Source organism: Cognatazoarcus halotolerans (assembly GCF_009800965.1).
GTDB classification, from domain to species: Bacteria; Pseudomonadota; Gammaproteobacteria; order Burkholderiales; family Rhodocyclaceae; genus Cognatazoarcus; species Cognatazoarcus halotolerans.
The window spans coordinates 1-111,670 of sequence record NZ_WUAF01000005.1; the positions used below are offsets into that span (position 1 = coordinate 1).

A 111,670-nucleotide genomic window follows, 5' to 3' on the forward strand; every position below is an offset into this window, starting at 1 on the left:
CGAACACCGGCATCGCGGTGCAGGCGCCGGTGATGCGCATGGGCCGGGAGAAGGCCCTGCAGCTGCTGCCCGCGGTACAGCGCGCCGCCCAGGCCCTCGCAAAAATCGAAACCGAGGCAATGCCTGAGACGGCCGTTCAATTATCGGAACAGGAGCGCTCGCAAGCCTGACGCGGATCATCGCGCAGCGCCAGTGAGCCAAAAGCATCGTGGAGAAGGATCAATGAAAGTTGCGGTGCTGGGTGCGGGCGTGGTGGGCGTGGCCTCGGCGTGGTATCTCGCACGTGCGGGCTGCGAGGTCACGGTGATCGACCGTCAGCCCGGCGAGGGACTCGAGACGAGCTTTGCCAACGGCGGGCAGATCGCGGTGTCGCACGCCGAGCCCTGGGCGAATCCCGCAACGCCTTTCAAGGCGCTCTCCTGGCTGGGGCGCGAGGACGCGCCCTTGCTGTTCCGTCTGCGGGCGGACCCGGCGCTGCTGTGCTGGAGTCTGCGCTTCCTGCGCGAATGTCTGCCGGGCCGCAGCCGGCGCAATATTCGCGATATCGTGCGGCTCGCCGACTACAGTCGTGAATGCCTGCGCAGCCTGCGCGCGTCGTTCGCGGGTGACGTACCGCTCGAATACGATCATCTCGAAAAGGGCATCCTGCATTTCTATACCGACGAGGGTGAGTTTCGGCGTGCCCGGCATGCCGGATCCATCATGCGTGAGTTCGGGTGCGATCGCCGCCTGCTCAGTGCCGAGGAGTGCGTCGCCATCGAGCCTGCGCTGCGTGGCTGCGAACATGCCCTGGTAGGTGGTGACTACACGCGCACCGATGAATCGGGCGACGCGCACATATTCACCCGACGGCTGGCGGAAAGGTGTCGTGGCGCGGGGGTGCGCTTCAGGCTGGGGCTGCCGGTCGCGAGCCTGTGCAATGAGGGTGACCGGATCAGCGAAGTGGTGCTGGGCGATGGTCAGCGAATCATGGCGGACGAATTCGTCGTGGCGCTGGGCAGCTACAGTCCGCTGCTGCTGCGCTCGCTGGGCGTGCGTGTGCCGGTATATCCGGCCAAGGGCTATTCGGCCACGCTGAGCCTTGCCGAGGGTTCGATCGCGCCGACCGTAAGCCTTACCGACGATGGCCACAAACTCGTCTTTTCGCGGCTCGGTTCGCGTTTGCGCATCGCTGGCACGGCCGAATTCTCGGGCTACGACCTGTCCGCGAACCCGGTTCGTGCCGCTGCGTTGCTGGCGCGCACCCGCACGCTCTTCCCCGGCCTGCGCGAAACAGGGGAGCCGCAGATGTGGTGCGGCCTGCGGCCGGTGACGCCGTCCAGCGTGCCGCTCATCGGGCGCAGCCGCTACCGCAACCTGTGGCTCAACACCGGCCACGGCACGCTGGGCTGGACGATGTCGTGCGGCTCGGGGGCCGCGCTGGCCGATCTCGTCTGCCGGCGCCGGCCCGCGATCGATTTCCCTTTTCTTCAGTAAGCGCTCTTGCCGCCGCTTGCGAAGCAGTACAGCAGGCCGTCGCCGCCGGTGGCCTTGAAGGCCTCCTGGCTGCAGCCGCGGGTTTCGTGCGAGCTGTTCCAGGATTTCGACGGTGCGTCGTCGCGCAGGCCCATGCGGTCGTGGTGGCCGACGATGGCGGTGCCCGCGTCGCTGCTGGTCCAGCCCGCGCAGTTCTTGCCGGCGACACGCGTCCCGTCCGGGTTGGAGCCGGTGAGGATGTCATGGCGATTGGGTGTGTCGCCACGGCCGTTGATGACCGCACCGGATTCGCTTAGCGCGCTCTGCTTGTCGAGCTTGTTGCCGGCGCCGTGCAGGTCGGCGACGCTCGATGCGATCATCACGCCCTTGGCGTCGTACCATGGCCCGTTGCCGATGCGGCTACGGGCATCGACCGTATCGGTGCTGAGGTAGGCATGCCAGGTCTTGTCCCCAGCGCCGGCGGCTGCCGCGAGCCTCGCGCAGTGCGCGTCGGCACCCGCGAGGCCACCGAGGTCGCCGCCGCGCCCCGGCCCCTGGCTGGTGACAAAGAAGCTCATTCCGGGCTTCGAGCCCGGATACATCTGTGCGCAGGCGGCGAGGCCGAGTGAGGCGAGCAGGACAGCTGATCGGACTTTCATGGGGCGGTCTCCTTTGTTTTGATGACGCGGACACGTCGGGCGGGCGCTTGGGCTCCCCGTTCTGAACAGCCGGCATGGCGCCTCTATTCCATCGGCCGGCACGCGCCACTGCGTTGGCTGCCGCGCCGCGTCTTCGCCGCTCAGAGCAGGTAGCGTTCCATCTGCTTGACCGGCGCGTTGCGCAACAGAAAGAGGTTGGGGTTGTCGCGCTCGGCCGTCTTGCCCGAGTCGCTTACCTTTACGGGTTCGCGCTCGAGAATGCACAGCCGGCGACTGATGCAGTCGGCGCGCCACGGGGCGCTGGCCGCGCGTCCTCGCTCTTCGACCGCGATGCGGGTGAGCGCGAATTCATCCTGCGGGTTTTCGCGCTCGACGCGACGCCGGATGGCGTCGTGTGCCTTGTTGAGGCTGCCCTGCTGAACGCAAAGATCGTAAAGCGCAGCGAGACAGCGGAAATTTCCGATGCGGATCGGTTTCACGCCATGCAGCCAGGAAAGTGCCACGATCAGCTTGCGGCCATACACATCGTAGGCGTAGCGCAGCGTCTCGTTGCGAAACGCCGGGGTATTGCCCACCGCCTGCAGGGCGGCCTTCCATTCGGGGGCGAAATCGGCCTTGCCGCGGCCGCGACTGAGGGCATCCGCCCACGCCACCTGCTTGCTGCGCGAGGGCAGCTTCATCACGGATTGCCACTCGTCCCACAGGGGACCGAAGCAGCGGCGCAGCGCGGCCTCGTCGCGCGCCTGATAGCGCCTGAACATTTCCTGCAGGGTGCCGGTGGCGAAGTTGACCTGGATCGGCCCGAAGGAGAGCCCGGCGCCGTCGAAATTGCCAGTCACCTGCAGATAGGGATCGCCGGCGGTCTCGAAGGCCGCGGTGATCTCGATCGCGCGCTCGAGCGCCTGCTCGGCAACCAGTTGGGGGAGGTTCTGCGGATCGGGCATTTCGAGGTAGACCTTGTCGCCACGCGTTTCGATGCGGTCGAACCAGCCGTCCTTGGCAAGCCGCGTTGCGACGGCCACCACCTCTTGCGGATCACCCGATTTCACCCATACGAAACGTCCTTCACGTCCCGTGCCCAGATCGCCTTCGGGCTTGATCGAGGCGATGTCGACGCCGCGGGCGAGTGCGGTGCGCAGGGCCTGCACGGCGGCGACAAGCTCGCGATGAATCCGGACCTTGCCATCGGGCCCCGCGTACTCCGAGAGCATGAAGTTAGGCGTTACCCAGGCCTTTGCGGGCCCGCCAACGAGATAATCGTCTTCGTACTTGAGACCCTTCGCCATGTTGCTCCCCCTGATGGAATGCGGCTCGTGTCGGCCGGACAGCACATGCATACCCGACCGCAGCAGGTTCAAGTGTAGTCATTGGCAATACGGAGGCAAGGCGCGGTGCACTTGCGAAAAAGTGCGCCGCGCCGACCGGTTCAACTCGCGATGCGCTTGGGGCCGCAGGGCCTACTTGCTTGCTCAGCGGTCGGTGAACACCGGCGCACGTTTTTCCACGAACGCAGCCATGCCTTCCTTCTGGTCGGCCAGCGCGAACGATGCATGAAGCGTGCGCCGCTCGAACAGGAGTCCTTCGTTGAGCGGCGATTCAAAGGCCCTGTTGATCGACTCCTTCAACATCATCAGGACGGGTTGTGAGCGTCCGGAGATTTCGCGCGCCGTATCGAGCGCCGCCTCGAGTAGCTTGTCGGCAGGAAATATCCGCGACACGAGTCCGCTGCGCTCGGCTTCATGCGCGTCCATGAAGCGGCCCGTCATGCACAGATCCATGGCCTTCGCCTTGCCGACGGCGCGCGGCATCCGCTGGGTGCCGCCCGCACCCGGGATGGTGGCGAGCTTGATTTCGGGCAGACCGAAACGGGCAGTATCGGCTGCGAACACGATGTCGCACATCATTGCCAATTCGCAACCACCGCCGAGGGCCACCCCGGACACGGCGGCAATTACCGGTTTTCGGAAGGTTTTCAGGCGCTCCCAGTTGCGGGTGATGAAGTCGGCCTTGTAGACGTCCATGTAGTCCCATGAACGCATCGCGGCGATGTCGGCGCCGGCGGCGAAGGCCTTGTCAGAGCCGGTGATGACGACGCAGCCGATCTGCGGATCCGATTCGAATGCGCTCAGCGTGTCGCCGAGCGCATTCATCAGTTCGTCGTTGAGTGCATTGAAGACCTCGGGGCGGTTGAGGCGGATCAGGCCAACCCGATCCTGGGTCTCGACAATGATGACGGAAGTCATGAGATGCTCTCCGTTAGCCGATCATGCCGGTTTGCCGAACTGCTTCGCGATTTCGCGCAGCTTGAATTTCTGCAGTTTGCCGCTCGGCGTCGCTGGCAGGTTGTCGACGATCTCGAGCCGTTCGGGGCAGTACTGTTTGGCAACCTTCTGTTCGGCGAAGTAGTTGACCATCTCGTCGAAGCTCAGCGCAGTGCCCGGCTTGAGCGAAACGAAAGCGCATGCCCGTTCGCCAAGGCGACTGTCCGGGTAGCCGACCACTGCGCAGGACATCACCGAGGGATGCTTGTACAGCAGGTTCTCGATTTCCATCACCGGGATGTTCTCGCCGCCGCGAATGACCAGGTCCTTGCTGCGACCGTTGATCCGCAGGTAACCCTCGTCGTCGATGAAGGCCAGATCGCCGGTATTGAACCAGCCGTCCTCCGAGGTCGCATTGAGATGGGGGCGTTTCAGGTAGCCCGCGAACAGCGATGCGCCACGAATGAAGAGCGAGCCGGTCTCGCCGGGTGGCAGTTCGTGGTCGTCGGCGTCGACGACCTTCAGTTCCATGCCACGCAGCGGACGGCCATCGGATACCCCCGATTTTTCGAGTGCCCGTGCGGGTTCGGTTACGGTGACCGCACCACACTCGGTCATCCCCCAGGCGGAGCTGATGCGCAGGCCCATGAGACGGTGGGCACGTTCGATCAACACTGGCGGAATTGGTGCGCCCGCACAGTTGAACCTGGTAAAGCTGGCGGCGGGCTGGCTGCCGTTCTCGACGGCAAGGCACAGATCGGCAACGAAGGCCGCGGACGCCATGCTGAAGGTCACACCTTCGGCGCGGGCGATCTGGTGGGCGCGCGGCGCATCCCAGATATCCTGCAGTACGGTCGTGGAATTGAGGATCAGCGGAATCATGGCGAGATAGCCATAGCCGGTGAGGTGAGCCATCGGCGAGGCGCCCAGCACGATGTCGGATTCGCTGAGCTCCATCACCTCGATGTATGCGTGGAGGTTGGAGAACAGCGTGTTCGAAGTGTGCATCACCGCCTTGGGTTCGCCAGTCGTGCCCGACGTATACATGAGAAGCAGCACGTCGTCGGGCCCCAGGCCATCCGTCTCCAGGGGGGGCGTGTCTTCACGCAGCAAGGCCCGCTCGAAGCTGTCCTCGCCGTCGCCGCCGACCACGATCACACGCTGCAGGTGGGGCAGCCCCGGTTTGAGTCCGCGGGCCATGGACGCGTAATCAAAACCACGGAACACCTTTGGCACGATGAACACCTTGGACTCACCGAAACTCAGCATGAAGTTGAGTTCGTGCTCGCGGAAGATCGGCATCACCGGGTTGGCTGCCGCACCGAGGCGTGCGCAGGCCAGTGCGATGGCGATGAATTCCCATGAGTTGGGCAGCTGGAAGGTGACGACGTCGCCCTTTCCGACACCCATTGAAGCCAGTCCGCGGGCAATGCGATCCACCCGTTGGTCGAGTTCGCGATAGCTCAGGCGAACCGGCTGGTCCTCGCCCTGCCGATAGGCGACCACGGCGGTCTTGTCCGCAAACCGTTCGAGGGCACGCTTCACGAACACGCTGATGGTTTCGTCGCGCCACAGTCCGGCCGCCTTCATCGGCGCCATGCGCGGCGCGAGCAGTACTGGATCAAAGTTCATGCTGTTCTCCTTGCGATCGAAAGCGGGCTTACTGCCTGACCAGGCTGCACTTGGATTTTTCGAGGGGGAGGGCTGCGTCGCTGGCGGGAATCACCGCGCGGACGTGGTAGTAGTCCCACGGCTCGGTGGATTCGCTCGGTTTCTTGACTTCGAGCAGCAGCATGTCATGCGCGAACTTGCCGTCAGCGCGGATATTGCCCTTGAACAGACCGTCGTCGATGGGCGTCGATTTGAGGTATTTCATGACGACACCGGCGTCGTCGCTACCGGTCTTCTCGACTGCCTTCAGGTAATTCATGACCGACGAGTACACACCGGCATGGGCCATGCTGGGCATCTTCTTGGCTTGTTCGAAAAAGCGGCGTGACCAGGCCCGGGTCTTGTCGTCACGGTTCCAGTAGAAACCTTCAGTCAGGGTCAGCCCCTTGGCGGTCTGCAGGCCAAGTGCGTGCACGTCGTTGATGAACAGCACGATCGGCACGAGCGTCTGTTTTGACCCGGTGATGCCGAATTCGGCCGCCTGCTTGATCGCGGTGATGGTGTCCTGCCCGCCGTTTGCTAGGGCGATCACATCGGCGCCGGAAGCTTGCGCACTCAGCAGGAACGAGGAGAAGTCGGAGCTCGGGAAGGGGTGCTTGGTCGAGCCGACGACCTTGCCGCCGCTTGCCGTAACCACCTGAGCGGCGCCGTTCATCATCGCTTCGCCGGCGGCGTAATCGGCGGCAATGAAGTACCAGTTCTTCTTCCCGCTTTTCACGACGGCCTTGGCGGTGCCGGCAGCCAGGCCGTACGAGTCATATACCCAGTGCACCGTGTTGGCGTTGCAGCGCTCGTTGGTGATCGGCAGGGATGCGGCACCCGATACGAGTGCGATCCGGTTCTTCTGCGCGACGACGTCCATCACGGCCAGCGCCACACTTGTCGTGACGAGCTCGGTGATCACGTCGACCTTGTCGCGATCGATCCAGCTGCGTGCGATCTCCGAACCGATGTCGGCCTTGTTCTGGTGGTCCGCGCTGACGACCTCGACCTTCTTCCCGAGAACGGTGCCGTCTTTCGAAAAGTCCTTCACGGCCATTCTTGCGGCAATCACGGCGCCCTGGCCGGTGAAGTCGGAGTAGGTGCCTGACATATCGGTCAGCACCCCGATCTTGACCACGTCGTCGCTGACCGCGGCATTGGCGGGGGCGCCGAAACCGCACGCGAGTGCGATGGCGGCAGTGATCAGGCCGGGCCGCAACGCGTTCGCATGCTTCGTTCGCGTCGTCTTCTTCGTGCTTTCAAGCTTCATGTCTCGCTCCTTTGTCGTGATGTACGGCCGCCTTTCCCAACGGCGAGGCAAGGTTATCGACGGTGCCGTTATAAGTCAACAGATTGACATAAAAACGTTCTTTATGAGGATTTGTGTTGTGCAGTGCAGCAAAAATATTGAAAAAAATATAAATAAAACAGCTATATAGATCTCGATTTCCGCAAGGGGAATTTCCGTTGCTGAGAAATATATAACAATATCTTGACATAAGTGAGAGCCTTCTTCTAGGATGCGACCACTCGAATCGAGGGAGACATAACGATGGATTTCAGTCTTGATGCGGAACAGCAGGCACTGGTCGAAACCGCTGCCAGATTTGCGCGAAATCGTCTGGCGCCCGGCTACCGGGCGCGTGAGAAGGCGGAGTGTGTGGAGCGGGAAGTGATTCTCGAGATGGGCGGGATGGGTTTTCTCGGCCCCGAGCTGAGCGAGGAGAGTGGCGGGCTCGGGCTCGATTGCGTCACCAGCGGGCTGTTGCTGGAGCAGATCGCCTACGGTGATTTCAACGTCTCCTACGTCAACCTGCTCGTCTCCCTTTGCGGGCAGATCGTTGCTACCCATGGACGTTCCGAGGCCGCACGCAAGTGGCTCGGCGAAGTCATTGCCGGGCGCAAGGCGATTGCGATCGCGCTTACCGAGCCGAGTGCCGGTTCCGATGCGGCGCGGCTCAAGCTCAAGGCAGTGTGCGACGGCGACGACTTCATCCTGTCGGGGGAGAAAACCTCGATTTCGATGGCAACCCAGGCGGATGTGGCGGTCGTGTTTGCCCGTACCGGATCAGATGCCGACGGCGCCCGCGGCATCAGCGCATTTCTCGTGCCGATGGACCTGCCGGGTGTCTCGCGGACGACCTTCGACGATATCGGTACCCGGCCGGTGGGTCGTGGTTCGATCTTCTTCGATGGCGTGCGCATCGGGCGCGAAATGATGCTCGGCGACGAAGGGCAGGGCTTCATCCAGGTGATGCAGGGCTTCGACTACAGCCGCGCGTTGATTGGTCTGCAGTGCATGGGCGTGGCGCGTGCCTCGCTGGACGAGACCTGGCGCTACGTCCAGGAGCGCGAAGCGTTCGGCAAGCCGATCGGCGAGTTCCAGGGCGTGACCTTCCCGCTGGCCGAGGCGGAGACCATGTACGAAGCCTGCCGCCTGCTGTGCCTGCGCACGCTCTGGCTCAAGGACAACGATCTTCCGCACACGGCCGAGGCGGCCATGTGCAAATGGTGGGGGCCGAAACTGGCCTGCGACATCATCCACCAGTGCCTGCTCACCCATGGCCATGGCGGCTACGGCGGCGACTACGACTTCGGTCAGCGCTATCGGGATGTCATGGGCCTGCAGATCGGCGACGGCACCGCGAACATCATGAAGATGATCATCGGCCGCCAGAAGATCACCCAGTACCGGCTCTAGAGCTTGGACATGTTCTTCTGCAGGAGGCTGATGTAATGGATGAATGCCAGGCGATCGTCGAACGACAGGCCCTTGAGCGCCTGATCGTAGAAATCGTGGATCGGATCGGCGAGGGCGGTCCACAGCGCTTCGCCCTTGGCGGTCAGGCGCACCTTGCGCGAACGACGGTCGTCCTCGCCGGGGCTGCGCTCGACATGACCGTCGCGCTCGAGGCGCGTCAGCAGGCCGGACAGGTTCTGGCGGCTGACCAGCAGGTAGCGGGACAGCTCGCCGACGCTCATGCCTTCGGCAGCCTTCGGTCGGGACAGCGCGCCGAGAACGGACCATTGCTGGGTGGTGACGCCGAATTCGTCGAGCGCCTGGGTGCCCTTGGTATGCAGGGTATTGGCCGCCTGGAAGAAGCGGAAAAAGAGCCGGTTGTTGATCTCGATCGAGGCGAGGCTTTTCTCGGCGGAAAGATCTTTCATCGGAGTCGGCTCACTGGGCTGGATTTGAAGAACGCTCATTGAAGCGCATAGCCGATGCCCGGTGCAACGGGCAGCGGTTCGGGAAACATCACAAAAGGAGAAGGGTAAATGAAAGGACTCAAGGACAAGGTCGTCATCGTGACCGGTGGCGGTGGCGGTATCGGATCGGCAATCTGCCGCCGCTTCGCCGAAGACGGTTCGGTGGTCGCGGTTTTCGACATCAACAAGGATGCCGCCGAATCCGTGGCGGCAGGTATTCGCGATGCTGGCGGCAAGGCTGCCGCATTCGCGGTCGATCTCACCAGCCAGGAATCGGTGATTGGAGCGGTGGCCGCTGCCGAGCAGCAACTGGGGCCGATCGGCGTGCTGGTGAACAACGCCGGCTGGGACCAGGCCGGACCCTTCCTCAAGACCGACAAGGCGCTGTGGGACCGGATCGTCGCGGTGAACCTTTACGGCGCGCTCTACATGCATCACGCAGTGCTCACCGGCATGGCGGCACGCGGGGCTGGTCGCGTGATCAACGTTGCGTCCGACGCGGCGCGTGTGGGCTCGTCCGGCGAGGCGGTATATGCCTTCTGCAAGGGCGGTCTGGTGTCCTTCTCGAAGACCATGGCGCGCGAACTGGCCCGCAAGCAGATCAACGTGAACGTGGTCTGCCCGGGGCCGACCGACACCGCGCTGTTCCGCGACTTCGCCGGGGAAGGCGAGCAGGGCGAGAAGCTCAAGGGTGCGCTGGCCAAGGCGATTCCCTTCGGCCGCCTCGGTCAGCCGGAAGACCTGCCGGGCATCGTCGCCTTTCTCGCCAGCGATGAAGCGTCCTTCATCACCGGCCAGATCATCAGCGTCTCCGGTGGCCTGACCATGGCCGGCTGATCCGGCCCGCGAACCTCACCCAGACATCAACAAGGAATACGGACATGGAATACCAGGACATCCTCTACACCAAGGCCGACGGCATCGCCACCATCACCATCAACCGGCCGAAGCAGTTCAACGCATTCCGCGCGCAAACCTGCGAGGAGATGATCCACGCCTTCAAGGACGCGGATTTCGACAAGAGCATCGGCGTGGTGGTGCTGACCGGCGCGGGCGAGAAGGCCTTTTGCACCGGCGGTGACCAGGGCACCCAGGACGGTGGCTACGGCGGACGCGGCGTGATCGGCTTGCCGATCGAGGAAGTGCAGAGCGCGATCCGCGACATCTCCAAACCGGTGATCGCGCGGGTCAATGGCTATGCCATCGGCGGCGGCAACGTGCTGGTGACGATCTGCGACCTGGCGATCGCCTCTGACAACGCCCAACTCGGGCAGGCCGGGCCGCGCGTCGGCTCGGTGGATCCCGGTTTCGGCACTGCCTTGCTGGCTCGCGTGGTGGGCGAGAAGAAGGCGCGCGAGATCTGGTACCTGTGCCGCCGCTACACCGCCCAGCAGGCGCTCGAGATGGGTCTGGTCAACGCGGTCGTGCCGCAGGACCAGCTCGACGCCGAGGTGAAGAAGTGGTGTGACGAGATCGTCGAGAAGAGCCCGACCGCGATCGCGCTGGCGAAGAAGTCCTTCAACGTCGACACCGAGATGATCCGCGGCATGGGCGGTCTCGCCATGCATGCCCTCAAGCTCTATTACGAGACGCCCGAGTCGGCCGAGGGCGGGGATGCCTTCCGCGAGAAGCGCAAGCCGGAATTCCGCAAACACGTCAAGTAATCCAGCGTTTGCCCGGCGGCCTGCGGCGGCCGGGCATCGAATCAGAGTGGAGCGGAACACACCATGATCAGAGACCAGGAAACACTCAACGTCCTGCTCGACACCATCACGCGCTTCGTGCGCGAACGACTGGTGCCGAACGAGGCGCTCGTCGCCGAAAAAGATCGCATCCCCGACGAACTGGTAGCGGAGATGAAGGAACTCGGCCTGTTCGGCCTGTCCATCCCCGAAGAGCACGGGGGCATGGGGCTGACGATGGAAGAGGAGGTGCTGGCGACCTTCGAGATCGGCCACGCGTCGCCTTGCTTCCGTTCGCTGTTCGCGACCAACAACGGCATCGGTGGCCAGGGCATCGTCATCGACGGCACGGCCGCACAGAAGGCGCACTACCTGCCGCGGCTCGTCACCGGCGAGATCATCGGTTCGTTCGCACTGACCGAACCGGACAGTGGATCGGATGCCGCCAGCCTGCGGACCACCGCGGTGCGCGAGGGCGATTCATATGTGCTGAACGGCACCAAGCGCTATATCACCAATGCGCCCGAGGCCGGCATCTTTACCGTCATGGCGCGCACCGATCCGAGCCGCAAGGGGGCCGACGGTATTTCCGCCTTCATCGTCGAACGTGGTACGCCGGGGCTCTCGCTCGGCGCGCCCGACGAGAAGATGGGCCACAAGGGATCACACACCTGTGACGTGATCTTCGAGGACTGCCGGGTGCCGGCCGCGAACCTGATCGGCGAGCGCGAGGGCATCGGTTTCAAGACCGCCATGAAAGTGCTCGACAAGGGCCGCATCAACATCGCCGCGATCTCGGTCGGCGTGGCCGAGCGAATGCTCGAGGACGCGCTGCGCTACGCCTGCGAGCGCAAGCAGTTCGGCAAGCCGATCGCCGAGTTCCAGCTGGTGCAGGCGATGCTCGCCGACAGCAAGGCCGAGCTGTACGCCGCGCGCTGCATGGTGATCGATGCCGCGCGCAAGCGCGACGAAGGCCGCGATGTCGGCACCGAGGCCTCGTGCGCAAAGATGTTCGCCTCCGAGATGTGCGGCCGGGTTGCCGACCGCGCGGTGCAGATCTTCGGCGGCGCCGGCTATCTGTCCGAATACGGCATCGAGCGCTTCTATCGCGACGTCAGGCTGTTCCGCCTGTTCGAAGGCACTACCCAGATCCAGCAACTTGTGATCGCCCGCAACATGATCCGCGCACACAACGGCTGAGGCCGCATCTTCCATACCAGGAAATCGAGGAGAGAAGAGACATGGAATTCAAATGGGATGATCCGCTGTTGCTGGATCGGCAGCTCGGCGAAGACGAACGCATGATCCGCGACGCCGCGCAGGCGTATTCGCAGGGGAAGTTGCTGCCCAGCGTGCAGGAAGCCTTCCGTAATGAGCGCACCGATCCGGCGATCTTTCGCGAGATGGGCGAGATGGGCCTGCTCGGTCCGACGATTCCGACCGAATACGGCGGTGGCGGGCTCAATTACGTGGCCTACGGGCTGATCGCCCGTGAAGTCGAGCGGGTCGATTCGGGCTACCGCTCGATGATGAGCGTGCAGTCTTCGTTGGTGATGGTGCCGATCAACGAGTTCGGCAGCGAGGCACAGAAGCAGAAATATCTGCCGAAGCTCGCCAGCGGTGAATGGATCGGCTGCTTTGGCCTGACCGAGCCGAACCATGGTTCGGACCCCGGTAGCATGGTCACCCGTGCGCGCAAGGTCGACGGCGGCTACAGCCTATCCGGCAGCAAGATGTGGATCACCAACAGCCCGATCGCCGATGTCTTCGTGGTGTGGGCCAAGGACGACGAAGGGCAGATCCGCGGCTTTGTGCTCGAGAAAGGCTGGAAGGGCCTGTCCGCCCCGGCGATCCACGGCAAGGTCGGCCTGCGTGCCTCGATCACCGGCGAGATCGTGATGGACGAAGTGTTCTGCCCGGAAGAGAACGCCTTTCCGACAGTGCGCGGCCTCAAGGGCCCGTTCACCTGCCTCAACTCGGCGCGCTACGGCATCGCCTGGGGCGCGCTCGGCGCGGCCGAGGATTGCTGGCACCGCGCCCGGCTGTACGTGCTGGACCGCAAGCAGTTCGGACGTCCGCTGGCCGCCAACCAGCTCATTCAGAAGAAGCTCGCCGACATGCAGACCGAAATCGTGCTGGGCCTGCAGACCTGCCTGCGGGTCGGCCGCATGAAGGACGAGGGGATCGCGCCGGTGGAGATCACCTCGATCATCAAGCGCAACTCCTGCGGCAAGGCGCTGGAGATCGCCCGAATGGCGCGCGACATGCTCGGCGGGAACGGCATCTCAGACGAATACGGGGTAATTCGCCACATGGTCAATCTCGAAGTCGTGAATACCTACGAGGGCACCCATGACGTGCACGCATTGATTCTCGGTCGAGCGCAGACCGGCATCCAGGCCTTCTCGGTTTGAACACCGGGCGGTGATGCGTCCAGGGGGAGACAATGACTGACAAGACTGTGGCAACGGCCCGGCCGGAAGCGGAACCGATTCTCGAAACGCACGGACTCGTTAAGGAGTTCCGTGGTTTCGTGGCGGTCGATGGGGTCGACCTGAAGATACGACGGGGGCACATCCATGCCCTGATCGGCCCCAACGGTGCGGGCAAGACGACCTGCTTCAATCTGCTCACCAAGTTCCTGCAGCCGACCCGCGGCACGATCCGCTTCAAGGGTCGCGACATCACGGGTGAGGCACCGCAGCGCATCGCCCGTACCGGGATGGTGCGCTCCTTCCAGATATCCGCGGTGTTTCCGCACATGACGGTGCTGGAGAACGTGAAGGTGGCCTTGCAGCGCAAGCTCGGCACCACCTTTCATTTCTGGGAATCCGGAGCCAGCCTGCGTCGGCTCGATGAGCAGGCCATGGCGCTGCTGGCCTCGGTCGGCCTCGAGCGCTATGCCGACATGGTCACCGTCGAGATGCCGTACGGACGCAAGCGCGCACTCGAGATCGCCACCACGCTGGCGCTCGAACCGGAGTTGATGCTGCTCGACGAGCCGACCCAGGGCATGGGGCACGAGGACGTCGAGCTGGTCATGCAGCTCATCAAGAAGGTGTCGGTCAATCGCACCATTCTCATGGTGGAGCACAACATGAAAGTGGTGTCGGGCATCTGCGATGCGATCACGGTGCTGGCCCGTGGGGCCATTCTGGCCGAGGGGGACTACGACGCTGTGTCGTCGAATCCGCTGGTGATCGAAGCCTACATGGGCAGCGAAGCGGCCCAGCTTGCGGGGGCACACTGATGAGTGCGACCGAATATCTGCGGGTATCGAAACTGCATGCGTTCTACGGAGAGTCGCACATTCTGCACGGCATGGATTTCACCGTGCGACGTGGCGAGTGCGTGAGCCTGCTGGGGCGCAACGGTGCCGGCCGCACCACGACCTTGCGGGCCCTCATGGGGCTCACTGGAAAACGGACCGGCTCGATCGTGATCAATGGCCGCGAGGCGATCGACATGGCGCCTCACAAGATCGCGCAGCTCGGGGTCGGTTATTGCCCCGAAGAGCGGGGCATCTATTCGAGTCTGACCACCGAGGAAAACCTGTTGCTGCCGCCGCGGGTCGGGAGCGGTGGGATGAGCGTGGAAGAGCTCTACGAGATGTTTCCCAATCTCGCCGAGCGCCGTCACAGCCAGGGTACCCGCCTGTCCGGCGGCGAACAGCAGATGCTCGCGCTGGCCCGGATTCTGCGCACCGGGGCGCGGCTGCTGCTGCTCGACGAGATTTCCGAAGGTCTGGCGCCGGTGATCGTGCAAAAGCTCGGCGAGATCATTCGCGAGCTGAAGACCCGCGACTACACGATCGTGCTGGTCGAACAGAATTTCCGCTTCGCGGCTCCGCTGGCGGATCGTATGTTCGTTGTCGAGCACGGCCAGATCGCGGCCGAGATCGCACAGAGCGAACTGGCGGGCCGCATGGATTACCTGCAGGAGCTCCTGGGCGTGTAAACGCGCCCCGTGCGTGCTCGGGCGCGATCACATCCGGACATGCAGCGCCTCCGTGATCGCGCGCCCGGCGCCTCCTGCTCACCCAAACTCATACACCGGAGTACTGCCACATGAACGAAATCTTCGGCATTCCGCTTCCCGCCCTGCTTGGCCAGCTCATGCTCGGACTTGTAAATGGCTCCTTCTACGCCTTGCTGAGCCTCGGCCTCGCCGTCATCTTCGGCATGCTGCACATCATCAATTTCGCACACGGTGCGCTTTACATGATGGGTGCCATGTTCAGCTGGCTTGCGATGGTCTATCTCGGCATCGGCTACTGGCGGTCGCTGCTGCTGGTGCCGCTTTTCGTCGGCGCCATCGGTATCGTCATCGAGCGTTTCCTGTTGCAGTGGATCTACAAGCTCGATCCCCTTTACGGTTTGCTGCTCACGTTCGGCGTCGCGCTGATCATCGGTGGCGGCTTCCGTTACGTGTTCGGCTCGAGCGGGCAGCCGTATTCGATCCCGCCCGAACTCGGCGGTGCGGTCGACCTCGGATTCATGTTCCTGCCGAAGTACCGCATGTGGGTCATCGTGGCCTCGCTGACGATCTGCTTCGCAACCTGGTTCATGATCGAAAAGACCCGGTTGGGGGCCTATCTGCGGGCCGGAACCGAGAATCCGGGCCTGACCCAGGCGTTCGGCATCAACGTGCCGGTCATGGTGATGCTGACCTATGCATTCGGAACGGCGCTCGCCGCCTTCGCCGGGGTGCTTGCGGCACCGACGACCCAGGTCAGTCCGCTGATGAGCTCGAACATGATCATCACCGTCTTTGCGGTCGTCGTCATTGGCGGCATGGGTTCGATCATGGGCTCGATCATCACCGGGCTCGGCCTTGGCGTGATCGAAGGGCTGACCAAGGTGTTCTACGCGCAGGCGAGTTCCACTGTCGTCTTCATTGTCATGGTGATCGTGCTGATGGTCCGTCCGGCCGGTCTTTTCGGGAAGGAAAAGTGATGAACGCCAGAAAGTCATCGATTGCCTACGTCATCGGGTTCGCACTGCTGCTGGCTGCACCAGCGGCAATCTATCCGGTGCTGATCATGAAGGTCCTGTGCTTCGCGCTCTTTGCGTGTGCATTCAATCTGCTGCTCGGCTACACCGGCTTGCTGTCCTTTGGCCACGCAATGTTCCTCGGCGGCTCGGCCTATCTGACAGGACATGCGCTCACCGCCTGGGAGCTGCCGACGCTCGCAGGTCTGGCGCTCGGCACCCTCGGTGGTGCCGTGCTCGGGGCCCTGGTCGGCATGCTCGCGATCCGCCGGCAGGGCATCTACTTCGCCATGGTGACGCTGGCGCTTGCGCAGCTGATGTACTTCGTCCTGCTGCAGTCGTCCTTCTCGGGCGGGGAAAACGGCCTGCAGGGGGTGCCGCGGGGTAGCCTGTTCGGCCTCGATCTCGCCAACGACTACATTCTCTACTACTTGATCGTGGTGCTGTTCTCGCTGACCTTCTGGCTGATCCAGCGCACGATCCAGTCGCCGTTCGGCCAGACCTTGAAGGCGATACGCGAGAATGAGCCACGGGCGATCTCGCTGGGCTATGACGTCGACCGCTACAAGCTGCTGGCCTTCGTACTGTCGGCGGGGCTGGCGGGGCTGGCAGGCTCGATGAAAACCGTCCTCTTCGGCTTTGCGACCCTGACCGATGCGCACTGGAACACCTCCGGGGAGGTTGTGCTCATGACGCTGCTTGGCGGCATGGGTACAGTATTGGGGCCGATTGCGGGTGCCACGGTGATCGTGAGCCTGCACAGCGAGCTGGCGGACAAGGTCGGATCGCTGGTGACCGTGATCACCGGCTTCCTGTTCGTCTTCTGCGTGCTGGTCTTCCGTCGCGGCATCGTCGGAGAAGGCATCGCCCTTTATCACCGCATGATTGGCGAAAAATATCGCTGAACCGGATATGCAGCCCGCTCGTGATGGAGAAAACCGAATGAAACAAACTCCCGAAATTGCCTTCACGCAGGATGCGGTGGATCGCATCATGAAGGCTCGCCGTTCGGTACGGGCGTTCCTGCCCGACCCCGTGCCGGACGCTGCCATCGACGAAATCCTGCATATTGCGGCGAGGGCACCGTCAGGAACCAATACCCAGCCGTGGCGGGTACATGTGCTGACCGGTGCGACGCGTGCCCGACTGGTCGACGAAGTGTGCAAGGCATTCGATGCCGCCGATGGCAGTCATACCCCGGAATATGACTACTACCCGCCCGAGTTCTTCGAACCTTATCTCGGTCGCCGCCGCAAGGTGGGTTGGGATCTCTACGGCCTTATCGGCATTGCCAAGGGCGACGGTCCTCGCATGCGGGCCCAGCATCGCAAGAATTTCGAATTCTTCGGTGCGCCGGTCGGTTTGATGTTCACCATCGACCGTCGTCTCGGTCAGGGAAGCTGGCTCGATTACGGCATGTTCCTGCAGAACGTCATGCTTGCCGCGGAGGCACGTGGTCTGGCGACCTGTCCGCAGGCGGCCTGGATCGATTACCACCGGATCATTGCCGAGGTCCTTGGCCTGCCGCCCAACGAGCAGGTCGTCTGCGGCATCGCACTGGGATGGCCCGATCCGGCCTCGCCCGAGAACACCTTGGTGAGTGAGCGGGCCAGGCTCGACGAGTTCGTGGTGCGTCACGAATAGAGAACGTGCCGGCTGCGACAACGGGATGGAAAGCCGAGGCCGATGACACGTCGGCGAGCGCATTTCGGGTTCGGAGCTGTCGAGCATGCCCCGATGACGGGCTCGTCCACGATCATGCCGGACCCTCCCGGTCCGGTTTCTTGCTGCGCTCTCCTCGGCGCGACCCGGCACAAAGCGTCTCCCTCTCCCCGCGCTTGTTGCCGGTTTTGGCCGGCCCGGTGTCGTCACCGGGCCGGCATTTTTATGTGGTGCTCAGATAGGTGGAGAAGCGCTGATGCCAGATTCCCTCGATCGGGACCGGACGCAGGTTCTCCAGCGAAGTGAGGACGACGATCAGCTTCGCCCGCAGTCGGGCCTCCTCTGAGGTGCCGGCCGAGACGAGCAGGGTCATCGAGCTTGTCCCGATGCGCTCGACCTCGAGTTCAAAGCGCAGACGGTCGCCATAGCGGCTCGGTGCGATGTATTCGACCTCCAGGCGCACGGTCGGTATGCCCAGCCGATGGGTTTCGTGGAATGCCCGGAAGCCGATGTCGAGCCCTTCGTCAAACCAATCCTCGACCACTTCGTTGATCAGTTCGACGTAGCGAGGATAAAAGCCGATCCCGGCCGGATCGCAGTGAGCGAAGCGGATCTGTTTGTCCGTGTTGAAGATCATGTCGTGCTTCCGGGTCGAGAGTTCGTGATTGTCGGCATGCCTGTCTGACTACTTATTGACATGATCTCATGGGCGAACAATTTAATCTTCAGAAATATATGGATAAAGACGAGTATTTGAATGCCAAAAAGAGTAAATATATTGACACAAAATTGCGCTCTGGTTAATGTTTTCAAAACCGGCCAGGACGATCCCGGAACCCGGTACCTACCAAAATGACGGAGACGAAGGCGTGCAGGAACTGATACTCGAATTTCCACAGCCAGCGGTCGCGCTGCTGAAACTGAACCGACCGGAGGCGCACAATGCGCTCGGTCAGCCGCTGCGCGCCGCGTTGGCTGCACGCTTCGCCGAGCTTGCCTGCAATGACGAGGTGCGCGTCATCGTCCTGACCGGAAACGAGAAGGTATTCGCCGCGGGCGCGGATCTGCGGGCGATGGCCGATGCCGGCCCGGTCGATATCATGCTGCTCAACAATCAGCGCATGTGGCAGGCGATCGCCGGCTGCCCGAAACCGGTGATCGCCGCGGTCAATGGCTACGCCCTGGGTGGCGGCTGCGAGTTGGCGATGCACGCTGACATCATCGTTGCGGGCGAAGGTGCAATGTTTGGCCAGCCCGAGATCAAGGTCGGCATCATGCCCGGCGCCGGCGGGATCCAGCGGCTGGCGCGTACGGTCGGCAAGTTCAAGGCCTTTCGCATGTTGCTGACGGGCGAGCCGATCGGTGCACGAGATGCAGAGGCGGCCGGGCTGGTCAGCGAAGTGGTGCCGGATGCGGAAGTGCTCGACCGTGCGCTGGCACTGGCCGGCAGCATCGCGACGATGCCGCCACTTGCGGTGGCGCAGATCAAGGAGGTGCTGCTGGGCGGGCAGGACGCATCGCTGGACACCGCGTTGCTGCTTGAGCGCAAGGCATTCCAGTTGTTGTTTGCGAGCGCGGACCAGAAGGAAGGCATGCACGCTTTCCTCGACAAGCGTCAGCCGAACTTCCGGGGGCGCTGAACATGTTCGACGCAACGCGTGAAGATTTGCAGATCGGCATCGTTGGCACCGGACTGATGGGCCGAGGGATCGCCCAGATTGCGGCAATGGCGGGCATCACGGTGTATCTGTTCGATGCCCGCGAGGGGGCGGCGGAGGAGGCAAGGGCGGCCGTCGAGACGACCTTCATAATGCTCTCCGGCAAGGGACGCATCGACGCCGATGCCGCAGCGGCCGCGTCTGCCCGGCTGAAACCGGCAGCATCGCTGGCGGAGCTTGCCGGTGCTCATCTGGTGGTCGAGGCGATCGTCGAGCAGCTCGATGCCAAGCGCGCCCTCTTTGCCGAACTGGAGGCCGTGGTTGCGGAAGACTGCGTGCTTGCCACAAACACCTCGTCGCTACCGGTGACCAGCATCGCGGCGGGTTGCCGCGTGCCACAGCGGGTCGCGGGCTTTCACTTCTTCAGCCCGGTTCCGCTGATGAAAATCGTGGAAGTGATCGACGGGGTGATGACCGAGCCGTCGGTGACCGACAGCCTCGTGGCGCTGGGGGAGCGCATGGGCCACACCGCGGTGCGTGCCAAGGACACGCCAGGATTCATCGTCAATCACGCCGGCCGCGGTTTCCTGACCGAGGCTCTGCGCATCGTCGGCGAGGGCATCGCCGATTTTGCCGCTGTTGACCGCATTCTGCGTGCCGGCGCCGGATTCCGGCTGGGCCCCTTCGAACTCCTTGATCTCACCGGACTGGACGTCTCGCATCCGGTCATGGAGTCGATCTATGGCCAGTATTACCAGGAACCGCGCTATCGGCCCTCGCCGATTGCCCGCCAGCGGCTCGCCGCGGGTCTGCTGGGGCGCAAGAGCGCCCGCGGATTCTATGTTTACACCGATGGCCGGGCCGAGCAGGCACCGGTGCCGCCCGTACCGCCGCTGTGCGCCATGCCGGTGTGGCTGGGCGAGGGGGATGCGGCGCTGCGGGCCATGCTGGCTGCCCGCCTGGATGCCGCCGGGATGCGGGTCGAAAACGGTGACAGGCCGGGCGTCGATGCGGCGTGCGTGGTGTTGCCGATCGGCGTCGACGCCACCGCCGCGGCACTTGAGGCGGGGGTGGACCCCGGCCGAACGGTCGCGATCGACCCCTTCTTTGCAGAGCGGCAGATCACCTTGATGAACACGCCGGTGACCAGACCGGAAGTGCGCGATGCTGTCTGGGCAGCGCTTGCTGCCGACGGCGGTCCCATCACCACCATTCACGACAGCCCGGGTTTCGTCAGCCAGCGGGTGCTGGCGATGATCGTCAATATCGCCTGCGACATTGCCCAGCAGCGCATTGCCACCCCGGCCGACATCGACCGTGCGGTGACGCTCGGGCTCGGTTATCCGCAAGGCCCGCTGGCCATGGGTGATGCGCTTGGCGCCCCGCGGGTATTGCAGGTGCTGGATGCGATGCATGCCTTCTACCGGGACCCGCGCTACCGCCCCAGCCCCTGGCTGACCCGCCGTGCGCGGCTAGGAGTGTCGCTGCTGACGCCCGAAAACTGAATCCCAACGCTTCAACGAGGTGAACAAGAAATGCTTGATGCCTATATCTACGATGGCCTGCGCTCGCCGATCGGCCGCCACGGGGGTGCGCTGGCACCGGTTCGTCCGGACGATCTGGCTGCTGCCGTCATTCGCGCGCTCGTCGATCGCAGTGCTTTCGACCCTGCAGGTTTCGAGGACGTCATCCTTGGCTGCGCTGCTCAATCCGGCGAAGACGGTCGCAACGTTGCGCGCCACGCGGCACTGCTGGCCGGGCTACCGGAGACGGTAGCGGGGCAGACGGTCAACCGCCTTTGCGGCAGCGGTCTTGCAGCGCTGCTCGATAGTGCGCGGGCGGTAAGCTGCGGCGAGGGCAGCCTGTTTGTCGCGGGCGGCGTCGAGAGCATGAGCCGCGCACCTTTCGTGGTCGGCAAACCCGAGGCCGCATGGAGCCGCGACTTCAAGGTCTTCGACACCACGATCGGCGCACGCTTTCCGAATCCCGACCTGGTGGCGAGTTACGGCAATGACAGCATGCCGGAGACCGCCGATAACGTGGCCGCCGAGATCGGCATCGACCGTGCCGCATCCGATCGCTTTGCGGCAGCATCGCAGGCGAAATACGCGGCGGCCCGTGATGCCGGCTTCTTCACCGACGAGATCCTGCCAATCGAAGTCCCTACCGGTCGCAAGAAGCCGCCTCGCATCGTCTGCGAAGACGAGCATCCCCGCCCCGATACAACGGTGGAAAGCCTCGCATCGCTCAAACCCCTGTTCGGTGGCGTGGTGACGGCGGGCAATGCCTCGGGCATCAATGATGGCGCTGCCGCCTTGATTGTCGGTAGCCGCGCGGCCGGCGAGTCTGCCGGCGTCAGGGCGCGGGGACGCATTCTTGCCGGCGCAGTGGTCGGCGTGGCGCCACGGGTAATGGGGATCGGCCCGGCGTTCGCGATCCCGCGGGCACTGGAGCGCGCCGGGCTCGCGCTTGCCGACATCGACGTGATCGAAATCAATGAAGCCTTCGCGCCGCAGGTGCTGGGTTGCCTCAAGCTGCTCGGCCTCGATTTCGGCGATCCGCGGGTCAATCCCAACGGCGGCGGCATTGCCCTTGGCCATCCGCTCGGCGCCTCGGGGGCACGGATTGCCTTGACCGCGTTGCGTGAACTCGAGCGTCGTGGCGGCCGTTACGCAGTGGTGAGCCTGTGCATCGGGGTAGGGCAGGGTATCGCGCTAGTGCTCGAACGCTGCGAGCAGTGAGCGGCAAGGGGGCGTCGATCATCGGTTCGATATGCTCGCGGGGGCCGGACACTTGGCCAAGGTTTCGATCAGCATATCGACGAAAGCACGCGTCTTTGCCGGGATGAGGCGTCGACTCGGCATCACCGCCCATGCGGTCTGGCTTGGTGCCTGCCATTCGGGCAAGAGCTGCACCAGATCGCCACGGGCGAGTGCCTCATGCACAAAGGCATGGGTGACCGTGGCGATGCCCGCGCCCTGTTCGGCCATGCGCAGCAGCAGACCGAGCGAGTTTGCGCTGAGCCGACCGGGTAGCTCACCTTCCCAGCGCTGGTCGGCACATCGCAGTTCCAGGCCAGCCGGCTCGTCGCCACGCAGCAACCGCAGGCCGACGTGGTTGGCAAGATCGTCGGGGTGTCGAGGGGTTCCATGGCGGGCCAGGTATTCGGGCGTGGCGACCAGGATCGACGCGAATTCGCCGACCCTCCGGGCGACCAGGGTCGCGTCGTCGGGTAGCTTGCCCATGCGGATTGCGAGGTCGAAGTTCTCGCCGATGAGATCGACGCGCCTGGGGGAAAGATCGAGTCGCAACTCGATGCGTGGGTAGCGTGCGCAGAATTCGGCAAGCATCGGTGTGAGTACGAGGGTGCTGAAATCCGCAAGCATCGACACCCGTAGCATGCCGCTCGGCTCGGCATGACGCTGCTCGGCGAGGCTGCGTACCGCGTCGATCTCCTCGCCGACGCGGCGTGCGTGAGCGAGCAGTCCTTCGCCGAAATCGGTGATCGTGAGACTGCGGGTGGTGCGGGTCAGGAGGCGTTCGCCAAGCTCGTCCTCGAGCGCGGCGATGCGGCGCGATACCGAGGATTTGGGCAGGCCAAGCTGAGCGGCGGCGCGGGTGAAGCTACCGGCTTCGACCACCGCTGCGTAAATCATGAGGTCATTCGGATCGATCTGCATATTGTTCCTCCGATGGAACAATGTTATCCATTTCGCGGGCTTTTTAATATCGATCGCAACCAATACAGTAAGGCCGTACCCAAACAACACAGAGGACACAGCCATGAACATCCTTCAGATCAATGCCAGCGCGAAGCGCCAGGGTTCCGAATCCACCCGTCTCGCCAATGCAATCACCGGCCGACTGCGCGCCGCCGATCCGTCCGCCGAAGTCGTGACGAGGGATCTGGCCAGTGCGCCGATGCCGGTGCTCGACGATGCTGCGCTCGGCGCCTTGTTTACCCCAGCGGCTGAGCGCAGTGCTGAACAGGCCGCGCGGGTCGCGCTGGACGATGCGGCAATCGCCGAGATCCAGGCGGCCGACGTGATGGTGCTCGGTGTGCCGATGTACAACTTCGGCGTGCCGGCTCAACTCAAGAACTGGATCGATGCAATCTCGCGCGCCCAGGTCACCTTCCGCTATACCGAGAAAGGGCCGCAGGGTTTGCTCCTTGGCAAGAAGGTCTATGTGGCGCTGACCCGCGGTGGACGCTATCGCGACACCCCGGCCGATTCGCAGGTACCGTACCTGAAGACCGTGCTCGCCTTCCTCGGCATGGATGATGTGCAGTTCGTGTACGCCGAAGGTCTCGCCATGGGGGCCGATGTTGCCGCCGAGGCATTGGCTAGCGCAGGGCGTGAAATCGAACAGCTGGCGGCGTAATCAAGGGCCGGGTCCGGACAGTGAGTGCAGCTTGCAACCAGGAGAACGCAGAATGAATGCAATATCGACGCAAATGACGCCGGAAGTGGTGAACAGCCCACGCGAGGTCGAGCGTGTCGTGGCCGGAATGCCGACCTCCGACGGTGCCGGCGTGCGGCTTACCCGGGTGCTGGCGCACACCCTGCAGCGCCGTCTCGACCCGTTCCTGATGCTCGACGCGTTCCGTTCGGATGATCCGAACGACTACATTGCCGGCTTTCCGGAACATCCCCACCGCGGCTTCGAGACGGTGACCTACATGATCGCCGGGCGGATGCGCCACCGCGACAGCACCGGCGGCGAAGGCCTGCTGGAAAACGGCGGGGTGCAGTGGATGACGGCGGCGCGCGGCGTGATCCATTCGGAGATGCCCGAGCAGGAAGCGGGTGTGATGGAAGGTTTCCAGCTGTGGCTCAACCTGCCGGCTTCGGCCAAGATGGGCGAGGCTGGCTATCGGGACATTCCCGCCGCCGGAATCCCGGAGTTCACCGCCGGAGCGGATGTCCGGGTGCGGGTCATCGCGGGCCGCAGCCACGGCGTGGCCGGGGCCGTCGAGCGGCCGGTGACCGAGCCGCTCTACCTTGACATCCATCTGCCGGCCGGTGCCCGCTTCGAACAGGCCTTGCCGCCGGAACACAATGCCTTCATCTATGTCTATCGTGGCGAAGTCACGGCGGGGCCGCAGCAGGAGCGGGTCGGCGAGAAACGGATGGCGGTTCTTGCCAACGGGGCCGAAAATGACGGCGCGAGGCTTGATGCGGTTACGGATGCAAGAGTATTGCTGGTGGCCGGACGCCCGCTTGGCGAACCCATCGTACAATACGGGCCGTTTGTAATGAATACGCGTGAACAGATCGAGCAGGCCCTCGCCGATTATCGGGATGGAACGCTTGCCGCCTGACAGCGCGGGAGCAAGGATGAACATCGATTCGATAGTGGAAATGCAGGTGGCGGACGATCTGGCCGAAGAGCAGGCCGCCCGTCCGACGATCAGGGGCAACATCCCGCTGCCGACGCGTGACTATGGTCCGCTGCAGGGGCGCATGGTGACATTCGATCATCTGGGTGACGATCGCGATCACGTTGCGATGGTATTCGATGCGCCCGAGCCGACCGAAGCGCCGCTGGTGCGGATTCACTCGGAATGCCTGACCGGCGACGTGTTCGGTTCCCTGCGATGCGATTGCGGCGAGCAACTCCATGCGGCGCTCCACCGCTTTGCGGCCGAGGGTGGCGTGCTGCTCTACCTGCGCCAGGAAGGTCGCGGTATCGGCCTGAAGGCCAAGATCGATGCCTATCACCTGCAGGATTCGGGGCTCGACACCTTTGCCGCCAACGAGCATCTCGGTTTTCCGGCTGATGCCCGCGACTACCGCGTGGCGGCACGCATGCTCGAAGCGCTCGGCATCAAGCGCATCCGCCTGCTGTCGAGCAATCCGGAGAAGTGCGCCGGGCTGGAAGCCGGTGGCATCGAGGTCAGCGAGCAGGTTGCCCACGACCAACCCGCGGGGCAATGGAACCAGCGTTACCTCGAGGCCAAGGCGGTGCGGTTCGGCAAGATCAGGAAGGCCCGCAAGGGCTGAGCCCGGCGGGGGCCGCTCAGTCCGGTCGGGCGGCCGATGCTTCCTTGTCGGTCACGGCGGCATCCTGCTCGAACAGGTTGCGCAATTCCTCGCGTGCCTGCTGCACGCTCTGCACCAGGCTGGTCTCGTCGTCATAGATCGCGTGCTGCTTGCGCAGGCTCTGCTCATCGTGCTCGGCAAAGCGCTTGGCCGTACGTTTGGCGTGCTCCGGCGCAAAGCCCAGATCGACCAGTACGCCCTCGCTCATTGCCACGCTGCTGAGCCAGGTCTCGCGCATGACCTTGGTGACACCGAGGTCCATCAGCCGGTAGGCGTGCATGCGGTTGCGCGCCCGGGCGTGGATCTCCACCCCCGGAAAATGCCGGTGCACCAGTTCGGCGGTCTTGAGCGAAGTCTCGACATCGTCGATGGCGAGCACGAACACCTTGGCGCGTTGCACGCCAGCAGCGTTGAGCAGATCGAGCCGTGAGGCGTCGCCAAAATAGACCTCGTTGCCGAAGCGCCGCACGTAATCGACCTGTTGCGGGTCGACCTCCAGCACCGTGAAGGGAATCCGCTTGACCATCAGCACCCGCGCGACGATCTGCCCGACGCGCCCGTAGCCCGCGATCACCACCGGATTGTCGGTTTCCGCGATCGGATCGTAGGGGGCCGCCGGCTGGCGGTCGAGTAGTGGGGTAATGAACCTTTCCTCGAGCAGGAACAGCAGCGGCCAGGCGAGCATCGAGAGCGTCACCGCCACGGTCAGCAGATCCGCCAGCGCGCCTGGCATCAAGGCCTGCTGGCGGGCGAGCTGGAAAATCACGAAGGCGAACTCGCCGCCCTGGGCGAGGCTCAGCGCGAGTTTGCGGGTTGCCGACGCACGCTGGCCCGCGATCCGGCCGATCGCCAGCAGCACCACGAACTTCACCGCCAGCAGTCCGCCCGTGATGGCAAGCAGTAGCAGCGGTTGCTTGAGCAGCAGGCCGAGGTTGGCTTCCATGCCGACGGCCATGAAGAAAAGCCCCAGCAGCAAGCCCTTGAACGGCTCCAGGTCGGCCTCCAGCTCATGGCGATACTGCGAATCGGCCAGCACCACGCCAGCCAGAAAGGCGCCGAGCGAGGCACTCAGCCCGACGGCTTCCATCAACAGGGTCGCGCCTACCACCACCAGCAGCGCGGCGGCGGTGAAGGTTTCGCGGTTCCCCAGGGTGGCGATCCAGCCGAACACCGGGTGCAGCACTTTGCGTCCGACGAGGATGAGACTGACGATCGCCGCCACCGCGGTCAGGAACGGTCCCGTTTCGACCTTGCCGGCCTCGCCGGCCAGCAGCGGCAGGATGGCCAGCATTGGAATCACCGAGATGTCCTGGAAAAGCAGCACCGCCAAGCCGTCCCGACCATGGCGATCGGTCAGCTGATTGCTCTCGGCGAGGGTCTGCAACACCATCGCGGTCGATGACAGGGCCAGCGCGAAGCCGATCACTACCGCCAGCTGCCAGCGCTGGCCGAGCAGCATCGCGATGCCGCCGATCGCCAGCGCGGTGAAGAGCACCTGCGCACCTCCGAGGCCGAACACCGGCTTGCGCAGCTCCCACAGGCGCGAGGGCTTGAGTTCCAGGCCGATCACGAAGAGCAGCAGGATCACCCCGAACTCGGCGAAGTGCAGGATCGCGTCGGCATCGGTGATGAGCGCCAGCCCCCACGGCCCGATCGCCACCCCTGCCATCAGGTAACCGAGCACCGCACCCAGGCCGGCACGGCGCGCCAGCGGAATCATGACCACCGAAGCGAGCAGGAGCAGGGCGATGAGGATCAGCATGGTGGAGTCTGGTCAGATTGTGGCGGGGCCAAGCTTAGCACTGTCGCCGCCGAACCCGTTGCGGGCGTCGGCAAGCGGGGTATTCTCGGGTTTTGGCTACGGGATTGGTGGCGATGGCAAAGGTTTTTCCCGACGGCTGGCGCGAACTCGAGGCGAGTGGCGCGGCGCAGCGCGAGATCGAGACGCTCGGCGTGCTCTCGGCCGCGCTGCCGGACGACTATACGATTTACCACTCGGTGCATTGGACCTGCCTCGAGCAGGGGTTCTCGATCTACGGCGACGTGGATTTCGCAGTGGTGAATCGCGCCGGCGACCTGCTCTTCATCGAGCAGAAGAGCGGCTTCCTCAACGAGGGGGCGGATGGCCTGATGAAGCGCCAGTCCGGCCGCAGTGTGCAGGTGGCGGCCGAGATCAGCCGCGTGCTGCATGTGCTGGGCGGCCGGCTGGCTGCGCGCCTGGGCGAGGCGCGGGTGCGGCTCGAGTATCTCTTCTATTGCCCCGACTACCATATTCGCGAGCCGCAGTCGGCCGGGCTGGAGGCCGCGCGCATCGTCGATGCATCGCGCCGCGATCGACTGGCGGCGCTGATCCGCGAGGTGTTGCCGGCGGGTGATGATGCCGAGCGGGCGCTGACGGTGCACCGCTTCCTGCGCGACGTGATCCGTCTTGAGCCGGACGTGAGCGCCCTCATCGGTCACGCCCGTACGATGATCACACGGGTTGCCGGCGGGCTTGCGCACTGGGCGCGTCAGCTCGATTTCCAGCCCTTTCGTCTGCGCGTGGAAGGCACCGCCGGGTCGGGCAAGACACAGCTCGCGCTGGCCGAATACCGGGCCGCGATAGAGGCGGGCAAGCGGCCGCTGTATCTGTGTTACAACCGGCCGTTGGCGGACCAGTTCAACCGGGTGGCGCCTGAAGGCGGATTGGCGCTTACCTTTCACGCGCTGTGCGATCGCATGCTGCAGGCGGCGGGGCGAACGCCGGATTTCGGTCGAGCAAATGCCTTCGATCTGCTGGTGGAGGAAGCGGCAGCGCTGCCGCCGGGCGAGGCCTTCACCTTCGAGGTGCTGATCGTCGACGAAGGTCAGGATTTTTCGGAGCGTTGGCGCGACCTTGCCCTGCGACACGCGGCGACGCAGGCGCGCATCCTGTGGCTCGAGGATCCGCTGCAGAACCTCTACGGCCGCTCACCGGTGGTGTTGCCGGGCTGGGTGAGCCTGCGGGCGGACAGCAATTTCCGCAGCCCGCGCGCGGTGGTCCGCATGCTGCGCGAGCTGATGCCCGGGAACGCCGCGATCGAGGCGGCTTCGCCGATCGCGACCTCTGAGGTCGGCTTCCTGGTGTACCAGGACGGCGCGCAGATGCCGGAGCGGGTGAAGGAGGCGATCCGGCTGTGCTACTCGGAGGGCTTTCGCAAGGAGGATCTCGCCATCGTGAGCTGGCGTGGTCGCGAGAACTCGCAGCTGATCCACCTCGACCGGCTCGGGGCGAACACGCTCAAGCATTTCACCGGCGAATACGATCTGCTCGGCGAGGCGCTGTACACCGATGGCGACGTGCTGGTGGAGTCGGTCTACCGCTTCAAGGGGCAGTCGGCCCCGGCGGTGATCCTCGCGGAAGTGGATTTGGAAGAGCTGGACGAGCGTGCGCTGCGCAAGCTCTTCGTCGGCGCGACTCGGGCGATGCTGAAGCTGGTGATCGTGCTCTCGGCGAGGGCCGATGCGCAGATCAGGTCGCGGCTCGGTGGGCCGGCCGATGGGGCCGAATGAGCCGGACGATGTGCGCGGCGCTCAGCGTCGCGAGAACTTGCTGGCGAGTTGTTCGAGCTTTTCGGCGCGTTTGCGGGCGGCCTCGGCTTCGGCCTGCTGAGTGCGGCGCTCCTCGGCCTGCTTGCGGAAGCGCTCCTTGAGCAGTTCGCTGGCGCGGGCGCGGTGCTCGTCGCTGACCGGATCAGCTTCCTTGCCTTCCAGATCGAAGCGCACGGTGGCCTTTTCCATGGCCTTGAGGTAGCGGGTCGAGTTGGTGTGGCTGCGCAGGGCGGCCCGAAGTACCTTTTTCTCGATCTCCGGCTTCAGCTTCATGATCTGCGAATCGATGCCGATTGCCAGCGGCTTGCACTCGCGGAATACGGTAAATTCGGTTTGCAGGGACTTGAGGAGTTCGCGGCCGGGATTGGCCGCAGCGGGTGTGGCGGGCGTGTTCATCGTGCGTCTTAAAGCGGATTCGGAAGAGGTGCGGGCAGAAGTGTCCGACACTGCAGGCAAAACGCCAAGCATTTCAGTCAATTTGTCGCGAAAAAACGGCGAATCGGCCGATTTTCGTGCCCACTTGACGACGGGCCGCGGCCAAGGTCGGGGAGGCCGCTTGCCGCGGGCCTGTGCTTAGTCCTTTTCCGGGGAGGCGTCGGTGTTTCGCGGCCTGCGGCTGCGCGCGGCGGGTTTTCGTGCCGGCTTGGTGTCGGCGGCTGCGGCGGTGGGCGGTGCTACGGCCGGGACGCTCGTCGGAGTCGTTGGCGTCACAGGCGCTTCAGCTTTGGTTTCGCTCTTGCGGCCGCCACGGCGTGCGCGGGGCGCCTTGGCTTCTCCCGCCTGGGTTGCGCCGTCCGCTTTCGGCTTGTCTGGCGTTGCTTCGGCCGGAGGGGCAACTTCGGGGAGCGGCCTGGCCTCGACCACCGGAGTCGCTTCCGGCGCCAATGATGGCTCCGCATCTGGCACGGTTTGCGACGCGGCTGTGGAATCAGCCTCCGGCCGGGCGGCCTTGCGACTGCCACGCCGCTTGCGGGTGTTCTCGGGCTTGGCCGGAGCGGCATCGCCGGCGGGCCGCTGCTCTGCGGCAGGCGATCCGTGCGAGCGCTCGGTTGATGCAGCCTCAGGTGCGATCGTCGGGTGTGTGGTCACGCCTGCGCCGCGAAACACGAAGGTGCCGGACTTTTCGTCGCGGCCGACATCGAGCAGGCCGCGTGCCTGGGCTTCTTCGAGCAGGTTGCCGAAGGTGCGGAAGCCGTAATAGGACTCGCTGAAATCGGGCTTGCGGCGCTTGATCGCTTCCTTGAGCATGGACGCCCAGATCTTGCCGCTGTCGCCGCGTTCGACGACCAGCGCGTCGAAGGTCTCCACCGCGATCTCGATGGCCTTGCCGCGCCGGGTTTCGAGATCGGCCTTGCGACGGCTTTCCTCTTCGGGTGTGCGTCTCGCGGGTTGCTGGGTTTCGCGCGTATCGCGCCGCGCGCTGGCGCGCTGGCTCTCCCGCACAAGGTCGTCGTAAAAGATGAATTCGTCGCAGTTGGCGATCAGCAGGTCGGAGGTGGATTGCTTGACCCCCACGCCGATCACCTGCTTGGCGTTCTCGCGGAGCTTGGAGACGAGCGGCGAGAAATCGGAATCGCCGCTGATGATGACGAAAGTATTCACATGCGACTTGGTGTAGCACAGATCGAGCGCGTCGACGACGAGGCGGATGTCGGCCGAGTTCTTGCCCGACTGGCGCACATGCGGGATTTCGATGAGCTCGAAATTGGCCTCGTGCATGGTGGATTTGAAACCCTTGTAACGCTCCCAGTCGCAGTAGGCCTTCTTGACCACGATGCTGCCCTTGAGCAGCAGGCGTTCGAGGACGCGCTTGATGTCGAACTTCTCATACTGTGCGTCGCGCACGCCGAGCGCCACGTTCTCGAAGTCGCAGAACAGGGCCATGCTCACGCTTTCCTGGGGGGCTGCCATGCGTGTCTCCATTGATTCCGGCACCATCGGTCGTCGTGGTCGACGTAGCGTGCGCCAATGCTATCCGCTCTGGCGGGATAAAGTCGCACTAATTGCCGAGGGGACACCCTGGCATGGCACGCCATCCCGCGAAATTTCGTAGCTCGTGCGCGATTGGGCGGCGATCAGAGGTCAGCGTTCGAGTGCAAGTGCCGGGTTCCGCGCTGCATCGCGGCGCTCCACCACCTTGAGTGCCAGCAGCAGTGCGGTGCCGATCACCATGACCGCCGCGGCCACATAGAGGCCGGCGTTGTAGCTGCCGAACCGGCCGGCTAGCCAGCCGGTAATGGCTGGTGCGATGATCTGTGCAACGCCATAGGAGAGTGTCATCTTGCCCATCATCTTGGCAGGCCGGGTGGGGTAGTAACGCCCCGCCATGGTCAGCACGAGGCTCACCATGCCGATGAAGGTGCCGCCAAACAACAGCGCGCCGAAGATTGCAGCGAACAGCCCGCCGACCAGCACCGGCATGACGATGCCGATGATCTGCAGCACCGCGGCGAGGATCAGCGCGTTGAGGTCGCCGGTGCGGCGCGCGATCAGGTCCCAGTTGAAACAGGCCGGTGTGGCGGCGATGCCGATCGCCATGAACACCAGCGTGCCCTGGCCGGCAAGTCCGGGCAGACGGTCGACGATCGCCACGATGAAGGTCGCGCTGACCACGTAGCCGAAACCGGCGCAGAAATATGCAGCCATGAATATCCGCATGAAGAGCGGGCTCGGGGGATTGTCGAGCATCTTCTGGCCGCTCTTGGTGAGGCCGCTGGTATCGGGTGGTGGGAGCCAGCGCAGCGCGGGAATCAGCAGCAGGCAGGCGATGAGGGTGAAGGCATACCACTGCTCGCGCCAGTCCAGCCAGTGGGTCATGAGCGCCACCGCGATGGCGCAACCGGCGATGCCGATGCCGATGCCGGCAAAGTGGATGCCGAGCTCGCTGCGATGATTGTGGCGGATCAGCCAGTTGAGGATCAGGCCGGTGCCGAGCAGCATGCCCGCGGCGCTGCTGAGGCCGGCAAAGAAGCGGGAGATCGCCCAGACGGTGACATCGGTGCTCATGCCCATGAGCGCGGTGCTGAGGATTGCAACCACGAGGCCGATGCGATAAAGGCGGTCCTTGAGCACGAGGTCGCTGATGAGCGAGGCGATGAGTGCACCGCTCAGGTAGCCGGCGTAGTTGATGGCGGCCAGCCAGCCCGCTTCGGCCACGCCAAGCCCAGCCTGCTTCTGCATCAGAGGCAGCAGGGGGGTGTATGAAAAGCGGGCCACGCCCAGCACCAGGATGAGGCTGAAGATGCCGGCGCCGAGCACCTTGAAGCGTTCTCTCTGTTCGCTCATTTCGAAATTCTTGAATGTTGTGGTGGACAGGGTAGCCAGAACAAGATATCTGTACAAATGAATTGTTGAGAATGAATCATTCTCTTTTGGAGATACGGGTATGGAGCTGGTTGCCCTGCGCACCTTTCAGACGGTAGTGGAAGAAGGGGGGGTGCTTGCGGCCTCGCGCAAGTTGAACACGGTTCAGTCGAACGTGACCACGCGAATCAGGCGGCTTGAAGAAGAGCTGGGTGTCGAGCTCTTCTTTCGCAAGGGGCGTGGCATGGAGCTGGCGCCGCCCGGTCATGTGCTGCTCGACTATACGCGCCGCATGCTGCTGCTCGAGCGCGAAACCAGCGCAGCCGTGCGGCAGGTTGGGGAGGCCGCAGGCGAGCTGCGCGTCGGCAGCATGGAGACCTTCGCGGCGCTGCATCTGCCGGGCGCGCTGAAATCGGTGCGCGCAAGGCATCCTGGTATCGAGCTGCGGGTCGAGACCGATACCAGCGCGGCCCTGGCGGCGAAGGTGCTGGAACATCGGCTCGACTGCGCATTCATCGCCGGGCCGGTGGTTCATGACGAATTGCGGTTCGAGGAACTGGTCGTGGAAGAACTCGTGCAGGTCAGTGCCCACGGCGCGGATGCGGCGATGTTGCCGCTGATCATCTTTCGCGAAGGCTGTGCCTACCGCACCCGTGCGCTTGCCTGGCAGCGCCAGATCGGACATGCGGTTGCCGACGTGATGGAGATGGGTACGTTGGAGGGCATCCTTGGCTGCGTCTCGGTCGGCCTGGGCTGGACGTTGATGCCGCGCCGGGTGGTCGAGCAGTCCTCGCGCGCAGCCGATCTGCTGATCGAGCAGGTGCCGGTGGAGATCGGCCGGGTGCCGACCGGGATGATTCACCTGCGGAACACCGCTCCGATGACGGTGTTGAAGACGCTGGGAGACGCCGTCAGGGTCGGCTCGGCGGGCGGCTGAAGCGGAGATGGCCGGGTGCGATCAGCGAAGCAGCTCTCCGGGGCTGTACAGCAAGCCGCGTTCCGACAGGCTTCTATGCCGTTGCTGGCGGCAGTGTTCGCCCATGCGACCTTGCGGCGGGCCGCCTTCGTAGCCCCATATGCCGGTTCGCAGGTTCAGCCAGTAGCGGCCGTTCGGCACCCGGGTGCACGAAGCCCGGTCGAGGCGCTGAAGATCGGCAGGTCCCATCCGCTGCCCATTCACGATGACATGGCGCGCCTGGGCCAGCAAGGCGGGTGATACACCGAGCAGCAGCATTGCGGTCAGGAGGGGGGCGAATGTCTTCATGGCGCTTCCTTTGACGGATGCAGTCGGTTGAGGGTGGTTTTACCCTAGCTCATCCGGGAGATGGTGCCAGCGGAGCGAGGCACAGGCCGGGTGTGACGCGATGCGCAGGAGATGCCGGGGATCGGGCCGGGGTATCGCCTCAGGCAAAAAAGCCGTGCAGGTACCAGTCGCGCGGAGGTTCCAGTTCGCGGAAGATCCACCAGCGGCCGCCTTTATGCGTCAAGGCCACGAAATAATCGCGGCGCACATCGTGATCGTCCCACCAGCCGCTTTCGATGCGCTCGGGACCGTCGACAAGGCGTAGTCGCTCGGGATGGGTGAGCAGTTTCGGTTCGGCCAGCAGCCATAGCGGGCGAGGTGCATCGACCAATTCGACCGGTGCCTGCGGCTTGCCGGGCGCGACCGGATGCCAGGCGCGCTCGGGACGATGATCGGCCAGCGGGCTGACTGCGCGGATCGCTTCGTCGCCCAGCCGTGCCCGCAAGCGGGCGAGCAGCAGCTGGGCGCTTTCGCGCTGCAGGCCGCTATCGTCGAAGAGATCGGTGGCGAGTGGGGCGAGCTCGACCGGATTGTCAGCCTTGATCGCAAGTGCATCGACCGGGCCGGGGAATGCCTGCCGGCCGAGGTGCTCGTCGAGCAGCAGGGCAAAGGCGGCCTCGTCCCGGCAGGGGGCGGCGCAGATGATCTGCAGCCGGGTGAGCGGATGTCGCCCCTCGTGCTCGAGCACCAGTTCGAAGCGGTCCACCCCGGCGTGACGCGCTGCCAGCCAGCCGGTCAGCCCGGGCAGCAGGCGACGGACGAGAAACATCAGGGTGTCGTTGCGCTCGGTGGGAACGAGCAGCGGGAGCCGGGCGCGATAGCGTGCCGGCTGGGCGAAGTGCAGGCGCGGGTCGGGCTGGTGGCCGAGTGCGCGATCGAGGCTCTTGCTCACTGCGGCGGCCTGACGCCTGGCCAGACCGCCGCGCGGCAGGGCAGCGGCCTCGGCGATGCGGGTGATGCCGATGGTGGCGAGCAGTTCGAGTGCGGCCGCCGGGACATCGGTGCCGTCCTTCAGTGCCGCCAGCGGGAGCTCGGCCAGCTGCCGCGCCAGCCCGGCCTCGTCGGTGAGGGTGCTGCCGGGGCGATGGCGCGCCAGCCAGCGCGCCGCGAGCGGGGTGGGCGCACAGGCGATGCGGGCGCTCAGGCCGAGCCCGGCCAGGCCATCACCGACAAGCGTGGTAAGCCGTTGCAGGCCCCGGAACAGCTGCAGGCTGGCGGCGACTTCGAGCAGGACGCAATCGGGCGGGTCGATGCTGACCGCGGGGGTGAAGACGCCGGCCCAGCTGGCGACCTCGGCAAGCAGTCGCTGCGCGTCGGCGGGGTCGTGGTCGAGCAGGCGCAGTGCCGGGGCTACTGCCAGTGCACCGGCCAGGCTGTCACCGGCGGTGATGCCGAGCTGCCGGGCCGCCGGATTCGCCGCCACCACCCGCGCAAGGGGATGGCGCTCGACCAGGGCCAACGGCGTGGCATCAGGCGATCCTCGCTGGATGGCCTGGAGTGCCGGCTCGGGCAGGATCAGGGCGAACCACAGCATGCGGGGTGACCACGGCGGATGATGGGAGTGGGGTGGCGGCCGGTTGTGCCGCCGCAGCCGGCATTGTCGCGGCTGGGCGAGCTGGGCGCGTCGGGCGCGGCGGTGGTAGCGCGACTGGTGACCGAAGATCGACGGCGATGCGTGGCTGGATCAGGATCGGTTCATCGAGCATCGGCCCGCGGCGTTTCAACACATGCACGGCGAGTTTTTCGCCTGCGGCTTCCAGCCGGAGCCGCAGCACGGCGGGCGAGGGCTGCCGGGCGGCTGCCTGCGGGCGAAACAGGAACAGCGGCGTATGGCTTGCCTCCGCGGCCAGTTGCAGGCGCCGCAGCGCAGCCATGTCGGTTTTCTCGAGCCAGCTCAACACCATGCTGCAGCCCCCCGAGGCAAGGCACTGACGGGTTGCCCACAGCGCCTCGGCCGGGCTGGCAGGGGCGATCCATAACAGCCGCTCGAGCGCCACGCCGGCCGCGGCCAGCGCGGGGGCATAGGGCAGGCGCGGCGGCGCCACCCAGCCAAGCCAGCGTTCCGCCGTGTGGCGACGCATCATCGGCAGCAACAGGGAGAGTTCGCCGATGCCGGGCTGGGCGATGAACAGCTCGACCAGCGCCCCGTCGGGCCAGCCGCCACCTGGCAGCACGGCATCGAGCGCCGGATGGCCGGTGGCGTGACCTTTGGGCGGCGTGCCGTTGAAGCGGCTGCCCCGCCATACCAGGTCGCCGGGCAGTTCCGCGAGCGGGACGCTGGCGGCAGGCATGGCGGGGCATTACCGGGCGGGTTGGGCGGCTCAGCCCAGGCTTTCGCTACGGATCAGGCCCACCGCCAGCCCTTCAATTTCGAGCAACTCGCTGCGAGTATCCACGACGATGGGCTCGAAGTCGGGGTTGGCGGGCAGCAACTCGACCATGTGGCCCTTGCGGGCAAGCGTCTTGACGGTGACTTCGTCGTGGACCCGCGCGACCACGATCTGGCCGGGGCGCACTTCGCTGGTGCGATGCACCGCGAGCAGGTCACCATCGAGGATGCCCGCATCGCGCATGCTCATGCCGCGTACCTTGAGCAGGTAGTCGGCGCGTGGCGAGAACATGGCCGGATCGACCTGCAGACGCTTGCTGACATGGGCTTCGGCAAGGATCGGGCTGCCCGCGGCAACCCGTCCGATGAGCGGCAGGCCGAGGGATTCGAGCAGGCGGATGCCCCGCGCGCGGCCCTCTTCGAGGGTGATGGCGCCTTTTGCGGCGAGTGCGCGCAGGTGGGTCTCGGCGGCGTTGGGGGAGCGAAAGCCGAAGGCAGAGCAGATCTCGGCGCGGGTAGGCGGGCGGCTTTCGTGGGTCTGGGTGTCGCGGATGAATTGCAGGATTTCTTGTTGACGCGGGGTCAGGGCTTCGGACATCGGCTTCTCCGGTTGTTGGCTGTATTTTTGTACAGCTTCTGCCGAATGGCAAGCGGGACGTGCATTGCGATGGCGAATGGGACTCCGGGCCCGCGCGCGCCGGTGGATGTCGGAGCGCCTGAGACTAATCGGCCGGCGCATGTCAGAATCCATGCCTGCAAGCGTGCACGACCCGATAAACCGCCCACTTCCAGCAGTCATGACCGATTCACAGCCCAACAATCCGCTGCACGGCCTCACGCTCGAGCGCATCCTGACCGAGCTGGTCGAGCGCCATGGCTGGGATGGGCTGGCGCAGCGGATACCGGTGCGCTGCTTCGCGTTCGAGCCGAGCATCAAATCGAGCCTCAAGTTCCTGCGCAGCACGCCGTGGGCGCGCGAGAAGCTCGAAGGGCTTTACCTGCGCGACCTCAAGCGTCGTGGCCGCTGAGGTGCCGGCATCTGCTACCGCACCCGTGGTGGCGGTGGTGGGGGGCGGGCCCGCCGGGTTGATGGCCGCGGAAGTGCTGGCGGAAGGCGGTGTGCGGGTCGAGCTGTTCGATGCCATGCCCTCGCTGGGTCGCAAGTTCCTGATGGCCGGCAAGGGCGGCCTCAACATCACCCATTCCGAGCCTTTCGACGCCTTCTGTGCCCGCTACGGCAGCCAGCGTACGCGCATCGAGCCGATGCTCGCGGCGTTCGATGCCACGGCCTTGCGTGACTGGGCGGCGAGGTTGGGGGTGGAGACCTTCGTCGGCAGCTCGGGACGGGTATTCCCCACCGAGAAAAAGGCGGCCCCCCTGCTACGCGCTTGGTTGCACCGGCTGCGTGAAGCTGGCGTGAGCATGCATGTTCGCCATCGCTGGCTGGGTTTTGGCGATGGACCGCGCTCGCTGCGCTTCGCGACGCCCGCAGGCGAGCGCTGCCGCGCGTTCGATGCGGTGGTGCTGGCGATGGGCGGGGGCAGCTGGGCGCGGCTCGGGTCGGATGGGGCCTGGCTGCCGATCCTAACCGAGAAAGGCGTGCCGATTGCGCCCCTGCTGCCGAGCAATTGCGGTTTCGATGTGCCCTGGAGCGTACACTTCTGCGAGCGCTTCGCCGGCCAGCCGGTGAAGTCGGTGGTGCTCTCGATGAAGGACAGCGACGGACAGCCGCTGCGGCGCCAGGGCGAGTTCGTGGTGACCGCGAACGGTGTCGAGGGCAGCCTGATCTACGCATTCTCGGCGCCGCTGCGCGAGCAGATCCTGGCTGCGGGAGAGGCCACGATCGAGCTGGACCTGGCGCCGGGACGTGATCACGCGCGGGTGCTGACGGAAGTCTCGCAGCCGCGCGGTTCGCGCTCGATCTCGAGCCATCTGCAGAGCAAGGTCGGCATTGCCGGCGTCAAGGCGGGGCTGCTGCGCGAGTGCCTGCCCGCCGACGCTTTTCAGCAGCCCGCCCGCTTGGCCGCGGCGATCAAGGCGTTGCCACTGCGGCTGGTCGCGACACGCCCGATCGACGAAGCGATAAGCACTGCGGGCGGGGTCCGCTTCGAAGGGCTGGCCGCCGGCCAGATGCTTGCCTCTGTGCCGGGCGTCTTTTGCGCCGGCGAAATGCTGGACTGGGAGGCGCCGACCGGCGGTTATCTCCTGACCGCATGCTTCGCCAGCGGTCGCACGGCTGGCGCTGGGGTGCTGGCCTGGCTGGCGGGGCGTGTGCCGCTGAGCCTGCCCGGGTCAGGCGTCGGCCCATAGCAGAGGCAGCGCGCCGCTACTGCGTTCGGCTCTCAGCACGTCGAAATGCAGCAGGCGTTCCGGGCGGTCAGGTGCTTCGGGCCGCGCCGGCAGCCACTTCAGCCGCGCACGCACCGCAAGCTGCAGGATCTGGCTTTGTGCGAAGTCGATGAACAGCAGGCCGGCCAGCGGATTGAGTTCGAGGTTTCCCAATGTGTTGAAGAAGCGGTTGCCGGGATAGTCCGGCACGCTCAGGCTTGTGCCGCTCAGCTTCACGAAGCCGGCCTCACCGCCCCGGTGTGAGACATCCACCCCGTGCGATGCGACGGCGGAGACGCCTGCTTCAGGGTGCGCGCTAGCGATGAAAAAGGTGTCGGCACCCGCTACGATGCGACGAGCGACCTCGTCCCAGCCGTTCGCTGTCGGCGCGGACCGCGCGTTCTCGGGGGCCCATGTCGCGTGTCGCGGGGTGATGTATTTCGGGCAGTTGCCGAAGCTCTGGCTGACGGTGATGTGCAGGGTTTCGTTCTGCGCGTCCACCACCGTCCCGTTGAGCCGGTTGCGCCGCCGCGTTCCGGCTTCGATGCCGAGCATGCCGAGTGGCGCACCCGGCACCATGCCTTCCGCAATACCCTCGCCGACGACGGTGTATCCGTGGGCAGTGAGATGCCGCTCATCCGCTGCATGCAGGAACCCCGGCGCACCGGCCAGCAGGCCCGCACGCGGATGGCCCTGGGCATCGATTACGCCGATCACCGCGAACGGTAGTTGTGCAAAGAATTGTTGGTGCTGTTCCGGCATTGCGTCGCGAATGAAGCGCGCGCCCACGCTGACGACCGATTCGCCAAAGCCCGCGCGCCGCTGGATGGCCATCTCGCCAGCGTGAAATGCAGTCATGGCGCGGCTCAGGCTTGCGGCGCGGCGGGCATGCCGACGAAGTTCGGCAGGGCCTCGATACGGGCGAGCCAGGCACGGACATTCGCGTAGGCGTCGAGACTCACCTTCCCTTCGGGCGCGTGGGCAACGTAGCTGTAGCAGGCGATGTCGGCGATGGTTGGCGTCGCGCCGACCAGGAACAGCGTACCAGCCAGCTCGGCATCCATTACCGTGAGCAGCGCATGGCTGCGTGCGATCAGTTCGGCTTCGGGCTCGGTTTTGCCGAATACCACGCGAATGCGTGCCAGCGCAGGCCCGGAGGCCAGCGGACCGGCGGCGATCGACAGCCAGCGCTCGACGCGGGCTGCACCCACCGGATCTCGCGGCAGCCAGCTTGCATCGCCGTAACGCATCGCAAGGTAGACCAGGATGGCGTTCGACTCGGCCAGGGTGATTTCGCCATCCTGCAGTACCGGTACCAGGCCGAATGGATTCATTGCCAGAAAGTCGGGCTTCTTGTGCGCGCCTGCCGCCAGGTCGACGTGGATGGTTTGGTGCGGCAAGCCGAGCAGGGAAAGGAACAGGCTTACCCGGTGGCTGTGGCCGGAAAGGGGGAAACCGTGGAGGCGGATGGCGTTGTCGGTAGGCATCGTGTGTGGCTCCTGTAGTGGGTGAGGGCGATTCTGGACCGATGTGCCACTGGAATAAATTGGCTGATCTGAACTTGATTGCTTCAGAAAGTGGAGTAATGATGCAGCCATGGATCAGCTCAAGCACATGCGCCTTTTCGTCGCCATCGCCGAGGGTGGCAGCCTCACGGCGGCAGCGGACAAGCTCGAGACTTCACTTCCGTCAGTGGTGCGAGGGCTGGCGGCGCTCGAGACGCACCTGGGCGTACGCCTCTTCAACCGCAGCACCCGTCGCATCGCGCTCACCGACGAGGGGCGGCGCTACCTGATCGACAGCCGGCATGTCCTTGCCGCCGTGCAGGAGGCAGAAGCCGCGGTCAGGGCGGACATGAGCGAGCCTGCCGGGCACCTGCGCATCACCGCGCCGGTGCTGTTCGGCCAGATGTATGTGGCGCCGGCAGTGAACGCCTTCATCAAGCGCTACGAAGCGGTCAGCGTCGATCTGGTCTTGCTCGACCGGGTCGTGAATCTGGTCGAGGAGGGGTTCGATGTGGCGATCCGCATCGGAGCGCTGAGTGACTCTTCGCTGGTGGCGCAGCCGTTGGGGATGGTCCGGCAGGTGGTGGTCGCCAGCCCGGCGTATCTGGCATGCCGCGGGGTGCCGGCTCATCCGCGCGAATTAAGGGGTGCCGAGTGCATCAGCCTTGTCGGCAGCAGCATGCCACACTGGGCCTTTATCGATGGAGGCCGCCGCGTCACCGTCGCCGTGCAGGGACGGCTCTGCTTCAATCATGTTGCCCCGGCGGTTGCCGCCTGTCGCGACGGGCTCGGGTTCGGCAGCTTTCTGTCCTATCAGGTGGCGCCGGACGTCGCGCGCGGGGCGCTCGAGATCGTGCTCGCCGAGCACGAGCTGCCGGCCCGGCCGATCAGCGTGCTCTACCCCCATGCCCGGCTGCTGCCGGCGCGCACGCGCGCCTTTGTGACTGCCATGCGCGAAGCGCTGTCAGGTTTCTCGATGTAGGGCGGTGAGGGCCTGAGGACGCATGTCGCGGGCCGAAGGCGGCCGCGGGCCAATCAGGTCAGTGAGCGCGACGCTGGATCAGCCGGCCAGTTCGCGGGTGAGCTGCGCAGCCGGGATCTCCTTGCAGCCGGACACGTTCTGCCCCGCCCAGAGTGGCGAAAAATCACCGCTGCCGCGCTGTTCCGCCCGGGTGCGCAGCGGTGTGATTGCCGCGCTGGCGAGCGGGAATGCCGGCACGGCATCGTTGAAAGGGCCGAGCTCGCGCATGATGCGATTCACGATGCCGCGCGCAGGTCGCCCGGAGAAGAGGTTGGTGAGGGCGGTGGTCTGCGCGGCCTCGCTCGCCAGTGCAGCACGATGGACTGCGCTGGTGGTGGCTTCCGGGCACAGCAGGTAGGCCGTACCGATCTGTACGCCGGCTGCGCCGAGCGCCATCGCCGCGGCGACCCCGCGCGCATCGGCGATGCCGCCGGCCGCGATCACCGGCACCCTCACCGCCCGCGCGATCTGCGGGATCAGCGCGAAGCTGCCGAGCTGGTCATTCATGTCGTGCGAGAGGAAGTTGCCGCGATGCCCGCCGGCTTCGACGCCTTGGGCGATGATCGCATCGACGCCGCGTGCTTCCAGCCAGCGGGCTTCGGCGAGCGTGGTAGCGCTTGCGAGGATCTTCGCCCCCCAGCTGCGGACCGATGCAAGCAGATCCTCGGCGGGCAGACCGAAGTGGAAGCTGACAACTGGCGGTTTGAAGTCGCCGAGCAAGTCGGCCGTCGCCCGGTCAAAGGGACGGCGTCCCAGCCCGTCCGGAATGCTCCGCGGATCGACGCCGAGTTCCGTGTAGTAGGGCGAGAGCAAGGCCCGCCAGACTGCCTCACGCGCGCTGTCCGCCGGCGGTTGCGTGTGGCAGAAGAAGTTCACGTTGAAGGGCTTGTCGGTGTGCTTCCGGATCGTCTCCAGTTCCGTGCGCAGCGCATCCACGCCGAGCATCGCGCAGGGCAGGGAGCCGAGCCCGCCTGCGTTTGAAACCGCGATCGCCAGCGCGCTGCCCTGCACGCCGGCCATGGGTGCCTGGATGATCGGTCGTTCTATGCCGAGGCGTTCTTGCAGAAGCATGGGCGTGTCTCAGGTGCGAAATGGATTGTGGGGCGCAGCGTCTTGCGCATGATGCCACTTGCGGACGTCCCGCCGCACCTCCGATCGGCAAAACGGTCAGGCGGTGAATAGACAAACCCGTCGGGCCCGGATCCGCATCTGCGCGGTCCGGACCCGATCGGTGTCAGTGACGATAGCGCCAGTCCGGGTCGCGACGGTTCCAGCGGCGGTAATCCCGGTCACGTCCGTCGTCGCCGTAGGGGTAGGTGTTGTCGTAACGATAGACGTCGGAGTAATGACGATATCCGCGACCGCCGTCGCGATAGTCGCCGAGCGGCAGGATCACGCAGCCGCCGAGCAGGGCGGTAATGAACAACACGATGATGGTCCGGGTCATGGCGCTTCCTCCTGGTTGGCCGACATGCGATGAACGCACTTGGAGGGCACCCTGTTGGCGCCGGATTGTAAGTTGATGTTCCCGAAGGTGAGTGGCGGACGAGCCGATGTGTGACCGGCCCGGCCGATCGCCCTTGCTGCGGGGGTGCTGACCGGCCGCGCGGAGGCTGCTATGCTCCGCCCCGGGCCGCCCGAAATAAGGCCCGGATCATTGGAAAACTTCACACGAACAGCGTTTGGATCACGGTATGCAGAAAATCATCGATGGTTTCCTGAGGTTTCAGAAAGAGGTATTTCCGGAGCGCTCCGAGTTATTCAAGAAACTGGCGGACCAACAGAATCCGAAGGTGCTCTTCGTGACCTGTTCCGACAGTCGGGTGGTGCCCGAGCTGCTGACCCAGCAGGAGCCGGGAGATTTGTTCGTGATTCGCAATGCGGGGAACATCGTGCCTTCCTATGGCCCCGAGCCGGGGGGAGTTTCGGCGACCGTCGAATACGCGGTCTCCGTCCTCAAGGTGAGCGATATCGTGATCTGCGGTCATTCCAACTGTGGCGCCATGGCGGCGATTTCCAGTTGCCAGTGCCTCGATCACCTACCGGCCGTGGCGCACTGGCTACGCTACGCCGATGCGGCCAAGGCCATCGTGTTCGCCCGCGAACATGCGAACCAGCGGGCGCGTGCGGACGATCTGGTGCGGGAGAACGTGGTTGCCCAACTGGCCAATATCCGCACTCATCCCGCCGTTGCGCTTGCGCTCGCGCAGCACACCTTGAACCTTCACGGCTGGGTCTACGACATCGAGAATGGTCTGATCGAGGCGCTGGACGGCGAATCGACGAAGTTCGTGCCGCTCGCCGAAAATCCGGCGGTCAGCGCGACCTGAACTGCTGCGCCGAGTCTTGTCATCGGGCTGTAGGCCGACGAAACCGATCGCGTGGTAGGTGGGTTAAGTGGTGCGGTCGCCCGGAGCCTGTATCTGCCGATTCAGCGAGCCGAGCGTGGTCCGGTGGCGCCAGAAGGCCATCGCCGTCAGCAGTGCCACCACGCCCAGCCACACCGGCAGCAGGGCAAGCGCCTCCGCAAAGCCGTCGGCGGCATGCTGCGGATCGCGATAGGCCCTCAGTGCGATGGCGAAAAGCAGGCTGACAAAACCATAACCAAGATTGAAGGCGAGGCCTTTGAAGGACAGCACGGTGGCCCGATGGGCAGGGTCTACCGTCTTGTTGAGATGGTGCGACACTGCGAAGCCTACCGTTGCGATTGCTGCGCCGAGTGGAATGGCAAAGGCGACACCCCACAATGGGATCTTGAGCGCGACACCGAGCAGGCCGAAGAGTGCAAGCGCGCTCAGGGCAGCATATGTGCGCAGTACCGAGCCGGAGGTCACGAGCCTGCGGGCAAGGGGCGAGACGACCAGACCGATGCCCGCGATCGCGGCGCCGATCAGCCCGTAGCTGGCCTCCGGCAAGTCGATGAGCCGGTAGTAGGCGCTGCCGAAAGTGAGGAACACCCTGATCACGCTGTCGATCAGCAGGCCGCCGATGATCACGAAGAGGGCCGTCGGGCTATGGGTGATCCAGCGCCCGGCCTCGACGATCGAAACCAAGGCCTGTCTCGCACCGGCGGCTGTTTTGCCGTGCGGCGTGGGCGTTTCCCTCAGGCGGAGGCTGATCGCAAGGACGCATAGCGCAGCGAGCAGGTTGAGATAGATCGGAAAGCGCAGCGTCGTGCCCTGATCGAGTTGCAAGATGAAGCCGGCATCGGCTGCGAGACGATTGAGCAACAAGGGATCATAGACCGCGCTGCCGACGAGCATCGCGATGACCATGCCGGCCGATTGCCATTGCATCAGCCGGGCCAGTACTGTGGGCCACTCACCCGCGCGACCTTCGGCCACGAGGGCGTCGTAGGCCAGCGATTCGTCGGCGCCGCTGGCCATCGCCTCGGCCAGCCCGCTCAGGATGCGATTGATCAGGCAAAGGAAAACGAGCAGCATGCCGCCGTCGCGCGGCGCGACTGTGAGCACCAGCATCTCTGCGACCATGAGGGCCGCCGCTGCGACCACCAGGGGGCGCCGGCCGATGCGGTCGGCCAGCGCGCCGGACGGCACCTCCGCGAGCACGATGACGATCGCCCAGACGACATTGAGCAGGGTGTACTGGGCGGCGCTGAGTCCCAGATCGAGAAACAGGATTGCCAGCACCGGGTAGTAGAAGCGCGAGTTGAAGAGCACCCGGAAACTGATGAACTGCCGGCAGTTATGGTCGGCGAGACTGTACCGTGAGTGTGGCGACATCAGCGAGCCGAGTGCACGTCAATCCGCAGAGGGGGATTCAACCGTATCGGGCAGCAGCGCCGCGTTGCTTTCGTCCTGCGCATACGACGGGGGTCATCAGGCGCGTCGACGTTGCCCTGCGACACGCTGCGCGCAGAATGCGCGCGCAGCCAGATCTTCATCAAGTGGTGCCCGGAGCGGGACTCGAACCCGCATAGCTTTCGCCGAGGGATTTTAAGTCCCTTGTGTCTACCGATTTCACCATCCGGGCAGGGGTGGACAGTCAGCGGCTCTGATCGGCCAGCACGATGTTGACCTCGAGAACCTCGTAGTTGCCCTGTTTTTCGAGCTGGACGTTGATGTCGTCCGGGTTCACCTTGACGTACTTCGATATGACCTGGATGAGCTCTTTCTGCAGATCGGGCAGGAAGTCCGGCGTGCTGCTGCCGGTATGTTCGCGGGCAATGATGAGCTGCAGGCGTTCCCGTGCGATGGATGCAGTCTTTTTCTTCTTCTCGCCGAACAGCAGGGTCAGTAGGGACATGCTCACTTGCCTCCGAACAGGCGCTTGAGGATCCCGGGCTTCTCGTAGTCGGTAAAGCGCAGCGGGACTTCTTCGCCCAGGAAGCGGGAGACCACGTCGGCATAGGCCTCGGCGACATCGGTGCCCTTGAGGTGGATCGCCGGGGTGCCCTGGTTCGAGGCGTGCAGTACGTTCTCGGATTCGGGAATGACGCCGATGAGCGGAATGCGCAGCAGTTCCTGGATGTCCTTGTAGGAGAGCATTTCGCCCTCTTCGACGCGCTTGGGCGAGTAACGGGTGACCAGCAGATGTTCCTTGACCGGCTCCTGCCCTTCCTGGGCGCGACGCGACTTGGACTGGATGATGCCGAGGATGCGATCGGAGTCGCGCACCGACGAGACTTCGGGGTTAGACACCACCAGCGCCTCGTCGGCAAAGGTGAGGGCCATCACCGCGCCGCGCTCGATGCCGGCAGGTGAGTCGCACACCACGTAGTCGAAGCCCATGTGCTCGAGCTCCTTGAGGACCTTCTCGACACCTTCCTCGGTGAGTGCGTCCTTGTCGCGGGTCTGCGAGGCAGGCAGCACGAAGAGATTTTCGCAGTGCTTGTCCTTGATCAGCGTCTGGCTGAGCTTGGCTTCGCCGTTGACCACGTTGATCAGGTCGTACACTACGCGGCGTTCACAGCCCATGATCAGGTCGAGGTTGCGCAGGCCGACGTCGAAGTCGATGACCGCGGTCTTGAAGCCCCGCAGGGCGAGGCCCGAGGAGAATGCGGCGCTGGTGGTGGTCTTGCCAACGCCACCCTTGCCTGAGGTTACGACGATTACGCGAGTCACGATTTTCCCTTTCTGGAAGTCTTGTTTTTTGCGGCTCAGCCCAGCGAGATGGGCTCGACCACGAGATTCTGTTTGTCACCTTCGCCGCCGAGCCTCACCTGGGCGGGCTTGGCGCCCACTGCCTCGGGGATTCCGCGCTCGAAGGTGCGATATACACCGGCCACCGAGATCAGCTCGGGGCCGAAGTTCATGCTGAAGATGCGAGCCGACGCATTGCCGCGTGCTCCGGCCAAGGCACGGCCGCGCAGCGGGCCGTAACAATGGATGCTGCCGTCGGCGATGACCTCGGCGCCATGGCTCACGCCGGCCAGGAGCACCAGGTCGGTGTCGCGCGCGTAGATCTGCTGGCCGGAGCGCAGCGGACGATCGATGACCATGGTGTTGGCTGCAGGCGCTGCTACCACTGGTGCGGCTGGTTGCGGCGCTGGCTGTGCCGTTGGGCGGGGCGGTGGTGGTGCTGCGGGGATGCCGCCGTCGCTTTCTTCGCCGGTGAGCAGCGCCAGCCCGGCCTGTCGGGCCGAGGCCGCGTAGTGGTCGGGCAGGTTGCGGACTGCGATGGGCTGCACCTGGTAACGGCGCAGCATGCTCAGCAGCGAGGTCCAGTCGATCCTGTCCGGTGTGACGGCTAGGTCGCGGAAGTCCAGCACTGCTGCCTCGCCGCTGAAGAAATCCGGCATGCCGCCGAGCATCACGTGCAGGGCGTCGGCCAGCTTCATGGCGTCGGTTTCCCGCAGGTATGCATTCATGACGGAGATCTTGCCGCCCTTGAATTCAACGAGTTTTGACGACGGCGATGCTTCAGGCATGGTGATGGGCTGGATCCGGCAAATCGGGAAGTCTACTTTTCGCGGCGCCCAAGGGCAAGCGCCGCATCCTAGTGCAGGGTGGGTGCGCCACCTTCGGGATCGAACAGCCTGCGCGCCTGTTCCTCGTCGAACACGTATTCGTGGTTGGAGAGATCGTCGTGGATGCGCACCTCGCCGTGCTCCGCGAGGATCGACTCGATCTCATCGCGACCCAGGCTGCGCAGCATGTCGGCGATCTTGTCGCGGTCTTCGGGCCAGTCGTGGCGCACGACGCGGGCCTCGAAGACGCGCACGGTCTCTTCGTGAAAAAGCCGGGTGAGCAGCGATGCGGTATCGAGGCCGAGCAACTCGTCGGTCCTGACCGTCGCGGCGAGCTGCTGCACACGGTCCCAGCCATCGGCATCCGCCTGGTCAGCAGCGGGCATCTTCTGCAGAAACAGGCAGGCCGCAGTGTTCGTATCGGCGGCGAGCAGCAAACGGGCCGGTTGCTGCTCCGACTGATGCAGATAGTGCTCGAAGATCTCGGCAAGGGTTTCGCCTTCGATCGGCACGAAGCTCTGGTAGGGCTGATCGAGCGCCTCGATGTCGAGCGTCAGCATGAGGTGGCCGTCGCCAATCAGGGCGGGCACGCTTGCCGCCTCGGGGCGCCCTTCAGATTTTGCGTAACCACGCATGTTGAGCGTTTCGTCGCAGTCGATCACCAGTAGGCTGACCGGGCCGTGGCCCTGCAGCTGGAAGGTCAGGCGACCGGCCTGCTTGAGGTTGCCGGCGATGATGGCCGTGGTCGCAGCCATCTGGCCGATGAGTTCGCGCACCGGCTCAGCGTAATTCCGGCCGCGCTGCAGTGCCTGCCAGACGCTGCCCAGATGCACGAAGGCGCCGCGGATGTCGAGTTCCTCAAGCAGGAAACGCTGGACGTAGCTGTCGGGAGATGCACTCATCAGCCGGCCTCCGGTTTGAGAAAGCTGGCGTAGTTGCTGAGGTCGAAGCCGACCAGCAACTGCCCGCCGGCAGTCTCGATGACCGGGCGGCGGATCAGGCTCGGATTGTCCACCATGAGCTGGACCGCGGCGCTCTGCGTCTGGATGTCCTGCTGCTCGGGGGTGAGCTTGCGCCAGGTCGTGCCTCGGGTATTCACCAGGCTGCGCCAGCCGCAGGCCTTGCTCCACTCGTGCAGCTTGCCCGAGCTGATGCCGGCCTTCTTGTAGTCGTGAAAGGTGTAGGCGACGCCATGCTCGTCGAGCCAGGCGAATGCCTTTTTCATGGTGTCGCAGTTCTTGATGCCGTAAATCGTGACCATTGCCGTTTTCCGCTGGAATTCCGGGATTTTAGCGCTTCAGCGCGCGGGCCAGTGCATCGGCCATGCTGCCGGCGGGCGCGGGCCGCGGATCGGGCCGGGATGAGCGCTGCGCGGGACGGCTGTCGCGCCGCTGCGCTGCATTGTCCGTGGCACGCGTCGGCTCGTCGCTCATGCGCATGGTCAGCGCGATGCGCTTGCGTTGCAGGTCGACCTCGAGCACCTTGACCTTCACCACGTCGCCTGCCTTGACGACTTCGCGCGGATCCTTCACGAAGCGGTTCGAGAGCGCGGAAATGTGCACCAGCCCGTCCTGGTGGACACCGATATCGACGAAGGCGCCGAAGTTGGTGACGTTGGTGACCACGCCTTCGAGCATCATCCCCGGGGTGAGGTCCTTCAGGCCCTCGACGCCTTCGCGGAAGCTCGCCGTCTTGAATTCGGGCCGCGGGTCGCGGCCGGGCTTCTCGAGTTCCTTGAGGATGTCTTGCACGGTCGGCAGACCGAAGCGCTCGTCGGTGTAGCGGGCGGCGTTGAGCTGCTTGATGCGCGCGCTGTCGGCGATCAGTTCGCGTGCCGATTTCTGAACGTCGGCGAGGATGCGCTCCACCACCGGATAGGCCTCGGGGTGGACCGCCGAGGCATCGAGCGGGTTGTCACCGTTCATGACGCGCAGGAAGCCTGCGGCCTGCTCGAAGGTCTTGTCGCCGAGGCGGGGCACCTTGAGCAGGGCCTTGCGGCTCGCAAAGGCGCCGTTTGCGTCGCGATGGGCGACGATATTGGCGGCGAGCGTGCCGTTGAGCCCGGAAATTCGGGTGAGCAGGGCCGCCGATGCGGTATTCACATCCACGCCGACCGCGTTGACGCAGTCTTCAACCACGGCGTCGAGACTGCGGGCAAGGCGCGACTGGTTGAGGTCGTGCTGATACTGGCCCACGCCGATCGACTTGGGATCGATCTTGACCAGCTCGGCGAGCGGATCCTGCAAGCGACGGGCGATCGAAACCGCGCCGCGCAGGCTGACGTCGAGTTCTGGGAATTCGCGTGCGGCGAGTTCGGACGCGGAATACACCGAGGCGCCGGCCTCGGATACCACGATCTTGGTCATGTGCAGCTCGGGCAAGGCCTTGACGAGTTCTGCCGCCAGCTTGTCGGTTTCGCGTGAGGCGGTGCCGTTGCCGATCGCGATCAGCTCAACCTTGTGGCGCCGTGCCAGGCCGGCCAGGGTGGACAGTGCGCCATCCCAGTCGCGGCGTGGTTCATGCGGGTAGATGGTGGCCGTGTCGAGCAGCTTGCCGGTGGCGTCGACCACCGCCACCTTGACGCCGGTGCGCAGGCCCGGGTCGAGGCCCATGGTGGCGCGCGGACCGGCCGGTGCGGCGAGCAGCAGGTCCTTGAGGTTCGAGGCGAAGACGCGGATCGCTTCTTCCTCGGCGCGCTCGCGCAGCGCCGACATCAACTCCAGTTCGAGGTGCAGCGAAATCTTGACGCTCCAGGCCCAGCGTACCGTCTCGCGCAGCCACGCGTCGGCGGGACGACCCTCGTCGCGGACCTTGAAGCGCGCAGCGATCCGAATCTCGCAGGGCGAGGGGCCGCTCGCACGGGAGCCGTCGGTGGGGTCCGAGTCGAGGCCGAGCTGCAGGCGCAGCATGCCTTCGTTGCGACCGCGAAGCAGCGCCAGCGCGCGATGGGACGGCATCGAGGCGATCGGCTCGCGAAAGTCGAACCAGTCGCGGAACTTGGCGCCCTCGTCCTGCTTGCCATCGACCACGCTCGAGACGACCACGCCATGGTCGTTGAGGAACTCGCGGAGCTGGCCGAGCAGGGTGGCGTCCTCGGCAAACTGTTCCATGAGGATCTGCCGCGCGCCGTCGAGCACGCTCTTGGTGTCGGCGAAGCCGGCTTCGGCGTTGAGGTATTTCCCCGCTTCTTCCTCGGGAAGCAGGCCGGGGTTGGCGAGCAGCGCTTCGGCCAGCGGGGCAATGCCCGCTTCGCGCGCGATCTGCGCCTTGGTGCGGCGTTTCTGTTTATAGGGCAGGTAGAGATCCTCGAGGCGCTGCTTGGTATCGGCGTTTTCGATCGTCTCACGCAGCTCCGCGGTGAGCTTGCCCTGTTCCTCGATGCTGGAGAGTACGGTGGCGCGGCGTTCTTCGAGTTCGCGCAGGTAGCCGAGGCGCTCTTCGAGGGTGCGCAGCTGGGTGTCGTCGAGGGCGCCGGTCACCTCTTTGCGGTAGCGGGCGATGAACGGCACGGTCGCGCCTTCGTCGAGGAGCTGGACGGCTGCGAGGACCTGGCGCGGCGAGACGCCGAGTTCGTTCGCGATGCGTTGTTCGATGGATGGCAGCATGGTGGATCCGGACGTGCAGGAAAAAACTCCTGATGGTGCCTGCACTCGCCTTGGCTACGCAAGTCCTTGTGAAAGGTCTAGACTTGATCGATTACGCGCAACACGCTTGTGCATCTTTGGTGGTTCGCGGGACGGGGGAGTGATGAAAAAGTTGTTTGTCGCTTTGGTGCTTGCCGTATTCAGTCTGGCTACTGTGGACGCGGGGAGTACCGCAGAGGCGGCGCAGAAGCGGACCGTTTCAAAGAAGACATCGGTCAAGAAATCGTCGAAGAAAAAAGTACTTGCGGCTCGCCACTCGACGCAGAGTCGAAAGGTCGTGAAATCCAGGAAGGTCGTTGCCAAGAAGCGCCCTGGCAAGAGCCGGGCGAGCGCCGGCTCTTCGGCGCGCTCGAAGCGCAGTGCCGCGCGCGCGCCCAGGGTCGCTCGCCTGCCCAAGGCGCGTTCGGCGCCCGGCGCCCTGACCATACCGCGTCTTCCCGAATCGAGTGGCGACGAACGGACCGTGTCGGCCCGTGCCTATGCCATGGACGGTGCGACCTTCTACCAGGCCGGCAAGCGCATCCGGGTAAAGGGTATCGATGCCAATGGCAGCGAGGTGAGTTCCGAGCATGCGAAGCAGCGCCTTCAACGCCTCCTCGATTCGGGACGGTTGCAGGTCGAACCGGTTGCTGCAGATACCGCTGGCAACACGGTATCGGTTGTCACCGTGAATGGTCGGGACGTGGCGGAAATGGTGCGTACCAACTAGCCGCGCGCGGTTTCAGCGGTTGAGGACTGCGGCAAGCCGGCTCCGGTAGTCGCGCAACAGCGGCGAATCGGAGGGCATGAGGCTGAAGACCTGAATCATTGTCTTGCGGCCGGCATCGTCCTTGAAGCCGCGATCCTGCTGGACGATCGCCAGCAGATTTTCGAGGGCAGTGTCGAACTCTCCTTTCTCGGCCGCCAGGTTTGCCAGTTCGAGCCGCGCTTCGAGGTCTGCGCCGTTGTCATCGATTCTGGCCCTCAGGGCAGCCTCATCGGCTGACGCAGGGCGTGCGCTCGCCAGACCGAGCCTGGCTTCCAGCGTACGAACGCGCTCTTCGTCCCTGGCACGGTAAATGATCTCCTTGAGCAGGCGATCGGCTTCGTCGAGTTCGTTGATGTCGATCAGCAGGTCAATCAGATCAAGCCTCGCGGCTTCGAACTTCGGGTCGGCGTCGATGGCCTTGAGAAGCAATGCCCGCGAGGTGTTGACATCACCCCTTTCGCGCGAGCTTTGCGCCTCGAGCCGGAGCGGTTCGGCGTCGGAGGGCAGGATCCGTGCGATGAATTCGCGCAGTGCGTTTTCGGGAAGGGCCCCGGTAAAGCCATCTATCTGGGTGCCTCCAACGAAGGCCCTGACATCGGGAATACCACGAATGCCGAAACGTGCGGCAAGTTCCTGCTCCTGTTCCGTGTTGACCTTGGCGACCAGGATCCGCCCGCCGAATTCGTCGGCGAGCTTTTCCAGCATGGGTTTGAGGGTACGGCACGGCGCGCACCAGGCAGCCCAGAAATCGACCAGAACGGGGGTTTTCCGCGATGCATCGACGACCTTTTGCTCGAAATCCGCCGCGGTCACATCGAAGGCGAAAGCGCTCATGAATGGGGTTCTCCTGTTGCAGTATCCACTGACAGGTGGGGCCCCGATGCGCGAGTTCAAGTCACGCGAGTGCAACCAGGGTCTGTCGTCCCCACCAGTTCTCGCCCGCGGGCAGTTCGATGGGGCGGGTGATCGCTGCTTCGACACAGAGCATCCGACGAAAATCGAGTGCGCCCATGTCGCTCAGGGCGGCACATTTCTCGACCCAGGGATTCCATACGACGACGTCAGGGAAGCCTTCCGTACGGATCGCAAGCTCGCGCCCGCTGTCGTGCAGTGTCAGGGGGCGCGCGGCGTCGCGGTAGATGCGGTCGGTCTCGTCCGCTATGCGGACGACTTCTCCGGTCTCGCGGATGCGCTCTTTGCCGGTGGTCTTGTCGGTGTAATGGGTACCGTAGAGTCCTTGGAGTGAGATCTCTTCGACTTCACGTACGGCGAGGTAAGTGTGCAAGGCGCCGGTGAAGACGAAGCTTCCGTAACCCGTATTCTCGACCTCGAACTCGAGGTCCAGCCGGTCGTCCTCGATCAGTACGGTGAGCTCGCAGTTGAATGCGTACGGCCATGCCGCATGGCTCGCGTCGTCCTCGCTCACCCATAGCGTCACCATCGCATAACCGTCCTGGATGCGTTGTTCCTTGATCGCCCAGCGGCGGGTGCGAAGCAATCCATGCTTTGGCAAACGGCCCAGATCGGCGAACTGGGGGAAGCAGACAGGTATGCCGCCACGAATCGGGGTTGAGCCGTCGAGAACAGCCGCGGGGCTGAGGAACAGGCGCTCGCCACCGCCGCCGGTCGGCCGCCATGACAGCACCTGGCCGCCGACGAGGCTGATGATCGCCGATGCTCCACGGTTTGTTTCGAGCCGTACCGCCGGCAGTCCTAAGTGGTCCAGTTCCTCAATCCGGGCGCTCATGCAGGTATTCCCCGTCCGTAAAGGCGCAATGATAGCGGGCTAGGTGTTGATTCCGCTTTGTTCAGGATGGCAGAAGCAGTTTGTGAGATGGTCATTGACCATCCCGGTGGCCTGCATGAAGGCATAACAGATGGTGCTGCCGACGAACTTGAAACCGCGGCGCTGGAGTTCCCGGCTGATTTTGTCGGACAGCTCCGTGCGCGCCGGCACTTCCGACAGCGTCTCCGGGTTATTGACGATCGGCCTGCCGTCTACGAAGCGCCAGAGAAATTCGTCGAAACTGCCGAACTCTGCTTGCACCGCGAGAAAGGCTTTCGCGTTACCGACCGTCGAGGCGATCTTGGCTCGGTTGCGCACGATCGACGGATCTTCGCTCAGCCTCTCTTGAGCGGCCTCGTCGAATCGTGCGACGAGTGCCGGATCGAAGTCAGCAAAGGCTTGGCGGTACCCGTCGCGCTTGCGCAGGATGGTGATCCACGACAGACCCGCCTGTGCGCCCTCCAGCGTCAGGAGTTCGAAGAGCTGCCTGTCGTCGTGGACCGGTACGCCCCATTCGAAGTCGTGGTAGCGGACATACAGCGGGTCGTTGCCGCACCATCCGCAGCGTTGGCGGGTCTTGGCCGGGGCGGCCGGGCCGTCAACTGATTGAGAGTGTTGCGTGGTTTCGTTCATCGTTCGTCCCTTGATCTGCAGCGTGGTGGGCCGGAGCGGGCGAGGGCCACGCGGGGCGCTACTCTAGCAAATACCCGATAAAGAACGGCCGCCTTGTGGGCGGCCGTTGGGACGGGTCGCCTTCGCGGATCAGTCCTGGAGGGCAAGCACGCCAAGCTTGACCGAGTTGTCCTCGGGGTCGTTCGAGAGCACGAAGCCGAGACCCTTGACGAACTTGAGCATGCGCTCGTTGTTGGACAGGAAGACACCATTCATGTAGCCGAGGCCACGATCGCGGGCAGTTTCGATGAGCACGCCCATGAGCTTGCGGGCCAGTCCGCGGTGCGCCCATTCGTCGGCGACGACAATCGCAAACTCGCAGGATTCGCCGTCCGGATTGACCGCATACCGGCAGACCCCGATCTCCGTCTCCACGCCGTCCTGGTCGATGATCGCGACGAATGCCATCTCGCGGTCATAGTCGATCTGGGTGAGGCGGGTGACCATTGCCGGCGGGAGCTCGCGCATGGTGTTCATGAAGCGGTAGTACTTGCTCTCCGGCGACAACTTGCGGACGAATTCCACCTCGAGATCGGCGTCTTCGGGTTTGATCGGCCGGATCACGATCTTGACCCCGTCCGGCTGCGTCCACTCGGTCGTGAGCTGCGACGGGTAGGGGTGAATCGCCATGTGTGCATAGCGGTCTGCCGCCGGCGAGACGTTGTCCACGATGATCTGGCAATCCACGGCCACCGCGCCGTTTTCGTCGACGATCAGCGGATTGATGTTGATCGTCTGGATCCACGGCAGCTCGCAGACCATTTCCGAGACGCGCAACAGCACGAACTCGAGCGATTCCATATCGATTGGCGGCATGCTGCGGAATTCACCCAGCAGCGAGGCGATGCGTGTCGAGCGGATGAGGTCGCGAGCCAGGAAGGGGTTGAGCGGTGGCAACGCGACCGCGCGGTCCTTGTGCACTTCGACTCTTGTGCCACCTTCGCCGAAGGTGATGACTGGGCCGAAGATCGGGTCGCGCGTCACCCCAACCATGAGCTCGCGACCGTTTGGCTTGAGGATCATCGGCTCGATGGCGACCCCGTTGACCGGGGCATCGGGATGCGTCTTCTTGACCCCTTCGAGAATCTCCTGGTAGGCGCTTCGCACGGCCGCAAGACTCGTCAGGTTCAGACGCACACCGCCGGAGTCGGACTTGTGGGTGATGCTCGGCGAGTCGATCTTCATGACTACCGGCAGGCCGATCTCCTCGGCCAGCACCATCGCTTCGGTCGCGGAGCGGGCAACGACGGTCTGTGCGATCGGGATCCGGAACGCCGCCAGCAAGGCCTTCGATTCCATTTCGTTGAGCACCTTGCGGCGCTCCGCCAGCGCCGTCTCGATCACGAGGCGGGCGCTTTCGATCGACGGCGGACGCAGATGCGACAGCGACGCCGGCGTCTGCATCAGCAACTTCTGGTTTCGATAATAGGCCGAAATGTGACTGAACAGCTCGACCGCCGGTTCGGGCGTGCGGAAGGTCGGAATACCGGCCTCTTCGAACTTGCGCCGCCCCTGTCTTACGAGATCTTCTCCCATCCAGCAGGTAACGACGGGCTTATCGGCGTTCTTCTCGAGCTCGATCAGAGCGTCCGCAACGGCCGTCGGATCGATGATCGCCTGTGGCGTGAGGATCACCAGAACGCCATCGACATTGGCATCCTCAAGTACGGCCGCGACGGTATTCTTGTAGCGATCCGCGTTGGCGTCACCCAGGATATCCACTGGATTTCCCCGCGACCAGGCTGCAGGCAGGAATTCATTGAGCTTGGCGACGGTGCCATCCGACAGCTGGGCCAGGGGAATGCGCAGGTCGGCGCAGCGGTCGGCAGCCATTACGCCCGGCCCACCGCCATTGGTGACGATCGCAAGCCGATTGCCCCGCGGCCGGAAGTGCGAGAAGAGTGCATTGGCCGCCGCGAACATCTGACCCATCGTATAGAGGCGGATCACCCCGGCACGACGCAGTGCCGCGTCGAACACCGCGTCTTCACCTACCATCGCGCCAGTGTGGGAGAGCGCGGCGGCGCTGCCGGCGGGATGGCGGCCCACCTTGATCAGCAGTACCGGCTTGACGCGCGCTGCACCGCGAAGGGCGCTCATGAAGCGCCGCGCATCGCGAATGCCCTCGACGTAAAGGAATATGCTCTCGGTACGTGGATCCGAGATCATGTATTCGAGAATCTCGCCAAAGTCGATGTCGCGGGAAGAGCCTAGCGAGACGACGTTCGAGAAGCCGACGTTGTTCGGTTTTGCCCAGTCCAGAATCGCGGTACACAGGGCGCCCGATTGGGAAATCAGGCCGATCGAGCCCTTGAGGGCTCCGCCGTGCGCAAAGGTGGCGTTGAGTCCCAGTTCCGGACGGATGATGCCAAGGCAGTTGGGCCCGAGAAGGCGGATCCGGTGGCGTCGTGCCACTTCGGTGGTCGAGCGCTCGAGCGCTGCACCGCGGGGGCCGCTCTCCGAAAAACCGGCAGACAGCACGATTGCGGCTTTCACGCCGGCCCGGCCGCAGCCGTCCATGATTGCCGGAATGGTTTCGGCCCGGGTCGAGATGACTACCAGATCGAGACGGTGGGGTACATCCTCGATCGAGCGAAAGCACGGAACGTCGAACACGGTCTCGTGCTTGGGGTTGATTGCGAACAGCTTGCCTTTGAATCCGGCCTCGAGCATGTTGCGGATGAGTACGCCGCCGATCGAGTCGGGACGCTCGCTGGCACCGATGATGCCAACGGAGCGCGGCTCGAAAAGTGGTGTCAGGTAGTGTTTTTCCTTCATTTTCTCAGCCTCTCGGGCGTCGGTTGCGTCGTGCTGGACCTGAGGGATCAGGTCAGCCGAACGCAGGCCACGCGGATCGGGTGCCCTTCCGTTATGTTAACCTTCGCGAATTGTAGTGCACTGCACAAATACAAGTTTGACACAGATCACGGACGATTTATCAAACGTGGTAGCGATGCTACAAACGTTTGTTAGTTGAGCGTGAAATAAAAGCGAGCGCCTTTGCCTGGCATCGATTCGGCCCACACTTCACCTCCGTGACGCTGGATGATCCGCTGGACCGTCGCCAGTCCGATTCCCGAACCTTCGTATTCGTTCTGACCGTGCAGCCGCTGGAAGGGCTGGAACAGCTTGGCAGCATGGTTCATGTCAAAACCGATCCCATTGTCGGCGATGCAATAGGCCAGGATTTCATTGCGGCGTTCGGCGAGGAAGCGAATCTGCGCCAGTGGTTTGTCCGCCGTGAACTTCCAGGCGTTGCGGAGCAGGTTTTCAAGGACCACCTGCATCAGGATGCGATCGGCCTGCGCCACCAGGCCAGGTGTTACCTCGACTTCGACAGACCGTGACGGATCCTCGGCGCGGAGATCGTCGATGATCTGCAGGGTCAGGTTGCTGAGGTCGATTGTCTCCTTGCGCAAGGTCTGTCGGGTCAGGCGAGCCAGCTCCAGCAGATCGTCGATGAGGTTTGCCATCCTGTTGCTCGCGGCGCGGATCCGCCTGAGGTACTGGCTGCCCACTGCATCCAGTACCTTGCCGTAGTCCTCTTCCACGACATGGGCAAAACCGTCGATTGCGCGCAGCGGCGCCCTCAGATCGTGCGATACCGAGTACGAAAAAGCCTCCAGTTCGCGGTTGGAGGCCTCGAGTTCCGCAGTTCGTACCCGCACACGGCTCTCGAGCTCCTGATTGAGATTCTTGAGGGTCAGTTCGGCGATCTTGCGCGAGGAAATGTCGTCCAGCGAGCCCCGGATCCCGCCACCGCCGGCTTCATCGGTGTCCACGGGCCGTGCCGTTGCCTCGATCCAGCGAATCTCGCCGTTTGCGGTCCTTAGCCGGAACTCGGCTTCACAGCTCAGGCTTCGGGAGCTGTGCATGTTTGCGATCCGCCGGCTGAGTTTGTCGCGGTCATCCGGATGCAGGAATTCGAGCAGCGGGCTGCCCAGCGATTCTTCGACGCCGAAGCCCGAAACTGTCTCCCAGGCCTTGCTCAGGAAGTTGAAGCGGCCGCGATGATCAAGCTGGAAGATGACTTCGTTGACCGATTCGACGACGTCCCGGTAGCGCGCGTCGCTCTCCCGCAGGGATTTCTCCGCCTCCAGCCGTTCGCCTATGTCGCGCAGCACACACAGTACGGCCGGACCGTCTTCGAGCATCACGCTCACGCCGGTGGATTCCACCTGAACAGGTTCGCCGTTCAGCCGCCGGTATGAAAAGACTGCCAGCGGTGTGGCGCTGCCATCGCCGGCGGCGGCCTGCAGTTCGGCGATGCGCATCGATATCTTCGGTTTGTCGCCGTCGGTGACCAATTCGAGGACGGAGCGTCCCAGCAGCTGATGCTCGTCACGGGCGCCGAAGAGTCGCACGCAAGCCGGATTGACGAGTATCAATCTCCCTTCGCGATGGAGAAAGATCGCGTCGGGCGAGAGGTCCACCAGGCGCCGGTATCGAAGTTCGCTGGCGTGCAGTGCGCGCATTGCCGCGACTCGCTCGGTGATGTTTTCGAACACGAACAGGAATACATCGGGTGCGCCCGTACCATCGCGCAGTAGCGTGGCGTTGAGTCTCACCCAGCGGTCCTTTCCGTCACGATGGAGCAGGCGCATCTCGATCAGGAAATTGTTTCCTTCTCCGGAAACCAGTTGCGCCATCGCGTCGCGGTAGGCGGTGCGGTCAGCAGGATGGGCGATCGCTTCGAATGACTCGGCAAGCAAGGTTTCGCGCCGGTATCCCAGCAGGGTGCACAGCGTGTTATTCACCGCGACCCAGCCGCCCTCGGGGCCGAGACTGGCAATGCCGACCGGCGCATTCTCGAAGCTGGCGCGATAGCGCGCCTCGCTCTCGGCCAGCGCTATGCTGGTTTCACGTTCCGTGGTGATCTCCCGTACCACGCCGCGAAAACCGCGAAAGACGCCGGTTGGATCAATCAGCGGGCGGCCCGATATCGCATACCAACCGGCATCGGGGCGTTCGCCCGTGATCTGGAATTCGAATCCGGAGAAGGATTGATGCGAAGCAAGCCGCCGTTCGACCGACTTCCAGCCTGCAACCGTCGTGTTTTCCCCGAGAATCTCTCGCAGGGTGCGTCCCAGCCAGGCTTCATGAATCTGCGGCCCGCGGCGGGTGCCCTCAGTGGCAATTTCCACGAAACGCAGTTCCGCATCCTTTTCCCAGTACCAGTCGGAACACAGGCTGACCAGATCCCGAAAGCGCTCCTCGCTTGCCTTGAGCGAGCGGGCGGCTTCGATGCGTTCGGTGACGTCGCGGCCGATGCCGCGATAGCCGATGAAAGCGTGTTTCCTGTCGAAGATCGGGCGGCCCGTGATCTCGAGATGGCGCAGCGCGCCATCGAGATCCAGCTGATCCATGGTGCACGAGAATTCCTGCTGGCGCTCGAGCGTCTTTCTGAGGTCAGCCCAAGATGACTGCTGCAGGTCTTGGTGGGGCACGTCCCACAAGGCCCGGCCAAGAAAATCCGCCGGATCCAGTCTGGCGCGGGTGCGGATGCCTTCGCTGATGTAGACGAGACGTTGGGCAGCATCGGTTTCCCAGGACCAGTCGGCAGACTGATCGATGAAATCAAGGAGCCGGCGTTGGTCGCCGGCCGTTCGCCGAGAAACGCGGCGAATCTGCGCCTGTAGCTGGCTCTGTCGTGTCCGGTGCATGCGCAGCAGGAAGAAGGCAAGGAGCGTGATCGCGCTGACGAAGAGCGCCGCGATCAGCGGAAGTCGGTACACGATCCAGGGTAAGCGGGCCGGGTCCGGTGAACTGCTCACCGTCCATAGTCCCCGGGAGCCTTCAACCTGAGCACGCGCCTCTCCAGGCACCGGCGGGCTTTCCGTTGGCATGAGTCGCAGCGGGCCGGTGTCGTTGTTGGGTGATGACAGCAGGTGCTCCGAACCGACACTGGCAAGTCGGCCGTGGCCCACGCGGATATAGAGGACAGCGGCGTTCGTGCCGAAACTCAACGCTGGCGCCCCTTCGACGTCGAGGCTGTCTGCTGGCGAGTGTGGAAGGAGCATCGCGGGCAGACCGTCGGCGCGCAGCGCATCGACCGCTTGAGTTGGCGTGGCATCCGCCAGGGCGAGTCGGCCCAGCATGGACTCGATCCGCGACAGACGTGCGGAAAGCTGCACCGCTGCCTGTTCCGCTCGCTGGCTGGCGTGCCTCGTCGCGAATTGATCGATCTTTCGATCGAGCCATACGGCACCCGACGTGGCGAGGAGCAAACCGACCAGCAGAAGCGTCAGCGCAACGGGGCCGTGATCAAGGAATCGGGTGTTTTCGGGCGTGCCGCTCATCGCTGATGTCGAGTGAAAAAGCCTTGCGACCGATTGCCAGGAAGCACGTCCCGAAATGTGGGCCAGCTGTTCCGGCCGGGCTCGGGTCCGAACATAAACAGGCGTGGTCGGGACGAAGCCTGGGGCTCGCCAGTTCCAATCACGTTCGCTCCGCTACAATGGCTGCCATGATAGCGTGCGCACGGCGTGTCAGGGCGCTTGCTCGTCATCGTCCCCAAGCCGGATTCTCCCGTGACTTGCACATCTGCCGGAACCGGATTCCTGGCAAACAGTGTTGATCGATAAGATGACAAACGGCCATTCATCTCTTGCGACCCCATCTGCCTGGGTCAAACGGTTTGCATCCTTGATCAGTGCGGGAGGCGACGTGCTGGACTACGCCTGCGGTAATGGTCGGCATGCCCGGTGGCTGGCGGAGCAAGGGTTTCGGGTCGAGGCAGTTGACAGGGATGTGCCGTCTCTCGAGTCCTTGGAGGGCTTGCGAGGCATAAGAACCCGTCAGGCGGATCTGGAGTCGGGCCCATGGCCTTATGAGGGGCGGCGCTTCGACGGCGTCGTGGTCACGAACTACCATTATCGACCTCGGCTGCCGATGTTGCTCGAACTGCTTGGTCATGGGGGCGTCCTGATCTACGAGACCTTCATGGTTGGCAATGAGCGCCTCGGGCGTCCGCGCAATCCTGCATTTCTGCTCCGGGAGCACGAACTGCTCGGGCTTGTGGACTGCGGCTTCGGGGTCGTCGCTTTCGAGCAGGGCGAGGTCGAGTACCCCAAACCTGCGGTGGTTCAGCGAATCTGCGCGCAAAAGGGTGGTGCTGACGTGCGGCTCCCGCCGCCCTGAGGCTGATCAGGGGTGCCGCGGTCGGGGACGGCACGGAGCAGGATGGGTCTGGCCGCGATGTCGGGGGAGGCAGGCGGCAATCATCACGAAGACTGCCGGCCCTTGAGTATGGCGGCCGCAAGGCGATCTATACCGTCCGGAGACAAGTCGGTGCTCTCGAAAACGGTGGCCTCACCAAAACGGACATAGTTGCGGTTCTGCGAACGTCTGTACAGCGGATCGTAGTGCTGATCGATGAACTCCGCGAACAGTGGCTCGAGTGCACGCTCGGCCGCAAGTTCCTGCCAGCGGGTGAGGGTTTCGTTGCTCTGCAAGCTCTTGAGGCAACCGATCTTGTACTGCAGGTCGGCGATGTCGTCACCGAGGTAGGCGTAATCACGAAGCAGGAACGCGATCCTCGCCTCGCGGCTCGCTTCGATCGCGATGCATTCGGCTTCGCGCATCGCCGCGATCAACGGGTCGGGGACCTGGAGCCGGCCGATTTTCTTGCTTTCCGCTTCCAGATACACGGGCCTCGCAGGGTCGAGCTTGCGCAGCTGGCTCCACAGACAGGATTCAAACCACTTCTGGGTTGGTTGCGGACGTCCCGGCAGCGAACCGAGTACCGAGCCCTTGTGCACCGCAAGCGCTTCGAGGTCGATGATCTGAGCGCCGCGCACCGACAGAGCCTCGAGAATGCGTGTCTTTGCGCTCCCGGTGGCCCCGCAGATGATCCGGATATCGAGGCGGGCCGCAATCAGGGCAATCTGTTCGACTGCAAACCGCCGGTAGTTCTTGTAGCCGCCCTCGAGTTGGCAGGCATCCCAGCCGATCATTCGCAGCCACGAGGTGAATGCGCCGCTGCGCTGGCCGCCGCGCCAGCAGGCGACCAGTGGTCGCCAGTCGCGCGGCTTGTCCTGGAAGCGGGCGAGAAGATGCCGGGCGAGATTTTCTGCGACCAGTGCGCCTCCGAGCTTGCGAGCCTCGAAGGGCGATACCTGTTTGTACAGCGTGCCGATCTGCGCGCGCTGTTCGTTGTCGAGGACCGGGCAATTGATCGAGCCGGGAATGTGGTCCTCTGCGAACTCGGCGGGCGAGCGGACGTCCACGATTTCATCAAATTCGTCCAGTTGTGCTACGGTCGCGACGCCTTTTTTCATTGTTTTCCGGTTCAATACGCTTCTGATCAATGGACGGCCTGTGGGCCGCATGCTGGCATGGACGAAATAAAACTCACGCAATTTTCACACGGCGGCGGATGCGGCTGCAAAATCGCGCCGTCGATACTCTCCGAACTGCTTTCCCGGGCGCCGGCGGGCATTGTGCCGCCGGCACTGATGGTCGGCACCGAAACGGCCGACGACGCGGCAGTCTACAGGCTCAATGATGAGCAGGCGATCGTCGCCACCACCGACTTTTTCACTCCGATCGTCGATGATCCGTACGATTTCGGCCGTATCGCCGCCACCAATGCGATCTCCGATGTCTATGCAATGGGCGCGCAGCCGATCATGGCGCTTGCCATCGTCGGCATGCCGCTGGACAAACTGCCCAACGAAGTCATCGGCCGGATCCTCGAAGGTGGCGCCTCGGTATGCCGCGACGCGGGCATTCCGATCGCCGGGGGGCACTCCATCGACGTGCTCGAGCCGATCTACGGACTGGTGGCGATGGGTGTGGTGCACCCTTCGCGAGTCAAACGCAACTCCGAGGCACGCGCGGGTGACGTCCTGATCCTCGGCAAGCCGCTGGGTGTCGGCATTCTGAGCGCCGCGCTCAAGAAAGGCATCCTTGACCGCGCGGGCTACGAGGAGATGCTGCGCCATACCACCAAGCTCAATACGCCCGGCCCCAGGCTGGCGGCGATGGAAGCGGTGCATGCGGTGACCGACGTGACCGGCTTCGGCATTGCCGGCCATCTGCTCGAGATCTGTCGTGGCTCGGGCTTGCGTGCGCGTGTGCGCTTCGATGATCTGCCGGTGATCGAGTCGGCACTAGCCTTCGCGAGGGACGGCGTCGCGACCGGTGCGTCGACGCGCAACTGGGCTGGCTATGGCACCGATGTGGCGATGTCGCCGGATGCGCCGATGTGGCAGCAGAAGTTGATCACCGACCCGCAGACCAGCGGCGGTCTGCTGGTGTCGTGCGCGCCGTCGGCAGCCGAAGCCGTGCTTGCACTGTTCCGCGACGAGGGTTTCGATCGCGCCGCGGTGATCGGCGAATTTGCAGATGGTGCCGCCGGCGTGGATGTGATCTAGCGGGTGAGGAGCGGCTTGAGCGCCGGCCAGACGTTGTCGAGCAGGTGGCCCTGGGCCGCTGCAAGGGGATGAATGCCATCGGCCTGGAACAGCGCCGGGTCGGTGGCCATGCCTTCAAGCAGAAACGGGACCAGCGGGACCTTGCGCGCCTTGGCAACTTCGTTGAAGGTGTTCTGGAACTTCGTGGTGTAAGCCGGGCCATAGTTCGGTGGCAGGCGCATCCCGACCAATACCACTTTCGCGCCAGCCTCGCGGGCGTCATCGACCATGGCAAGCAGGTTGTCGCGCATCATGCCGAGCGGCAGGCCGCGGAGCCCGTCGTTGGCGCCGAGCGCGATGACAACCACCGCGGGTTTGTTGCGCGCAAGCGCTTCGGGCAGGCGGGAGCGCCCGCCGGCGCTGGTTTCGCCACTGACGCTGGCATTGACGACTTTCGTGTCGAGGCCGAGCCCGGCGAGGCGCGATTGGAGCAGGGCGGGCCAGGATTCGTTGGCCTTGAGACCGTAGCCGGCCGAAAGGCTGTCTCCCCAGACCAGCACGCCGGTCGCATTTGCGGCGGTGGCGAGCGCAAGGAAAAAGAGCATAACAATGGATCGCAGCAACATCGAATTCTCCGTTCCGGTCATGGAGGTCACACATCTGGCCAAGCAGGTGGCGCTGGCAGATGGTGCCGCACCGCTGCATATTCTGCAGGATGTGAGCTTTCAGGTTGGGGCGGGCGAGTCGATTGCAATCGTTGGAGCCTCGGGTTCCGGTAAATCCACGCTGCTCGGCCTGCTTGCGGGGTTGGACCAACCCAGCGGCGGCAGCGTGCGCATTCGAGGTACCGACATCTTCATGCTCGACGAGGACGAGCGCGCGGCGCTGAGGGGCGAGACGATTGGCTTCGTTTTCCAGTCCTTTCAGTTGTTGCCGGCGCTCAGTGCGCTCGAGAACGTGATGTTGCCACTCGAACTGGCGGGTGCGCCCGACGCGGCGACCGTGTCGCGCCAGTGGCTTGAACGCGTCGGCCTGTCGGGACGGCTGAACCATTATCCGAAGCATCTCTCGGGCGGTGAGCAGCAGCGTGTGGCGCTGGCACGGGCGTTTGCCCCTTCGCCGGCGCTGTTGCTGGCCGACGAGCCCACCGGTAACCTTGATGCTGCGACAGGCAAGGCGATCATAGACCTGCTCTTCGCGTTGAACGTCGAGCATGGCACCACACTGGTGCTGGTCACCCATGATGAAGCGCTCGCCGGCAGATGCGACAGGCAGTTCAGGATGCGCGAGGGGCGGTTGCACGAAGAAGTTCCGGATGCCCGTTCAGCCTGATCTGGCACAGTCCGTCACTTGTTGAAACCTGCTGGCCGAAGCCATGCCATCGGATTCCGTATGCCCGAATCGAGTTCCTCTACGACACCGGTCCGAACCTCGGAAGCGGCGATGATGCCGCGCTCGCGTCGCGACCTCTTTCTGACTTTCAGCTGGTTGGCGATGCAAGGCTTTGGCGGCGTCCTTGCGATCGCCCAGCGCGAGCTGGTGGACCGCAAGCGCTGGCTGACCCGTGAGGAGTATCTCGACATCTATTCGGTTGCGCAGATTCTGCCCGGGCCGAACGTGGTGAATTTCTCCTTGATGTTTGGCGATCGGCATTTTGGTTTGTCCGGTGCGCTTGCTTCGCTCGGTGGCATGCTGTTCTTGCCGATGCTGCTGGTACTCGGACTCGCGGCGATCTATAACCAGTTTTCGGTCATTCCCGAGGTCGCGGGCGCGATGAGGGGGATGGGGGCGGTGGCCGCCGGGCTGATGCTGGCGATGGCCGCGAAATTGCTCGCCGCGTTGCGACGCAATCCGATGGGCCCGTGGCTGTGTGGGGCGTTGATGTTGGCCAGCTTCATCGCCATCGCGGTGCTGCGGCTACCCCTGGTCTGGGTCGTGCTGGCGCTCGGCACCAGCGGTTGGTGCGCAGCGCGCTGGTGCATCGGCCGCGAGCGCGCGAAGTCATGAGCGTGGCCGTGGTTCCGGTGGACCTGTTGGAGCTGTTTCTGCGCTTTCTGGCGCTCTCGATGCTGTCGATCGGCGGTGCGGTTTCGGTAGCGCCCGAGATGCATCGTTATCTTGTCGAGCAGCGAAGCTGGCTTACGGATAGCCAGTTCACCGGTTCGATCGCGCTGGCGCAGGCTGCACCGGGCCCCAACGTGTTGTTCGTGCCGATTCTCGGCTATCAGGTCGGCGGGCTTGTCGGCGCTGTGGTAGCCATGGTCGGCATCCTGCTGCCCTCCACGGCACTTTCGCTGTGGGCGGGACGCTGGGGGGCGAAGCGCCGGGATGCACCCGCGGTCAAGGCGTTCACCACCGGTCTTGCGCCAATTTCGATCGGTCTCATCGCAGCCACCGCCTGGGTACTTTCTCTGCCTTTCGTGAAGGATCCCGAGCATTGGCCCGGGGCGCTGGCCTTGATGGCGCTGACCGTCGCGGTGTTGCTGCGGACCCGTATCAGCCCGATCTGGCTGATTCTGGTCGGTGCGCTCGCCGGGGGCTTCGGATTCGTGTGACGGCGCAATCGGTTTGTCGGGTCAGAGAACGGCGAACAATTGCTGTTGCAACTCGGGGAATCGCCGTCGTCCCATTGTTGTCTCGTTGATGGCTTCCGCCCAGGCGGGGTAGAGCGACCGCAGCGTCGCATGGTCGGGGCACTTGTGGACAGCCTCCTGGAGAGACAGCTTGCTCAGGTTGCCGTTGAAGGTTCGCAGGGTGTTGAACATGAAGTTGCGGGCCATCCCGAGCGATTTGCCATCTCGCTCGGGTAGGGCAGCAACGGTGGCGAGTGCTGGATCGGTATCTGGTGCGGAGGGGGGCGCTTGAGCCGAGATCGATTCTCTGGGTGCGATCAGGCCGGCTTGCCGCAGGCGTTCGACCAGGGGCTCGACTTCGTCGATCCCCGACATCTTCGCGAGGTCGGCCAGGGATCGCTTGCCATCGACCAGAATCAGAAGCCGTCGCAACCTCATGTCGAGGCCAGCCGATCTCCGCTCGATCTCGGCGTGGCCCTGTTGCGTCTTGACGAGCATGCCCTGTGCCATCGATGTCTCCGTCGTGGATTGGGGGCGTACCGGAGGATGCTGGGTGGCCGAGGGCTTCTGCACGCCCTTTGATTGTCCCAATCGATTACTCAAAACCTACAGTGCAGGGGCTCGAGGGATCTCCTGCACCGCGGCATAGGCGATTTAACGGCGGTGCGCGCTGGCCCTTAAGAAAAAAACCGGGCCAGGGGCCCGGTTTGTGTCGACATCGCTCAGCGCGTGATCGGCTTGTAGCGTATGCGCTTTGGTTTCGCACCTTCCTCGCCGAGTCGTTTCTTCTTGTCGTCCTCGTATTCCTGGTAGTTGCCCGGGAAGAAGGTCCATTGCGATTCGCCCTCGGCGGCGAGGATGTGGGTACAGATGCGATCGAGGAACCAGCGGTCGTGCGAGATCACCAATGCGCAACCAGCGAATTCGAGCAACGCATCTTCAAGCGCCCGTAGCGTTTCCACGTCAAGATCGTTGGAGGGTTCATCGAGCAGCAGCACGTTGCCGCCCGAGATGAGCGTCTTGGCGAGGTGCAGCCGGCCACGTTCGCCGCCCGAGAGATTGCCGACGATCTTCTGCTGGTCGCCACCCTTGAAGTTGAAGCGCCCGATGTAGGCCCGGCTTGGCATCTCGAAGCGCCCCACGGTCAGGATGTCAGCACCTTCGGAGATGGCTTCGAACACCGTCTTGTCGTTTGCAAGACCCTCGCGCGACTGGTCGACTGCGGCGATCTTGACCGTCGAGCCGATCACGACTTCGCCTGAATCGGGTTTGTCTCGACCCTCGATCATCTTGAAGAGCGTCGATTTGCCCGCACCGTTCGGACCGATCACGCCGACGATGGCGCCCGGCGGAATGCTGAAGCTGACCTTGTCCATCAGGAGCTTGTCGCCGAAGGCCTTCGACACCTCGTTGAACTCGATGACCTTGTCGCCGAGGCGCTCGCCCGGCGGAATGAAGATTTCCTGGGTTTCGTTGCGGCGCTGGTACTCGACGCTGGACATTTCCTCGTAGCGCGCCAGACGGGCCTTGGATTTCGCCTGGCGAGCCTTGGGATTGGAGCGCGCCCATTCCAGCTCGGTCTTCATCGCCTTCATGTGGGCGGCTTCCTGCTTGGACTCCTGCGCCAGGCGCTCGCCCTTCTGGTCGAGCCAGGACGAGTAATTGCCTTTCCAGGGAATGCCATGGCCACGGTCGAGCTCGAGGATCCACTCGGCTGCGTTGTCGAGGAAGTAGCGATCGTGGGTGACCGCGACGACTGTGCCGGGGAAGCGGGTCAGGAATTGCTCCAGCCAATCGACCGATTCCGCGTCGAGGTGGTTGGTGGGCTCGTCCAGCAGCAGCATGTCGGGGCGCGACAGCAACAGCTTGCATAGTGCGACGCGGCGCTTTTCGCCGCCCGATAGCTTGCCGATCACCGCGTCCCACGGAGGCAGACGCAGTGCATCCGCGGCGATTTCCATCTGGGTTTCGATGTCGGCACCCGCGGTTGCGAGGATGTTTTCGTATTTCGCCTGTTCTTCAGCCAGCTTGTCGAAGTCGGCATCGGGCTCGGCATAGGCTGCGTATACTTCTTCGAGCTTCTGGCGGGCTTCCATGATCTCGCCGAGGCCCGATTCGACCTCCTCTTTCACTGTTTTGTCAGGATCGAGCTCAGGTTCCTGCGGCAGGTAGCCGATCCGCTGGCCGGCCAGGTGTTGCACTTCGCCGTCGTACTCCTTGTCGGCTCCCGCCATGATACGCAGCACGGTCGACTTGCCTGAGCCATTGAGGCCCAGCAGGCCGATCTTGGCGCCGGGAAAAAACGAAAGGGAAATATCCTTGATGATTTGCCGCTTCGGCGGCACGACCTTGCTCACGCGGAGCATGGACATTACGTATTGGGCCATTGAGAGTAGTATCTTCGGGAAAACAGGCCGCAAGCTTACTCCAGCAGCGGATGCTTGCAAGTCTGCGTTTCTGGCTGCTTGCTCGGTGGCAAATGAGGTGTCATCGCTCCAACTCATCGGGAGAAGGCCGCATGCGGGACCAGGAAGCGCTGGGCCAGCGAGGAAGGCGATGGTCCGATCGCGGCTACGGCAAACCGACGATGTGGCCCACCGTTGTGGTTGCGATCGCATCCGTGGTGTTGATCTTCTTCGCGTTTTCCGAACTGAGATCGCGCCAATCTGCAGCGGTCTATGATCGCCTCGCCTCGGCATCGAACAGTCAGGCCCTGCGGATTCGCGAGAGGGTGGCCAGCTACGCGCTGGTGTTGCGTGGCGCGTCGGCACTCTTTGCGACACGTGGTGACGTCAGCCGGGCCGAATGGCATACCTTCGTGTCGGGTCTCAGCCTTTATCGCGATTATCCGGGTGTCCTGGGTGTTGGATTTGCTCGCAACGTACCGTTGGATCAGATCGCGACAGTCGAGCAGCGCGCCCGGTCCGAAGGGTTTCGACAGTTTCGCGTGTGGCCGCGTGGCCAAGGAGAATCAGGCTCCGTCAGCTCGATCGTTTACCTCGAACCGGCCAACTGGCGAAACCTTCGTGCCTACGGTTACGACATGTTCACCGAGCCGGTACGGCGCGAAGCCATGCTTCGCGCCCTGAGGAGCGGGGAGCCCGCCATGACGGGAAAGTTGACGCTGGTGCAGGAAACCGAAACGGAAATCCAGGCCGGCGTCATCCTCTATCTCCCGGTCTTTGCGCCGGGCATCCCGACCGCTGGGGCGATCGAAGGCGCCCGGGGCGAGTTGCTCGGCTGGGCGTACAGCCCGTTCCGCATGGGCGAACTGGTCGACGGGGCGCTCGGGCGCAGCTTCGTCAATCTGCGCCTGCGGATCTATGACGATGCGGAGGTGGAAAGCAGCGAAACCTTGCTCTTCGATAGCCTGTTCGGGAACACGGTCGAGCAACCCGTTGTGGCGAGCTATGCAACGCCCATTCTCATGGGAGGGCGGGTCTGGCGAATGCGATTTGATGCGGCCCCCGGTTTCGGGGCCGGTATCGCGCCGATCAGTCGGGATCTCGTTGCGCTCGGCCTGTTGTTCACCTTGCTGACGTCGGGAACATGGGCCTTGTCGAACATGCGGCGTCGGGCGGTCAAGATGCAGCGTCTGACCGAATCGTTGCGGGCAAGCGAGGAGCGCTACTCGGTGCTGGTGAATCTTTCCCGTGACGGAGTTGCGGCGCTTGACGACCGCTTGAGATTCACGTTCGCCAACCCGCGAATTGCCGGCTGGCTGAACACCTCGGCCGAAGACTTGATCGGCCGCGGTCTCGCCGATGTCTGCCGCAGCCTTTCCGGCAGTGATGTCGAAGCCATTCTGCAACGGTTACGCGAGGGGGAAGGATTGACCTACGAGTCGGTGCTGGAGCCACCCAATGGTGAGGTCCGGGTCGTTCTTGCGTCGGATCATCCGGTTTTCGGTCGTGACGGCGCGTTCCGGGGCGCGACCCTGATGCTGACCGATATTACCGATCGGAAGGCGTCGGAAGAACGGATTCGCTTTCTCGCCACCCACGATATGCTGACCGGGCTGCCAAACCGGTTCGTGGTACATGATCGGGTGCAGCAGGCGCTCGGGCTGGCTCGTCGCTACAAGAGCGGATTTGGACTCTTGTTCATCGACCTGGATCGGTTCAAGGAAGTGAACGATACCTTCGGGCACGCGGTGGGCGATCAGGTTCTCCGTGAGGCGGTTGCCCGGGTAAAGGGTTGTCTGCGGGACAGCGATACGCTGGGGCGCATGGGCGGGGACGAATTCGTGGTCCTCCTTCCCCAGATTGAAAACCGTCAGGCGGCGATCAACGTGGCCAACAAGATTGTCGGTGCATTTGCCCAGCCCATCCGGACGGATCAAGACGATCTGAACGTGTCTGTGAGTATCGGACTGGCGATCTGCCCGGAAGACGGGACGGACGAAAACGTCCTGATGCGGCGGGCAGACGCGGCAATGTATCGAGTCAAACAACGCGGACGCAACAATGTCGCCGCGTTCGATGAGGGCGCTGACTGAGCTTTCGCCGTTCGGAGCCTTGTGCAAAAGAGTCGGCAACCACGTCCGCCGGTATGCGGCGGGTTCCGTTCATCGCCAAAACGAACCGGTGGGGCGCAAGTGCGCCTGGTGCTCTCGCCGTGTCCGGCCGACCCCTAGCCGCAGTGGGCGAGGAGCTGGGGTTGCTCTTCGGCCGGAAGAAAGTAAGGATAGAGACTCTTTTCTCCCGCTTCGCGGAAACCCGCGTGACGGGCGATCATCGCATCGGCGTGGGCGAGGTCGATGTGCATGAGCACCGCCGGCGCATTTACACGGGGGCAAATCGTTTCCTCGCCGATCCGCGAAAAGCCGAGCATGCGAGCATAAAAAGGCGCATGCCGGGGATGAACCTCGATTACTGCGTCCGTCATTCGGCGGATCTGGCGGCTATGGATATGTCCAAGCTGGAACAGCGCCGCGAGAATTTCCTTGGAGCCCGTCCGGCTGTCGATGGCGAGTCTCGTGATTTCGCAGATGCGCGCGCCGCGCGCACGCAATGAAGTGATTTCTTCCGCGTAACGGGCTTCGGCGAGCAGCCCCTCGGCGTGATCGAAGCCCAGGGTCATTGTCCCGAACACTTGTTCATCGGAACCGGCGGTGATGACCAGACGGTTATGATCAAGGGTGTCGTCGCGATGGGCCGAGATGCTCAGTCCCCGGCGGGCATACATGCGCTCTACCAGATGGCCGGCGGCACGATGTGCCCGCTGATGGCTGCCCAGCAATACGCTGGTGTGACGTGCGCTCCTGCGGGTCGTGATTTCGCGCACGTTTGTGCCGTGGGCCGCGATTGGCTGGTTTGCCGCCTGGTGCCCGCGTAGAAGAACGGCTCGTTCGGTATGATGCGCCGGCTTCCGGATGTGCGATTCGCTAGAGTTCATGATGATGTTTCCGCAATAAGTGACTGAATGGAGCGAAAGCGCCACGCACAAGCTTGGGGATCCGGCGGCGGGCGGCTCGATCGTTGCCCGCTCAAAGGCCCCACGAGCGCCGTTCGAGGCGCCGCGGTACCTTGATTGATGCCTGAGATCAGCTGTTGGAGCTAACGACGACCGGCTTGATTTTCGCTGAAGACTCGTTGTCTCCATGGGCAAGCGACTTCACGTCGCCCGAGAGTTCGCCCCCTTCTTCGATGAGGATCTTGCCGTAGCGGATCGTGCCGCTCACGCGTCCCGTCGCGTGGATGATCAGCTGTTGACGTGCCGTGAGCTCGCCGTCGAATCGGCCAAAGATCTCTGCAATGTCGATGCCGACCTTGCCGGAAAAAGATCCTTCTTCCGCGATCCGGATCACGCGGCTATCCATCGTCGCTTCAACCCGACCTTCCACCACGAGCGTGTCGCAGTCCAGAATCTCGGCGCCCTTGAGCTTGACGTCCGGGCCGACGATCAGGCGGCTTCCCGACTCCTGACCATTTTCCTCGGGTGCGCTGTCGGCAGCCTTGCTTACCGCGGTCGAGGTTTGGGTCTCGCGCTGCGACGCGTACAGGGGGGTCGAAGATGTCATTGATGAGGTGCTGTTGTGTGTCGGCGTCGTCGATGCATTGCCCGAACCCAGCGAGCCTCCGGTCGGGCCGGACTGGGTAAGGGACGGCGTCGCACCAGTGGACGATGGCTTGCGCTCGGCGAGATTTTCCTGGTGTTTGGTGAAGAGGTTTTGCTTGTTGAACATTTGGGCTCCTCAGCTAAGTGTTCCTGACCGGAGAAGAGGCGGCCGCCTCCCCGAGGGTGATAAAGCAATTCTGATGCCACATTTGAAATTGTTTTTCTAAACATATACTTGGCCGATATCCAACGGTGCCTTCAGCTGCAAGGTGACAGGCCAAGTGTCGCCAAATGGCGACATGCTGTTTTTGATTTTTATGTAAGCTACTGTTTTTAAATGAGTAAATCATGTCGCCATACGGCGACAGCTTGCGGCAAGCTGTGTCGGCGCGTGACGTATGCCCTTGTTCAGGGATGGACCTGATAGGCTGGCTTTTCATTTGATTACTTTCTTGAGCGTCCGCATTCCATAGACTTTCAAGGTTACGCCCTCGCCGTTCGAGCACCCCGATGTCCCGCATATCCTTTCGGCAACTGTTGCTTCTGGCATTCATCCTGATTGCGCTGGTCCTGAGCGGTGCCGCCATCCAGGGTCTGCGCATGCTCGAGAGCTTTGCGGGACAAAGTCACCATGCCGCTCAGAGTGCGCTGCAACTCACTGCAGCGATACAGTTGATCGGTGAGCGGTCCGTGGATATGGAACGCAGCGCACGGCAGTACCTGGTGCTCGAAGACGCGACTTTGCTCGAAAGGCTGGGCAGGGCGAAGCGGGAGGCGCTCGAGTCGGTCAAGCACCTGGAGACGCTCCGGATGCCGGAGTTCTCCGCTCCCTTGGCCGCATGGCGCGAGGCTGCGGATGATCTGCTCGAGGCGCTTGGCAAACCGGCCGATGCCGAGCGTGTCGGTGTCATGCTTGCACGGCTCGGTAGCCTCAACGACACGCTCGCCCAGACCGGGCGTCGGTCGATGGAAGCGCATAACCGCGAGCTTCTCGACGAATTGGAGAGCAATCGCGCGGTGCTGGGCTGGCAAGTCGGTGCCGCCATTGTCGGAAGCCTGATTCTGGCTTTGCTGTTCGGCAGATGGCTGGTCCGTCCGGTGGCGAGGTTGGAGCGTGCGATCGAAGGCCTGGGGGAGAGCCGACTCGATCGCGAGATCGATATCGTCGGACCTGCCGATCTACGGCGGGTTGGGCGCCGACTCGACTGGTTACGGCAGCGGCTGGTCGATCTGGAAGCGGATCGGCTTCGTGTCTTGCGCCACGTCTCGCACGAACTGAAAACGCCGCTTGCCGCCTTGCGGGAAGGCGTGGCGCTTCTCGAGGATCGTGTTGCGGGACCACTCGTCGATGCGCAGGTCGAGGTGGTGAAGATCCTGCAGCAGAACAGTATCACGCTGCAGTCGCGGATCGAGGCTCTGCTCGGGTACAACGCTGCAGCGTTCGATGCACGACGATTGCGACGGCAGGCGTTCAATCCCCGAGTCCTGGTCGAGAAGGTCGTGCGCGATCAGGCCTTGCAGTGGCAGGCACGTGAAGCGAGGGTAAGCGTTGCGGGTCGAGCGCCACCGATTCAGGCCGACCCCGAGAAACTTGGTATCGTGATCGGGAATCTGCTGTCGAACGCGATTGCGTTCAGCCCGCTAGGCGGAAACATCCGTTTTCTGGTCAGCCGTAGTGGCGCGGCGCTGGTGATCGAATGTCTCGATGAAGGTCCCGGAGTGGCGCCGGCGGACGCTGCTCGGGTTTTTGATCCCTTCTACCAAGGCACGCGAAGACCCGCCAAGGGCAATGGTGGCGGAAGTGGTATCGGTCTCTCGATCGTTCGGGAGCTTGTGGTTGCCCATGGTGGCCAGGTTAAGTTGGTACCGAGTGAGCACGGTGCATGTTTCAGAATTGAAATTCCCTATGAAAATTGACACAAGCTGGGTGGCTGTTGCGTGCCTGCTGTTCGCGGGTTGTAGCGCGCTCGATACCCGCCCTGCGGACGACGCAATGCTGCCGGCGAATATTTCCAAGCCGCGGCCGCCGCGCGTCGAGGCGGTGGCGCCAGGGCAGGCCGAAAATGTAAGTCTGCGGGCCCTGCTGGCCTTCTATCAAAGCAGTCAGAAATTGTCGGCGAGCGAACAGGTCAGACTCAGGAACGCGCTCGCAACGCGTAGCCAGGATCCCTTCCTGTTGGTTCAGCAGGCGATTCTGTTCGGTAACGACCGAGGCAACGCCGAACTTGCCAAGGCGCTGTCCATACTGGAGGCCCTGCAGAAATCGGATGACGAGAATGCCGTTGCACTGCAACCGCTCGCGCGGGTGCTCGCCGATCAATATGCGGAACGGCTCAAGCTGGGCGTGCAGACGGAGAAGCTTGGCCAGATTGCACGCGATAGCCAGAAGCGCGCGGAGCAGTTGCAGGAAAAGCTCGACGCGCTCGCGGCCATCGAGCGCAGCTTGCCGACCCGGCCAGTGACGCCGTTGCCACCGATTGCTCCGGAGAAACCGCAATGACGATTGGTGAACTGATCGCGGTCGATGGTGCCCATCTGCTTGTCGTGGATGACGATGTCGATCTGCTGAGACTTCTCTCGATGCGACTGACGGCCAACGGCTACCGTGTCACTACGGCGGACAGTGCTGAAGCGGCGCTGGCACGTCTTGCGGTAGAGCGCCCGGACCTGGTGATCAGCGACGTGCGGCTGCCGGATCGCGACGGTCTTGCCCTGTTCGATGAAATACGGCGTCAGCACGCCTCGCTGCCGGTAATCCTCCTTACGGCGCACGGCAGCATCCCGGATGCGGTCGAAGCCACTTCCAAGGGTGTCTACGGGTATCTCACCAAACCGTTCGACAGCCGAGCACTGCTCGACAAAGTCGAGCAGGCCCTGACCCTTGGAGCGACCGGCAACGTGCCGCAGCAGCGCAATGCCGATGACAGTTGGCGAAAGGCCATTGTCAGTCGCAGCAACCGGATGGCGGAACTGCTCGAAGAAACACGCATGGTTGCGGCATCGGATGCGAGCATCCTGATTCGAGGCGAGAGCGGATCGGGCAAGGAGTTGCTTGCCAGGGCGATTCACCTCGCCAGCCCGCGTGCGGCCGCACCGTTCGTGGCGATCAACTGCGGGGCAATCCCGGAGCAATTGCTCGAATCCGAATTGTTCGGCCACATCAAGGGCGCGTTTACCGGTGCAACCAGCTCCCACGAGGGATTGTTCCAGGCCGCCGATGGCGGCACCCTGTTCCTCGATGAGATCGGCGACATGCCGCTGGCCCTGCAGGTGAAATTGCTGCGGGTGCTTCAGGAGAGGGCGGTACGACCGGTCGGCTCAACCCGTGCCGCGCCGATCGACGTACGCATTCTCTCGGCGACACATCGGGACCTGGACGCGGCGATGGCCGAAGGGCAGTTTCGCGAGGATCTGTTCTATCGGCTCAACGTGGTGTCGTTGAGCTTGCCGCAGTTGGCCGAGAGGCGCGAAGACATCCCCCTGCTCGCGACGCATTTCCTGCAGCAGCTTGCGGAGAAGTATCGGAAGTCGGTCAACGGCTTTGCGTCGGATGCGATGGAAGCCCTGGTTACCGCGCCTTGGCCAGGGAACGTGCGTCAGCTTTTCAATGTGGTGGAGCAGGTCTGCGCACTTACGACGACGCCGCTGATACCGCTGACGCTCGTCCAGCGAGCGTTGAGGGTCCCCAGCATGGAGGCCTTGACGTATGCCGACGCGAAGCAGCGGTTCGAGCGCAACTATCTGATCCAGCTGCTGAAATTGACCGACGGCAATGTTTCGGACGCAGCCCGGCTGGCCGATCGGAATCGGACCGAATTCTATCGCCTGCTTCAGAAGCATGAGCTTACGCCTGCGCTCTTTCGTTCGAGTGCCGAAGGTGTTGGACTGCAGCGACAAGAATAGTCGTTTTAAATCAGTGGCTTGTTGGATTCTGTCGGCTGGGTGTCTGGCCCGGGCGACAGTCATGACGTGACATGAGTGCTGGTTTTTGCGGCTAATTGTCTGAATTTAATCGGGAAATTTGTTTTGGCACGATCCTCGCGTTGAGCCATGTGCAGCCGCCATAGGGCTGCGCCTTTCGAAGAACAACGCAAGGAGTCACATATGAACAACCGCAAAGTCATCGCCGCGCTGCTTTCGGTTTCCGCAGTTGCACTTGGCCTCCCTCCGGCCTTCTCGGCTGAAAGTGCCGCCCAGTCGGTCGGGCAGGCCGGTGGTTCCGCGCAAGACGCCACAATCAACGGAAAGGTCTCGGCAGTACTGATGTCGGAACCATCGCTGATGGGTTCGAAGATCCGGGTGGATACGAACAGGGGGGTGGTGAGCTTGCGAGGCACGGTCGATGCCGAGGCAGCAGGTTTGCGCGCCATCGAACTGGCATCCGGTGTGGAAGGTGTCGCACGCGTCGAGAGCGTGCTCACGCTCGCGAATCGCTGAATCCGTTCGCCGTCATCGTGCCGGGGCACACCTGCGGCAGTCCGGGCGGGTCAGGCCGCAAACTGCAGCCTGGCGAGGTGAGCATAGAGCCCCTGCCTGTCGATGAGCTGCGCGTGGGTGCCGGTCTCGATGATGCGGCCGTGCTCCAGGACCACGATCCTGTCAGCTTTCTGGACGGTCGCAAGGCGATGCGCAATTACGAGTGTGGTACGGCCGCGCATGAGTGTTTCGAGCGCGGCCTGTACCATGCGTTCGCTTTCAGCGTCGAGCGAGGAGGTGGCTTCGTCCAGCAACAGGATCGGCCGGTTGGCGAGGATCGCGCGGGCGATTGCGATGCGCTGGCGTTGTCCACCCGAGAGCCTTACGCCGCGCTCGCCGAGATGGGTGCGATAGCCGTCAGGCAGTTTTTCGATGAATTCCGCGGCGAAGGCCGCATCACATGCGCCTCGCACGGCTGCCTCGGTGGCCTGCGGCAGGCCGTAGCGCACGTTTTCCAATACGCTGGTGGCGAAAATCACTGGTTCTTGAGGCACCAGCGCGATGGCTGCGCGAACCGCCTGTGGATCGGCATCGGCGAGCGCGACGCCATCGAGTCTCAGCATGCCGGACTGGGGGTCGTAGAAGCGCAGCAGGAGCTGGAATACGGTGGTCTTGCCGGCTCCTGAGGGGCCGACCAGTGCCACGGTTTCGCCTGGCTGAACTGACAGCGTGAAAGTGTCCAGCGCGGGCGTATCGGGGCGTGCCGGATAGCTGAAGGACACCGCCTCGAGCGACAGCGCCCCGCGCAGCGGGCGTGGGAGTGGCAGGGGCTCGGTAGGGGCGCGGATCTCTGGCTGAGCGCCGAGCAGTTCCATCAGCCGTTCGGTTGCGCCGGCGGCGCGCTGCAGATCGCCCCAGACCTCCGATAGTGCGCCCACGCTGCCCGCCACCAACGCTGCGTAGAAGACGAAGGCCGACAGCTCGCCAGCGCTAATGCGGCCGTCGAGCACGTCGTGGCCGCCGATCCAGAGGATGAAGGCGATCGCGCCGAACACCAGCACCAGCACCACGACCACCAGCATCGCCCGATTGCGGATCCGCTCGACCGAGGTTGCAAAGCCGCGTTCGACCAGTGATGCGAAGTCGCTCCGGTCGGCGTCTTCATGGCCGTAAGCCTGGACCACACGGATCTCGTGAATGGTCTCGTCGATGCGGTTGCCGAGGTCCGCAACGCGGTCCTGGCTCTCCCGCGCGAGCTTCCTGACGCGTCGCCCGAAGAGGATGATCGGCACGATCACCAGCGGAACGCCGGTCAGTGTGAGCACGGTGAGCTTGAGACTGGTGGTGAACAGCATCACCAGCCCGCCGATAAGCAGCAAGGCGTTGCGCAGCGCGATCGACAGACCCGAGCCGATCACGTTCTCGATCTGGGTTGTGTCAGAGGTCAACCGCGAGATTACCTCGCCGGTGCGTCCGGCCTCGAACCACGAGGGCGGCAGACTCAACAGGTGGTCGAACACCTTGCGCCGCAGATCGGCGGTGATCCGCTCGCCGAGCCACGAGACGTTGTAGAAGCGCACATAGGTCGCCGCCGCCAGCAGGGCGATTGTGGCGAACATCGCCAAGAGGGTGCGATCGAGCCAGTCCGGGTCGCCGGCCGAAAAGCCCTTGTCGATGACCGCCCGCAAGCCCTGGCCGACGCCGAGCATGGCACCGGCGGCGACCACGAGCGCGATCGCGGCAAATGCTACCCGGCTGCGGTGTGGGCGGAGCAGACCGAAAAAAAGGCGAAATGGAGGCATGCAGTTCTCGGGGCACGGGGTGACAGGCAGCACGCATTCTAGGGGCAGGGCAGCGTTGCCGCCCAGAACGGACCGAAATGCAATCGCCGTGGGCAAGGGGGCTCCGTGCCTTCGGTGGCAAGCCCTATACTCCGGACTCCGTGAACCAGCCAGTGCTTGAAATGAGCTCGCTTCCCCTGACCGCCGGTACCACCTTGCTGATCGTCCTGCTCATGTTCGCGACGACCTTTCTGGTGGGCAAGGCTCGCCACCGTTACCAGATCAAGGCGCCAGCGGTCTCCGGCCACCCGCTCTTCGAGCGCGCCTACCGCATCCAGATGAACACCCTGGAGTGGGCGGTCATGACCTTGCCCTGCCTGTGGATCTTCGCCATCTACGTGAGCGACCTCTACGCCATGTTGCTGGGCTTGCTGTGGCTGCTGGGGCGCATCCTTTACGCAATCGGGTACCACCGCGATCCGCCGCTGCGCGCTCGCGGCTTCGTCATTGCGGCTGCCGCGTTCGGCGCATTGGGGCTCGGCGGTGGTGCCGGGGTGATCGTCGCGATCCTGGGGGGCGCGGCATGAAGATCGTCGTCCTGGGTGCCGGGCTGGCCGGCGTCACCGCCGCCCATGCCCTGTTGCGGGATGGTCACTCGGTGCAGGTGCTCGAGCGGGCTGCGGGCGCCGCTGCGGAGACGAGTTTTGCGAACGCGGGGTTGGTTTCGCCGGGACATGCCTTCAGTTGGGCCTCGCCGGCAGCGCCGATGGCCATGTTGCGTTCGCTGTTCAACCCTGACCAGGCACTGCGGGTGCGTTTGAGCCTGGATCCCGCTTTCTGGCGCTGGAGTCTTGCCTTTCTTGCCAACTGCCGCGGCGCCCGCTGGGCCGAGAACTCACGTCGGCTGGTGCGGCTGGCCTGCTACTCGCAGGCGCAACTTGCGCGTGTGGTCGAACACACCGGTGTTGAATACGCGGCCACGCGACGTGGCTTGCTTTACTTGTACGCCGATGTCAAATCACTCGCCACTGCGCGGCAGCAGAGCGATCTGCTGATGGCCGAAGGTGTCGAGGTTCGCGCGCTCGACGTTGCCGAGGTACTGGCGGTGGAGCCGCGCCTCGCTGCATGGGCGGGGCGCATCGCGGGTGGCCTGTATTGCCCGGGTGACGAAAGCGGCGACGCATGGCGTTTCACTACCGCGCTGGCCGAATGGTGCGCTTACCGTGGTGTCGATTTTCGCTACGGCGTGACGGTTGAGGCACTCGACGCGGATGAAACCCGGGTGAGAGCAGTGAAGACTGATCAGGGTTCGATCGAAGCCGATGCCGTCGTGGTGGCGCTGGGCAGCCACGCGCCGCGCCTGGTGCGGGCGCTCGGCTACCGCTTGCCGATCTATCCGGTGCGCGGCAATTCGGTGAGCTTTCCGATCCGCGAGGGCGATGCGCCGCCGACGCTGGCCGGCGTCGATGATGGCACCCTCACCGCATGGTCGCGGCTTGGCGATCGTTTGCGGCTCACCAGCACCGCAGAATTTTCGGGCTACGCGAATGTGTTGCCCCGGCGGGATGTCGAGACGCTCGTGCTTCGGGCGCGCACGATGTTCCCGGGGGGCGCGGATTTCGATCACCCATCGCCCTGGTCCTGTCTGCGCCCGATGACGCCGGCCGGCACGCCGATCATCGGCCGGACGCGGCATTCGAACCTCTATTTCAATGTTGGCCATGGGGCGATGGGATGGACCACCGCGACCGGCACGGCGCAAATGCTCGCGGATTGCGTCGCCGGGAGGACGCCTGCTCATTCGATGGACGGGCTCGGCGTTGCCGAGACGTTTGGCTGATAGCAGGCGAACGGCGTCGCGCTCGCGGCCGCTAGGCCTGCTCTGAGAGCAGTTCGGCGATCAGGGTCAGGCCGCGATCGAGAAGCTTGCGATTGGGGGCGGCCCCGATCGAGATCCGTACCGCTTCGACGCCGCCCTGGCGGCCGCAGGCGAAGACGCTCTTCGGCACCACCGCCACCCCCCGCGCACGTGCCCGTTCGGCGAACTCATCGGCGTTGCGTCTGCCGATTTCGAGCCATACATGTGGGCAATGTGCGCCACCGTGCCATTTGAATGCGGCGAGCCGCTCGCACACGATGCGGTGTCGCGCTGCGAGTTCGGTGCGCTGGCGGGCAAGGCGGTCGAGTGCGGTGCCACCATGCATCCAGTGGGCGGCAATCGTTGCGGAGATTGGCGATACGTACCAGCTGGTGCGATGTTCCGCCTCGTCCATGCGGTTGCGAAGGCGAGGCGGCAACACGAGATAGCCGATGCGCAGCCCTGGCGCCACGGTCTTGGAGAGGCCGGTGACATAGCACACGCGCTCGGGGGCAAGCGCTGCGAGCGGAGCGGAAGGCGTGGCCGGCAGCAGGCCATAGACATCCTCTTCCACGATCAGCGTGTCGTAACGTCGGGCGATTGAAACGATCTGTTCGCGGCGGGCGAGGCCCATGCTGGCCGTCGTGGGGTTCTGCAAGGTCGGCGAGAGTACGACCACGCGCCCGCCGGCATGCCGACAGGCAGCCTCGACGGCCGCAGGCGTGACACCTTCGCCATCCATCGCGAGCGGTTCGAGCGTCAATCTGCGTTGTCGAGCGATTGCCTTCAGGCCGGGATAGACGAGTGCCTCGGTGGCAACCGCATCGGCGCCCTCGAAAAGCGAAAGTGCGGTTTCCATGGCGTGCTGGGCACCGGCGCAGACGACGATCGCCGCAGGGTCGACGTCGATACCGCGAAGCCCTAGCCAGCGCGCCGCGGTTGCGCGATGTACCAGCCAGTCTCCCGTGGTGTGGTAGTGCAACAGACTCGCGGATTCACCGCTGGAGAAAGCCGAAATCGTTGCTGCGAGTTCGCTGTCGCGGGGCGCCCGTGGCGGTGTGTTGGTGGAGAGATCGATCAGATCCCGGGCTGGGTCACCGTTGTAGGCAAACAGCGCGGCTTCGGCCGATCTTCCCAGCACGAAGGTGCCGCGGCCGGTTTCACCGTCGATCAGACGGCGGCGCGCGGCTTCGCGATAGGCCCGCGTGACGGTGCTGACGTTGACCCCGAGCAGATCGGCGAGCAGTCGGTGCGTAGGCAAGCGGTCACCCGGACGAAGCGTGCCGCGGCGGATCGCGCGAGCAATGTCGTCGGCAATCGCGAGATAGGCCGGCCGGCCGTGATCGAGTTCGGGAAGCCACATTGTATTGCACACAATTCGTTTCAGAATGCATACAAAATACCCCCAACCATCAATCGCACGCCAGTGCCTTACAACGGAGCCACCCCATGCTGTTCGATCTGGATACCCTCGAGCGCCACGCCGCGGAAGTTCATCGGGTGCTGCCCGCAACGCCGCAGATCAGCTGGCCGCTGCTGAATCAGCGCCTCGGAACCGAGATCTGGTTAAAACATGAGAACCATACGCAGGTCGGCGCCTTCAAGATCCGTGGCGGGCTCAGCTATTTTGCGCAACTGCGGTGCGAGCACCCCGAAGTTCGGCATGTGGTGTCGGCCACGCGGGGGAATCATGGTCAGTCGGTGGCCTTCTCGGCCCGCCGCAACGGCATCGCCGCGACGATCGTCGTTCCGCGTGGCAACAGCGTCGAGAAGAATGCCGCGGTGCGCGCGCTCGGCGGAGAGGTGATCGAACATGGAGACGATTTCCAGGCGGCGAGCGAATATGCCTCTGTCTTGGCTAGCGAGCGGGGGATGCACCGGGTGCCGTCCTTTCACCCGGCGCTGGTCTGCGGTGTGGCGAGCTACTGTCTGGAATTCCTGCGCGCCGTGCCGGATCTGGATGTCGTGTATGTACCCATCGGCCTGGGGTCGGGAATATGCGCGATGATCGCTGCTCGCGATGCGCTCGGGCTGCAGACCGAAATCGTCGGTGTCGCGTCCGCCCATGCGCCGGCCTATGCATTGTCGTTCGAGGCACGTCGCCCGATCGCCCACCCGGTCTCGACCCGCCTCGCCGACGGGCTCGCCTGCAGCACGCCGGAGCCCGATGCGCTTGCGATGATCCTCGCCGGCGCCACGAGGATCGTTCAGGTCGATGACGAGGAAGTGGCTGCGGCGATGCGCGTGCTCTTCGAGGATACCCACAATGTGGCCGAGGGCGCAGGGGCCGCATCCCTGGCAGCCGTGATGCAGGAGCGGCGACTCTGCGCAGGGCGGCGGGTGGGCGCGGTTCTGAGCGGTGCGAACGTGGATCGCGCTGTCTTTGTCCGGGTTCTCGGAAACGAACGGTTCGCCGTTTGAGCGACGATTGTTGCAGCGGGCGGGATTGGATCGATTGCGAATTGATGCCAATATGCTCGCCTGTGTCGGCGAAATCGTCTTGCGGAAGATTGTCGCCGCGCGCTCCCTGATCGTTGCCGGGTGCAACATGTCGCCCCGGCGCCCTGTCCGAGATATTCATGACCCGTTTCATCGCGAGAAACATGCGCCGATGGCTTCTGCCATTCGCAAGCCTGCTTTGTTGCTCGATGTCGCTGGCGGCGCCGCCGTTGCCCGCGCTGAGCGCACAAGTGCAGGGGATTACCGTGTCCGGGATCTCCTCGGGGGCCTACATGGCGGTGCAGTATCAGGTTGCGCGTTCGAAGTCGGTTTCAGGCGTGGGCGCCATCGCCGGCGGCCCTTACGAGTGTGCCGCGGGGTCGACATGGACCGCCTTGACCCGTTGCATGAGTCCCAATGACTGGTGGGCGCCGGTACCCGGCGTCCAGGAGTTGCAGGCGCACATCGAGCGGCGTGCGGCGGCGGGGCTGATCGACTCCCCGGAGGATCTCAGGGACGACAGGGTGTGGGTATTTTCCGGTGACGAGGACAAGACCGTAGCGCGAGCGGTCGTCGATTCGCTGGTCGCGACCTATGCCCGCTGGGTCCCGCCGGCATCGCTGCGCTACGTGAAGCTGCCCGGCGCCGGGCATGCAATGGTGTCCGTCGCCGCGGCCCAGGCAAACGCCTGCGCGACCACCGAGCCACCCTACATCAATCGTTGTGGCGATTTCGATACCGCGGGGCAGTTGCTCGAGTTTCTGCTGGGACCGCTTGCCACAAGACAGAGCCCGCCGCAGGGCCAGTTGCACGAATTCGATCAGGCCGTGGCGATGGGCGGCAAGCCGGCCGACATCGGCCTTGCCGATACCGGCTACGTCTTCGTGCCGAGTGCCTGCGTCGGCGGTGGTTGCAAGGTGCACGTGGCATTTCATGGCTGCCGTCAGAGCAGTGCCCAGGTCGGAAAGGCCTTTGTCGAAGGGGCCGGATATAACGAATGGGCGGCCGGCAACCACCTCATCGTGCTCTATCCGCAGACCGTACCGCGCTATGGATGGGGGGCGGGCAGTTCGCGATGGGTGTTCAACCCGCGGGCCTGCTGGGATTGGTGGGGCTATACGGATCCTGCCTACGCGACGCGCGACGGGCTGCAGATCAAGGCCGTCCAGGCGATGGTCGAGGCGCTTGGGCGGCATCCGTGAGTCCTCAGACCTCTTCAATCGCCCCGATGTCCGCGTGTCTCGTCGTGTCCCCGACCTGCCGCGCCGCGGTTCCCGAATCGGGCATCGCCGATTTCCAAACCGCTTTCTCGAGGTGCTGTCGATGAAGGTACTGTTGGTCGAAGATGATCCCGAGCTTGCCGAGGGCGTAACGCGCTTCCTGCGAGGGCAGGGCGACGAACTCGTCCAGATCGCCGATGGGATGCAGGCGGACCAATTGCTGCAGAGCGAGCGTTTCGATTTCGCGCTGGTCGATGTGGGACTGCCGGGCTTGGGCGGTTATGAAATCGTGCGCCGGATCCGTAATCGCGGGCAGACGCTGCCGGTCATCATCATCACCGCGCGTGATGCGCTCGATGATCGGATTTACGGTCTCGACGTGGGTGCCGACGACTATCTTGCCAAACCGTTCCAGCTCGCCGAGTTGACCGCACGGATGCGGGCGGTGTTACGGCGGGGCGGACGCAGCGAGCCAAGATCGGTCCTCTCCTTCGGGCCGCTTACACTCGATCAGGAGGGCCGTCTCGCCTCGCTGAACCGCCAACCCATGGCGCTGACCGCGCGAGAATGGGACCTGCTCGCCGCGCTGGTGAGTGCGGATGGCAAGACGGTGCCAAAGGAAAGGCTCCAGGCGGATGCGACCGGGAATGCCGTGGAAGTCTACGTGTCCAGGCTGCGGCCACGTCTCGAGCCTGCGGGGCTGCAGATTCGAACCGTGCGAGGTTTTGGCTATCGCCTCGAGAGCAACGTATCCGACGACGGCAATGCAACCTAGCCTCCAGCGCAAGCTGCTGGGGGCGTTCGCGATCCCGACGCTTGTTGCAACATTGTTTGGTGGATGGCTGGCCTACAGCGTGGCGGGTCGCGTGGTGACCTCCGCCTATGATCAAAGCCTGCTCAACCTGGCAAAGGGGGTGGCCAACCGGGCCAGAAGCGACGCGACCGGTTTGCAGATCGCCTTGCCCTTCGAGGCGGAGGCGGTGCTGCGGACCGACACGGTCGACCGAATATTCTTTCGTGTCCGGGACGACCTGGGGCGTCTCGTGGCTGGGGATGCCGATCTGCCGCCCGCCGAAAAGCGCGTTCCGATTCTGCAGCCGCTCTTTTTCGAGTCGACGTTTCGCGGTGAGTCGATTCGAGGCGTCTGGTTGCATCAGCGGCTGGAGGGGATGGGTTTCTACGTGACCGTGGCGGAAACGCTCGGCAAGCGCGAGCAGGCATTGCATACCTTGCTCTGGGGCTTTGCGGTGGCACTTCTGCTGGTGTTGGGTGCGATCGGACTGGCGTCGCGCTGGGCCATCCGCAAAGGCTTGTCGCCCTTGAGCGAACTCGAGCGAACTCTTTCAAGGCGTTCCGGAAACGACCTTTCGCCGGTCGATCCGGCGCGGGTTCCGGTCGAGATCAGGCAACTCGTTGCCGCGCTGAACGCACTCTTCGCGGGGCTGGAGCGCGCCGGTAACCAACAACGTCAATTCCTGCAGGATGCCGCGCACCAGTTACGTACACCGCTTGCCAACCTGCAACTGCATCTGGAACTGCTCGGCAGCTCGCCGGAAGATCCCGCGCTCAAGACAACCTTGCAGGGATCGGTGCAGCGTCTGATCAGGTTGGCAAACCAGCTCCTTACACTCGCTCGCGCAGAATCCGGCGCGCTGCTGCTGGTGCATCAGACGCCGGTCGATGTGGCCGAACTCATCGACGACATGCTCGAGGACTGGTTGCGTATCTCCGATGCGAGGCAGATAGATTTCGGCGTCGAGCGCAGACGTTCCGTGGTCGGTGGCGATCCGACCCTGTTGCGGGAGCTGGTTGCCAATCTGGTCGATAACGCCCTTAAGTACACCCCGAATGGTGGTGAGGTGACGCTTACGTGTGCGCCCGAGAAGGGCCGTGTGCAGATCCGCGTTGCCGATACCGGGCCGGGTATCGCGGCCGACGAACGCGAACAGGTTTTCGAACGCTTCTACCGCAGCCCTGTCGCCAGAGGTGCGGGAAGCGGCCTCGGGCTGGCGATTGCACGCGAGATCGTGGTGGCACACGGCGGAACGATAGAGATCCTCGAGGCGGATCAGGGAGGGGGTACCGTAGTGGCCGTCGATCTGCCTGCCAACGCAGAACACGTTTAGCAAAAAAATGGCGACGGAGCATGCTCCGTCGCCATCAATTTGCAGCGCGGCAGGCCCCGTGGGCCCGCCGCGGTTCTCGAGGTCAGTGACCCGATGCGCCAGCTGCGCCGATACCCGTCTCGGAGCGAACCTTCTGGGCAAGATAGCCTGCGCGGTCTTCTTTCGCACGGGGGCTGTTGTCGAGGATCGAGAACAGCCAGATGCCCACGAAGCCCGCGGTCATCGAGAACAGCGCTGGCGAAGTGTAGGGGAACACAGGGGCGTCAGCCATGTGCAGCACATCCACCCAGACCGACTTCGACAGGACGGTCAGCACGACCGCGGTGATGAGGCCGAGGAAGCCGCCCATGGCCGCGCCACGGGTGGTGCAATCCTTCCACAGAACCGACATGAACAACACCGGGAAGTTGGCTGAGGCGGCGATCGCGAAGGCCAGCGACACCATGAAGGCGATGTTCTGCTTTTCGAACGCGATCCCCAGCACCACGGCGATGACGCCCAGTGCGATGGTGGTCATTCGCGACACTTTCAGCTCGTCCTCAGAGCTTGCCTTGCCCTTCTTGAAGACCGTGGCGTAGAGGTCGTGCGAAACGGCCGAAGCACCCGACAGGGTAAGACCGGCAACCACGGCGAGAATGGTGGCGAAGGCGACCGCGGAGATGAAGCCGAGGAAGACGTTGCCGCCGACCGCGCTGGCGAGGTGGATAGCTGCCATGTTGCCGCCGCCGCGCAGCTTGCCGACGCCCTCGAGGAACTCGGGGTTGGTCAGCACGAAGCAGATGGCACCGAAGCCGATGATGAAGGTCAGCACGTAGAAGTAGCCGATCCAGGTGGTTGCCCAGAGCACCGATTTGCGGGCTTCCTTGGCATCAGGCACGGTGAAGAAGCGCATCAGGATGTGGGGCAGGCCGGCAGTACCGAACATCAGCGCCATGCCGAACGAGATCGCCGAGATCGGATCCTTCACGAAGGTACCCGGACCCATGATCGACAGACCCTTGGTCGCGGCCAGATTGCTGGCTTCAACCCCTTTTGCGGCGGCCTCCTCGATCACCTTGGCGTCCTGCGAGGCGAGCATGGTCTTGATTTCGACGGCCTTGGCGAACATCGCTTCCGGGCTGAAACCGAACTTGGCGAGCACCATTACCGCCATGAAGGTCGCACCGGCAAGCAACAGACAGGCCTTGATGATCTGCACCCAGGTAGTGGCGGTCATGCCACCGAAGAGCACATACACCATCATCAGCGCGCCGACGATGACCACCGCCATCCAGTACTCGAGACCGAACAGCAGCTTGATCAGCTGACCGGCACCGACCATCTGGGCGATCAGGTAGAACGCCACCACGACCAGCGTGCCGGACGCCGCGAAGGCGCGGATCGGCGTTTGCGAGAAGCGGTAGGCGGCGACGTCGGCGAAGGTGAATTTGCCGAGGTTGCGCAGCCGTTCGGCCATCAGGAAGGTGATCACCGGCCAGCCGACCAGGAAGCCGATCGAGTAGATCAGGCCGTCATAGCCGTTTGCCATCACCGCAGCGGAAATACCCAGAAAGGAAGCGGCGGACATGTAGTCGCCTGCAATCGCCATGCCGTTCTGGAAGCCGGTGATGCCGCCGCCCGCGGTATAGAAGTCAGCCGCCGATTTGGTCTTGGCCGCCGCTGCCTTGGTGATGAACAGGGTCGCCACGACGAAGACCGCGAACATGATGATGGCGGTCCAGTTGGTGGGTTGCTTCTCCAACTGTCCGAGGTCGCCGCCGGCAGCAAACGCGCTGATGGAAACCAGCATCAGCGCGAGCGCGCCCGCGTTACGCGTAATCCGGCCAATCATGAACGGGACTCCTTGATGATTTCCTGGGTCAGCGCGTCAAACTCGGTGTTCGCACGCCGCACATAGATGCCGGTGATGATGATGGTGAACAGAATCACGCCCAGGCCGACAGGAATGCCGAGCGTCATTACGCCCGACCCGAGTGGCTTTGCGAGCAGTTCCTTGTCGAAAGCAATGATGCCGATATAGCCGTAGTACACAACCATCATGATCGCCGTGAGCAGCCAGCCGAAGCTGGAGCGCGTCGCGACGAGTCGCTGGTACTTCGGATTCGCCGCGATTGCGGCCGCTGTTTCCTTTTGCATGTATCCCTCCTTCTTGCGGTCGCCCGATGCGGATCGATCAGACGCATCGCCACGCTAGGCTTGGCGGCTTACGCGTCGCTTACGCAGGCAAACAAAAAATCAATCAAAACAAACCCTTAAAGTATTCTTGATGAATTCTGAATGAATTCTTGCAAGCCCGCACGGCAATGTCTTGTTTGCTTCCGGAAGGGCGTGTTCAGTGCTCTCGCGATAGGAGAGATCCAGATGGATTCCACATTTAGTCGAGCGCGAGAGGCGAGGACATGGCACCATTTCGCCCCACCCCGACGGAAGTGATTCGTGCAAAAGGCAGTACCCGATCCGAGAGAAATCCTCGGTCTCGCACCAGATGATGGCGAGGCCGAGATTCGGCGTGCGTTTCGGCGCCTGGCAATGCGCTGGCATCCGGACCGCAATCCGGATCCGGCGGCGCTGGAACAGTTCAGGCTTGCGCGCTCGGCATATGAGACGCTCATGGAGCTCGAGGACGGCGGGATCGAAGAGGGCGAGGGCGATGATGAGCCGACCGCGCCCAGCTCGCGGGGGGCGGATCGCCGCGACGATTTATGGTTGACCATCGACGAGGCGGCGCGGGGCTGCGAGAAACCATATCGGCTGGTGAGTGCTGCCGCCTGCGAACTGTGCGATGGCGCCGGCTGGATCGAGCTTGCACGGTCGAGAATGTGCGGCGAATGCAGTGGCAGTGGAAGAGTCCGTGGCAGCTCGCGCCACCTTGAGACCTGCGGCGCTTGCGAAGGTCGTGGTTTCTCTTCTCGGGCGCAATGCGAGGCATGTGGTGGAAGCGGTGAGCGCCAGGCCGAACAGACCGTGGCGGTTCATGTGCGCCCGGGTATGCTCGATGGCGAGCGGCTCCGGCTCAGGGGCTTGGGCTGTGTCGCGGAGGACGACGGTGAGCCCGGCGATCTGCTGCTGACCGTGCGCTTCCGCCCGCATCCGGTGTTTCGTCTGGAAGGACGCAATGTCCGTCTCGAACTGCCGGTTCCCGCATTGACCCTGCTTGCAGGTGGCAAGCTGATGGTGCCGGTGCCGGGCGGTCAGGCGCCGCTCACGCTGCCCTCGGGCGATGCCCTGCCGCACGAGATACGGCTTGCCGGACATGGTTTTCCCGGACGCGGCGCGGCGCCAGCCGGCGACGTGGTGGTGAGCATTCGACCCGTCTTGCCGAAGGCGCTGAGCCCCGAGCAACGCAAGGCGCTGGGACGCGTCGCCAGGCAACTTGAAACCGACATGATGGCCCACTACCCGGAAATCGCCGAGTTGCGGGCCGCTATCGAGCTGGCGCGCGGTTGAGGCTTGCTAGCGCTCGACGAAGGAGCGTTCGATCACGTAGTCGCCGGGTTCTCCGATTCGCGGCGAGATGCTGAAGCCACGCTGGTCGAGCATCTCACAGCAGTCCTTGAGCATCGCCGGGCTGCCGCAGATCATCGCGCGGTCGACTGCCGGATCGAAGGCTGGCAGGCCGACGTCCGCGAACAGTTTCCCGCTGGCGACGAGATCGGTGATGCGGCCACGGTTGCGGAAAGGCTCGCGCGTCACCGTCGGGTAATAGGTCAGCTTGCTTGCAACTTCGGATCCGAAGAACTCGTTCCGGGGCAGGTGTTCGGTGATGAAGCTGGTGTATGCGAGCTCGGAGACGTGACGCACGCCGTGGATCAGGATCACCCTTTCGAAGCGCTCATAGGTTTCGGGGTCCTGGATCACGCTCATGAAGGGTGCAAGGCCGGTCCCGGTGGAGAGCAGGTACAGGTGCTTGCCCGGGCGCAGATCGTGCAGCACGAGCGTTCCTGTCGGCTTCTTGCTGACGACGATCGGATCGCCCTCGCGCAGATGCTGAAGCCGCGACGTGAGCGGACCGTTCGGTACCTTGATGCTGAAGAATTCCAGATGCTCTTCGTAATTGGGACTCGCGATACTGTAGGCACGGGTCAGCGGACGGCCATCGACCTCTAGTCCGATCATCACGAACTGACCGTTCTCGAAGCGCAGCCCGGGATTGCGGGTTGTCTTGAAGCTGAACAGGGTGTCGTTCCAGTGGTGGACTTCGACGACACGCTCGGTGGAAAGATTGCTCATGATGGCTTCCGTGGTGGGGCTTATATAGCTGCAGACTCTAAAGCGGGTTGTTCAACCTGTAAAATGGGTAATTTGGATCATTGATATCCATCTGATAGATAAGAGCCATGCGTTACACGCTCAGACAACTCGAGGTTTTCGTTGCGATTGCGCGACTGGAGAACGTGTCGGCTGCGGCCAGGCAGCTCGCCATGTCACAGTCCGCAACAAGTACTGCTCTTGCCGAGCTCGAACGTCAGTTCGACCTGAAGCTGTTCGACCGGGTCGGAAAATCGTTGCGTTTGAACGAGCTTGGGCGCGATCTGCTGCCGCGGGCAATCGAGCTGATCGACCGCGCCAGTGAATTCGAGGATCGGCTGCAGGGACACGTGGGATTCGGCGGGCTCAGGATCGGTGCGACGTTGACGATCGGGAACTATCTCGCCACCCTGATCGTCGCCACGTTTCTGAAGCGCCATCCAGAGAGCCGCGTTGCGCTGGAGGTCCATAACACTTCAACGATCATCCAGCGCGTCGCCCGGCACGAGCTCGACCTGGGGCTGATCGAGGGCACCTGTCGCCATCCGGACCTCGAGCTGGAGCCGTGGGTCGGCGACGAACTGGTGGTGTTTTGCGCGCCGACCCACCCGCTTGCCGCACGCGGTCGTGCGTCGGTGAACGAGCTGCTCCGGGAAGCCTGGATTCTCAGAGAAACCGGCTCGGGCACCCGGGAGATATTCGAACGGGCCTTTCGGCATCACCACGAGAGGCTCGAGATCAAGCTGGAGCTCGAGCATACGGAGGCGATCAAGCGTTCCGTCGAGGTCGGGCTCGGCATCGGATGCATCTCGCGGCTGGCGTTGCGTGAAGCCTTTCGGCGCGGCAGTCTCGTCCCGATCGAGACACCGGAGCTCGACCTGCGTCGTGCCTTTCACTTCTTGTGGCATCGCGAGAAATATCATTCCGTCGCGATGCAGGCTTTCCTCGAGCAGTGTCGGGCGATGACCAAGGGTGTCTCGAGCGCAGAGCGGATCGAGCTGCCCTTCATTCCCTGACAGCTTTCGCGGGGAGGACGCACGGAAGGCGACCGTCCCCGCGTACTTCGTCAGTCAGCGTAGGCGTCCATCGGCACACACGAGCAGAACAGGTTGCGATCGCCGTAGACGTCGTCGATGCGGTTCACACTCGGCCAGAACTTGTTCTCGGCCACCCACGAAAGCGGGAACACCGCTTGCTGTCGGCTGTACGGGCGGTCCCAGTCGGCAATTACGTCGGCCTGGCTGTGCGGTGCATTCTTGAGCGGATTGTTGTCGGCGGGCAGCGTGCCGTTCTCGATCTGGCGAATCTCGTTCCGGATCGCAATCATTGCTTCGACGAAGCGGTCCATTTCGCCAAGGTCTTCCGATTCGGTCGGCTCGACCATGATCGTGCCGGCGACCGGAAAGGACATGGTGGGGGCGTGGAAGCCGTAATCCATGAGGCGTTTCGCGATATCGACCTCGGTGACGCCACAACTTGCCTTGATCGGACGAATGTCGAGGATGCACTCGTGAGCGACGCGGCCCTGGGTGCCGGTATAAAGCACCGGATAGTGCTCTGCCAGGCGTGCGGCGATGTAGTTCGCGTTCAGGATGGCTGCTTCCGTCGCGCGCTTGAGGCCCTCGCCGCCCATCATTGCGATGTACATCCAGCTGATCGGCAGAATCGAGGCGGAGCCGAAAGGCGCAGCGGAAACCGCGCCCTGGCCTTTGTTCACGCGGTTCTCCTCACCGGTGCCGACCACCACGTGATCGGCCATGAAGGGAGCCAGATGGGCTGCAAGCCCGATCGGGCCCATGCCCGGGCCGCCGCCGCCATGGGGGATGCAGAAGGTCTTGTGGAGATTCATGTGGCTCACGTCGGCGCCGATCGTCGCCGGCGAAGTGAGGCCGACCTGGGCGTTGAGGTTGGCGCCATCCATGTAGACCTGCCCACCATTGGCATGCACGATGGTGCAGATCTCCTTGATCGCCTCCTCGAATACGCCGTGGGTGGAGGGGTAGGTGATCATCAGTGCGGCAAGTCGTTCCTGATGTTTTTCAGCCTTGTCGCGCAGGTCGGAGACATCAACGTTACCGTTGTCGTCGCAGGCTACAGCGACCACGTCCATGCCGCACATCTGGGCCGTGGCCGGGTTGGTGCCATGGGCGGATTTCGGGATCAGGCAAACGTTCCTGTGCGCATCGCCGCGGCTGGCATGATAGCGGCGGATGGCGACGAGCCCCGCGTATTCGCCCTGCGCGCCGGAGTTCGGCTGCATGCAGATCGCGTCGAACCCGGTAACCGCCTTGAGGTAGTCCGTCAGGCCGGCGAGCATCTGCAGATAGCCCTCGGTCTGGTTGCGTGGCGCGAACGGATGAATGTCGGCGAATTCGGGCCAGGTGACCGGAATCATCTCGCTGGTGGCGTTGAGCTTCATGGTGCACGAACCCAGCGAGATCATCGAATGATCGAGCGCCAGATCGCGATTCTGCAGCTTCTTGAGATAGCGCAGCATCTCGTGCTCGGTATGGTGACTGTTGAACACCGGATGGCTGAGCACGGCGTCGGTGCGCAGAAGCGATTCGGGCAGAGAGCCCCGGCTTGCGACCTCCCGATCGAGCACATCGATGTTCGCATTGACCTTGCCGATCAGCTTGATCAGACGAGTAATGTCGTTACGGGTGCACTTTTCGTCGATCGAGATGCCGAGTATGCCGTTGCCGAGACTGCAGAGGTTGTACCCTGCGTTCTGGACGTCCTGGTAGGTTGCCTGGGCAAGGGCGCCGAGGTTGATCCGGATGGTGTCGAAATAACGGGTGGTGAGAACCTGCACGTCGGCACGCAGCAGGCCTTCGACGAGGATTGCGGCAAGGCGGTGGATACGGCCGGCAATCGTCTTCAAGCCGGCCGGGCCATGATAGACGGCGTACATGCCGGCCATGTTGGCGAGCAGGACCTGCGAGGTACAGATGTTCGAATTCGCCTTTTCGCGGCGGATGTGTTGCTCGCGGGTCTGCAGCGTCATGCGCAGCGCGGCCTTGCCACGGGCGTCCTTGGAGACCCCGATGATGCGTCCCGGCATCGCCCGCACGTTGGCTTCACGGGTGGCAAAAAAGGCTGCGTGGGGGCCACCGAAGCCGAGCGGGACGCCGAAGCGCTGGGCCGAACCGAGGGCGATGTCGGCGCCCATCGAGCCGGGCGACTTGAGCAGCACCAGAGCCATGAGGTCGGTCGCCACTGCAGTGATCGCGCCGTTGGCCTTCAGGGTCGATATGACGTCGGTCAGGTCCTCGACTTTGCCACTTGCGCCGGGGTATTGCAGCAGGGCCCCGAATACCGTGTGCTGGCCGGCATCGGAGGCCTTTCCGAAGATCAGTTCAAAGCCGAAATAGCCGGCGCGCGTGCGGATCACATCGATGGTCTGCGGGAAAGCATCCTCATCGACGAAGAACGCGTTCGATTTCGATTTGCTCACGCGACGCGCCATGGCCATCGCTTCGGCCGCTGCAGTCGCTTCATCGAGCAGCGAGGCGTTGGCCAGCTCCAGACCGGTCAGGTCGACGACCATCTGCTGGTAGTTCAGCAGGGCCTCGAGGCGCCCCTGGGCGATCTCCGCCTGGTAGGGTGTGTATGCGGTGTACCAGCCCGGATTTTCCATGACGTTACGTAGGATCACCTTGGGCGTGATGGTGTCGTAGTAGCCCATGCCGATGAGGGAGCGCACCACCCGGTTCTTGCCCGCGATCGCCTTCAGTTCGGCGAGAGCCTCGTGCTCAGGTTTGGCGCCTGCGATCGGCAGCGCAGCGTCAAGCCGGATGCTCGCCGGTACGGTCTGCTCGATCAGGGCGTCCACACTCGGTGCACCGATGGCTTTGAGCATGGTGGCGATTTCGGTGGGGTTGGGGCCGATGTGGCGGGCGATAAAATCGTCACGCTGTTCGAGCGAGGACAGGGGCGCGTTCATGGCAGTAGTGGCGAGTTCGGGCATGGCGGGTCGATCCAGGGGGGCTCTGGGGGAGTGGGGCGGCCCGACCTGCGTCGGGCGGGTTTCGCAGGAGCGTGCTCAGGCGGCGTCGACGACAGCCTGGTAGCCTGCGGCATCGAGCAAGGCTGAAAGGTCACTGCCCTCGGCGGGTTTGATCTTGAACAGCCACGCGGCGTAGGCATCGGTATTGACCGATTCCGGGGCGTCCACGGCGTCCTGATTGAAGCCGATCACCTCGCCTGCAACCGGGGCATAGATGTCGGAGGCTGCCTTGACCGATTCGATGACTGCACATGCTTCTCCGGCGGAAAGGCTGCGCCCTTCTTCCGGCAGTTCGAGAAACACCACGTCACCCAGTGCTTCCTGGGCGTGGTCGGTGACGCCGATGGTCAGGCTGCCGTCGGCTTCTGCACGAATCCACTCGTGGGACTTGGTGTATTTGAGGTCTGCGGGGATGTTGCTCATCGTTGGACTCCGGATTGACTGCGGGTGCGGTGAAAAAACGGGTTCGGAAAGTGTCTTGCCTGCTTTCAGAGGCAGAGGTCAGCCGGTCAGCGCCTTGCCATTGCGGACAAAGGGAAGTTTCACGAGATGGGCCGCGGCACGTTTGCCGCGGATCTCGACCTCGACTGGCGCGCCTGCCACGACGCCGAGCGGAAGTCGCGCGAAGGCGATCGACTTCTCGAGTGTTGGCGAGAAGGTGCCGCTGGTCGTTTCACCTTCTCCATGGGCGGTGAAGACCTTCATGTGGGCACGCAGCACACCCTTGTCGTCGAGGATCAGCCCGATCATTTCATTTGCCTGGGGCTTGGCGAGCAGCGCCTCCCTGCCCACAAAGTCGCGCGTCTCATCCTTGAAGTCGACCGTCCAGGCGAGGCCCGCGTCCAGTGGCGAGACGGTGTCGTCCATGTCCTGGCCGTAGAGGTTCATGCCAGCTTCGAGGCGCAGCGTGTCGCGGGCGCCAAGACCGCACGGGGCGACGCCTGCCGCGGCAAGTGCATCCCAGATCGCGACCGCCCGATCGGCCGGAACGGTAAGCTCGTAACCGTCCTCGCCCGTGTAACCGGTTCGCGCGATCAGGATTTCGTCGAACCAGGCTGCCTGAAACGGCTTGAGCTCGCCGGCGACCGACTCGCTGCCCGGCAGTGCCTGCCAGGTCTTGGCGCGGGCGTTGGGACCTTGTACGGCAATCATTGCCAGATCACGTCGGGACTCCAGGGTCACGTTCGCTCCGGTGTCGGCAATGTTCCGGCGCATCCACGACAGATCCTTGTCTGCCGTACCGGCGTTGACCACGATGCGGTAATTGTCGTCGCTGAAGTAATAGACGATGAGATCGTCGATCACCCCGCCGGCCGGATTGAGCATGCAGGAATAAAGCGCCTTTCCCGGCGTGCGCAGCTTGGAAACATCGTTTGCCAGCAGGCCGCGGAGCCACTTCGTGGCGTCCGCACCTTCAAGATCCAGCGCGAGCATGTGCGAGACGTCGAACATGCCTGCGTCGCGGCGCACCACGTGATGCTCCTCGATCTGCGAACCGTAATTGACCGGCATGTCCCAGCCGGCAAAATCGACCATGCGGGCGCCGGCAGCAACGTGTGTGGCATGAAGTGGGGTTTGCTTGGCCATGCGGGGCTCCTCGGATCAGGTATCAGTGTAGGCAACATTGGCGGGGGCGCGACCGCCAATCGGTCACGACCCCGTCTGTCCCTTGTACCTGAGAGATTGCGGCCGCGCCCAATCGAGACGCCGCGTGCCCCTTCGGTGGATGTGCCGGCGCGCAAGGACGCCCACATCGCTCTCCAGATTTTCGTTTCGTCTCGCGGTCCTGTTTGCCTGAGCGGTTCCGGGGGTTACGCCTTCGGCGACTCGCCATGCACAGCACATTGGCTGGCGCGGGAGTACTCTCCCGCGAGACGGGCGGACGATAGCATTGGCCGGGGCTGCCCGCAAGGGTTTGCTAGAATCGCGGCATGAAGCCTTCACGAAGCCGTTTTCTCGATGTGCGTGGCCTTTCCTACCATGTTCGCGAATGGGGCGACGATCGCGCGCCGCTGCTTTTCATGCTGCATGGATGGATGGATGCCTCGGCCACTTTCCAGTTTCTCGTGGACGCGCTTTCGTCCGACTGGCATGTCGTTGCACCCGACTGGAGGGGATTCGGCAAGTCGGCGCGCGTGGGCGACGCATACTGGTTCCCGGACTACCTGGCAGACCTGGATTCAATGCTGACCCGATTTTCGCCGGAAATCCCGGCGCTGCTCGTTGGCCACAGCATGGGTGGCAACGTAGCCTGCATGTATGCCGGTGTGCGCCCCGCAAGAGTGGCGGCCGTTGTTTCGCTGGATGGCTTCGGACTGGCCGATCGCGATCCGGCCGAGGCGCCCGGACGTTTCGAGAAATGGCTCGGCGAACTGCGCCAGCCTGTGGCGTTTCGTGATTACCCGAGCCTCGACGCGCTTGCCCTGCGCCTGCGGCGCGACAATCCGCGTCTCGAGCCTGCGCAAGCCCGTTTCCTGGCAGAGCATCTCGGCGAAAGGAGCGATGATGGCACGATCCGTTATGTAGCTGATCCGGCGCACCGAAGGGTCAATCCTGTGCTTTACCGCAGGGCGGAGGTATTGGCATGCTGGCGACGGGTCGACGCATCGGTGTTGTGGTTGGCGCCCGAAGAGCCCGCGCTGCGTCGCAAGCTGGGTGTAAGCGATGCAGACCATCTGCAGGCACGTGAGTGTTTTCGTGATTTTCGCGAATTGGCGGTTGGAGATGCGGGGCATAACCTGCATCATGACCAGCCCGTTATCGTGGCCCGGGCGGTGGAGGATTTTCTGCTTCCCCGCCTGCCGCAAGAGTGTGCCGAATGAACCCGGTGAACGCCGACATGCACTGCCATTCCACCGTTTCCGACGGTTGGCTCACGCCCACCGAGGTTGTGCGACGTGCCGTGTCGAACGGCGTCGATCTGCTTGCCCTCACCGATCATGACGAAACGGGCGGACTCGACGAAGCCGCCACGGCCGCTGCCGGGTCCGGACTCAGGTTATTGCCCGGTGTCGAGATCTCGGTTTCCTGGCATGGTGATACCGTGCATGTCGTCGGACTTGGCATTGACCCCGGCTGCTCCGAACTGCTCGAGGGGCTGCGTACCCTGCGGGCTGGCCGGGATGAGCGCGCCCGAAGGATTTCGAATGAACTGGATCGGGTTGGAATCCACGACGCGTTCGAGGGCGCCTGTCGCTTCGCCCGGAATCCCGCGCTCGTGAGCCGTGCGCATTTTGCGCGTCATATCGTGTCGACCGGCTTGATGGCCGATGTCCAGACCGTGTTTCAGTACTATCTTGCCAAAGGCAAGCCGGGCTATGTCGAACACGAGTGGGCGGCGCTTGCCGACGCCGTCCGCTGGATTCGTGCTGCAGGCGGCGTGGCGGTGATTGCCCACCCAGGGCGTTACCGGCTTGCGGGAGGCGAGCTGGAGGCGCTTCTCGAGGAATTCGTGGCACTTGGCGGCGAGGGGGTGGAGGTAGTGTCCGGCTGTTCACTCGAGGGCGAGGTCGAACGTATCGCCACGCTCGCCAGAAGGTACGGCCTGCTCGCTTCGCGCGCCTCCGATTTCCACGGCCCGGACGAGAGTCCGGCCGACATCGGTGGATGTGAAAATCTGCCTCCCGACCTCGAACCCGTGTGGACCCGTTTTGCGACAGCGTCCGGATCCCGCAATGCGAAGAAACCGTAAATGGCTCAGTTTTTCAATGTTCACGCCGAACAACCTCAACCACGACTGATCCGGCAGGCCGCGGAAATCATTCGTGGTGGTGGACTTGCAGCGTTGCCCACCGATTCGGCCTATGCCCTCGCGGGGCATACCGGTGACGCCTCTCTGCTCGAAAGGATCCGGCGCATCCGCGGGGTCGGAGAGCGGCATCACTTTACCCTGCTGGTGCGCGATCTGTCCGAGATCGCGACCTATGCGCGGGTCGACAACGCGCAGTATCGACTGCTCAAGGCGACGACTCCGGGGCCCTACACCTTCATTCTCGAGGGCACCAAGGAGTTGCCGCGGCGGGTCCTCCACCCGAAGAGGAAAACCATCGGACTGCGCGTCCCCGAACACCCGTTGATCAGTGCGTTGCTTGAGGAGCTCGACGAGCCGCTGCTCAGTTCGACCCTGCTCCTGCCCGAGGAAACGCTTCCTTTGACCGATCCAGAAGAGATCCGCGAGCGGCTCGGCAAGCAGCTCGATCTCGTCGTGGAGGCCGGTTACTGCGGAGCGGAAACAACATCGGTGATCGATCTGACTTCAGGCGCCCCGGAGCTTGTTCGCGCCGGCCGCGGATCGCTTGAGCCTTTCGGCCTTTCCGCAGACTGAGCGAAGTGGGGCGTCTGCTAGAATGCAACGCTTTTCCGGGATGATCCGAAATTCTTGATGGAACAATTGATATCCACCCTGGCGATCTGGGCCATCCCGGTGCTATTCGCCATCACCCTGCACGAGGCTGCGCATGGTTATGTAGCCCGGCATTTCGGTGATCCGACTGCCGAGCGAGCGGGTCGGATCACGCTCAATCCACTGAGCCATATCGATCCGGTGGGGACCTTGCTGGTGCCGGGTCTGATCCTTGCAGTGAGTTCGTTGTTCGGTGGCGGCATGCTGTTCGGCTGGGCGAAACCCGTGCCGGTGAGTTTTGGCAGATTGCGGCGCCCCAAGGCCGACATGCTGTGGGTGGCGGCGGCCGGGCCGTTTGCCAACCTTCTGATGGCAATCGGCTGGGCGCTGATGTTTGGCATCGCGCTGCGCATGGGAGACTCGGCTTATCGCATCCCGATGATGAAGATGGCCGATGCGGGCGTACAGATCAATGCAATCCTGATGTTCCTCAATCTCATCCCCGTTCCGCCTCTGGATGGAGGCAGAATTGCCGTCAGCCTGCTGCCTAACCGATTGGCGGCGAACTTTGCGAAACTGGAGCCCTATGGGTTTCCGATCTTGCTGTTGTTGCTCGTGACCGGCATGCTCGAAGCGGTGCTTGGCCCATTGGTGGCACTGTTCCGCTATTCTCTTGACCTTGTTTTCGGACTTTGAATCGACACATGTACGCAGAACGCGTCCTCTCCGGCATGCGACCAACCGGTCGCCTCCATCTCGGCCACTATCATGGCGTCCTGAAGAACTGGGTGAAGCTGCAGGCCGAATATCCCTGCCTGTTTTTCGTTGCCGATTGGCACGCCCTGACGACCGCATACGATGATCCGAGGGTGATCGAGGAAAGTGTCTGGGACATGCTCGTCGATTGGTTGGCCGCCGGCGTGGACCCGGCGCAGGCAACGATGTTCATTCAGTCCCGGGTGCCCGAGCATGCCGAATTGCACCTGTTGCTGTCGATGATGTGTCCGCTTGGCTGGCTCGAACGCGTGCCAACCTACAAGGACCAGCAGGAAAAGCTCAGTGACAAGGATTTGTCGACCTACGGCTTTCTCGGCTATCCGCTGTTGCAGTCAGCCGACATTCTCATCTATCGCGCCGACAAGGTGCCGGTTGGTGAGGATCAGGTTCCTCACGTGGAGTTTACCCGCGAGGTCGCACGACGCTTCAATCATCTCTACGGCAGGGAGCCGGGGTTCGAGGAAAAGGCGCGCGAAGCGGTACGAAAGCTGGGCTCGAAGCGGGCTAAGCTTTATGAGGAGCTCCGGACCCGTTTTCTTCAGGACGGCGAGGAGACCGCCCTGGAGCAGGCGCGGGCTCTGCTGGAGGAAACACAGAATCTCAGCCTCGGTGATCGCGAACGCCTATACGGGCACCTGGAAGGAGGCGGCAAGATGATTCTCGCCGAGCCCGATGCTTTGCTGACTGAAGCAGCAAGGATGCCCGGGCTGGACGGGGCGAAGATGTCCAAGTCCTACGGCAACACGATCTTCCTGCGGGAAGATCCGGAGTCGATCACCAAGAAGATTCGTACCATGCAGACCGATCCGGCCCGCGTGCGACGTACCGATCCGGGGGATCCGGAGAAATGCCCGGTGTGGCAGTTCCATCAGATCTATAGCGATGATGCGACTCGCAACTGGGTTCAGCAGGGCTGTCGAAGCGCGGGTATCGGCTGCCTTGATTGCAAGCAGCCGGTTGTCGAGGCAGTGTTGAGTGAGCAGGCCGTCATGCGCGAGCGGGCCCAGCCCTACGTGGACGATCCGACGCTGGTCCGCAACATCATTGCCGACGGTTGCGAGCGGGCACGCAAACTCGCACAGGAAACCATGCGGGACGTACGCGAGGCGATGGGGCTCGATTACGGTTGACCGCGGTCGACCCGATCGGTCCGTTCGGCTTCCGGCAATGCAACACGCATGAATCTTCCCCTCGAGCTCGTCCCGGTCGAAACGCCAGCCCAGCTGGCGGCGGTGGCGCGTCTGTATGGCGAGCCCCTGATGGAGTTTCCGAAAGATCTCTACATCCCGCCGGGCGCGCTCGAGATCATTCTCGATGCATTCGAGGGGCCGCTCGATCTGTTGCTTTACCTGATCCGCAGGGCCAACCTGAACGTTCTCGATATCCCGATGGCGCCATTGACCGCGCAGTATCTGGTCTATGTGGAGGCGATGCGGGCGAGCAACCTCGAACTGGCAGCGGAATATCTCTTGATGGCAGCGATGCTGCTCGAGATAAAATCGCGCTTGTTACTCCCGAGGCCGGCTTCCGGCTCCAGCGATGACGAAGTCGATCCGCGGGCGGAGCTTGTGCGACGCTTGCTTGAGTACGAGCAGACCAAACTGGCTGCCGCGAAGCTCGATGCGATGCCGCGGGTGGACAGGGACTTCGAATGGGTCAGCGTGTTCGTGGCGGAAAAGCTCGTCGAGCGGCAGCCCGAGGTCAGCCTCCACGACTTGCAGCACGCCTGGCTCAGAATGGTAAGGAAGGCGCGACTGACTCAGCACCATCGGGTTGATCGCGAGGAGCTTTCGGTGCGGGAACACATGACCGCGATCATGCGCAAGTTGCAGGGCGGTGATTTCGTGGTGTTCGATACGCTGTTTGACCCATCGATAGGCGTGCCGGCACTCGTCGTCAGCTTTCTCGCGGTGCTGGAACTGGTGAAGGAAAGGCTGGTGGCTTGCATGCAGAACGAACCGTTCGCTCCGATCTACGTGAAGTTGAACGATGCAGAAACCGAGCTCGCCTGAGGCGTTCAAGCTGGTTCTCGAAACGGCACTGTTCGCTGCCCCGGTGCCGCTTTCGGTTGCCCGTCTGAGACAGTTGTTCGAGGAAGATCCGGGGCCGGATCTTGTCCGCCGGTTGCTCGAGGAATTGAGGGAAATGTGGTCGGATCGCGGGATTGAGCTCGCCCAGGTTGCCGGCGGTTGGCGTTTCCGTACCCGGCCGGAGTATCAGGAATATCTCGATCGCCTGAAGGAAGAGCGGCCGCCACGATACTCCAGGGCAGTACTCGAAACACTGGCGATCATTGCCTATCGGCAGCCCGTGACGCGCGGTGACATCGAGGAAATCCGAGGCGTCGCGGTGTCCACGAACGTCATCAAGACTCTGGAGTCCCGTGGTTGGGTCGATGTTGTCGGATATCGTGATCAACCTGGTCGTCCGGCGTTGCTGGCAACGACGCGCAGATTCCTCGATGATCTCGGACTGCGCAGTCTGACCGAGTTGCCGCCGCTAACCGAAATTGAAAGGATCATGGATCTTGTCGAATTACCGCAAATCGGGCCGGCCGAGACCGGCGACACCGAAAACACCGAAGGCTGAAGCCAGCGCACGCAGTGCGCGATCCGCAGCGCCATCACCGGGGCGTCGTGGCCCGCAGGCACGTGACGCCGAGCCGGAGCGACTGCAGAAGGTGCTCGCGCAGACCGGCGTGGCATCCCGCCGCGAGGTCGAAGAGATGATTGCCGCGGGGCGCATATCGGTCAATGGAGAGACCGCAACGATCGGGCAGAAAATCGGTCCGCTGGACCGGGTGCGGGTGAACGGCAAGCTGGTAAACATCCAGTTCGAAATCAAGGTGCCGCGCGTGCTCCTTTATCACAAGCCGGATGGCGAGATCGTCTCGAGGGATGACCCCGAAGGCAGAGTTTCGGTATTCGATCGTCTTCCAGCTCTGCGCAGGGGACGCTGGATCGCCGTTGGCAGGCTGGACGTGAATACCTCGGGCTTGCTGCTGTTCACCAATGATGGCGAGTTGGCGAATCGCCTGATGCATCCTCGTTACGAGCTTGAACGCGAGTATGCCGCGCGTCTTCTGGGCTCGCTCGATGAGGCGCAGATCGCTTTGCTCAAGAATGGTATCGAACTGGACGACGGCATTGCGCGTTTCAACGAGGTTGCAGATGCCGGGGGCGAAGGCGTCAATCATTGGTACCACGTTACGATCTCCGAAGGGCGTAACCGGGAGGTTCGGCGCATGTTCGAAGCGGTCGGCCTCACCGTCAGTCGGCTGATGCGTCTGCGCTACGGCCCGGTGCGCCTGCCGTCTCGGCTCAAGCGTGGCATGTGGCAGGAAATGGATGTGCGTGAAGCTTGCTCACTTGCGGGAATTCCGGTGCCGCAGGCAGCCGTTGCGCGTGAAAGGGGCAGTCGATGAGTTTGCGCCGCAAATAGGGCGCTGATATACTTTGCCGGCTTTGATGGCGCGAATGCCGTCAAAGCACGTTTTTCCGGTTGAGTACAACAGGAATGGGCGTAATGCCCATTTTTTTATTTGTGGGTTCCGTTATGGATCTGGTCGGATTGGTCGAGCAGGTGGTCGGTGGTCTCGGTTACGAACTCGTCGACCTCGAGATGTCGCCGAAAGGGCGGCTGCTGCGTGTGTTCATCGATATCGAACGCGGCATTACCGTGGACGACTGCGCTACCGTGAGCAATCAGCTTACGCGCGTCTTCGAAGTCGAGAACGTGGACTACGATCGACTCGAGGTGTCTTCGCCTGGTCTCGACCGCCCGCTGAAGAAAGAGGCGGATTTCACGCGTTTTGCGGGAGAGCAGGTGCAAATCAGAACCCGGCTGCCAATCGGAAATCAGAGAAATTTCAGCGGCGTGCTCGAAGGGTTGAGAGATGGCGTGGTGGTGTTGAGAACGGATGCCGGTGAGCAAACTTTCCCCTTCGACGAGGTTGAGAAAGCTCGCCTTGTCCCTCAGTTTTAAGCATACGGATGTGGAGATCTGAACAATGAGCCGCGAAATTCTGCTGCTTGTGGATGCCTTGGCACGCGAAAAAAATGTTGCGAAGGAGATTGTTTTCGCTGCCCTCGAGTCCGCACTCGCATCCGCTACCAAGAAGCGCATCCACGATGATGCCGACGTGCGTGTGACGATCGACCGCGAGACCGGCGATTACGAGTCATACCGCCGCTGGAAGGTGTTGCCCGATGAAGAGGTGACCAATGACGAGGCCGAGATCGGTCTCATTGATGCGCGCGAAGAGATTGGCGATGTCCAGGTGGACGATTATGTCGAGGAGCCGCTCGAGCCGATCGATTTCGGCCGTATTGGTGCGCAGGCGGCCAAACAGGTCATTTTGCAGAAGATCCGCGATGCCGAGCGCGAGCAGATCCTGAATGATTTTCTCGAGCGCAAGGAGCATCTGGTCTCGGGAAGCATCAAACGCATGGAGCGGGGGAACGCGATCATCGAGGTGGGCAGGATGGAAGCCGTCCTGCCGCGCGACCAGATGATTCCGCGCGAAAACCTGCGCGTGGGAGATCGTGTAAAGGCATTCCTGCTGCGCATTGACCGTAGTGCGAGGGGGCCGCAACTGATTCTCTCGCGCACGGCCCCCGAGTTTCTCGTCAAGCTTTTCGAACTGGAAGTGCCCGAGATCGAGGATGGTCTGCTGGAGATCAAGGCGTGCGCACGCGATCCCGGGCTCCGTGCCAAGATCGGCGTCAAATCGAACGATCAGCGGGTTGACCCGATTGGCACCTGCGTTGGTTTGCGCGGTTCGCGCGTGACGGCGGTGCGGAACGAGATCGGTGGTGAGAATATCGACATCGTGCTTTGGGCGGCTGATCCGGCTCAGTTCGTGATTGCCGCGCTTCAGCCCGCTGAGGTGACCTCGATCGTGGTCGACGAGGAAACCCACAGCATGGATGTAGTGGTCGACGAAAACAATCTGGCGATCGCGATCGGCCGCAACGGCCAGAACGTGAAGCTTGCATCCGAGTTGACCGGCTGGGCGATCAACCTGATGACGGTCGAGGAGTCGGTGCAACGCTCCGAGCAGGAACATGCGGACGTGCGTGGACTGTTCATGGAAAAGCTGGATGTGGATGAGGAAGTCGCGGACATTCTCATTGACGAGGGTTTCTCGTCCATTGAGGAAGTGGCGTACGTGCCACTGGCCGAAATGCTTGAGATCGAGGCCTTTGATGAGGATACGGTCAACGAGTTGCGCAATCGTGCCCGTAACGTTCTTCTGACCGAGGCCATCGTCACGGAAGAGCAGCTCGAGAACGTCTCTGAAGACTTGCTCTCCCTTGATGGAATGGATAAACAGCTGGCCGCCAGCCTTGCGCAACACGATGTGCGCACCCGTGACGATCTTGCCGATCTGGCGGTCGACGAGTTGGTGGAAATGGCCGGTATCGACGAAGAGCGCGCCAAGGCACTCATTACGGTTGCCCGTGCGCACTGGTTCGAGCAATGACGGAGGGAGCAGTATGGACCAAATGAGCGTTATTCAGTTTGCCGGCGAACTCAAGATGCCGGCCTCCGCGTTGCTTGAACAACTTCAGAAGGCCGGTGTCGACAAGAGCGGTGCGAACGACCTGCTCTCCGAGCAGGACAAGGCTCGTCTGCTTGAATACCTGCGCCGCGCCCATGGTGAAGGTCAAGCGAAGGCCAAGATCACGCTGACGCGCAAACAGACATCCGAGATCAAGGCGACTGACTCTACGGGCCGGGCACGCACGGTACAGGTCGAGGTGCGCAAGAAGCGCGTCTTCGTGAAACGTGACGAGCTCCTTCCCGAAGCCGCCCAGGCTACCGAGCCCGATGCCGCGGAGCAGGAGCGGGACGAGATGCCTGCGAAGCCGGAGACAGAGTTGCCGGCCGCGATCGTGGAGCAGGCAGAGCCCGTGGTCGAGATGGCGCCGGAAGTGGAGCCGCCCGTTGTGGTGCCGGAACCCGATGCCGAGCGTCCGACCGAAGCGCCGATCGTCGCCGAGCAGCCGGTCGAGGTACAGGCCGAGCCCCAGGAAGCGGTCGAGCCGCAGACTCCGGTGGCGCAGGAGATGAACGAGCCTGCGCCTGTCGAAGCCGTTGCACCGCGGACGCTCGCCGACGTGTTGGGCCAGGAAGAACTCGATGCGCGCCGTCGTGAAGCTGAACGGGGCGCGGCGCTTGCTGCGCGTCAGGCTGCCGACAAGCTGGCGAGGGAGGAGCGTGAGTTGCGTGCCCGCGCAGCGGCCGAAGCACGTCGTGCCGAAGAGGAGCGCAAGGCCAAGGAGGCCGCTGAAGAGAAGGCGAAGGCGACTTCGGGAACGCTGCACAAGCCTGCCAAGACCGAGGAAAAGGGTGGCCGCAAGGATGCAAAGCGGGCTCCAACGAAGACCGAAGATACCAGCAAGCGTCGTGGTGGGTTGAAGACCAAGACGAGTGATGCCAGCGGCGCCTGGAAGGGTGGCCCGCGGGGTGCTAGCGGACGGAATCAGCGCGGTGCTGCGGTCAGCCAGGATCGGCAGGCCTTCCAGGCACCCTCGGAACCCGTGACGCGTGAAGTGCACGTGCCGGAAACGATTTCCGTCGGTGATCTTGCCCACAAGATGGCTGTCAAGGCGACAGAGGTCATCAAGACCCTCATGAAGATGGGCTCGATGGTTACCATCAACCAGGTGCTCGACCAGGAAACGGCAATGATCGTGGTCGAAGAGATGGGACACATCGCCCACGCAGCAAAGCTGGACGATCCGGATGCCTTCCTCGTCGAGAGCGAGGAGCACAAGGATGTGGCGGTAGAGCCGCGCGCGCCGGTGGTGACGGTGATGGGCCACGTCGATCACGGCAAGACCTCGCTGCTCGATTACATTCGGACGGCCAAGGTCGCCGCCGGTGAAGTCGGGGGCATTACCCAGCATATCGGCGCCTATCACGTCGAAACCGAGCGCGGGATGGTGACCTTCCTCGACACTCCGGGTCACGAAGCCTTCACGGCCATGCGCGCCCGCGGTGCCAAGGCGACGGACATCGTCATCCTCGTGGTAGCTGCCGATGATGGCGTAATGCCGCAGACGCGTGAGGCGATCCATCATGCCCACGCCGCGGGGGTGCCGCTGGTGGTGGCCGTGAACAAGATTGATAAGCCCGATGCGAACCTCGAGCGTGTAAAACAGGAGCTGATCGCAGAAAACGTCGTACCGGAAGAGTACGGTGGCGACGTCATGTTCGTGCCGGTGTCGGCCAAGACGGGCCAGGGCGTCGATGCACTGCTCGAAGCCATCCTGTTGCAGGCCGAAGTGCTGGAACTGACCGCGCCGAAGGACACGCCGGCCAAGGGTCTGGTGATCGAGGCGCGACTCGACAAGGGCCGCGGTCCGGTGGCCTCGCTGCTGGTGCTGTCGGGCACCTTGCGCAAGGGGGATGTGCTGCTGGTAGGCGCGACCTTTGGCAGGGTGCGAGCGATGCTCGACGAGAATGGCAAGCCGATCGACGAGGCCGGTCCCTCGATACCGGTAGAGATTCTTGGTCTGTCCGACGTGCCGGGTGCCGGCGACGAGGTGCTGGGTCTGGCGGACGAGCGCAAGGCAAGGGAAATCGCATTGTTCCGGCAGGGCAAGTTCCGCGATGTCAAACTTGCCAAGCAGCAGGCCTCCAAACTGGAGACCATGTTCGAGCAGATGTCCGAGGGCGAGGTCAAATCCCTGCCGCTCATCATCAAGGCGGACGTACAGGGCTCTCAGGAGGCGCTGGTCCAGTCGCTCCTCAAGCTTTCGACTGACGAAGTGAAAGTCAACGTGATTCACTCGGCGGTTGGCGCGATCAGCGAATCGGACATCAACCTCGCTCAGGCTTCAGGTGCCGTGCTGATCGGTTTCAATGTTCGCGCTGAAGCCGGAGCACGCAAGCTGGCCGAAACCTTCGGGGTCGAGATCCGCTACTACAACATCATCTACGATGCCGTGGATGAAGTCCGTTCCGCGCTGTCTGGCATGCTCTCTCCCGAAAAGCGTGAGGAGATCATTGGTCTGGTCGAGATTCGTCAGGTCTTCCATGTATCCAAGGTCGGAGCGATCGCGGGTTGCTACGTGCTCGAGGGCCTGGTCAAGCGTGGATCTCAGGTCCGTCTGTTGCGCAACCATACGGTCATCCATACTGGAGAGCTGGAGTCGCTCAAACGGTTCAAGGACGACGTTAAGGAAGTGCGCTCGAACTTCGAATGCGGTCTGACCCTTCGCAACTTCAACGATATCCAGGAAGGCGATCAGCTCGAGGTCTTCGAGATTCGCGAAGTGGCGAGGTCACTCTAAGCGATGCCGAAGGAGTTTTCCCGCAGCCAGCGCGTCGCCGAACAGATCCGGCGCGAGCTGGCCGAGTTGATCCGGCTGGAGCTGAAGGATCCGAGGGTGGGTATGGTTTCGATCACCGAAGTTCAGGTGACTCCCGACTACGCCCACGCAAAGGTTTTCTTCAGTTCGATGAGCGGAGAAGAGGGCCTGCCCGAAGTCGTCGCGGGGCTGCAACGATCGAGTGGTTTTCTGAGACGCGAGCTTGGCAAGCGAATTCGCATCCATACCCTGCCGCAACTGCACTTCGAGTACGACAAGTCGATCGAACAGGGTGCCAGACTGACGCGCCTGATCGACGAAGCGGTACGCTCCGATCATCACGACGACGAGGCCTGAGCGGCGCCATGAATCAGCGACGCCGGCCGCCGCGCCGGCTTGTGAATGGCGTGCTCATGCTCGACAAACCCTTTGGTATGTCGTCCAACGATGCGTTGCAGAAAGCACGACGCCTCTTGAACGCTGCAAAGGCTGGGCATACGGGTACGCTTGATCCGATGGCAACAGGTTTGCTGCCGTTGACCTTCGGTGAAGCGACCAAATTTTCACAGACGTTGCTTGATGCGGACAAGGGTTATATCGCCGATGTACGACTGGGCGTCACCACAACGACGGGTGATGCCGAAGGCGAGTTGATCGAAGAGCGCTCCGTTTTGGTGAGCGCGGCCGAGATCGAACAGGCCTTCACTTCGTTCACGGGGGAAATCGATCAGATCCCACCGATGTTTTCGGCATTGAAGCGGGACGGCAAGCCACTTTACGAGTACGCGCGTGCCGGCATCGAACTCGAGCGCGCGCCGCGTAGGGTGTCGATATATCAGCTGAGGCTTTTGTCATTCTCGGGTGATGGTTTTGTCATGGAGGTGTGCTGCAGCAAAGGCACCTATATCCGCACGCTGGCAGAGGACATTGGTCGGGTGCTGGGGTGCGGGGCGCATTTGCGAGGTTTGCGGCGCACGTCGATTGGCCCGTTCGCGGTGGCCTCCGCGATCGATTTCGAGCGGCTCGAGGCGGCAGCTGAGTTCGAACGGGAAGGCCTGCTTGCGCCGGTTGATGCGTTGCTGGCAGACCTGCCCATCGAGTGTCTCGACCCGGGCGAGACGGGAATTCTGCTCAACGGCGGGAGGTTGAAACGTTCGGCCACCCCCGCTGGGCGTTACAGGGCATACGGACCGAATGGTTTTATCGGCCTTGCCGAATTGCGCGCGGATGGTTTCATGGTCCCTCTGCGACTGCTGTCCACCCAGGTTCAGGAAGAAAAAGCATGATCTTTCTTGAGCTTGCGCGTACAGCGCAGGTATAATCCGCGCTTTCTGAAATGCAGAAACAACTGAGTAAAGAGTAAACAAGCACATGGCTCTCGAATCCGCACAAAAAACGCAAATCGTTGCCGATTTCCAGCGCGCTCAGGGCGACACTGGTTCTCCCGAAGTCCAGGTTGCGCTTCTGACCGCCCGCATCAACGGTCTGACCGGTCACTTCAAGTCGCACGCCAAGGATCACCATTCCCGCCGTGGTCTGCTCAAGATGGTCAGCCAGCGCCGCAAGCTGCTCGACTACCTCAAGCGCACCAATGCAGACAGCTATCGTGGTCTGATCGAGCGCCTGGGCCTGCGCAAGTAAAAGTCAGGCGACTTGGCATGCCCTTGGTGCATCTTCCGGGCAGGTCATTCAGTCAAGCCGGCGTGAGCCTTGCAGGGCCGCGCCGGTTTTGTTTTTTGCCGGTCTGATCCACTCGGATCCGCGTCCGGCCGGAGCAGCGTAAATTTGCTGCCCATCAGCTAATGAGAGGATATCCCTTGCCTAAAGCCATTCAAAAATCATTTCAGTACGGCGCTCATACGGTCATCATGGAAACCGGCGAGGTTGCTCGCCAGGCGCATGGTGCCGTGCTTGTAAACGTCGACGACACCGTCGTCCTCGCGACCGTCGTCGCAGCCAAGGAAGCCCGCCCGGGTCAGGATTTTTTTCCGCTCACCGTTGATTACGTGGAAAAGGTCTATGCCGCAGGGCGTATTCCGGGTGGGTTCTTCAAACGCGAAGGGCGCCCGACTGAAAAGGAAATTCTGACCTGCCGCTTGATCGATCGTCCGATTCGTCCGCTTTTCCCGGAAGGCTTTTACAACGAAGTCCAAGTCATCGTACAGGTGCTCTCGCTCAATCCGGAAATCGATTCCGACATCCCCGCGATGATTGCTGCATCTGCTGCCCTGGCGATTTCCGGTATCCCGTTCAGCGGCCCGATCGGTGCCTGTCGCGTCGGCTACGACAATGGCGAGTACATCCTCAATCCGACGGCCACGCAGCTGCAGACAAGCAAGCTCAACCTGGTCGTTGCCGGTACCGAAGTCGGTGTGCTCATGGTCGAATCGGAGGCGCAGGAGCTGCCGGAGGATGTGATGCTTGGTGGCGTGGTATTCGGCCACCAGCAGATGCAGGCAGCAATCCAGGCGATCAACGAACTCGTGGAAGTGGCAGGCAAACCCGAATGGGAGTGGCAAGCTCCCCCGAAAGACGAGGTGCTGATCGCGCGTGTCAACGAACTCGCGGCCTCGCAGATCGCGGATGCATTCCAGCTTACCAGCAAGCAGGAGCGGACCCAGCGACTGGGCGAAATCCGCAAGGCGGTCCGCGCTGCGGTGAGCGAGGGGGTCGAGAACCCGCCCTCCGACAATGATCTCAAGAACATCCTTTTCGACATCGAAGCGGGGGTTGTTCGCAGTCGTATCCTCAATGGCGAGCCACGCATAGACGGTCGCGATACGCGCACCGTTCGACCAATCGACATTCGTGTCGGGGTGCTGCCGCGAACGCACGGCTCGGCGCTGTTCACGCGCGGGGAAACCCAGGCAATCGTCGTCACCACGCTGGGTACGGGGCGTGATGAACAGATCATCGATGCGCTTGCCGGTGAATACCGTGACCGCTTCATGCTTCACTACAACTTCCCGCCGTTCTCGACCGGTGAGACCGGCCGTTTCGGTTCTCCCAAGCGTCGTGAGATCGGTCATGGCCGACTAGCGAAGCGTTCGCTCGCGGCGGTTCTGCCGACCGCACAGGATTTTTCCTACACGATCCGCGTGGTGTCTGAGATCACCGAATCGAATGGTTCCAGCTCGATGGCGTCGGTCTGTGGCGGTTCGCTGTCAATGATGGATGCGGGTGTGCCGCTCAAGAGCGCTGTTGCCGGTATTGCAATGGGGCTGATCAAGGACGGTGGACGCTTCGCGGTGCTGACCGACATTCTTGGTGACGAAGATCACCTCGGCGACATGGATTTCAAGGTCGCAGGTACTGAAGATGGCGTAACCGGTCTGCAGATGGACCTCAAGATCGACAGCATCAGCCCGAGTGTGATGAAGATCGCCCTGGAGCAGGCCAAGGAAGGCCGCCTCCACATTCTCAAGCTCATGAAAGATGCCCTTGATGGAGCGCGCGGCGAGGTGTCTGACTACGCACCCAGAATGCTGACGATGAAGATCAATCCGGAGAAGATCCGCGATGTGATCGGTAAGGGTGGGGCAGTGATCCGTGGTCTGCAAGAGGAAACCGGCACGGTCATCGAGATCGAGGACGATGGATCGATCACGATTTCGTCGGTGAGTGCGGAAGGTGCCCAGGCGGCAAAAGCAAAGATCGAGGAAATCACCGCCGAGGTCGAGGTTGGTCGGGTCTATGAAGGCACGGTACTTCGTATCCTGGATTTCGGTGCCATCGTCAGTGTGCTGCCGGGGCGTGACGGCCTGTTGCATGTCTCGCAGATTGCGAATGAACGCGTGAACAATGTGTCCGATTATCTGAAGGAAGGACAGGTGGTGCGCGTGAAGGTCCTCGAGACGGATGAAAAGGGTCGAATTCGTCTCAGCATGAAGGCGCTGATCGAAAGCAACGCCACGTCCTGATTGATCTAGGGCGTTACGGCAAAAGGAAAGGGACGCTTCTGCGTCCCTTTCCTTTTGCATGACCAAGTCGAGAAAATCGAGCGGGCTGCCCCCGCTCCGCTCGTGTCCCCGGGTTCCCTATTTCGCGACCTGCCGTTCGCGAATCTCTTCCAGCGTCTTGCAGTCGATGCACATCGTTGCCGTAGGACGTGCCTCGAGTCGCTTGAGACCGATCTCGACCCCACAGCTGTCGCAGTAACCATATTCGCCGTCGTTTATCCGGTTGAGCGTTTCATCGATCTTCTTGATCAGCTTGCGCTCACGGTCGCGGTTGCGCAATTCGAGCGCAATGTCCGATTCCTGACTGGCCCGATCGTTGGGGTCGGCAAAGACGGTTGCCTCGTCCTGCATGGTATGGACCGTGCGCTCGATGTCGCCAACAAGTTCTTGCTTGAGCGTTTCGAGAATTTCGCGGAAGTGTGCGAGCTGCTTCTCGCTCATGTACTCCTCTCCCTTGGCGGGTACATAGGGAGGGAATTGTTTGTGCAGAGTCTCTTCGGCCATGAGAGCAACTTCCGGTGGGTAAAAGAGTGGCTTTAATAGCAGAAAAAGCAGTCTCCTAGCAAGTGTTAAGCCATGGCCCCGCCAAATGCCGGCGAGTGAAGAAATACGTTTGACGCTGCCCCGGGCTATGTGTATTATTCGCGGCTCTCGGGGTGTAGCGCAGTCCGGTAGCGCGCTTGCTTTGGGAGCAAGATGTCGGGGGTTCGAATCCCTCCACCCCGACCAAAGCTGCCCCTCGAGTTGCCCGCGGAATTATCTGCCCGTAGCTCAA

The 111,670-nt window shown here is 63.3% G+C and carries 104 protein-coding genes, 3 tRNA genes and 1 riboswitch (1 of these 108 cut by a window edge); of the genes, 59 read left to right on the forward strand and 48 right to left on the reverse strand.

Annotated elements, in window-relative coordinates; all coding sequences use genetic code 11:
• Positions 1-222: 222 nt before the first annotated feature.
• On the forward strand, positions 223-1,476 hold the full coding sequence (locus tag GQB03_RS07780) for a D-amino acid dehydrogenase (RefSeq protein ID WP_159687026.1): 1,254 nt from the start codon (positions 223-225) through the stop codon (positions 1,474-1,476).
• Here GQB03_RS07780 and GQB03_RS07785 read toward each other — a convergent pair.
• The 5 genes from GQB03_RS07785 to GQB03_RS07805 all read right to left on the reverse strand — a co-directional run bounded on the left by GQB03_RS07785 (position 1,470) and on the right by GQB03_RS07805 (position 7,298).
• Positions 1,470-2,114, reverse strand: a complete 645-nt coding sequence (locus GQB03_RS07785; protein WP_159687029.1) for a hypothetical protein — start codon at positions 2,112-2,114, stop codon at positions 1,470-1,472. The two genes, GQB03_RS07780 and GQB03_RS07785, sit on opposite strands and share 7 nt — an antisense overlap.
• Before the next feature lie 140 nt (positions 2,115-2,254).
• Positions 2,255-3,400, reverse strand: coding sequence for a hypothetical protein (locus GQB03_RS07790; RefSeq protein WP_159687034.1), 1,146 nt, complete (start codon positions 3,398-3,400; stop codon positions 2,255-2,257).
• Between the two features lie 183 nt (positions 3,401-3,583).
• Complete coding sequence (locus tag GQB03_RS07795; protein ID WP_159687037.1) at positions 3,584-4,357, reverse strand: enoyl-CoA hydratase; 774 nt, start codon at positions 4,355-4,357, stop codon at positions 3,584-3,586.
• A gap of 21 nt (positions 4,358-4,378) precedes the next feature.
• Entirely contained in the window at positions 4,379-6,007 is a 1,629-nt protein-coding gene (gene aliA, locus GQB03_RS07800) for a cyclohexanecarboxylate-CoA ligase (protein ID WP_159687040.1), read from the reverse strand.
• Positions 6,008-6,035: 28 nt separating this feature from the next.
• Positions 6,036-7,298 (reverse strand): ABC transporter substrate-binding protein, encoded by a 1,263-nt coding sequence (locus GQB03_RS07805; RefSeq protein WP_159687046.1) that lies wholly within the window; start codon positions 7,296-7,298, stop codon positions 6,036-6,038.
• A gap of 282 nt (positions 7,299-7,580) precedes the next feature.
• Here GQB03_RS07805 and aliB point away from each other — a divergent pair, with 282 nt between their 5' ends.
• A complete protein-coding gene (aliB, locus tag GQB03_RS07810) occupies positions 7,581-8,729 on the forward strand; it encodes a cyclohexanecarboxyl-CoA dehydrogenase (RefSeq protein WP_159687052.1) in 1,149 nt (382 codons plus the stop codon).
• Here aliB and GQB03_RS07815 read toward each other — a convergent pair.
• Entirely contained in the window at positions 8,726-9,196 is a 471-nt protein-coding gene (locus tag GQB03_RS07815; RefSeq protein WP_159687059.1) for a MarR family winged helix-turn-helix transcriptional regulator, read from the reverse strand. The genes aliB and GQB03_RS07815 overlap by 4 nt on opposite strands.
• A gap of 108 nt (positions 9,197-9,304) precedes the next feature.
• Between GQB03_RS07815 and badH the strand changes: the two genes are divergently transcribed.
• From badH to GQB03_RS07860, 9 genes are all read left to right on the forward strand, one after another.
• Positions 9,305-10,072, forward strand: a complete 768-nt coding sequence (badH, locus tag GQB03_RS07820; RefSeq protein WP_159687064.1) for a 2-hydroxycyclohexanecarboxyl-CoA dehydrogenase — start codon at positions 9,305-9,307, stop codon at positions 10,070-10,072.
• 44 nt (positions 10,073-10,116) lie between these two features.
• Positions 10,117-10,899, forward strand: coding sequence for a 2-ketocyclohexanecarboxyl-CoA hydrolase (badI, locus tag GQB03_RS07825; RefSeq protein ID WP_159687068.1), 783 nt, complete (start codon positions 10,117-10,119; stop codon positions 10,897-10,899).
• A 63-nt stretch (positions 10,900-10,962) separates the two neighbouring features.
• Positions 10,963-12,117 carry an acyl-CoA dehydrogenase family protein gene (locus GQB03_RS07830; protein ID WP_159687073.1) on the forward strand — a complete coding sequence of 385 codons (1,155 nt, stop codon included), beginning with the start codon at positions 10,963-10,965 and terminating at the stop codon, positions 12,115-12,117.
• 41 nt (positions 12,118-12,158) lie between these two features.
• Complete coding sequence (locus GQB03_RS07835; RefSeq protein ID WP_159687078.1) at positions 12,159-13,331, forward strand: acyl-CoA dehydrogenase; 1,173 nt, start codon at positions 12,159-12,161, stop codon at positions 13,329-13,331.
• A gap of 32 nt (positions 13,332-13,363) precedes the next feature.
• Positions 13,364-14,167: an ABC transporter ATP-binding protein gene (locus GQB03_RS07840; protein WP_159687082.1), complete on the forward strand. Its 804-nt coding sequence runs from the start codon at positions 13,364-13,366 to the stop codon at positions 14,165-14,167.
• Positions 14,167-14,874 (forward strand): ABC transporter ATP-binding protein, encoded by a 708-nt coding sequence (locus GQB03_RS07845; protein ID WP_159687087.1) that lies wholly within the window; start codon positions 14,167-14,169, stop codon positions 14,872-14,874. Before GQB03_RS07840 ends, GQB03_RS07845 begins: the two co-directional genes overlap by 1 nt.
• 110 nt (positions 14,875-14,984) lie before the next feature.
• Positions 14,985-15,872, forward strand: a complete 888-nt coding sequence (locus GQB03_RS07850) for a branched-chain amino acid ABC transporter permease (protein WP_159687091.1) — start codon at positions 14,985-14,987, stop codon at positions 15,870-15,872.
• Positions 15,872-16,813, forward strand: a complete 942-nt coding sequence (locus GQB03_RS07855) for a branched-chain amino acid ABC transporter permease (protein ID WP_159687095.1) — start codon at positions 15,872-15,874, stop codon at positions 16,811-16,813. Before GQB03_RS07850 ends, GQB03_RS07855 begins: the two co-directional genes overlap by 1 nt.
• A gap of 37 nt (positions 16,814-16,850) precedes the next feature.
• The gene (locus GQB03_RS07860) at positions 16,851-17,552 is read left to right on the forward strand and encodes a nitroreductase (RefSeq protein WP_159687098.1); all 702 of its coding nucleotides are present in this window, start codon (positions 16,851-16,853) and stop codon (positions 17,550-17,552) included.
• A gap of 241 nt (positions 17,553-17,793) precedes the next feature.
• Here GQB03_RS07860 and GQB03_RS07865 read toward each other — a convergent pair whose 3' ends face one another.
• Positions 17,794-18,207 carry an acyl-CoA thioesterase gene (locus GQB03_RS07865; protein WP_159687101.1) on the reverse strand — a complete coding sequence of 138 codons (414 nt, stop codon included), beginning with the start codon at positions 18,205-18,207 and terminating at the stop codon, positions 17,794-17,796.
• 232 nt (positions 18,208-18,439) lie between these two features.
• On the opposite strand from GQB03_RS07865, the gene GQB03_RS07870 reads away from it, so the two are divergent.
• The 3 genes from GQB03_RS07870 to GQB03_RS07880 are packed head-to-tail and all read left to right on the forward strand — an operon-like array spanning position 18,440 to position 21,969.
• The gene (locus GQB03_RS07870) at positions 18,440-19,210 is read left to right on the forward strand and encodes an enoyl-CoA hydratase-related protein (protein ID WP_159687106.1); all 771 of its coding nucleotides are present in this window, start codon (positions 18,440-18,442) and stop codon (positions 19,208-19,210) included.
• Positions 19,211-19,212: 2 nt separating this feature from the next.
• Positions 19,213-20,733, forward strand: a complete 1,521-nt coding sequence (locus GQB03_RS07875; protein ID WP_159687110.1) for a 3-hydroxyacyl-CoA dehydrogenase — start codon at positions 19,213-19,215, stop codon at positions 20,731-20,733.
• Positions 20,734-20,763: 30 nt separating this feature from the next.
• Entirely contained in the window at positions 20,764-21,969 is a 1,206-nt protein-coding gene (locus GQB03_RS07880; RefSeq protein WP_159687112.1) for a 3-oxoadipyl-CoA thiolase, read from the forward strand.
• An 18-nt stretch (positions 21,970-21,987) separates the two neighbouring features.
• On the opposite strand, the gene GQB03_RS07885 is transcribed toward GQB03_RS07880, so the two are convergent.
• On the reverse strand, positions 21,988-22,908 hold the full coding sequence (locus GQB03_RS07885) for a LysR family transcriptional regulator (protein ID WP_159687115.1): 921 nt from the start codon (positions 22,906-22,908) through the stop codon (positions 21,988-21,990).
• A 103-nt stretch (positions 22,909-23,011) separates the two neighbouring features.
• Between GQB03_RS07885 and GQB03_RS07890 the strand changes: the two genes are divergently transcribed.
• From GQB03_RS07890 to GQB03_RS07900, 3 genes are read left to right on the forward strand one after another with little or no spacing between them, the layout of a single operon-like run.
• Complete coding sequence (locus tag GQB03_RS07890; RefSeq protein ID WP_159687117.1) at positions 23,012-23,611, forward strand: FMN-dependent NADH-azoreductase; 600 nt, start codon at positions 23,012-23,014, stop codon at positions 23,609-23,611.
• A gap of 52 nt (positions 23,612-23,663) precedes the next feature.
• Positions 23,664-24,551, forward strand: a complete 888-nt coding sequence (locus GQB03_RS07895; protein ID WP_159687120.1) for a pirin family protein — start codon at positions 23,664-23,666, stop codon at positions 24,549-24,551.
• Between the two features lie 16 nt (positions 24,552-24,567).
• Positions 24,568-25,233, forward strand: coding sequence for a GTP cyclohydrolase II (locus tag GQB03_RS07900; RefSeq protein WP_235026985.1), 666 nt, complete (start codon positions 24,568-24,570; stop codon positions 25,231-25,233).
• Between the two features lie 16 nt (positions 25,234-25,249).
• Here the strand turns inward: GQB03_RS07900 and GQB03_RS07905 are convergent, their stop codons facing one another.
• Positions 25,250-27,034: a monovalent cation:proton antiporter-2 (CPA2) family protein gene (locus GQB03_RS07905; RefSeq protein WP_159687122.1), complete on the reverse strand. Its 1,785-nt coding sequence runs from the start codon at positions 27,032-27,034 to the stop codon at positions 25,250-25,252.
• 113 nt (positions 27,035-27,147) lie between these two features.
• Between GQB03_RS07905 and GQB03_RS07910 the strand changes: the two genes are divergently transcribed.
• Positions 27,148-28,803 carry an ATP-binding domain-containing protein gene (locus GQB03_RS07910; RefSeq protein WP_159687125.1) on the forward strand — a complete coding sequence of 552 codons (1,656 nt, stop codon included), beginning with the start codon at positions 27,148-27,150 and terminating at the stop codon, positions 28,801-28,803.
• Positions 28,804-28,824: 21 nt separating this feature from the next.
• Here the strand turns inward: GQB03_RS07910 and GQB03_RS07915 are convergent, their stop codons facing one another.
• From GQB03_RS07915 to GQB03_RS07925, 3 genes are all read right to left on the reverse strand, one after another.
• A complete protein-coding gene (locus tag GQB03_RS07915; RefSeq protein WP_159687126.1) occupies positions 28,825-29,238 on the reverse strand; it encodes a ProQ/FINO family protein in 414 nt (137 codons plus the stop codon).
• 177 nt (positions 29,239-29,415) lie between these two features.
• Positions 29,416-30,753, reverse strand: coding sequence for an NYN domain-containing protein (locus GQB03_RS07920; protein WP_159687128.1), 1,338 nt, complete (start codon positions 30,751-30,753; stop codon positions 29,416-29,418).
• A 171-nt stretch (positions 30,754-30,924) separates the two neighbouring features.
• Positions 30,925-32,127 carry a YbfB/YjiJ family MFS transporter gene (locus GQB03_RS07925; protein ID WP_159687130.1) on the reverse strand — a complete coding sequence of 401 codons (1,203 nt, stop codon included), beginning with the start codon at positions 32,125-32,127 and terminating at the stop codon, positions 30,925-30,927.
• 100 nt (positions 32,128-32,227) lie between these two features.
• Between GQB03_RS07925 and GQB03_RS07930 the strand changes: the two genes are divergently transcribed.
• A complete protein-coding gene (locus GQB03_RS07930) occupies positions 32,228-33,082 on the forward strand; it encodes a LysR substrate-binding domain-containing protein (RefSeq protein ID WP_159687131.1) in 855 nt (284 codons plus the stop codon).
• Positions 33,083-33,103: 21 nt separating this feature from the next.
• Here the strand turns inward: GQB03_RS07930 and GQB03_RS07935 are convergent, their stop codons facing one another.
• From GQB03_RS07935 to lexA, 4 genes are all read right to left on the reverse strand, one after another.
• Positions 33,104-33,409 (reverse strand): hypothetical protein, encoded by a 306-nt coding sequence (locus GQB03_RS07935; protein ID WP_159687134.1) that lies wholly within the window; start codon positions 33,407-33,409, stop codon positions 33,104-33,106.
• Between the two features lie 139 nt (positions 33,410-33,548).
• Positions 33,549-34,982: a Y-family DNA polymerase gene (locus GQB03_RS07940; protein WP_159687135.1), complete on the reverse strand. Its 1,434-nt coding sequence runs from the start codon at positions 34,980-34,982 to the stop codon at positions 33,549-33,551.
• Positions 34,918-35,739 carry a translesion DNA synthesis-associated protein ImuA gene (imuA, locus tag GQB03_RS07945; RefSeq protein WP_159687138.1) on the reverse strand — a complete coding sequence of 274 codons (822 nt, stop codon included), beginning with the start codon at positions 35,737-35,739 and terminating at the stop codon, positions 34,918-34,920. Before imuA ends, GQB03_RS07940 begins: the two co-directional genes overlap by 65 nt.
• A gap of 30 nt (positions 35,740-35,769) precedes the next feature.
• A complete protein-coding gene (gene lexA, locus GQB03_RS07950) occupies positions 35,770-36,375 on the reverse strand; it encodes a transcriptional repressor LexA (protein ID WP_159687141.1) in 606 nt (201 codons plus the stop codon).
• 199 nt (positions 36,376-36,574) lie between these two features.
• Between lexA and GQB03_RS23170 the strand changes: the two genes are divergently transcribed.
• Positions 36,575-36,805, forward strand: coding sequence for a VF530 family protein (locus GQB03_RS23170; RefSeq protein WP_159687143.1), 231 nt, complete (start codon positions 36,575-36,577; stop codon positions 36,803-36,805).
• 1 nt (position 36,806) lies between these two features.
• Positions 36,807-38,087 carry a TIGR03862 family flavoprotein gene (locus tag GQB03_RS07960; RefSeq protein WP_159687145.1) on the forward strand — a complete coding sequence of 427 codons (1,281 nt, stop codon included), beginning with the start codon at positions 36,807-36,809 and terminating at the stop codon, positions 38,085-38,087.
• Here GQB03_RS07960 and GQB03_RS07965 read toward each other — a convergent pair.
• Both GQB03_RS07965 and GQB03_RS07970 read right to left on the reverse strand, forming a co-directional pair.
• Positions 38,070-38,963: a pyridoxamine 5'-phosphate oxidase family protein gene (locus GQB03_RS07965; RefSeq protein ID WP_159687149.1), complete on the reverse strand. Its 894-nt coding sequence runs from the start codon at positions 38,961-38,963 to the stop codon at positions 38,070-38,072. The two genes, GQB03_RS07960 and GQB03_RS07965, sit on opposite strands and share 18 nt — an antisense overlap.
• An 8-nt stretch (positions 38,964-38,971) precedes the next feature.
• The gene (locus GQB03_RS07970; RefSeq protein WP_159687152.1) at positions 38,972-39,592 is read right to left on the reverse strand and encodes a glutathione S-transferase family protein; all 621 of its coding nucleotides are present in this window, start codon (positions 39,590-39,592) and stop codon (positions 38,972-38,974) included.
• Positions 39,593-39,701: 109 nt separating this feature from the next.
• Between GQB03_RS07970 and GQB03_RS07975 the strand changes: the two genes are divergently transcribed.
• Complete coding sequence (locus GQB03_RS07975) at positions 39,702-40,592, forward strand: LysR family transcriptional regulator (protein ID WP_159687154.1); 891 nt, start codon at positions 39,702-39,704, stop codon at positions 40,590-40,592.
• A 78-nt stretch (positions 40,593-40,670) separates the two neighbouring features.
• Here the strand turns inward: GQB03_RS07975 and GQB03_RS07980 are convergent, their stop codons facing one another.
• Positions 40,671-41,702, reverse strand: coding sequence for an NAD(P)H-dependent flavin oxidoreductase (locus GQB03_RS07980; protein WP_159687157.1), 1,032 nt, complete (start codon positions 41,700-41,702; stop codon positions 40,671-40,673).
• A 163-nt stretch (positions 41,703-41,865) separates the two neighbouring features.
• Entirely contained in the window at positions 41,866-42,078 is a 213-nt protein-coding gene (locus GQB03_RS07985) for a hypothetical protein (RefSeq protein ID WP_159687159.1), read from the reverse strand.
• Positions 42,079-42,325: 247 nt separating this feature from the next.
• Between GQB03_RS07985 and GQB03_RS07990 the strand changes: the two genes are divergently transcribed.
• On the forward strand, positions 42,326-42,961 hold the full coding sequence (locus GQB03_RS07990) for a carbonic anhydrase (RefSeq protein ID WP_159687161.1): 636 nt from the start codon (positions 42,326-42,328) through the stop codon (positions 42,959-42,961).
• Between the two features lie 63 nt (positions 42,962-43,024).
• Here the strand turns inward: GQB03_RS07990 and GQB03_RS07995 are convergent, their stop codons facing one another.
• From GQB03_RS07995 to GQB03_RS08030, 8 genes are all read right to left on the reverse strand, one after another.
• The gene (locus tag GQB03_RS07995; RefSeq protein WP_159687163.1) at positions 43,025-44,374 is read right to left on the reverse strand and encodes an MFS transporter; all 1,350 of its coding nucleotides are present in this window, start codon (positions 44,372-44,374) and stop codon (positions 43,025-43,027) included.
• Between the two features lie 165 nt (positions 44,375-44,539).
• Positions 44,540-44,624: transfer RNA gene (locus tag GQB03_RS08000), tRNA-Leu, on the reverse strand.
• 12 nt (positions 44,625-44,636) lie between these two features.
• A complete protein-coding gene (minE, locus tag GQB03_RS08005; RefSeq protein WP_159687165.1) occupies positions 44,637-44,897 on the reverse strand; it encodes a cell division topological specificity factor MinE in 261 nt (86 codons plus the stop codon).
• Between the two features lie 2 nt (positions 44,898-44,899).
• On the reverse strand, positions 44,900-45,715 hold the full coding sequence (gene minD / locus GQB03_RS08010; RefSeq protein WP_159687167.1) for a septum site-determining protein MinD: 816 nt from the start codon (positions 45,713-45,715) through the stop codon (positions 44,900-44,902).
• Between the two features lie 35 nt (positions 45,716-45,750).
• A complete protein-coding gene (gene minC / locus GQB03_RS08015) occupies positions 45,751-46,521 on the reverse strand; it encodes a septum site-determining protein MinC (protein WP_159687169.1) in 771 nt (256 codons plus the stop codon).
• 68 nt (positions 46,522-46,589) lie between these two features.
• Positions 46,590-47,462 carry an Hsp33 family molecular chaperone HslO gene (hslO, locus tag GQB03_RS08020; RefSeq protein ID WP_200832149.1) on the reverse strand — a complete coding sequence of 291 codons (873 nt, stop codon included), beginning with the start codon at positions 47,460-47,462 and terminating at the stop codon, positions 46,590-46,592.
• Entirely contained in the window at positions 47,462-47,821 is a 360-nt protein-coding gene (locus GQB03_RS08025) for an ArsC family reductase (RefSeq protein ID WP_159687174.1), read from the reverse strand. The genes hslO and GQB03_RS08025 overlap by 1 nt, the downstream gene beginning before the upstream one ends.
• A 28-nt stretch (positions 47,822-47,849) precedes the next feature.
• A complete protein-coding gene (locus GQB03_RS08030; protein WP_159687177.1) occupies positions 47,850-50,165 on the reverse strand; it encodes a Tex family protein in 2,316 nt (771 codons plus the stop codon).
• A 142-nt stretch (positions 50,166-50,307) separates the two neighbouring features.
• Between GQB03_RS08030 and GQB03_RS08035 the strand changes: the two genes are divergently transcribed.
• Positions 50,308-50,913: a hypothetical protein gene (locus GQB03_RS08035; RefSeq protein WP_159687183.1), complete on the forward strand. Its 606-nt coding sequence runs from the start codon at positions 50,308-50,310 to the stop codon at positions 50,911-50,913.
• Between the two features lie 12 nt (positions 50,914-50,925).
• On the opposite strand, the gene GQB03_RS08040 is transcribed toward GQB03_RS08035, so the two are convergent.
• The 5 genes from GQB03_RS08040 to GQB03_RS08060 form a co-directional block, all read right to left on the reverse strand.
• Entirely contained in the window at positions 50,926-51,786 is an 861-nt protein-coding gene (locus GQB03_RS08040; RefSeq protein WP_159687188.1) for a tetratricopeptide repeat protein, read from the reverse strand.
• Between the two features lie 61 nt (positions 51,787-51,847).
• A complete protein-coding gene (locus GQB03_RS08045) occupies positions 51,848-52,699 on the reverse strand; it encodes a D-hexose-6-phosphate mutarotase (RefSeq protein WP_159687193.1) in 852 nt (283 codons plus the stop codon).
• Positions 52,700-52,738: 39 nt separating this feature from the next.
• Positions 52,739-53,371, reverse strand: a complete 633-nt coding sequence (locus GQB03_RS08050) for a DNA-3-methyladenine glycosylase I (RefSeq protein ID WP_159687197.1) — start codon at positions 53,369-53,371, stop codon at positions 52,739-52,741.
• A gap of 129 nt (positions 53,372-53,500) precedes the next feature.
• Complete coding sequence (locus tag GQB03_RS08055; protein WP_159687203.1) at positions 53,501-56,188, reverse strand: bifunctional acetate--CoA ligase family protein/GNAT family N-acetyltransferase; 2,688 nt, start codon at positions 56,186-56,188, stop codon at positions 53,501-53,503.
• Between the two features lie 191 nt (positions 56,189-56,379).
• A complete protein-coding gene (locus GQB03_RS08060; RefSeq protein WP_159687208.1) occupies positions 56,380-59,709 on the reverse strand; it encodes a PAS domain S-box protein in 3,330 nt (1,109 codons plus the stop codon).
• A gap of 286 nt (positions 59,710-59,995) precedes the next feature.
• On the opposite strand from GQB03_RS08060, the gene GQB03_RS08065 reads away from it, so the two are divergent.
• Positions 59,996-60,550 carry a class I SAM-dependent methyltransferase gene (locus tag GQB03_RS08065; protein WP_159687211.1) on the forward strand — a complete coding sequence of 185 codons (555 nt, stop codon included), beginning with the start codon at positions 59,996-59,998 and terminating at the stop codon, positions 60,548-60,550.
• An 83-nt stretch (positions 60,551-60,633) separates the two neighbouring features.
• On the opposite strand, the gene mnmH is transcribed toward GQB03_RS08065, so the two are convergent.
• Positions 60,634-61,689, reverse strand: a complete 1,056-nt coding sequence (mnmH, locus tag GQB03_RS08070; protein WP_159687214.1) for a tRNA 2-selenouridine(34) synthase MnmH — start codon at positions 61,687-61,689, stop codon at positions 60,634-60,636.
• A 57-nt stretch (positions 61,690-61,746) separates the two neighbouring features.
• Between mnmH and selD the strand changes: the two genes are divergently transcribed.
• Complete coding sequence (selD, locus tag GQB03_RS08075) at positions 61,747-62,787, forward strand: selenide, water dikinase SelD (protein WP_159687217.1); 1,041 nt, start codon at positions 61,747-61,749, stop codon at positions 62,785-62,787.
• Here selD and GQB03_RS08080 read toward each other — a convergent pair.
• Entirely contained in the window at positions 62,784-63,371 is a 588-nt protein-coding gene (locus tag GQB03_RS08080) for an arylesterase (protein ID WP_235026986.1), read from the reverse strand. The two genes, selD and GQB03_RS08080, sit on opposite strands and share 4 nt — an antisense overlap.
• Positions 63,372-63,375: 4 nt before the next feature.
• On the opposite strand from GQB03_RS08080, the gene GQB03_RS08085 reads away from it, so the two are divergent.
• The 3 genes from GQB03_RS08085 (at position 63,376) to GQB03_RS08095 (ending at position 65,321) form a co-directional block, all read left to right on the forward strand.
• Positions 63,376-64,098, forward strand: coding sequence for an ABC transporter ATP-binding protein (locus GQB03_RS08085; RefSeq protein WP_159687225.1), 723 nt, complete (start codon positions 63,376-63,378; stop codon positions 64,096-64,098).
• A 111-nt stretch (positions 64,099-64,209) separates the two neighbouring features.
• Positions 64,210-64,773 carry a chromate transporter gene (locus tag GQB03_RS08090; protein WP_159687228.1) on the forward strand — a complete coding sequence of 188 codons (564 nt, stop codon included), beginning with the start codon at positions 64,210-64,212 and terminating at the stop codon, positions 64,771-64,773.
• A complete protein-coding gene (locus GQB03_RS08095) occupies positions 64,770-65,321 on the forward strand; it encodes a chromate transporter (protein ID WP_235026987.1) in 552 nt (183 codons plus the stop codon). The genes GQB03_RS08090 and GQB03_RS08095 overlap by 4 nt, the downstream gene beginning before the upstream one ends.
• Before the next feature lie 21 nt (positions 65,322-65,342).
• On the opposite strand, the gene GQB03_RS08100 is transcribed toward GQB03_RS08095, so the two are convergent.
• Both GQB03_RS08100 and ettA read right to left on the reverse strand, forming a co-directional pair.
• Entirely contained in the window at positions 65,343-65,849 is a 507-nt protein-coding gene (locus GQB03_RS08100) for a hypothetical protein (protein WP_159687231.1), read from the reverse strand.
• A 212-nt stretch (positions 65,850-66,061) separates the two neighbouring features.
• Positions 66,062-67,726, reverse strand: a complete 1,665-nt coding sequence (ettA, locus tag GQB03_RS08105; RefSeq protein ID WP_159687234.1) for an energy-dependent translational throttle protein EttA — start codon at positions 67,724-67,726, stop codon at positions 66,062-66,064.
• A gap of 131 nt (positions 67,727-67,857) precedes the next feature.
• Between ettA and GQB03_RS08110 the strand changes: the two genes are divergently transcribed.
• The gene (locus GQB03_RS08110; RefSeq protein ID WP_159687238.1) at positions 67,858-69,837 is read left to right on the forward strand and encodes a CHASE domain-containing protein; all 1,980 of its coding nucleotides are present in this window, start codon (positions 67,858-67,860) and stop codon (positions 69,835-69,837) included.
• 134 nt (positions 69,838-69,971) lie between these two features.
• Here the strand turns inward: GQB03_RS08110 and GQB03_RS08115 are convergent, their stop codons facing one another.
• A complete protein-coding gene (locus GQB03_RS08115) occupies positions 69,972-70,736 on the reverse strand; it encodes an N-acyl amino acid synthase FeeM domain-containing protein (RefSeq protein WP_159687241.1) in 765 nt (254 codons plus the stop codon).
• Between the two features lie 148 nt (positions 70,737-70,884).
• Positions 70,885-71,526, reverse strand: coding sequence for a bactofilin family protein (locus GQB03_RS08120; RefSeq protein WP_159687244.1), 642 nt, complete (start codon positions 71,524-71,526; stop codon positions 70,885-70,887).
• A 383-nt stretch (positions 71,527-71,909) separates the two neighbouring features.
• Between GQB03_RS08120 and GQB03_RS08125 the strand changes: the two genes are divergently transcribed.
• From GQB03_RS08125 to GQB03_RS08140, 4 genes are all read left to right on the forward strand, one after another.
• Positions 71,910-73,316 (forward strand): sensor histidine kinase, encoded by a 1,407-nt coding sequence (locus tag GQB03_RS08125; RefSeq protein WP_159687246.1) that lies wholly within the window; start codon positions 71,910-71,912, stop codon positions 73,314-73,316.
• The gene (locus tag GQB03_RS08130) at positions 73,306-73,899 is read left to right on the forward strand and encodes a permease (RefSeq protein WP_159687249.1); all 594 of its coding nucleotides are present in this window, start codon (positions 73,306-73,308) and stop codon (positions 73,897-73,899) included. Before GQB03_RS08125 ends, GQB03_RS08130 begins: the two co-directional genes overlap by 11 nt.
• Positions 73,896-75,302: a sigma 54-interacting transcriptional regulator gene (locus GQB03_RS08135; protein ID WP_327516738.1), complete on the forward strand. Its 1,407-nt coding sequence runs from the start codon at positions 73,896-73,898 to the stop codon at positions 75,300-75,302. Before GQB03_RS08130 ends, GQB03_RS08135 begins: the two co-directional genes overlap by 4 nt.
• Positions 75,303-75,503: 201 nt before the next feature.
• A complete protein-coding gene (locus tag GQB03_RS08140; RefSeq protein ID WP_159687251.1) occupies positions 75,504-75,836 on the forward strand; it encodes a BON domain-containing protein in 333 nt (110 codons plus the stop codon).
• Between the two features lie 50 nt (positions 75,837-75,886).
• On the opposite strand, the gene GQB03_RS08145 is transcribed toward GQB03_RS08140, so the two are convergent.
• On the reverse strand, positions 75,887-77,617 hold the full coding sequence (locus GQB03_RS08145) for an ABC transporter transmembrane domain-containing protein (RefSeq protein WP_159687253.1): 1,731 nt from the start codon (positions 77,615-77,617) through the stop codon (positions 75,887-75,889).
• Positions 77,618-77,778: 161 nt separating this feature from the next.
• On the opposite strand from GQB03_RS08145, the gene GQB03_RS08150 reads away from it, so the two are divergent.
• Both GQB03_RS08150 and GQB03_RS08155 read left to right on the forward strand, forming a co-directional pair.
• Entirely contained in the window at positions 77,779-78,183 is a 405-nt protein-coding gene (locus tag GQB03_RS08150; protein WP_159687256.1) for an MAPEG family protein, read from the forward strand.
• The gene (locus GQB03_RS08155) at positions 78,180-79,436 is read left to right on the forward strand and encodes a D-amino acid dehydrogenase (RefSeq protein ID WP_159687258.1); all 1,257 of its coding nucleotides are present in this window, start codon (positions 78,180-78,182) and stop codon (positions 79,434-79,436) included. Before GQB03_RS08150 ends, GQB03_RS08155 begins: the two co-directional genes overlap by 4 nt.
• A 31-nt stretch (positions 79,437-79,467) precedes the next feature.
• Here GQB03_RS08155 and GQB03_RS08160 read toward each other — a convergent pair whose 3' ends face one another.
• Entirely contained in the window at positions 79,468-80,817 is a 1,350-nt protein-coding gene (locus tag GQB03_RS08160; RefSeq protein ID WP_159687261.1) for an aminotransferase-like domain-containing protein, read from the reverse strand.
• A gap of 86 nt (positions 80,818-80,903) precedes the next feature.
• Between GQB03_RS08160 and GQB03_RS08165 the strand changes: the two genes are divergently transcribed.
• The 4 genes from GQB03_RS08165 to GQB03_RS08180 all read left to right on the forward strand — a co-directional run bounded on the left by GQB03_RS08165 (position 80,904) and on the right by GQB03_RS08180 (position 85,239).
• Positions 80,904-81,875, forward strand: coding sequence for a threonine dehydratase (locus tag GQB03_RS08165; RefSeq protein ID WP_159687264.1), 972 nt, complete (start codon positions 80,904-80,906; stop codon positions 81,873-81,875).
• Between the two features lie 158 nt (positions 81,876-82,033).
• The gene (locus tag GQB03_RS08170; protein WP_159687266.1) at positions 82,034-83,095 is read left to right on the forward strand and encodes an extracellular catalytic domain type 2 short-chain-length polyhydroxyalkanoate depolymerase; all 1,062 of its coding nucleotides are present in this window, start codon (positions 82,034-82,036) and stop codon (positions 83,093-83,095) included.
• A gap of 121 nt (positions 83,096-83,216) precedes the next feature.
• Positions 83,217-83,888, forward strand: coding sequence for a response regulator transcription factor (locus tag GQB03_RS08175; protein WP_159687267.1), 672 nt, complete (start codon positions 83,217-83,219; stop codon positions 83,886-83,888).
• The gene (locus GQB03_RS08180; protein ID WP_159687270.1) at positions 83,878-85,239 is read left to right on the forward strand and encodes a sensor histidine kinase; all 1,362 of its coding nucleotides are present in this window, start codon (positions 83,878-83,880) and stop codon (positions 85,237-85,239) included. Before GQB03_RS08175 ends, GQB03_RS08180 begins: the two co-directional genes overlap by 11 nt.
• An 82-nt stretch (positions 85,240-85,321) precedes the next feature.
• Here the strand turns inward: GQB03_RS08180 and GQB03_RS08185 are convergent, their stop codons facing one another.
• On the reverse strand, positions 85,322-87,070 hold the full coding sequence (locus GQB03_RS08185; RefSeq protein WP_159687271.1) for a cation acetate symporter: 1,749 nt from the start codon (positions 87,068-87,070) through the stop codon (positions 85,322-85,324).
• Positions 87,067-87,375 carry a DUF485 domain-containing protein gene (locus tag GQB03_RS08190; RefSeq protein ID WP_159687274.1) on the reverse strand — a complete coding sequence of 103 codons (309 nt, stop codon included), beginning with the start codon at positions 87,373-87,375 and terminating at the stop codon, positions 87,067-87,069. Before GQB03_RS08190 ends, GQB03_RS08185 begins: the two co-directional genes overlap by 4 nt.
• Positions 87,376-87,675: 300 nt before the next feature.
• Between GQB03_RS08190 and GQB03_RS08195 the strand changes: the two genes are divergently transcribed.
• Complete coding sequence (locus GQB03_RS08195) at positions 87,676-88,686, forward strand: DnaJ C-terminal domain-containing protein (protein WP_159687277.1); 1,011 nt, start codon at positions 87,676-87,678, stop codon at positions 88,684-88,686.
• Positions 88,687-88,692: 6 nt separating this feature from the next.
• Here GQB03_RS08195 and GQB03_RS08200 read toward each other — a convergent pair whose 3' ends face one another.
• The gene (locus GQB03_RS08200; RefSeq protein WP_159687279.1) at positions 88,693-89,469 is read right to left on the reverse strand and encodes a ferredoxin--NADP reductase; all 777 of its coding nucleotides are present in this window, start codon (positions 89,467-89,469) and stop codon (positions 88,693-88,695) included.
• A gap of 107 nt (positions 89,470-89,576) precedes the next feature.
• Between GQB03_RS08200 and GQB03_RS08205 the strand changes: the two genes are divergently transcribed.
• Positions 89,577-90,503, forward strand: coding sequence for a LysR family transcriptional regulator (locus GQB03_RS08205; protein ID WP_159687281.1), 927 nt, complete (start codon positions 89,577-89,579; stop codon positions 90,501-90,503).
• Between the two features lie 50 nt (positions 90,504-90,553).
• Here GQB03_RS08205 and gcvP read toward each other — a convergent pair whose 3' ends face one another.
• The 3 genes from gcvP to gcvT all read right to left on the reverse strand — a co-directional run bounded on the left by gcvP (position 90,554) and on the right by gcvT (position 95,083).
• Positions 90,554-93,457, reverse strand: a complete 2,904-nt coding sequence (gcvP, locus tag GQB03_RS08210; RefSeq protein WP_159687283.1) for an aminomethyl-transferring glycine dehydrogenase — start codon at positions 93,455-93,457, stop codon at positions 90,554-90,556.
• Between the two features lie 75 nt (positions 93,458-93,532).
• Positions 93,533-93,919 carry a glycine cleavage system protein GcvH gene (gcvH, locus tag GQB03_RS08215; RefSeq protein WP_159687285.1) on the reverse strand — a complete coding sequence of 129 codons (387 nt, stop codon included), beginning with the start codon at positions 93,917-93,919 and terminating at the stop codon, positions 93,533-93,535.
• Positions 93,920-93,997: 78 nt separating this feature from the next.
• Positions 93,998-95,083, reverse strand: a complete 1,086-nt coding sequence (gcvT, locus tag GQB03_RS08220) for a glycine cleavage system aminomethyltransferase GcvT (protein ID WP_159687288.1) — start codon at positions 95,081-95,083, stop codon at positions 93,998-94,000.
• 184 nt (positions 95,084-95,267) lie between these two features.
• Positions 95,268-95,376, reverse strand: a riboswitch (glycine riboswitch).
• Between the two features lie 51 nt (positions 95,377-95,427).
• On the opposite strand from gcvT, the gene GQB03_RS08225 reads away from it, so the two are divergent.
• The 15 genes from GQB03_RS08225 to pnp all read left to right on the forward strand — a co-directional run bounded on the left by GQB03_RS08225 (position 95,428) and on the right by pnp (position 110,856).
• Positions 95,428-96,318, forward strand: coding sequence for an alpha/beta fold hydrolase (locus GQB03_RS08225; RefSeq protein WP_159687290.1), 891 nt, complete (start codon positions 95,428-95,430; stop codon positions 96,316-96,318).
• Positions 96,315-97,187, forward strand: coding sequence for a 3',5'-nucleoside bisphosphate phosphatase (locus GQB03_RS08230; protein WP_159687292.1), 873 nt, complete (start codon positions 96,315-96,317; stop codon positions 97,185-97,187). Before GQB03_RS08225 ends, GQB03_RS08230 begins: the two co-directional genes overlap by 4 nt.
• A complete protein-coding gene (locus GQB03_RS08235; protein WP_159687294.1) occupies positions 97,188-97,820 on the forward strand; it encodes an L-threonylcarbamoyladenylate synthase in 633 nt (210 codons plus the stop codon).
• A gap of 57 nt (positions 97,821-97,877) precedes the next feature.
• Positions 97,878-98,534, forward strand: a complete 657-nt coding sequence (locus GQB03_RS08240; RefSeq protein ID WP_159687296.1) for a site-2 protease family protein — start codon at positions 97,878-97,880, stop codon at positions 98,532-98,534.
• A gap of 8 nt (positions 98,535-98,542) precedes the next feature.
• A complete protein-coding gene (locus tag GQB03_RS08245; protein ID WP_159687299.1) occupies positions 98,543-99,745 on the forward strand; it encodes a tryptophan--tRNA ligase in 1,203 nt (400 codons plus the stop codon).
• A 48-nt stretch (positions 99,746-99,793) separates the two neighbouring features.
• The gene (locus GQB03_RS08250; RefSeq protein ID WP_159687301.1) at positions 99,794-100,627 is read left to right on the forward strand and encodes a segregation and condensation protein A; all 834 of its coding nucleotides are present in this window, start codon (positions 99,794-99,796) and stop codon (positions 100,625-100,627) included.
• Positions 100,605-101,204, forward strand: coding sequence for an SMC-Scp complex subunit ScpB (gene scpB, locus GQB03_RS08255; protein WP_159687303.1), 600 nt, complete (start codon positions 100,605-100,607; stop codon positions 101,202-101,204). Before GQB03_RS08250 ends, scpB begins: the two co-directional genes overlap by 23 nt.
• Complete coding sequence (rluB, locus tag GQB03_RS08260) at positions 101,125-102,039, forward strand: 23S rRNA pseudouridine(2605) synthase RluB (RefSeq protein ID WP_159687306.1); 915 nt, start codon at positions 101,125-101,127, stop codon at positions 102,037-102,039. Before scpB ends, rluB begins: the two co-directional genes overlap by 80 nt.
• Positions 102,040-102,170: 131 nt before the next feature.
• Complete coding sequence (rimP, locus tag GQB03_RS08265) at positions 102,171-102,599, forward strand: ribosome maturation factor RimP (protein WP_159687737.1); 429 nt, start codon at positions 102,171-102,173, stop codon at positions 102,597-102,599.
• A gap of 25 nt (positions 102,600-102,624) precedes the next feature.
• Positions 102,625-104,100: a transcription termination factor NusA gene (nusA, locus tag GQB03_RS08270; RefSeq protein ID WP_159687309.1), complete on the forward strand. Its 1,476-nt coding sequence runs from the start codon at positions 102,625-102,627 to the stop codon at positions 104,098-104,100.
• 13 nt (positions 104,101-104,113) lie between these two features.
• Entirely contained in the window at positions 104,114-106,918 is a 2,805-nt protein-coding gene (infB, locus tag GQB03_RS08275) for a translation initiation factor IF-2 (RefSeq protein WP_159687311.1), read from the forward strand.
• A gap of 3 nt (positions 106,919-106,921) precedes the next feature.
• On the forward strand, positions 106,922-107,293 hold the full coding sequence (gene rbfA, locus GQB03_RS08280; RefSeq protein WP_159687314.1) for a 30S ribosome-binding factor RbfA: 372 nt from the start codon (positions 106,922-106,924) through the stop codon (positions 107,291-107,293).
• A gap of 8 nt (positions 107,294-107,301) precedes the next feature.
• Positions 107,302-108,222 carry a tRNA pseudouridine(55) synthase TruB gene (gene truB / locus GQB03_RS08285; RefSeq protein ID WP_159687316.1) on the forward strand — a complete coding sequence of 307 codons (921 nt, stop codon included), beginning with the start codon at positions 107,302-107,304 and terminating at the stop codon, positions 108,220-108,222.
• Between the two features lie 85 nt (positions 108,223-108,307).
• A complete protein-coding gene (rpsO, locus tag GQB03_RS08290; RefSeq protein ID WP_159687319.1) occupies positions 108,308-108,577 on the forward strand; it encodes a 30S ribosomal protein S15 in 270 nt (89 codons plus the stop codon).
• Positions 108,578-108,753: 176 nt separating this feature from the next.
• Positions 108,754-110,856, forward strand: a complete 2,103-nt coding sequence (gene pnp / locus GQB03_RS08295; protein WP_159687322.1) for a polyribonucleotide nucleotidyltransferase — start codon at positions 108,754-108,756, stop codon at positions 110,854-110,856.
• A 117-nt stretch (positions 110,857-110,973) separates the two neighbouring features.
• Here the strand turns inward: pnp and dksA are convergent, their stop codons facing one another.
• Positions 110,974-111,399 (reverse strand): RNA polymerase-binding protein DksA, encoded by a 426-nt coding sequence (gene dksA, locus GQB03_RS08300; protein ID WP_159687325.1) that lies wholly within the window; start codon positions 111,397-111,399, stop codon positions 110,974-110,976.
• Between the two features lie 148 nt (positions 111,400-111,547).
• On the opposite strand from dksA, the gene GQB03_RS08305 reads away from it, so the two are divergent.
• Positions 111,548-111,624 (forward strand) — tRNA-Pro (locus tag GQB03_RS08305).
• Between the two features lie 31 nt (positions 111,625-111,655).
• Positions 111,656-111,670 (forward strand) — tRNA-Arg (locus GQB03_RS08310) (it continues 62 nt past the right edge of the window).

Bases quoted from the DNA above. Each gene is read 5' to 3' on its own strand.
- GQB03_RS07780 (WP_159687026.1), top strand. From the start codon at position 223: ATGAAAGTTGCGGTGCTGGGTGCGGGCGTGGTGGGCGTGGCCTCGGCG.
- GQB03_RS07785 (WP_159687029.1), bottom strand. From the start codon at position 2,114: ATGAAAGTCCGATCAGCTGTCCTGCTCGCCTCACTCGGCCTCGCCGCC.
- GQB03_RS07790 (WP_159687034.1), bottom strand. From the start codon at position 3,400: ATGGCGAAGGGTCTCAAGTACGAAGACGATTATCTCGTTGGCGGGCCC.
- GQB03_RS07795 (WP_159687037.1), bottom strand. From the start codon at position 4,357: ATGACTTCCGTCATCATTGTCGAGACCCAGGATCGGGTTGGCCTGATC.
- aliA (WP_159687040.1), bottom strand. From the start codon at position 6,007: ATGAACTTTGATCCAGTACTGCTCGCGCCGCGCATGGCGCCGATGAAG.
- GQB03_RS07805 (WP_159687046.1), bottom strand. From the start codon at position 7,298: ATGAAGCTTGAAAGCACGAAGAAGACGACGCGAACGAAGCATGCGAAC.
- aliB (WP_159687052.1), top strand. From the start codon at position 7,581: ATGGATTTCAGTCTTGATGCGGAACAGCAGGCACTGGTCGAAACCGCT.
- GQB03_RS07815 (WP_159687059.1), bottom strand. From the start codon at position 9,196: ATGAAAGATCTTTCCGCCGAGAAAAGCCTCGCCTCGATCGAGATCAAC.
- badH (WP_159687064.1), top strand. From the start codon at position 9,305: ATGAAAGGACTCAAGGACAAGGTCGTCATCGTGACCGGTGGCGGTGGC.
- badI (WP_159687068.1), top strand. From the start codon at position 10,117: ATGGAATACCAGGACATCCTCTACACCAAGGCCGACGGCATCGCCACC.
- GQB03_RS07830 (WP_159687073.1), top strand. From the start codon at position 10,963: ATGATCAGAGACCAGGAAACACTCAACGTCCTGCTCGACACCATCACG.
- GQB03_RS07835 (WP_159687078.1), top strand. From the start codon at position 12,159: ATGGAATTCAAATGGGATGATCCGCTGTTGCTGGATCGGCAGCTCGGC.
- GQB03_RS07840 (WP_159687082.1), top strand. From the start codon at position 13,364: ATGACTGACAAGACTGTGGCAACGGCCCGGCCGGAAGCGGAACCGATT.
- GQB03_RS07845 (WP_159687087.1), top strand. From the start codon at position 14,167: ATGAGTGCGACCGAATATCTGCGGGTATCGAAACTGCATGCGTTCTAC.
- GQB03_RS07850 (WP_159687091.1), top strand. From the start codon at position 14,985: ATGAACGAAATCTTCGGCATTCCGCTTCCCGCCCTGCTTGGCCAGCTC.
- GQB03_RS07855 (WP_159687095.1), top strand. From the start codon at position 15,872: ATGAACGCCAGAAAGTCATCGATTGCCTACGTCATCGGGTTCGCACTG.
- GQB03_RS07860 (WP_159687098.1), top strand. From the start codon at position 16,851: ATGAAACAAACTCCCGAAATTGCCTTCACGCAGGATGCGGTGGATCGC.
- GQB03_RS07865 (WP_159687101.1), bottom strand. From the start codon at position 18,207: ATGATCTTCAACACGGACAAACAGATCCGCTTCGCTCACTGCGATCCG.
- GQB03_RS07875 (WP_159687110.1), top strand. From the start codon at position 19,213: ATGTTCGACGCAACGCGTGAAGATTTGCAGATCGGCATCGTTGGCACC.
- GQB03_RS07880 (WP_159687112.1), top strand. From the start codon at position 20,764: ATGCTTGATGCCTATATCTACGATGGCCTGCGCTCGCCGATCGGCCGC.
- GQB03_RS07885 (WP_159687115.1), bottom strand. From the start codon at position 22,908: ATGCAGATCGATCCGAATGACCTCATGATTTACGCAGCGGTGGTCGAA.
- GQB03_RS07890 (WP_159687117.1), top strand. From the start codon at position 23,012: ATGAACATCCTTCAGATCAATGCCAGCGCGAAGCGCCAGGGTTCCGAA.
- GQB03_RS07895 (WP_159687120.1), top strand. From the start codon at position 23,664: ATGAATGCAATATCGACGCAAATGACGCCGGAAGTGGTGAACAGCCCA.
- GQB03_RS07900 (WP_235026985.1), top strand. From the start codon at position 24,568: ATGAACATCGATTCGATAGTGGAAATGCAGGTGGCGGACGATCTGGCC.
- GQB03_RS07905 (WP_159687122.1), bottom strand. From the start codon at position 27,034: ATGCTGATCCTCATCGCCCTGCTCCTGCTCGCTTCGGTGGTCATGATT.
- GQB03_RS07910 (WP_159687125.1), top strand. From the start codon at position 27,148: ATGGCAAAGGTTTTTCCCGACGGCTGGCGCGAACTCGAGGCGAGTGGC.
- GQB03_RS07915 (WP_159687126.1), bottom strand. From the start codon at position 29,238: ATGAACACGCCCGCCACACCCGCTGCGGCCAATCCCGGCCGCGAACTC.
- GQB03_RS07920 (WP_159687128.1), bottom strand. From the start codon at position 30,753: ATGGCAGCCCCCCAGGAAAGCGTGAGCATGGCCCTGTTCTGCGACTTC.
- GQB03_RS07925 (WP_159687130.1), bottom strand. From the start codon at position 32,127: ATGAGCGAACAGAGAGAACGCTTCAAGGTGCTCGGCGCCGGCATCTTC.
- GQB03_RS07930 (WP_159687131.1), top strand. From the start codon at position 32,228: ATGGAGCTGGTTGCCCTGCGCACCTTTCAGACGGTAGTGGAAGAAGGG.
- GQB03_RS07935 (WP_159687134.1), bottom strand. From the start codon at position 33,409: ATGAAGACATTCGCCCCCCTCCTGACCGCAATGCTGCTGCTCGGTGTA.
- GQB03_RS07940 (WP_159687135.1), bottom strand. From the start codon at position 34,982: ATGCTGTGGTTCGCCCTGATCCTGCCCGAGCCGGCACTCCAGGCCATC.
- imuA (WP_159687138.1), bottom strand. From the start codon at position 35,739: ATGCCTGCCGCCAGCGTCCCGCTCGCGGAACTGCCCGGCGACCTGGTA.
- lexA (WP_159687141.1), bottom strand. From the start codon at position 36,375: ATGTCCGAAGCCCTGACCCCGCGTCAACAAGAAATCCTGCAATTCATC.
- GQB03_RS23170 (WP_159687143.1), top strand. From the start codon at position 36,575: ATGACCGATTCACAGCCCAACAATCCGCTGCACGGCCTCACGCTCGAG.
- GQB03_RS07965 (WP_159687149.1), bottom strand. From the start codon at position 38,963: ATGACTGCATTTCACGCTGGCGAGATGGCCATCCAGCGGCGCGCGGGC.
- GQB03_RS07970 (WP_159687152.1), bottom strand. From the start codon at position 39,592: ATGCCTACCGACAACGCCATCCGCCTCCACGGTTTCCCCCTTTCCGGC.
- GQB03_RS07975 (WP_159687154.1), top strand. From the start codon at position 39,702: ATGGATCAGCTCAAGCACATGCGCCTTTTCGTCGCCATCGCCGAGGGT.
- GQB03_RS07980 (WP_159687157.1), bottom strand. From the start codon at position 41,702: ATGCTTCTGCAAGAACGCCTCGGCATAGAACGACCGATCATCCAGGCA.
- GQB03_RS07985 (WP_159687159.1), bottom strand. From the start codon at position 42,078: ATGACCCGGACCATCATCGTGTTGTTCATTACCGCCCTGCTCGGCGGC.
- GQB03_RS07990 (WP_159687161.1), top strand. From the start codon at position 42,326: ATGCAGAAAATCATCGATGGTTTCCTGAGGTTTCAGAAAGAGGTATTT.
- GQB03_RS07995 (WP_159687163.1), bottom strand. From the start codon at position 44,374: ATGTCGCCACACTCACGGTACAGTCTCGCCGACCATAACTGCCGGCAG.
- minE (WP_159687165.1), bottom strand. From the start codon at position 44,897: ATGTCCCTACTGACCCTGCTGTTCGGCGAGAAGAAGAAAAAGACTGCA.
- minC (WP_159687169.1), bottom strand. From the start codon at position 46,521: ATGCCTGAAGCATCGCCGTCGTCAAAACTCGTTGAATTCAAGGGCGGC.
- hslO (WP_200832149.1), bottom strand. From the start codon at position 47,462: ATGAGTGCATCTCCCGACAGCTACGTCCAGCGTTTCCTGCTTGAGGAA.
- GQB03_RS08025 (WP_159687174.1), bottom strand. From the start codon at position 47,821: ATGGTCACGATTTACGGCATCAAGAACTGCGACACCATGAAAAAGGCA.
- GQB03_RS08030 (WP_159687177.1), bottom strand. From the start codon at position 50,165: ATGCTGCCATCCATCGAACAACGCATCGCGAACGAACTCGGCGTCTCG.
- GQB03_RS08035 (WP_159687183.1), top strand. From the start codon at position 50,308: ATGAAAAAGTTGTTTGTCGCTTTGGTGCTTGCCGTATTCAGTCTGGCT.
- GQB03_RS08040 (WP_159687188.1), bottom strand. From the start codon at position 51,786: ATGAGCGCTTTCGCCTTCGATGTGACCGCGGCGGATTTCGAGCAAAAG.
- GQB03_RS08045 (WP_159687193.1), bottom strand. From the start codon at position 52,699: ATGAGCGCCCGGATTGAGGAACTGGACCACTTAGGACTGCCGGCGGTA.
- GQB03_RS08050 (WP_159687197.1), bottom strand. From the start codon at position 53,371: ATGAACGAAACCACGCAACACTCTCAATCAGTTGACGGCCCGGCCGCC.
- GQB03_RS08055 (WP_159687203.1), bottom strand. From the start codon at position 56,188: ATGAAGGAAAAACACTACCTGACACCACTTTTCGAGCCGCGCTCCGTT.
- GQB03_RS08060 (WP_159687208.1), bottom strand. From the start codon at position 59,709: ATGAGCGGCACGCCCGAAAACACCCGATTCCTTGATCACGGCCCCGTT.
- GQB03_RS08065 (WP_159687211.1), top strand. From the start codon at position 59,996: ATGACAAACGGCCATTCATCTCTTGCGACCCCATCTGCCTGGGTCAAA.
- mnmH (WP_159687214.1), bottom strand. From the start codon at position 61,689: ATGAAAAAAGGCGTCGCGACCGTAGCACAACTGGACGAATTTGATGAA.
- selD (WP_159687217.1), top strand. From the start codon at position 61,747: ATGGACGAAATAAAACTCACGCAATTTTCACACGGCGGCGGATGCGGC.
- GQB03_RS08080 (WP_235026986.1), bottom strand. From the start codon at position 63,371: ATGCTCTTTTTCCTTGCGCTCGCCACCGCCGCAAATGCGACCGGCGTG.
- GQB03_RS08085 (WP_159687225.1), top strand. From the start codon at position 63,376: ATGGATCGCAGCAACATCGAATTCTCCGTTCCGGTCATGGAGGTCACA.
- GQB03_RS08090 (WP_159687228.1), top strand. From the start codon at position 64,210: ATGATGCCGCGCTCGCGTCGCGACCTCTTTCTGACTTTCAGCTGGTTG.
- GQB03_RS08095 (WP_235026987.1), top strand. From the start codon at position 64,770: ATGAGCGTGGCCGTGGTTCCGGTGGACCTGTTGGAGCTGTTTCTGCGC.
- GQB03_RS08100 (WP_159687231.1), bottom strand. From the start codon at position 65,849: ATGGCACAGGGCATGCTCGTCAAGACGCAACAGGGCCACGCCGAGATC.
- ettA (WP_159687234.1), bottom strand. From the start codon at position 67,726: ATGGCCCAATACGTAATGTCCATGCTCCGCGTGAGCAAGGTCGTGCCG.
- GQB03_RS08110 (WP_159687238.1), top strand. From the start codon at position 67,858: ATGCGGGACCAGGAAGCGCTGGGCCAGCGAGGAAGGCGATGGTCCGAT.
- GQB03_RS08115 (WP_159687241.1), bottom strand. From the start codon at position 70,736: ATGAACTCTAGCGAATCGCACATCCGGAAGCCGGCGCATCATACCGAA.
- GQB03_RS08120 (WP_159687244.1), bottom strand. From the start codon at position 71,526: ATGTTCAACAAGCAAAACCTCTTCACCAAACACCAGGAAAATCTCGCC.
- GQB03_RS08125 (WP_159687246.1), top strand. From the start codon at position 71,910: ATGTCCCGCATATCCTTTCGGCAACTGTTGCTTCTGGCATTCATCCTG.
- GQB03_RS08130 (WP_159687249.1), top strand. From the start codon at position 73,306: ATGAAAATTGACACAAGCTGGGTGGCTGTTGCGTGCCTGCTGTTCGCG.
- GQB03_RS08135 (WP_327516738.1), top strand. From the start codon at position 73,896: ATGACGATTGGTGAACTGATCGCGGTCGATGGTGCCCATCTGCTTGTC.
- GQB03_RS08140 (WP_159687251.1), top strand. From the start codon at position 75,504: ATGAACAACCGCAAAGTCATCGCCGCGCTGCTTTCGGTTTCCGCAGTT.
- GQB03_RS08145 (WP_159687253.1), bottom strand. From the start codon at position 77,617: ATGCCTCCATTTCGCCTTTTTTTCGGTCTGCTCCGCCCACACCGCAGC.
- GQB03_RS08150 (WP_159687256.1), top strand. From the start codon at position 77,779: ATGAGCTCGCTTCCCCTGACCGCCGGTACCACCTTGCTGATCGTCCTG.
- GQB03_RS08155 (WP_159687258.1), top strand. From the start codon at position 78,180: ATGAAGATCGTCGTCCTGGGTGCCGGGCTGGCCGGCGTCACCGCCGCC.
- GQB03_RS08160 (WP_159687261.1), bottom strand. From the start codon at position 80,817: ATGTGGCTTCCCGAACTCGATCACGGCCGGCCGGCCTATCTCGCGATT.
- GQB03_RS08165 (WP_159687264.1), top strand. From the start codon at position 80,904: ATGCTGTTCGATCTGGATACCCTCGAGCGCCACGCCGCGGAAGTTCAT.
- GQB03_RS08170 (WP_159687266.1), top strand. From the start codon at position 82,034: ATGACCCGTTTCATCGCGAGAAACATGCGCCGATGGCTTCTGCCATTC.
- GQB03_RS08175 (WP_159687267.1), top strand. From the start codon at position 83,217: ATGAAGGTACTGTTGGTCGAAGATGATCCCGAGCTTGCCGAGGGCGTA.
- GQB03_RS08180 (WP_159687270.1), top strand. From the start codon at position 83,878: ATGCAACCTAGCCTCCAGCGCAAGCTGCTGGGGGCGTTCGCGATCCCG.
- GQB03_RS08185 (WP_159687271.1), bottom strand. From the start codon at position 87,070: ATGATTGGCCGGATTACGCGTAACGCGGGCGCGCTCGCGCTGATGCTG.
- GQB03_RS08190 (WP_159687274.1), bottom strand. From the start codon at position 87,375: ATGCAAAAGGAAACAGCGGCCGCAATCGCGGCGAATCCGAAGTACCAG.
- GQB03_RS08200 (WP_159687279.1), bottom strand. From the start codon at position 89,469: ATGAGCAATCTTTCCACCGAGCGTGTCGTCGAAGTCCACCACTGGAAC.
- GQB03_RS08205 (WP_159687281.1), top strand. From the start codon at position 89,577: ATGCGTTACACGCTCAGACAACTCGAGGTTTTCGTTGCGATTGCGCGA.
- gcvP (WP_159687283.1), bottom strand. From the start codon at position 93,457: ATGCCCGAACTCGCCACTACTGCCATGAACGCGCCCCTGTCCTCGCTC.
- gcvH (WP_159687285.1), bottom strand. From the start codon at position 93,919: ATGAGCAACATCCCCGCAGACCTCAAATACACCAAGTCCCACGAGTGG.
- gcvT (WP_159687288.1), bottom strand. From the start codon at position 95,083: ATGGCCAAGCAAACCCCACTTCATGCCACACACGTTGCTGCCGGCGCC.
- GQB03_RS08225 (WP_159687290.1), top strand. From the start codon at position 95,428: ATGAAGCCTTCACGAAGCCGTTTTCTCGATGTGCGTGGCCTTTCCTAC.
- GQB03_RS08230 (WP_159687292.1), top strand. From the start codon at position 96,315: ATGAACCCGGTGAACGCCGACATGCACTGCCATTCCACCGTTTCCGAC.
- GQB03_RS08235 (WP_159687294.1), top strand. From the start codon at position 97,188: ATGGCTCAGTTTTTCAATGTTCACGCCGAACAACCTCAACCACGACTG.
- GQB03_RS08240 (WP_159687296.1), top strand. From the start codon at position 97,878: ATGGAACAATTGATATCCACCCTGGCGATCTGGGCCATCCCGGTGCTA.
- GQB03_RS08245 (WP_159687299.1), top strand. From the start codon at position 98,543: ATGTACGCAGAACGCGTCCTCTCCGGCATGCGACCAACCGGTCGCCTC.
- GQB03_RS08250 (WP_159687301.1), top strand. From the start codon at position 99,794: ATGAATCTTCCCCTCGAGCTCGTCCCGGTCGAAACGCCAGCCCAGCTG.
- scpB (WP_159687303.1), top strand. From the start codon at position 100,605: ATGCAGAAACCGAGCTCGCCTGAGGCGTTCAAGCTGGTTCTCGAAACG.
- rimP (WP_159687737.1), top strand. From the start codon at position 102,171: ATGGATCTGGTCGGATTGGTCGAGCAGGTGGTCGGTGGTCTCGGTTAC.
- nusA (WP_159687309.1), top strand. From the start codon at position 102,625: ATGAGCCGCGAAATTCTGCTGCTTGTGGATGCCTTGGCACGCGAAAAA.
- infB (WP_159687311.1), top strand. From the start codon at position 104,114: ATGGACCAAATGAGCGTTATTCAGTTTGCCGGCGAACTCAAGATGCCG.
- rbfA (WP_159687314.1), top strand. From the start codon at position 106,922: ATGCCGAAGGAGTTTTCCCGCAGCCAGCGCGTCGCCGAACAGATCCGG.
- truB (WP_159687316.1), top strand. From the start codon at position 107,302: ATGAATCAGCGACGCCGGCCGCCGCGCCGGCTTGTGAATGGCGTGCTC.
- rpsO (WP_159687319.1), top strand. From the start codon at position 108,308: ATGGCTCTCGAATCCGCACAAAAAACGCAAATCGTTGCCGATTTCCAG.
- dksA (WP_159687325.1), bottom strand. From the start codon at position 111,399: ATGGCCGAAGAGACTCTGCACAAACAATTCCCTCCCTATGTACCCGCC.